Origin of the sequence: Kitasatospora sp. NPDC091276 (genome assembly GCF_040684355.1) — a bacterium.
In the GTDB taxonomy this organism is placed as follows: domain Bacteria; phylum Actinomycetota; class Actinomycetes; order Streptomycetales; family Streptomycetaceae; genus Kitasatospora.
Genome location: NZ_JBFBFU010000016.1, coordinates 114,536 through 196,705, shown reverse-complemented (window position 1 = coordinate 196,705; position 82,170 = coordinate 114,536). Strand labels below are relative to the sequence as shown.

The following is an 82,170-nucleotide window of genomic DNA, read 5'->3' as shown; positions in this document are numbered from 1 at the left end:
GGCCCCCCCCCACCTCCCCTCCCCACCACCGCACCGCCCCACCCCACCGACGGCCGGTGCCCCGGGGGCACCGGCCTTCACGGCGAGGCGGACCAGCCAGGTCCAGCGAAGTCAGGCGGCGATCCCGGCGTCCTCCACCGACGCCCCGGCCACCGGCTCCCCCGCCGCCGTCCCGGCCTTCCGGTCGCGCATCACCAGCGTGGCCACGACCGCCGCCGCCAGCACCCCGATCGCGCTGATCGTGAAGGTCGTCGACATCGCCGAGGTGAAGGCCTCCCGGACGGTCCGGACGAGCCCGGCGTCCCCGTTGGCCAGCGCCAGTGCCCCGCCGACGGAGTGCTTCGCCTCCTCCGGCATCCCGGCGGGCATCTCGGCGGCGAAGCCGCTCGACAGCAGCGAGCCCAGGATCGCGATGCCGAGCGCGGTGCCGGCCTGCTGGATGGTGTCGTTCAGCGCCGAGCCGACGCCCGCCTGCTCCGGCGGGATGGTGCCCATCAGCGCGCCCACCGCCGCCGGCATCGCCAGGCCCGCGCCGAGGCCGAGCAGCCCGAGGGCGACCGCCGGGACGGTGAAGCCGGTGCCGGCGGTGACGGTGGTCAGCAGGGCGAAGGAGCCGGCCATGACGAGCATCCCGGTGAGGATGAGCAGGCGGTTGCCGATCGCGGCGGCGAACTTGGCGCCGACCCCGTTGCCGACCAGGGCGGCGATGGCCAGCGGAACGAACGCGAGGCCCGCCTTGACCGGCGAGTAGCCGAGCACGAACTGCAGGTACTGGGTGAGCACGAGCAGCAGGCCGCCGTTGCCGATCTGCACCAGGGTCAGCGACAGCGAGCCCCCGCTGAAGTTGCGGTGCTTGAAGAGCGCCAGCGGGACCATGGGCGCGGAGGTGACGTTCTCCCACACCACGAACCCGCCGAGCGCGAGCACCGCGACGGCCAGGGTGACCAGGGACTGGCCGCCGAAGGCGCCGTGCTGCGGGATCTCGATGATCCACCAGACCAGGGCGGTCATGCCGGCCGCGGACAGCACCGCGCCGAGCGGGTCGGGCTTCTGCCACGGCCCCTTGGACTCCGGCATCAGCAGCAGGCCCGCCAGGATCGCCAGGGCGACGACCGGAACGTTGATGAAGAAGATCGAGTGCCAGGAGAAGTGGTCGATCAGCACGCCGCCGAGGACCGGGCTGCCGACCAGCCCCAGCATCGCCACCGAGCTCCAGGCGGCCATCGCCTTGTTGCGCTCGTCCTCGTCGAAGACGGTGATGAGGATCGACAGCGTCGAGGGCATGATCAGCGATCCGCCGACGCCCATGGCGACCCGTGCCGCGATCACCTCGCCGGGGTTGGTGCAGAAGGTGGCCGCGAGGGAGGCCGCCCCGAAGAGCAGCAGTCCGATGATCATGATCTTCCGGCGGCCGAAGCGGTCCCCGAGGCTGCCGGCGGTGAGCAGCAGCCCGGCGAAGACCAGGACATAGGAGTCGAGGATCCACTGGGTGTCCTGGGCGCTGGCGTCGAGGTCCGCCGTCATCGAGGGCACGGCGACCGTGAGCGCCATGCTGTCGACCACCAGGACGAGCGAGCTCAGGCACAGCACGATCAGGATCCACCAGCGGTGCGGGTTGCGGCCCTCGGTCGCGTTGAGCTCTGCCATCAGCCACCCCTCCATTCTGCGCACACCGTTCCCGCGGTGCGCACGACGCTCCTTCGTTGCGCACACTGTACGCATGGCGGAACGGTGTGCGCAACACCCGACTCCTGTACGCTCAATGCGAACGGTGTACGCAGCGAAGCAGGAGCAGAGGGAAGGGGAGCCGCCATGGCCGCCGAAACGAACCCGATCCCGTCCGTGTGGGCCCGTCGGCAGCGCGAGCCCGACCAGCCCGCACTCAGCCGGGCCGCGATCGTCCGCGAGGCGATCACCATGCTGGACGCCGAGGGCATCGAGGCCCTGAGCATGCGCAAGCTGGCCACCCGGCTGAACGCGGGCGCCACCTCCCTGTACCGGCACGTGGCGACCAAGGACGAGCTGATGGAGCTCGCGGTGGACGAGGTCTTCGGCGAGATCACCCTCCCGCCCGCCGACAGCCCCGACTGGCGCGCCGCTGCCACCGAGGCCGCCGGCGCCTTCCGGGCGACGGCCCTGCGCCACCCCTGGCTGTCGTCCGTCCTCGGCCAGGCCGGCCTCGCCTACCTCGGCCCCAACCTGATGTCCTACGGCGAGCGGCTGACCGCCTTCTTCACCTCGGCCGGCTTCCCCGAGCCGGTCCGGGCGATCGACACGGTCATCTCCTACGTCGTCGGCATGAGCACCACGGAGGCGGCCTGGCTCACCACCGTCGCCCGGGCCGGCGAGAGTGAAGCCGCGTTCATCGCCCGGCTGATGCCCGCCGCCCGGGAGGCCACCGCGGGCTTCGCCCACCTCACCGACGCCTACTCGACCGTCTCCGCGGACCCGGACCCGGCCGCCACGCGCGACGCCAAGTTCGCCTACGGCCTCGACGTGGTCCTGGACGGCCTGGCCCTCCGCCTGCCCCGCTGACCCTCCGGTCGGACGACCCCCGGCCACTCCACTCAGCGCGCAACCGCCGTCCGCCCACCACACCGGACCGACCGGACCAAGCCGTCCAACTCCCCCGCAAAGGGACAGCGGTCGCGTCCCACGTGCGGGCGCCCCTTCCCCGCCTGGCGAAATACCGGCGGTCGCGAGGTGGGGAGCGGGCACAATGGCCTAGTGATGGTGGGCCGTCCGGTGTCGGGGGGCCAGGGAATGGAGGCCCGGGTGAGCGATCTTCCGCGCAAGGCAGTGACCCGCACGGCACGGCTCGCCGCCCTGCCTCTGGGGATAGCCGGACGCGCCACGCTCGGTCTGGGCAAGCGCATCGGCGGCCGCTCCGCCGAGGTGGTGACGGCCGAGCTCCAGCAGGCCACCGCCGACCAGCTGTTCAAGGTCCTGGGTGAACTCAAGGGCGGAGCCATGAAGTTCGGGCAGGTGCTGTCCGTCTTCGAGGCCGCGCTGCCCGAGGAGGTCGCCGGGCCGTACCGGGCCGCGCTCACCAAGCTGCAGGACGCCGCTCCCCCGATGCCCGCCGCCAAGGTGCACACCGCGCTCGCCCAGCGGCTCGGGGACGGCTGGCGCGAGCTGTTCCGGGAGTTCGACGACCGGCCGGCCGCGGCCGCCTCGATCGGGCAGGTGCACCGGGCCGTCTGGCACGACGGGCGCCGGGTCGCGGTCAAGGTGCAGTACCCGGGCGCGGGTGACGCGCTGCTCGCCGACCTGACGCAACTGAGCCGGGTGGCCTGGCTGTTGGGCCCGCTGATCCCGGGGCTGGACATCAAGCCGCTGATCGCCGAGCTGCGTGAACGGGTGTCGGAGGAGCTGGACTACGAGCTGGAGGCGCAGGCCCAGCGCCGGCACGCCGAGGAGTTCGCCGGCGACCCGGACATCGTGGTGCCCGGCGTGGTGGCGCAGGCCGACCAGGTGCTCGTCACCGAGTGGATGGACGGCACCCCGCTGGCCGAGGTGATCACGGACGGCACCCAGGAGGAGCGCGACCGTGCCGGGCAGTTGCTGGCCCGGTTCCTGTTCGCGGGACCGTCCCGGACCGGCCTGCTGCACGCGGACCCGCACCCGGGCAACTTCCGGCTGCTGAAAGACGACGGCCCGGCGTCGGGCTGGCGGCTGGGGGTGCTGGACTTCGGAACGGTGGACCGGCTGCCGGGCGGGCTGCCCGCGCCGATCGGGGCGTCGCTGCGGATGGCCCTGGACGGCGACGCGGCGGGCGTGCTGAAGATGCTGCGCGAGGAGGGCTTCGTCAAGCCCTCGATCGAGCTGGACCCGGACGCGGTGCTGGACTACCTGCGGCCGATCATCGAGCCGGCCGCCGTGGACAGCTTCCACTTCACCCGGGCCTGGATGCGCGCGCAGGCGGCCCGGATCGCCGATCCGCGCTCGCCCGCCTACAACCTGGGCAAGCAGCTGAACCTGCCGCCCGCGTACCTGCTGATCCACCGGGTGACGCTGAGCACCATCGGGGTGCTCTGCCAGCTGGGCGCCCAGGCGCCGTTCCGGGCGGAGATGCTGGCGTGGCTGCCCCAGTTCGCCGGTCGGGAGCCGGCGAAGCCGGCCAACCCAGCGGGGACGGCGAAGCCCGCCGGTCGCAAGCCGGCAGGCGGCGAGCCCGCCAGCCGCACCCGCAAGAGCTGACCGGAACGCCGCCCCCGACGACCGCAGGCCGCTCCCCGTGACGGGGGGCGGCCTGCGGCACGACGGGGGTGGAACGCGGGGAGGCCCCGCACGCGACGACAGCCGCGACTACATCAGGGCGACGGCGATCGCCTTGCGGGCCCGCAGCGAGGCGCGCTCGGCCCGCTGCTTGAGCCGGCGGGCCCGGGCGACCCGGGTGACGAGGCGTTGGTGCTCGGCCTCGTGCAGGCGCTCTTGCATATGGGCCCGGGCCAGGGATTCGTGGAGGAGTTGCATTTCGAGGGTCCTGTTCTGGATCTGAAGTTCGGTGGTCTGCTCAGCGCGGACGGTCGGATCGATGGCGGCGGCGGTCATGTGGTGGTCCTGCTCGTGGTGCGTGCTCGGGAAGGGGGCTGGCCGGGATGCGTCGGCCTTGGCGGCGGCGATCCGGACGGAACGGCGGAGGGAGCTGTCCAGCAGGGGCTGCTCTCCCCGGCGGACGGCCCTGGCGCCGTGGGCGGGGTTCACGCCATGACCTCGGTCTTGCGCGGACGGCCACGCGGCCGCTTGCGGGCCACGACGACGCCCTGGACGAAGAGCTCGCCACCCCAGACGCCCCACGGCTCGCGCCGCTCCAGCGCACCGGTCAGACAGGCGTCCTTGACCGGGCAGGTGCCGCAGAGGGACTTCGCGTACTCGACGTCGGCGGGCGTCTCGGCGAAGAAGACCTCGGGGTCGAAGGCGCGGCAGGGGATGGGGAGCCCGAGCGCCTCGGCCTGCTCGATGGAGCTGATCTGCATGGAAGGAACCTCCGGGGGGTCGGCCTGGTCGGCCTTGGTGATCTGGCTTGTCGGCGGTACGGACGGGATGGGCGGCGTGATGACCGTGGACACTGTGGCGTCTTCCTCGTCTTCTCAGTGGTTCCGGCCCAGATGGCTGGTGGGTCTGGGCCGGAGGCCCCGGGGGGCCTGGGTGGTCTTGCGTACCGGACAAAACAGAAGGGCCGCGGATCCCGGTGTGACGGGTTCCGCGGCCCTGGAGGTGCCGACCTGAGGCTTACTCAGGTTCGTTCTCTCCAGGGTTCAGGCCCGCGGAAGGCCCGCATCCGGATGGCCGTGGCGCCCGCAAAGGCGGCCATGGCCTGGTTAATCTGCTGCTCGTTCTGCTTCTGGGTGCTTCCGGCACCGATGACCTGCGCATAGTCGCCATGCATGGCGGCTGCTACGACTGCCTTCGGTGCCTGGGTCGGTCGCTCATCACGCAGGGAGCGCGACGTGCCGAACGACGCCCAGTCGCCGGACAGACCGGCCTCGACGGAGGTGCCTTCGACGTTCCTGCCGCCCGCGGCGCAGACATCAGTGTGTCCAAGGCCACTGACAGCGGGGACGACGGAGACACCGGTGGTGTCGAGACCCAGACCGGTTCCACCGAGCTCGGCGAGCGCCCGCAGACGGGCGGCACGCAGGGAGGCAGCAACAACGGTCTGGCCAGTCATTTTGGTGATCATGATGTTTCCCACTGTCATCGCCTCCTCTCGGCGTCTCGCGGAGCCAGGTCGCCCCGGTTCCGAATGTTCGGATGTCTGTCTCGGTGAAGCTGTTGGGTGCAGGGGATTCGGCACAGGTGTCACCCCGTGCGATCTCGTCCCCTTGACCGCTCCGGCAGGCTATTGCGCTCCCGGTATGCCGCGCAAACTATTTTTCACGGCGGGTTCGGATGTCCCCCGAGCGGCCCCCGGGAGACTCCCCTGGACCGCGCCCGGACCGGCTCACGCCGGATCGACCGGCTCGCCGTCCTCGACGCCGTCCGGATCCTCCTCGGGCTCCTCCCCCGCACACAACGAGAGCACGGCCGCCCCGTACTTGTCCAGCTTCATCGCGCCGACCCCGGAGATCACGGCCAGCTCCTGGCGGCCGGCCGGCACGTCCTCGGCGATGGCCATCAGCGTGGCGTCGGTGAACACCACGTAGGCCGGCGCCCCCTGCTTCTTGGCCTGGCGGGCCCGCCACTCGCGCAGCCGCTCGTACAGCGCCTCGTCCATAGTGGACGGGCAGCTCTCGCAGCGGCGCAGCTTGCGCTCGACCGCCTCGGTGAGCACCTTCTCGCAGACCCGGCACTTGACCGGGCCGCGGACCCGCCGTCCGGCGGAGCGCTCGCCGGGCTCCACGCCCCCGCGCCCGCCCCGCCCGCCGGTGCGTGCGCCGGGGGCGCTGGAACCGGGGCGCAGCCCGTCCAGGAAGCGGCTGGGCTTGCGGCTGGCCCGGCCGCCCGGGGAGCGGCTGAGCGCCCAGGAGAGGGAGAGGTGCTTGCGGGCACGGGTGACGCCGACGTAGAGGAGTCGGCGCTCCTCCTCGATCTGCTCGTCGGTCTTGGCGTAGATGATCGGCAGGGTGCCCTCGGTGAGGCCGACGAGGAAGACGGCGTCCCATTCGAGGCCCTTGGCGGCGTGCAACGAGGCGAGGGTGACGCCTTCGACGGCGGGGGCGTGCTGGGCGGCGGCGCGGGCGTCGAGTTCGGCGACGTAGGCGGCGAGGTCGGCGCTGTGGCCGGCGGCGGTGCGGGTCCGCTCGAACTCCTCGGCGAGCCGGACGAGGGCGGCGAGGGACTCCCAGCGGTCGCGCACGGCGCCGGAGCCGGCGGGCGGTTCGGCGGTGAAGCCGCGGGCGGCGAGGACGGCGCGGACCTGGCCGGCGAGGTCGGGGGCGTCGGCGGTGAGCGGGTCGGCGCCGGCCCGGGCGGCGCCGCGCAGCAGGACGCCGGCGTCGCGGACCTCGGGGCGTTCGAAGAACCGCTCGGCGCCCTTGAGCTGGTAGGGGACGCCGAGGTCGGCGAGGGCCTGCTCGTAGACCTCGGACTGGCCGTTGGTGCGGAACAGGACGGCGACCTCGCTGGCGCGCACGCCGGTGGCGAGCAGGTCCTTGATCCGGCGGGCGGTGGTCTCGGCCTCGGTGGGTTCGTCCTCGTACTCGGTGTAGACGGGTTCGGGGCCGGCCTCGCGCTGGGAGACGAGTTCGAGGCGGTGGCGGGCGGCCTCGCCGCGGGCCTGGCTGAGCAGTCCGTTGGCGAGGTGGACCACCTGCGGGGTGGAGCGGTAGTCGCGGACCAGCTTGACGACCGTGGCCTCGGGGTGGCGGGTGCGGAAGTTGAGCAGGTAGTCGGGGGTGGCGCCGGTGAAGGAGTAGATGGTCTGGCTGGCGTCGCCGACGACGCAGAGGCTGGCCCCGCCGCCGGGGCCGGTCCACTGGTCGAGCAGCCGCTGCTGGAGCGGGGAGACGTCCTGGTACTCGTCGACGGTGAAGTGCCGGTACTGGGAGCGGACCTGGTCCGCGATGTCGGGGCGGTCCTCCAGGATGGCGGCGGTGAGCAGCAGGACGTCCTCGAAGTCGATGACGCCGCGGCGGCTCTTGGTCTCCTCGTAGACGCGGTAGACCTGGGCGGTCTCGGCCGGGTCGCGGGGGGCGTCGCGGCCGGACTTCTGGACGGCGGCGGGGTAGTCGTCGGGGCCGAGCTGGGTGACCTTGGCCCACTCGATCTCGGCGGTGAGGTCGCGCAGTTCGGTGCGCTGGACGCGCAGGCCGCAGCGGCCGGCGGATTCGGCGACGAGCTGGACCTTGCGTTCGAGCAGTTGGGGCACGGGGCCGCCGACGGCGCGCGGCCAGAAGTACTGGAGCTGGCGCAGGGCGGCGGCGTGGAAGGTGCGGGCCTGGACGCCGTCGGCGCCGAGCTGGCGCAGCCGGCCGCGCATCTCGCCGGCGGCGCGGGCGGTGAAGGTGACGGCGAGGACCTGCTGGGGCTGGTACACGCCGCTGCGCACGCCGTAGGCGATCCGGTGGGTGATGGCGCGGGTCTTGCCGGTGCCGGCGCCGGCGAGGACGCAGACGGGCCCGTGCAGGGCGGTGGCGACGGCGCGCTGTTCGGGGTCGAGCCCGGCGAGCACGGCGTCGGGGCCCGTGGCGGCGGTGGGGTCGGCCCAGAGGGAGCCGTGGGGGCCGTCGGACGGGCTGCCGCTCAAGAGGTCTTCCTGCATGCTTTCCATCCTCTCAGCCCGCTGGGACAACGGGGGCGGGGTTGTCCACAGGCCCGGTGTGATCGCAGGATGATCGCTGCGCACCGGGGCGCGCGGGGCCGTTCGGGCGCCGTCGTGGTGCGACGGAGCGTGGCCGTGCGGAATGACCGTCGCGCGGTGGGCGTTCCTGCCCTGAGACCGTACGCCCTCTTCCTGAAGGAGCCTCCTCGATGTCCGGCAGCGTGACGATGTACAGCACGACCTGGTGCGGGTACTGCAACCGACTCAAGAGCCAGCTGGACCGGGAGGGGATCGGCTACACGGAGGTCAACATCGAGGAGGACCCGGCGTCGGCGTCGTTCGTCGAGTCGGTCAACGGCGGCAACCAGACCGTGCCGACGGTGCTGGTGACGCCGAACGCCGGCGGCGAGCGGGTCGTGATGACCAACCCGAGCCTGCTCCAGGTGAAGAAGGCCCTCGGAGTCTGAGTGGCCTGAGTGGCCTGCATGACCCGAACGGCCTGAGCGGTCCGCACGGTCCGAACGGCCCGAGCGGCCCGCATGGTCCGAGCTGCCCGAGCGGGCTTGAACGGCCCGGCCGGGCCGGGCCGGCCCGGGGTCCGGGCCGGCGCGCGTCACTGCGCGTCGGCCCTGGCGGGGTCGACGGGTGCGGCGGGCGCGGGCAGGGTGGCACGCGCGCCGAGGTCGCCGATGCCGTAGACGAGCCGGCTGCGGTCGGCCGAGTAGCGGGTCTCGATGACCCGGACGGGCCCGCGCCGGTCGTAGGTGACGCGGGTCTGGACCATCAGCGGCACGCCGGGGCCGCCCTGGAACCACTGGGCCTCCTCGGGGCCGGGCATCCGGGCGACCAGGTGGTCGACGGCGCCGATCTCGGTGCGGCCGAGTTCGTCGAGGACGGCCTCGTCGCCGCCCTCGACCGGGTCGGGTTCCATCAGCGGGGTGCCGGCGGCGAGTCCGGCCCGGTAGTGGCTCTCCTCGATGGAGTACGGCTCGCGGTCGAGCAGGCGCAGTTGGCGGCGGACCACGATGGCCTCGCCGGGGCGCAGTCCGAGCCGTTCGGCAATGTCGACCCGGGCCCGGACGATCATCATCTCGAAGTCGGTGGTGAGTTCGCGCCCGGCCTCGGCGGCCTCGCCGAGGTAGACGGCGGAGGGCACGGCCAGGCAGTCCCGGGGGGCGGGGGCCAGGGTGGGGCCGTAGGCGCGGTGGTCCAGGACGGGGTGTTCCCGCAGGTAGGTGCCCTTGCCCTGGAGGCGGACCAGGCGGCCTTCGTTGACCAGGACGTCGACGGCGAGCCGGACGGTGTTGCGGGCGACTCCGTACTGGCGTTCCAGTTCGCTCTCGACCGGGAGTGCGGCGTCGGCGGTGAACTCGCCCTCGGCGATCCGGCGGCGCAGGTCGGCGGCGAGACGCTGGTATTTGGGGGATTGGGCGGTGCCCCGGGGGATTGTCACCCGAGTGAATGTAGCGAGCGCGATGGCGGGGTTTCAGCCGTTTCCGGCAATGTCGTCCGCGCGGGTTGACGACGGCTTCGGGACGGCGGGCGGCGGTAGCAGAACTGGCCCGTCCGGCCACGAACATCAGGTCGTGGCGGATTCGGAAAGGAAGGGAAAAGAAAAACGGGGGCGCACGGGATAACCCGCACGCCCCCCATTCGTCGGGGATTACCAGCGCGCCGCCGACGGCAGCGGTCCGCCGTACCAGAGCTCGACCAGGTGGCGCGCGATCGAGATCCCGGAGGGCGGCAGGATCTCCCCCGCCTCCATCCCGGCCCGCAGTTCCTCGCGGGAGAACCAGCGCGCCTCGGCCAGTTCCTCGCCGTCCACGGTGATCGCCGTGCCGCCCGGCAGCGCCCGGCCCGTGAAGCCGAGCATCAGGCTCGACGGGAAGGGCCAGGGCTGGCTGGCGACGTAGCGCACCTCGCCGACCCGCACGCCGGCCTCCTCGTGCACCTCGCGCACCACCGCCTGCTCGATCGACTCCCCCGGCTCGACGAAGCCGGCCAGGGTGGACCAGCGGCCCTCCGGCCACAGCGCCTGGCGGCCGAGCAGGCAGCGGTCCTGCTCGTCGGTGATCACCATGATCACCGCCGGGTCGGTGCGCGGGTAGTGCTCGGCCGCGCAGGAGGTGCAGCGCCGCACGTGCCCGGCGCCGGCCTTCTCGGTCGGGTGCCCGCAGCGCGAGCAGAAGCTGTGCAGCCGGTGCCAGTGCTCCAGCGCCACGGCGTGCACCAGCAGTCCGGCGTCCCGGTCCGACAGCAGCGCGCCGACCTCGCGCAGCCCGGCCGGGCGGGCGTCGCCGTCCAGCCGCCCGGGCAGGCTCTCACCGGCCAGCGCGAAGTACGAGACGCCGTCCTCGTCGGTGCCGAGGAAGTACCGGTCCCCGGTCTGCGGCGCCTCGAAGGAGGGCATCAGCACGAGTTCGGTGCCCTGCGCGGTGTCGACGACGAACGCCTCTCCGCCGGCGATCGGCAGCACCCGGGTGGCCGGGTGGCTCCAGGCGGCGGCCAGCCAGGGCTCGTCGAGCCGGTGCTCGGCCGCCCGGTCCACCCCGGCCCGGGCCAGTGCCAGGTTCAGTGGGCGTTCGGTCTCAGGCACGGTGCTCACTTCGTTCCATCCCCACGTGATGAATCATCCGGATGAGTGATCTGACTGCCATGGTGTGCCCGCGCGGGGTCACGCGCCGGGCCGGAAGTTCTCGGCCAGGTCCCCCCACAGGTACGCGGCCGTCTCCACGCCCTTGGCCAGCAGGTCCAGTTCGACCTTCTCGTTGACCGAGTGCCAGCCGTCCGAGGGCACCGAGATGCCGAGGAACAGCACCGGCGCGCCGAGCACGTCCTGGAGGTCTGCGGCCGGGCCGGAGCCGCCCTCGCGGGTGAAGAGGATCTTCTGCCCGAAGGCCCGGCCCATGGCGCGGACGGTGGACTGCAGCGCCGGGTGGTCCAGCGGGGTCAGGCAGGGCCGGGTCGCGCCCGGGAAGGTCAGCTCGTGGCGGACGCCCTCGGGCACCCGCGCGGCCACCCACTCCCGGACGGCCTCGCGCACCTTCTCCACCTCCTGCCCGGCGACCAGCCGGAAGGACAGCTTGAGGTGCGCCGAGGACGGCACGATGGTCTTGCCGCCGGGGCCGGTGTAGCCGCCCCAGAGGCCGTTGACCTCGGCGGTCGGGCGGGCCCAGACCCGCTCCAGGGTGGAGTAGCCGGCCTCGCCCCGGGTTCCGTACGACTTGGCGACCCTGAGCCACTGCGCCTCGTCGAAGGGCAGTTCGGCGAACAGCTCGCGCTCGCGGTCGGTCAGCTCGATCACGCCGTCGTAGAAGCCCGGGATGTCCACCCGGCGGTCGGCGTCGTGCAGGCCGGCCGCCAGCTCGGCGGCGACCTGCGCCGGGTTGGGGACGGCGCCGCCGAAGGAGCCGGAGTGGATGTCGGTGTCCGGGCCGTACAGGTCGATCTGGGCGTCGGCCAGGCCCCGCATGCCGGTGCAGACGGTCGGCGTGGTCTCGGACCACATGCCGGTGTCCGAGATGACCACCACGTCGGCGGCCAGCCGCCCGGCCTCGCGCCGGACCAGGTCGGCGAAGTGCGGCGAGCCGGACTCCTCCTCGCCCTCGATCAGCAGCTTGAGGTTGACGGCCGGCGCGGTGCGGCCGGTCGCGGCCAGGTGGGCGCGCACGCCCAGGGTGTGGAAGAACACCTGGCCCTTGTCGTCGGCCGCGCCGCGGGCGAACAGCCGTCCGCCGACCACGGTCGGGGTGAACGGCTCCGTGTCCCAGCCGTCCTCCTTGGCGGCGGGCTGCACGTCGTGGTGCCCGTAGACCAGGACGGTCGGCGCGGACGAGTCCCCGGAGGGCCACTCGGCGAACACCGCCGGCAGGCCGTCGGTCTCCCACACCTCGGCCACCGGGAAGCCGGTGTCGCGCAGCTTGGCGGCCAGCCACTCGGCGGAGCGCCGCACGTCGCCGGCGCGGGCCGGGTCGGCGGAGACCGAGGGAATGGCCAGCCACTCGGAGAGGTCGGCGAGGAAGCCGGCCTGGTGCTGGTCGATGAAGGAGCGGACGACGCTGTCCGGAGTTCTCGTCATACGGACGACTTTAGTTCGCCCGTGCGGGTGCCCGCCCCGGCCGTCCGGCTGCCGGGCGCCGTCGGGGCTGTAACCTCCGTCACCCCCGCCCGCGCCCCCGGAGTGGAGGGGGCGCGGACGGGGGTGACGGGAGGGTGCGCGAACCTCAGCCGGAGCGGCGCAGCAGGGAGATCCGCGAGCGGGTGAGCAGCGCGGCCAGGCCCGCCGCGAGCACCGGCAGCGCCACCACGGTGACCGCGATGGTGAGCCACGGGAGGACCACGACCGAGTTGTTGGCGATCGTCTCGGCGCTCATCCCGGGGACGGAGGTCGCCGCGCCCTGGACCTTGCGCAGGGCCACCGCCGGCACGATCCCGCAGACGGTGCCGAGGAGGGTGCCCATGGCGGCGATCACCCCGCACTGGAAGCCGGAGAGCGTGCGCCGGATCCGGGGCTCGGCGCCGACCGCCGCGAGGGTGGTCAGGTCGCGCTGGGAGTCGGCGGCGGCGAGTCCGGTGGCGATGCCGGCCGCACCGAGGGCGACGATGCCGGCGAAGATCGACAGGCCGAGGCCGATCAGGTCGGACCTGGACTGGTAGCCGCGCTCGATCACGAGGACGCCCTGGTCGGTGAGCTTGGCCAGCGCCCCGTTGGCCTTCTGCTGGGCGCCGTCGGAGGGTGAGCTGTCGGGCAGCCAGACCGAGCCGGCCGGGGAGGTGGTGAGGCCGAGCCGGGTGGCGGTGTCGGGGCTGATCACGGCCTGGCCGCTGGCCGGCACCACCGCGGACGCGAGGACGGCGTCGACGGAGATCTCGGTGTGGCCGCGCTTCCGGGGGGACGGCCCGTCGGTCTCCTCCATCGGGTCGTTCAGCCCGATCGCGACCTTGCCGTCCTTGAGGTACTTCGCGTCGAAGACCACGGCCTTGCCGGCGGCGAGGGCCTGCCCGGCGGCCGGGTCGGTGACGCCGTAGAGGTTGTGCAGCAGGGTGGCGTCGCCCGCGGAGAGGTTGCTGAAGTGGTTGCCGCGGTGGCCGATGCCCTGGCAGCGCGGGTCGGTGCCGAGGATGCGTTCCGTCTCGTCGGTGCTGCGCTCGGTGTCGTCGAGGGCGGGGCAGCGCAGTTCCTCGGGCAGTTCGACCTGGATGTAGCCGCAGCCGCTGCCGCCGTCGGCGCAGTCGCCCTTGTAGTTGACGCGCTGGATGTCGGCGCGCGATCCGAGGGCGGGGATGTTGCGTTCCACCGCGTCGCGCATCTGCGGCAGCAGCTTGCCCTCGGCGGCGGGCAGCCATCCGCTGCCGAGCATGACGGCGCCGGAGGGGGCGGCGGCGGTGTACTCGCGGCGGTTCCCCTCGTCGTAGCTGGCGAGGTAGACGCTGACCGCGACGGTGCCGGCGACGGCGGCCATCACGGCGGCGACGGCGGGCGCGGTGCGGCCGCGGTGGCGCACCGAGTCGCGCAGGGCGAGCCGGGGGCCGAGCGAGAGCCAGCGGCCGAGCCGGCCGAACAGGCCGACCAGGTAGGGCGTCAGGGCGACCATGCCGAGTTCGGCCACGGCCGAGCCGCCGAGGACGGACAGGCTGCGGTTGGCGAAGCCGCTGGTGGCGCCGAGCAGGGCGAGCGCGGAGCCGCCGCCGAGCATCAGCAGGCCGAGCAGGGCGAGCTTGCGGCTCGGGGGCTTGAGCGAGTCGCGGCCGGTGAGCGCGGCGACGACGTCCTGGCGGGAGGCCTGGACGGCGGGCACGACGGCGGCGAGCAGGCCGGTGACCAGGCCGACCAGGAGCACGCCGAGCAGGTCGAGCGGCTGGAGGTTGAAGTGGCCGAAGCGCTGGCCGGCGTACTCCTCGGCCCGGGTGCGCAGCAGGGCGACCAGGCCGATGCCGAGTCCGAGGCCGACGACGGCGCCGGTGATGCCGAGGACGATGCCGCCGCCGAGGACGACGGCGCGGATGTTGGCGCGCTCACCGCCGCCGGCGGCGAGCAGTCCGAGCTGCCGCCGGGAGCGCCTGGCCCCGACGGCGAAGGCGGGGCCCGCGAGGAGGACGATCTCCAGCAGGGCCATGCCGACGACGGTGGCGAGGATGACGACGGAGGTGCGGTCGAGGTACCCGGGGGTGGGGCCGCCGTGCTTGTCGGCCTCGACGTAGTAGGGGACGTCGGCGCGGGCCGGCGGGTCGAGCAGGACGGCGCGGGAGGCGAGGGTGAAGCCGTAGCCGCCCAGTTCGGTGACCTTGGGCCAGTCCAGGGTGCCGGCGGGGAGCTTGACGAGCCAGCGGGTGGGCGCGTCGGTGCCGGCGTTGCGGCTGCGGTCGGCGCCGGGGAGCTTGGCGAGCTTGCTGATCAGGGTGCCGGGCCGGGCGATGATCTCGGTGGCCGTCAGTTCACCGGGGTACTCGACGACGCCGGTGATGGTGAAGGGGGTGTCCTCCAGGCCGCGGACGGCGGTCTGGTCGCCGATCTTGAGGCCGGAGCGGGTGAGGAAGTCCCGGGTGACGGCGGCTTCGCCGTCGGTGGCGGGGGCGCGGCCCTTGACCAGGTTGACCCGGCCCTTCCAGACCGGGTCGGTGAGGTCCAGCTCGGTGGTCCGGGTGCTGAGCAGGCCCTGGGAGCTGCCGGCGGCGGTGTAGGGGCCCTGCCGCTCGGGCACGAGGACGGTGCCGGGCGGGAGCAGCTGCTTCGCCAGTTCGACGGGTTCGGTGTCGAGGCTGCGCTGCTGGGCGGGGGTGTACTGGGGGGCGGCGCCGTTCTTCGCCTCGTCCTTGGCGCTCCTGGTGGACATTCCCTTGTCGGGGTCGGGCGCCTGGAGGACGATGGCGCCGCGTTCGAGCATCTGCAGTTCGCCGTCGGCCTGGCCCATGACGCGCAGGACGTGTTCGGCGGGTTCGAGGTCGGCGCTGCGGAAGACCACGTCGGCGCCGGTGACGCCGAGGACGGGCAGTGCGACCATGGCGACCACCAGGGCGCTGCGGCCCTTGGCGCGCAGGGCGTCGCGGCGGGCGATGCGCAGGGCGACCCGCCAGGCGCTGAGCTTCACTCGTCCACCTTCATGCTGTTGGTGGCGGCGCTGACGAGCAGGCTGGCGGCGTCCTGGCTGACGCTCTCGTCGACCATGCGGCCGTCGCGCAGGAAGACCACGCGGTCGGCCCAGGCGGCGTGCCGGGCCTCGTGGGTGACCATCATGGCGGCGGCGCCGGCGTCGCAGCGGGCGCGCAGGACGGCGAGGACGGCCTCGCCGGTGGTGGAGTCGAGGGCGCCGGTGGGCTCGTCGGCGAGGACGAGGCGGCGGTCGCCGATGAGGGCGCGGGCGATGGCGACGCGCTGCTGCTGGCCGCCGGACATGTCGTCGGGGAAGCGGTCGGCGAGCTCGGGGATGCCGAGCTCCTCCAGGGCGGCGAGCGCCTCGCGGCGGGCGGCGCGGGCGGAGAGGCCGTCGAGCTCGCGCGGCAGCGAGATGTTCTCGCCGGCGGTGAGGGCGGGGATCAGGTTGTAGTCCTGGAAGACGTAGCCGATGGAGCGGCGGCGGACCTGGGCGAGCCGCTTGCGGGTGAGCCCGTCGAGGGCGACGCCCTCGACGAGGACCTGGCCGGTGGTCGGGGTGTCCAGTCCGCCGGCGAGGGTGAGGAGCGTCGACTTGCCGGAGCCGGACGGGCCCATGACGGCGACGAACTCGCCGGGGTGGACCTTGAGGTCGATGCCGCGCAGGGCTTGGACCTCCGCGGCGCCTTGGCCGTGGACTCGGGTGACGTTCTCCAGGTGCAGTACCGGCGTCTGCCGGGCCGGGTCGGTGTGGGACATGGTTCCCCCCTTGTGCTGGTGGTGGGCTCGGCGTCGGGTCCGGGCCGGTGGTTCGGGCGGGCCGTCGCGGTCAGGTGCGCGAGCGGCGGCCGTCGCGGGTTCGGGTGCGCGGGCGACGGCGGGCGGGGTCAGGTGCGCGAGCGGCGGCGGGCGGGCCGGGCGACCGTGGCGCCGCCGTCGCGGGCGGCTTCGGCGGCGCGGGCCTGTTCGGTCTCCGCGTGCTGGTGGAGCCGGGTCTCGCAGTGGTCGAGCCAGCGGATCTCGGCCTCGGTCTGGAAGATCAGCTGGTCGAGGACGAGCAGCCAGGCCAGGTCGTTGCTCGCGGAGGGCGCGATGCCGGGCCGTGACTCCCCCGCCAGCGCGCGGCCCTTGAGCCGGGTGTAGTCCTGGAGCGCCTTGATGCTGTGGCGGCGCTGGCCCTGGACGACGGCGGAGACGTCCACCCCGGGGACGGTGACGGCCATGGCGAGCTTGATGGCCAGTTCGTCGCGCGGGGGGTTGGTCCGGGGCACCGGGGTGTCGAACCAGGCCCGCAGCTCGGTGCGTCCCTCTTCGGTGACGGCGTAGAACTGGTGGCCCTCGTCGTCCTCTCCGGCGGGCTCGACCAGGCCGTCCCGCTCCAGTCGGGACAGCGTCGTGTAGACCTGCCCGACGTTGAGCGGCCAGGTGGCGCCGGTGCGCGCCTCGAACTCGGTGCGCAGTTGGTAGCCGTAGCGCGGGCCCTGGTCGAGCAGGGCGAGCAGGCCGTGTCGGATGGACATACTCAGTATGTATACCCGGTATGCCCCACAGGCTCAAGCCGCACCCCCTCCCCCGGCGAGCGGGTACCGTCGTGCGGTGTGAGCCAGTTGCGCATCGCCACCTTCAACCTGCTGCACGGTCAGCCGCTCGCCCCGGACGGCGCCCCGCGGCCCTACCCCGCCGACGCCGGCGGGCCGCTGGCGGAGGCGGTGGCCGCGCTGGACGCCGACGTACTGGCCCTCCAGGAGGTGGACCGCCACCAGTCCCGCTCCGGCGGCACCGACCAGGCCGCGGTGGCCGCCAAGGCCATGGGGGCCGCCGACTGGCGGTTCGCCGCCGCCCTGCACGGGCGCCCGGCGCCGGTCGCGGGCTGGGTGCCGGAGCCCTCCGTGCCCGGCGGCCTGCGGGTGTACGGGCCCGGCGACGTCGGCGACGGCGCCCCGCCCTCGTACGGCACCGCGCTGCTGACCCGGCTGCCGGTGCGGCACTGGCGGGCCCGCCGGTTCGCCCCGGCCCCGTTCGGACTGCCACTGCGGGTGGCCGGCCGGCGCGGGCTCACCCCGGTGCCGGACGAGCCGCGGGCGGCGCTGGCGGCCGTGCTGGAGGGCGACCGCGGCCCGTTCACCGTGGTGGCGGCGCACCTGTCCTTCGTCCCCGGGTGGAACATGGCGCAGCTGGCCGGCATCCGGCGGTGGATCGCGGACCTGCCGCAGCCGTACCTGGTGCTGGGCGACTTCAACCTGGTCGGCGCGGTGCCGCGCACCGTCCTCGGCGGGGCGACCGCGCTGGAGCGCACCGCGCCCCGGGCGCGGGTCCGGGAGCTGCGGGCGGCCCGGCGGGCCCGGCCGGCCCTGGCCGAGCCGCGCCGGCGCCGGGTGCGCGAGCCCCGCCCCCGCCTGCAGGGCTGGTACGACCTGGCCCGTACCCCGACGTACCCCTCGCACCGCCCGGCGGTGCAGTTCGACCATGTGCTGGCGGTCGGCGTGCCGCGCGCCGCGGTCGGCCCGGCGGCGGCTCCGCGCGCGGCGGTGTCGGACCACCGGCCGCTGCTGGTGGAGGTCTCGCTCTAGTACGGGCCCAGCACGGGACTAGTGCCGGGTCAGGACGCCGTGCTGGTGCGGTAGTTGGGTGCCGGCGGCGGGGGCCGGCGCGTACTGGAGGAGCAGCATGGCCGCGTCGTCGCCGAGTTGGCGGCCGACGTGGCGCACGACGTCCTCGTGCAGGCGCTGCAGGACGTCCGCCGGGCGGCCGTCGGCGCAGCGCGGGAGGCGCTCGGCGAGCGGGTAGAAGGCGCCGGAGCGGTCGCGGGCCTCGATCACCCCGTCGGTGAACAGCAGGACCCGGTCGCCGGGCCGCAGTGCCACCCGGTGCACCGGCGGCCGGACGTCGGCCGGGTCGAGGACGCCCAGCGGCGGGACGGTCTCGGCGAGTTCGAGCGGCCGGACATCCCCGCCGCGCAGCAGCAGCGGCGAGGGGTGGCCGCAGTTGACCAGTTCCGCGGTGCCGTCCGCCCCGACGCCGATCAGCACCAGGGTGACGAACTCCTCCTCCACGCCCGGGTGGTCGTTCTCGTGCAGGGCCCGGTCGAGGCTGACGGCCAGCCAGCCGGCGACCCGGTCCAGTGCGGGCTCCTGGTGTGCGGCCTCGCGGAAGGCGCCGAGGACGGCGGCGGCGGTCTCGACCGCGCCGAGGCCCTTGCCGCGGACGTCGCCGACCACGGCCCGCACCCCGTGCCGGGTGTTGACCACCTCGTACAGGTCGCCGCCGATCCTGGCGTGCGCGGCGGCGGCCTCGTAGTGGACGGCCGCCTGGACGGTGCCGACCCGCTCGGGGACGGGCCGCAGCAGCACCCGGCGGGCGATCGAGGCGACGAGCTGGGCGTCGGCCAGCGCCCGCTCCTGGCGCAGCCGCAGGGTGGCGCTGACCCAGCCGATCAGCGCGACCAGCAGGATCGCGAAGACGCTGGCGGCGTGCACGGACTGGTCGAGCGCGTCGCTGCGGAAGGCCATCAGGAAGGCCACCGCCTCGGTGAAGAGGCCGATGGCGAGCGGGTACCAGGTTCGGTGGCTGACCACGGCGGCCAGCGCGGGGACGGCGGTGAGGGCCGGTTCGACCGTCACCTCGGTGTTGCTGACGAAGTCGAGGGCGACGATCAGCGCCATGCCGATGAAGGGCAGCGCGAGCGCCGTCCTCGGCCAGGTGCCGGTCGTGCCCGGAGCGGGTCCCGGGGTCGGCCCGGTGAACCGCTCTCTGATCCATCCGGTCGCGCTCAACGTCGGTTACTCCAGCAGAAGACGCCGATGCCCTGGGGCACCTGCGGTGATGACTGAGGGTTAGGGAATGCGGGCCTCGCTGGCGGCCGGAGCACGGGGGTTGACCGGTTACCGACCCCACAATAGGCACGAAACGTGCATGACGCACAGGTTTCGGGCGCTGCCGTGATGACTTGAATGCTCTGCGTGACTCATTCTTCACTGTTCCCGATCAGGAGCCGTTCCAACTCTTTTCGGTCGGGAAGTCCTGCCGGACGGACGATCCGCCCGCTGCGGACGTACAGGAAGGAAGCCGTGACCTGCTCCGGCGGAACGCCCGCCTGCTCGGCCCAGGCGATCCGGTAGACCGCGAGCTGCAACGGGTCGGCAGTCTCCTCGCGGTGGGTCTTCCAGTCCACCACTTCGTAGCGTGACGCGCCACCGGTTACTGACGTCACGTCACCGTCCCGGTAGACCGCGTCGATCCGGCCGCGCACCACCCGCCCCCCGAGCACCAGCTGGAACGGCGCCTCCACCCGGTGCGGCCGGCGCTGGGCGTACGGGGTGCGCAGGAACGCCTCCTTGAGCCGCTCCAGGTCCTGCTCGTCCTCGATGCCGTCGTCGTCCGCGCCGGGCAGCGCGCCCGGCTCGATCAGCAGCAGCGGTTCGATCCGGGACTGCACCCAGGCGTGGAAGCGGGTGCCCCGCCGGGCGGCCGGCTGCGGCGGGCGCGGCATCGGCCTGGCCAGGTCGCGCGCGAAGCCGTCCGGGTCGGCGGCCAGGCGCAGCAGTTGGGTGGCGGACAGCGCGGCGGGCAGCGGCACGTCGCGGGCGGTGCGCCGGGAGCGCTCCAACTCGCCCAGCAGCGCGGTGAGGTCGCGGTCCCAGGAGGCCGCCTGGCGCTGGTCCTCGGCGGCCATCGGCTCGGGCTCGGGGGCGGGCGCGCCGGCCAGCCGGGCGTGCACCACCTCGGCGACCCGGCGGCGGGCCAGCTGGGCGGCCGGGTCCAGCGGCAGCGGCCAGGGGTGCTCGACGGGGGCGGCCAGCGCCGGGTTCTCGGCGCCCTTCTCCGGCTGCTCGGCCCAGTGCTCGACCTCCCCGGCGCCGGGCCGCTCGCAGTGCTCGCGCAGCTGCTCCAGGAAGGCGGACGGGCCGCGGACGGTCTTCTGGCTGGGCCCCCACCAGTGCCCGGAGGCCAGCAGCAGCGTGCGCGGGCGGGTGAACGCGACGTAGCCCAGGCGCAGTTCCTCGGTGCCGGAGTGCTCGGCCAGCTGCCGTTTGAACGCGGTCATGGCCTTGCCGTCCCACCCGCCGCGCACGTCGGGCAGGGTGTCCGCGTCGCCGCGCAGGGCGTGCGGGAGCACCCGCTTGCTGCTGGTCCAGCGCTCGCGCGAGGTGGTGGACGGGAACGAGCCCTTGACCAGACCGGGGACGGCGACGACGTCCCACTCCAGGCCCTTGGACTTGTGTGCGGTGAGCACCTTCACGGTGTCCTCGCCGCCGGGCAGGCTGCTGTCCAGGCCGCGCTCGTACTCCTGGGCGGCACGCAGGAAACCGAGGAAGGCGGCCAGGCCGGGGTCGCCGTCGAGGTCGGCGAAGGAGGCGGCGACGTCCAGGAAGGCGTGCAGGGTCTCGCGCCGCCGGGCGGCCAGCGCCTGCGGGGAGGCGGCGAGTTCGACCTCCAGGCCGGTGACGGCCAGCACCCGGTGCAGCACGTCCATCAGCGGGTCGGCGAGCGAGCGGCGCAGGTCGCGCAGCTCCTGGCCGAGGCGGGCCAGGCGGACCCTGGCCTCGGCGGAGAAGGGCAGTTCGTCGGGCTGCTCCGCGTCGAGGAAGGTCTCCACCGCGTCGGCGAGCGAGACCACCTCGGTGGGGTCGGCCTCGGCGACGGCCGCCGTCAGCGCCTCCACGCCCTCGGGCCGGTCGGTGCGCACCAGGTCGGCGGCCCGGCGACCGAGCAGGGCGAGGTCGCGCGGGCCGATCCGCCAACGCGGGCCGATCAGCAGGCGCACCAGCGCGGCGTTGGCGGTCGGGTCCTGGAGCACCTCGCAGACCGCCACCAGGTCGGCCACCTCGGGCAGTTGCAGCAGCCCGCCCAGGCCCACCACCTCGACCGGCACCTCGCGGGCGACCAGGGCCGCGTGGATGTCCGGGAAGGCCGCGCCGCCGCGGCACAGCACGGCGATCCGGCCGGGCGCGGTGCCGGTGCGCACCAGGTGGGCGATCGAGTCGGCGAGCCAGTCGACCTCCTCGGCGTGGGTGGGCAGCAGCGCCGCCCGCGCGTAGCCGTCCTGCTCGGCGCCGGGGGCCGGGCGCAGCGCCTCGACGCCCTCGTGCATGGCCCGCAGCGGCGCGGCGAGTTCGTTGGCGAAGGCGAGCAGCCGCCCGCCGCTGCGGCGGTTCTCGCTGAGCGCGTAGCGGGCGGCGGGGCGGCCGTCGGCCTTCGGGAAGTGCCGGGGGAACTCGTCGAGGTTGGCGACGGAGGCACCGCGCCAGCCGTAGATCGCCTGGCAGGGGTCGCCGACGGCGGTGACGGGGTGGCCGCTGACGGGGTGGCCGCCGCCCGGTCCCCCCGGGCCGGCGCCGAACAGGCCGGCCAGCATCAGCCGCTGGGCGACCGAGGTGTCCTGGTACTCGTCGAGCAGCACGACCCGGAACTGGCCGCGGAGCAGCGCGCCGACCTCGGGCCGCTGCTGGGCGAGCCGGGCGGCGGCGGCTATCTGGTCGCCGAAGTCCATCAGCCCGGCGGCGTGCTTGCGGCGCCGGTAGTCCTCGACCAGGCGCAGCAGCTCCAGCCGGGCCCGGGCGGTGGCGGGGACGGCCCGCAGGTCGTCGTTGGTGAGCTTGGCGGTGGCGAGGGTGTCCAGCAGGTCCTCGTCGTGGGCGCGCAGGGTGTCCGGCTCGACCAGGTGCTCGGCGAGTTCGCCGTCCAGGGCGATCAGGTCGGCGACCAGGTTGGCGAAGGTGCCGGTGAGCGCGGGGAACGGGCCGCGGGCGGTGCGCAGCACCTTGGCGGCGAGCTGGAAGCGGGTGGCGTCGGCGAGCAGCCGCACGTCGGGTTCGATGCCGATCCGCAGGCCGTGCTCCTTGAGCAGCCGGCCGGCGAAGGCGTGGTAGGTGGAGATCTCCGGTTCGCCGAGCGGCTCCGCGCCGTCCTCCCCGGTGACACCGGCCCGCAGCAGGGCGGTGCGCACGCGTTCGGCGAGTTCGCCGGCGGCCTTGTTGGTGAAGGTGAGGCCGAGCACCTCCTCGGGCCGGACGGCGCCGGAGCCGACCAGCCAGACCACCCGGGCGGCCATCACCGTGGTCTTGCCGGAGCCCGCGCCGGCCACGATCACGGCCGGTTCCAGGGGGGCGCCGATGGCCGCCATCTGCTCCCGGTTGAACGGGATGCCCAGCAGCTCCTTGAGCTGGTCGGGATGGCTGAGCACGGCGGTCACCCCGCAACGTTAACCGGAGCGGCGGACAACCTTCACTCGACGAGTTGCGCCCCGTCCCGCTGGGCGGAGCAGCTGCGGCGGAAGGTGCAGCGGTCGCAGCCGCCGCCGGTCTGCGGGACGAAGCGCTCGGCGAGGACCCGGCCGGCCGCGTCGGCGAGCAGGTTCTCGATCCACGGCTCGCCCTCCGGCGGGTCCTGCCGCTGCACCTTGGGGGCGTCCTGGGCGGCCTTGCCGGCGGGCTCGCGCAGGTGGACGAGTTCGGCGCCGCCGGTGGCCGGGGGGCGGTCGGCGAAGCCGGGCAGCTCGTTGAGGGCCCCTGCGCGGACGGCGAGCTGGTAGACGGCGAGCTGCTTGTGCTCGGGCAGCGACCTGTCGGTGGGGATCTGCTTGCCGGTCTTGAAGTCGACGACGTAGGCGCGCCCGGCCGCGTCCTTCTCGACCCGGTCCATCGAGCCGCGGATGCGCACCGAGACGCCGCCGGCGTCGAGGGTGACGTCGAAGCCGTGCTCGGTGGCGACGAGGTCGCGGCCGCGTTCCAGCACGTGCCAGTTGAGGAAGCGCTCCAGGGCGGCGCGGGCCTGGGTCTTCTCCTGCTGGGACTTCCAGGGCGCGTCGAAGGCCAGCGCGTCCCAGACGGTGTCCAGGCGTTCCATCAGGACGGCGAGGTCGGCGGGGGTGCGCCCGGAGCCGACCTCGTCGGCGAGCGCGTGCACGACGTTGCCGAAGCCCTGGGCGGCGGAGCCGGCTGCGCGGGCCTTGACCTCCTTGTCCAGGAACCACTGCAGCGAGCAGTTCTCCAGTTGCTCCAGGCCGCTGCCGGACAGCCGCACCGGCAGGTCGGCGCTGCGCAGCGGGTCGGGGGCGGCGGTGGCGTCGGCCAGGCCCCACCAGCGGTCGGGGCGGGCGGCGGGCACCAGTGGCAGGCCCTCGTCGTCGGTGGCGGCGGCGAGCAGGGCGAGCCGTTCGGCGGCGGCCCGGCGCAGTTCGGGCGAGCGGGCCGGGTCGACGGTGACGGCCCGCAGTTCGGCGACCAGTGCGGCGACGGACAGCGGGCGGCGCGGACGGTGGGTGACGTCCTCGACGACGACCGGCGGGGTGCGGCGCACGACCCTTCCGGTGCGCGGGTCGACGTCCTCGCGGTAGAGCTCGCGCAGGAAGCGGGAGGGCTCGTCGCCGTCGTCGGCGGGGGCCTTGACGGCGGTGACGATCAGCCGCTCCCGGGCGCGGGTCGCGGCGACGTAGAAGAGCCGGCGCTCCTCGCCGAGCAGGGCGCCCGGGGAGAGCGGTTCGGCGAGGCCGTCGCGGCCGATCCGGTCGGCCTCCAGCAGGGAGCCGCGGCGGCGCAGGTCGGGCCAGAGGCCGTCCTGGACGCCGGCGACGACGACCAGTCGCCACTCCAGGCCCTTGGAGCGGTGGGCGGTCATCAGCCGGACGGCCTCGGGGCGCACGGCCCGGACGGTGAGGGTGTCGGCGGCGATGTCCTGGGCGTCGAGCTCGGCGAGCAGGTCGAGGGCGCCGCGGTGGCCGGTGACCTGTTCCTCGGCGCGGGCGGCGGTCTCGAACAGGGCGCACAGCGCGTCGAGGTCGCGGTCGGCGTTGCGGCCGGCGGCGCCGCCGCGCAGGGCGGCCCGTTCCAGGCGCTCGCGCCAGCGGCGGCTGCCGTCCCACAGCTCCCAGAGCGCCTCCTCGGCGGTGCAGCCGCCGGCGAGGCGTTCGCGGACCTTGCGCAGCAGGGTGCCGAGGTCGCGGGCCCGGCGGGCGTGGGCGGGGTCGAGGGCGATCAGCCGCTCGGGTTCGGCGAGGGCCTCGCGCAGCAGGTCGCCGGCCGGGCGCGGGGCGGCCGGGTCCCCGTCGGCGCGCAGGGCGGCGCGTTCCTCCTCGCGCAGGGCGCGGCCGAGGCGGCGCAGGTCGGAGCCGTCGAGGCCGCCGAGCGGGCCGGTGAGCAGGGCGTGGGCCAGGTCGGTGGTGAGCGGGTCGGGTGTGTCGGGGTCGCCGTGCCGGTCGCGGGCGGCCTGCTCGGCGCAGACCCGCAGGGCGAGCAGCAGGTGGGCGACGGCCGGCTCCTCGCGCAGCGGCAGGTCGTCGCCGTCGATCTCCAGCGGGACGCCGGCCGCGCTGAGCGCCCGCCGTACGCCGGGGATGGAGCGGGCTCCGGCCCGGACCAGGACGGCCATCTCGCCCCAGGGCACGCCGTCCTCCAGGTGGGCGCGGCGCAGCAGGTCGGCGATCGAGTCGAGTTCGGCGCCGGGGGTGGGGTAGGTGTAGACCTCGGCCCGGCCGCCCTCGCGGGAGGGCAGCAGCGCGCGGTGCTGGGCGAGCTTGTCGGCGGGCAGCCGGCCCATCGGCATCCGCCGGGCGAGCTCCCGGGAGGCGGCGAGCAGGACGGCGCCGGAGCGGCGGGAGACGCGCAGCACCTTGACGTCGGCGGGTTCGCCGTCGGCCCGGCGGAAGGTCTGCGGGAAGTCGAGGATGCCGTTGATGTCGGCGCCGCGGAAGGCGTAGATCGACTGGTCGGGGTCGCCGACCGCGACGAGTTCGCGACCGCCGCCGGCCAGCTGGCGCAGCAGCCGGACCTGGGAGGGGTCGGTGTCCTGGTACTCGTCGACGAACACCACCTCGTAGCGCCGCCGCAGTTGCTCGGCGACCTCGGGGCGTTCGGCGAGCAGGACGGCCCGGTGGACGAGTTCGGCGTAGTCGAGGACGCCGCGCAGGTCGAGCACGTCGAGGTAGTCGGCGAGGAAGTGCGCGGCTGCGGCCCAGTCGGGGCGCTGGACGCCCTGGGCGAAGCGTTCCAGTTCGGCTTCGCCGAGGCCCAGCTCGCGGCTGCGGGCGAGGACGGCACGGACCTCGTCGGCGAAGCCGCGGGTGGTCAGGCAGGCCCGCAGGTCGAGCGGCCAGTGGATCCGGGAGCTGCCGAGTTTCGCGTCCTCGGCCCCGCCGGCCAGCAGTTCGCGGACCATGACGTCCTGCTCGGGGCCGGAGAGCAGCCGCAGCGGTTCGGCGTAGTCCTGCGGGTCCTGGTGGGCGCGCAGCAGGGCGTAGCTGAAGGAGTGGAAGGTGGTGGCCTGGGGGGCTGCCGAGGAGGAGCCGAGCCGGGCGGACATCCGGTCGCGCAGTTCCGTCGCGGCCTTGCGGCTGAAGGTGAGGACGAGGATGCGCTCGGGGTCGGTACCGTCCTCGATCCGCCGGGCGACGGCCTCGACCAGGGTGGTGGTCTTGCCCGTCCCGGGGCCGGCGAGCACCAGCAGCGGCCCGCCGCCGTGCTCGACCACGGCGCGCTGGTACTCGTCCAGCACGGGTGGGGCGGGCTGGACGAGCGGGCTGCGCACGAGCCGGTACGGGGAACTCACGGAGGCGGATCCTGGGGTTGTGCTGGAGGCGTGGTCGGGCGGGCCCGCCGGGGCCCGCCCGTATCGAGCCTACGATCCTGCCCCGTCATTCCCGTCGGCGCGGCGGTTTCGCGGCATCCCCGGTCCGCGGCATCCCCGGTCCGCGGCGGCCTCGTCGCGCGTTCCGCGGCAACCTCACTCCGCGGCGCCCGGCTCCCGCCCGTCCCAGCGGGCCCGGCGCAGGTCGACCCGGGGCGGGTCGGCGAGTTCGCGCAGCGGGGTGCCTTCCTCGCCGTAGTGGGCGAGGGCGCGGTGCTCGTGCCCGGGCAGGAAGCGGCCGTCGGCGCGGATGACCCGCCACCAGGGGACCGAGCCGCCGTACAGGGCCATCACCCGGCCGACCTGCCGGGGGCCGCCCTGGCCGAGGTACTCGGCGACGTCCCCGTAGGTCATCACCCTGCCGGGTGGAATCCGCTCGGTCAGGTCGAGCACCAGTTCGGCGAAGGGCGGCAGGGTGTCCGGGAGGCCGTCGTCTGTTACGTCCGTCACCTGCGGCATTCTTCCTCACGGGGGCGCACCCGCGGCCCCGTACGAACGATCCGCCGCGCCCGATCCGGCCCCTGTCCAGCACGGGGCGCCGAGGCATGCCACCATCTTCGGGGCGGTGAGTGGTGATACGAGGACAAGACCAGATGACCGGGACGGCTGACGTGGGTGTGGACGAGGACTCCGACGAGTCCGCCGCCGCCGTGCCCTCGGCTCCCGGTGGTGGGCCCGCGACCGGGCCGACGCCGGAAGTCTCCCTGATCAAGGACCTGACGATCAAGACCCCCGCGCCCGCCGAGGCCTCCGAAGAACCCGCCGAATCCGCCGAACCCGCCGAACCCGCCGAGGCCCCCGGGGAACCGGCCGTCCCCGGACCGGCGGCTGCCGAACCGCCGGCCCGGCGCCCGCTGCCCGACTACCACGACCCGCTGGACGGCACCCCGCACCTGGACGTCGACGAGCCCCTGCTCGCCGCCCGGGCGCACCGCCCGTCCGACCTGATCCGCTTCCTGGCCGGCGTCTTCGGCATAGTCGCCGTCTTCGTGCTGGCGGGCATCGCCACCTCGACCACCACCGGCATCGAACAGGACATCGCCACCAACGCGCCGCACTTCTCCGCGGTGCTCTCCACGATCACCGGCCTGCTCTCCAGCGTCGCGGTGCTCGCCGTGCCGCTGGCCTTCGCGGTCGAGCGGCTGATCAAACGCGACGGCCTGCGGGTCGCCGACGGCGTGCTCGCCTCGGTGCTCGCCTACGGCGTCTCGCTGGGCATCGACTGGTGGGTGGCCGAAGGCGCCTCCGACCACATCCGGGACGCGCTGACCAGGCTGCCGATGGACAGCAACGGCACCCTCACCGACCCGGTGCACGGCTACCTCGCCCCGGTGATCGCCTACATGACCGCGGTCGGCATGTCGAGCCGCCCCCGGTGGCGGGTCGCCCTGTGGGTGGTGGTGGTCTTCAGCGGGATCACCGAACTGCTCGGCGGCTACACCACCCCGCTGTCGCTGCTGCTCACCGTCCTGATCGGCTGGTCCGTCGCGTACGGCACGCTGTACGCGATCGGCTCCCCGAACATCCGGCCCACCGGCCAGCACCTGATGATCGGCCTGCGCAAGGTCGGCTTCACCCCGGAGAGCGCCCACCGCGCCCCGGACGCGCCCGGCGGCACCCGCCGCTACTACGTCGCCCAGCAGAGCGGCCCGCCGCTGGACGTCCACATCATCGACCGCGAGCAGCAGGCCTCCGGCTTCTTCTACCGGGCCTGGCGGCGGCTGCGGCTGCGCTCGGTGGCGGTGCGCCGCAGCCCGCAGTCGCTGCGCCAGGCGCTGGAGCAGGAGGCCCTGATCGCCTACGCGGCGGCCGCGTCGGGCGCCCGCGCGCCGCAGCTGGTCGCCACCTCCGAGCTGGGTCCGGACGCCGCGATCCTGGTCTACGGCAAGGTCGAGGGCCGCATCCTGGACGAGCTCTCCGACGAGGAGGTCACCGACCAGGTGATGGCCTCGCTCTGGGAGTCGGTGGCGGCCCTGCACGAGCGCCGGATCGCCCACCGCCGGCTGACCGGCGAGTCGCTGCTGGTGGTGGACGAGAAGACGGCCTGCCTGGTCAACCTCTCCGGCGGCGACATCGCCGCCACCGACCTGACGCTGCGCATCGACGTCGCCCAGCTGGTCACCACCTTCGCGCTGCGGATCGGCCCGGAGCGGGCCGTCGCCACCGCCAACGCGGTGCTCGGCGCCGACCGGGTCGCCCAGGCGCTGCCGCTGCTCCAGCCGGTCGGGATGAGCCGCTCCACCAGGGTCGACCTCGCGCGGCTCACCAAGGAGCGCAAGACCGTCGCCCGGGCCAGGGCGCTGGAGCAGGTCGCGGCTGGCGAGCGCACCCAGCAGCAGGCCGAGGAGGACATCGCGGTGGCCGGCGAGGACCTGCTGAGCCGCATCCGCGGCCAGATCCTCCAGATCGCCCCCGAGGCGCCGATGGAGCCGGCCAAGCTGGAGCGGCTGAAGCCGAAGAGCCTGATCATGGTGATCGCGCTCACCTTCGCCGCCTACCTGGCGCTGACCACCATCAAGCCGGCCCAGCTCAAGCTCTCCCAGATGGACTGGGTCTGGGCGGCGGCGGCCCTGCTGGCGGCCGCGTTCAGCTACGTCGCCGCCGCGATGAGCCTGACCGGATTCGTCCCGGAGAAGCTGCCGTTCCGGCGCACCGTCGCGGCCCAGCTGGCCGGCTCCTTCGTCAAGCTGGTCGCGCCCGCCGCGATCGGCGGCATCGCGCTCAACACCCGCTACCTGCAGAAGGCCGGGATCCGCTCCGGCCAGGCGGTGGCCTCGGTCGGCGCCTCCCAGCTGGCCGGCCTGGCCGGGCACCTGCTGCTGCTGTTCAGCTTCGGCCTGATCACCGGCAGCCAGACCAACGGCGACCTGTCCGCCTCCCGCGCGGTGATCATCGGCGTGCTGACCGCCGCCGTGCTCGCCCTCGTGGTGGCGGCGGTCGCGCCGCTGCGCCGGTTCGTGCTGGGCCGGCTGCGTTCGCTGTTCTTCGGCGTGGTGCCGCGGATGCTCGACCTGATGCAGACGCCCAGCAAGCTGGTCACCGGCTTCGGCGGCATCCTGCTGCTGACCCTGTCCTTCACCGCCTGCCTGGACGCCTCGGTTCAGGCCTTCGGCGGCGACGTCAGCTTCTCGGCGGTCGCGGTGGTCTTCCTGACCGCCAACGCGGCCGGCTCGGCGATCCCCACCCCGGGCGGCATCGGCCCGGTCGAGGTCGCCCTGATCGGCGCCCTGACGGTCGCGGACGTGTCGCCGGCGGTCGCCACCCCGGCGGTCTTCCTCTACCGGGCGCTCACCTTCTGGCTGCCGGTGCTGCCGGGCTGGATCTCCTACAACGTGCTGCAGCGCCGCGGCGCGCTCTGACGTCCACCGGATACGCGGAAGGGCCCGCCGAGGCGGGCCCTTCCGGTGCGTTCCGGCGTTCTAGTAGACCGGCTTGTGCGGCTCGATCTGGTTGACCCAGCCGAGCACGCCGCCGCCCAGGTGGACGGCGTTGGCGAAGCCGGCCGCCTTGACCACGGCCAGCACCTCGGCCGAGCGCACGCCCGACTTGCAGTGCAGCACGATCTTGCGGTCCTGCGGCAGCTTCTCCAGGGCGTCGCCCATGAGGAACTCGTTCTTCGGGATCAGCACCGCGCCGGGGATGTTGACGATCTCGTACTCGCCGGGCTCGCGGACGTCGATCAGGAAGATGTCCTCCTTGTCGTCCTGCCACTGCTTGAGCTGCGCCGAGGTGACGGTCGAGCCGGCGGCGGCGGCCTGCGCCTCCTCCGACACGACGCCGCAGAAGGCCTCGTAGTCGATCAGCTCGGTGACCGTCGGGTGCTCGGAGCAGACGGCGCAGTCCGGGTCCTTGCGGACCTTCACCTGGCGGTAGTTCATCTCCAGGGCGTCGTAGATCATCAGCCGGCCGACCAGCGGGTCACCCACGCCGGCCAGCAGCTTGATCGCCTCGGTGACCTGGATCGAGCCGATGGACGCGCACAGCACGCCCAGCACGCCGCCCTCGGCGCAGGAGGGGACCATGCCCGCCGGCGGGGCCTCCGGGTAGAGGCAGCGGTAGCAGGGGCCGTGCTCGGCCCAGAACACGCTGGCCTGGCCGTCGAAGCGGTAGATCGAGCCCCACACGTACGGCTTGCCGAGCAGCACCGCGGCGTCGTTCACCAGGTAGCGGGTGGCGAAGTTGTCGGTGCCGTCCACGATCAGGTCGTAGCCGGAGAAGATCTCCATGACGTTGGAGTTGTCGAGGCGCTCCTCGTGGAGGATCACGTCGACGTAGGGGTTGATCTCCTTGACCGAGTCCCGCGCCGACTCCGCCTTGGAGCGGCCCACGTCCGACTGGCCGTGGATGATCTGGCGCTGCAGGTTCGACTCGTCGACCACGTCGAACTCGACGATGCCCAGCGTGCCGACACCGGCCGCGGCCAGGTACATCAGCGCGGGCGAGCCCAGGCCGCCGGCGCCGACGCACAGCACCTTGGCGTTCTTCAGCCGCTTCTGCCCGGCCATGCCCACGTCGGGGATGATCAGGTGGCGGGAGTACCTGCGGACCTCGTCAACGGTGAGCTCGTCGGCCGGCTCGACCAGGGGTGGCAACGACACGGGGACTCCGATGGGTGTCTGGTTCAGGTGGCCTGGGCCAGCCTCATGGTGGTTGCTGCGCCGCCACGCGGGTGGCTCCTAGGCCAACAGTGTCACGCCCCTCCGGTATTCCGAGACAGCTCGTCCGATGGGCGAGACGGCCGGCGTCGGATCGTGGGACCGCCCGCCGGAGCCCGGAAAAGCGCCCCGGGCCTGTGCCGACGGGCCCGGGGCGCTCCCGGTGGCCGCTCAGACCCGGCAGGCCGTCTCCAGCCAGACGTCCCCGAGCGACTCCTCCAGCGGCACCTGTGTCCGCCAGCCGAGACGGTCCCGGGCGGTGCGCACGTCCGCCTGCCGCCACGGCACCGGCTCCCCCGCCGCGACCCGGCCCTCCGGCCGGTGGCCCTCCACCCGGTGGCCCGGCAGGTGGTGGCCCGGCAGGTGGTCGCCGACCGGGCCGCCGGCCTGCGCGGGCAGCAGGACCTGGCGGTTCTCCTCGACGATCGCCCCCTCGAAGCCGGACGCCCGGACCAGCAGCTGGGCCGCGTCCCGGGCCCGGACGGCGTGCCCGCTGCCGATGTTGACCACCCCGGTGGCGGCCGACACCGCCGCCGCCTGAATCGCCCGCGCGACGTCCCGCACGTCCACGAAATCCCGGTATCCGGACAGGTCCGGCATCCGCACCTGGGTTTCGTCCCGCTCCAGGGCCCGCCGCAGCCCCTCCGCGAGCCGCCCGAACAGCGAGGCGGTCGGCGCCCCCGGGCCCACCACGTCGAACACCCGCAGCACCGCAGCGTCCAGGCCCGACGCCAGCACCAGCTCCGTCCCGGCCAGCTTGGACACCCCGTACGGGCCGACCGGCCGCGGCTCGGCCTGCTCCGACACCGGCACCCCGCCCGGCACCGGGCCGTACTCGGCGGCCGAGCCGACGTGCACCAGCCGGGCCGGCTCCCGGCTGCGCCGGATCGCCTCGCAGACGGTGGCGACGGCCAGCGTGTTCGACCGGATCAGGGTGCGCGAGCTGCCGTAGGTGGCGCCCGCGCAGTTGATCACCACCTGCGGCACGACCGCGTCCAGGAACCGGGCCAGCGCGCCCGGGCTTCCGGTGGTCAGGTCGAAGCGGATGTCGGCCGAGTCGCGCCGGCCGAGCACCGTCACCTGCAACTCCTGGTCCATGAGCAGACGATCGGTGACCCGGCGGCCGATGAAACCGTCGGCGCCCAGCAGCAGCACCCTCATCGGGGGCGTCCTTCCACGAAGCGAGGTCGGGGACGACCTGGCGGACTGAAAATCAAGAGCGGACTGAGTGAGAGCAGAGAGAAGGGGGCGGCGCCCGGGGCCGCACCGGCGGGCGGGGCTCAGCGGTGCGAACCGGCCCGGCCGAGCACGGCCCAGGCGTACGCCAGCAGCACCGCGGCGACCGCGCCGCCGCCGAGCACCCCGGCCGTCGGCCCGGAACGGCCCAGGGCGAGCAGCCCGAGCGCCACGGCGGGCCCGGCCAGCGCACCCGCCGCGGCGGCCGCCGTCCGGCCGCAGCGGGCCAGCAGCGCGGGCAGCACCAGCAGCAGGCCCAGCACGCCCTGCGCCGCCCACTGCGCGGCGCCGGCCCGTTCGGCCGCCAGGTGCAGCAGGCCCCCGCCGTGGCCCGGCCCGGGGCGCGGCGCGAGGACGGTCAGCACCGCCAGCGCGGCGAAGGTCAGCACCGCGAGCACCGCCAGGTGCAGGGCGACCGCCACCGGGAGCACCGGCCGCATCCGGGACCGGAACTCGGCCAGCGTGGCCGCCGCGCCGAGATGGCCGCGGCCGACCTGCCGGTACCAGCGGGCCGCCCGCTCGGCCGACCCGGCCGACACCGCCCCGGCCAGCACCAGCGCGGCGGTCAGCCGCCGGTCCCCGTCCGCCGCGGCCAGCGGGAGCAGCAGCAGCGCGGCCAGGCCCAGCCCGTGCCCCAGCGCCGCCGGGCTCCACCGGGAGCCGGCCCGCCGCGGCGCCCGCGCCGGGCCCAGCCCGTCCACCGCGCCGCAGGGGCGGGTGTCCGGCGGGCCGGGCTCGGCGGCGGGGTCCGCGGCCAAGGCGGGCACCAGCACCAGCGGGACGGCGGCCGGCAGCAGCACCGGCCAGCGGGCGCCGAGCGCGACCACGGCCGCGCAGGGCAGCGCGGCCAGCGCGGCGGCGGTCAGCGTCGCTCGGGTGGCGGCGGCGCACTCCCGGCCGCGCGGCGGCTCCGGCACGGGTGGGCGGCGGGGCACCCGCGCGTACAGCTCCTCGGCGAGCGAGAACAGGTCGGCGTGCCGGCAGCGCGCGGCGGCCTGCGGGCCGAGCCCGGCCTCCTCCAGTCCGGCGGCGATCTCCAGCGGGTCGACGGCTCGCTCGCACAGCGCCCGGTGCTCGGCCATCACCTCGCGCACCGGGTCCCCCACCGGGCTCCCGGGGCCGCCCGGCGCCGCGCCGCCCGCCATCAGACGGCCTCCGCGAGGGCGCCGGGGCGCTCTTGCGCGCCGGCGTCGCCGCCCCCGTCCTCCGACCGCTCGGACCCGGCCGGCCCGGCACTGTGGCGGCCGCCGGGGCCGTCCCCCGCGTCCGGGGCACCCTGGCCGCCCGGGCCGTCCGGCGCGCGGCGGCCGTCGGCGAGCCAGTACTCGGCGGGCCGGGCGAACGGTCGCGGTGGCTCCCCGGCCGCGCCGCCGGCCCCGCCGCCGGGGAAGGCCGGGTACTGCGAGACCAGCTCCAGGTAGATCTCCCGGAAGGCGCCGATCACCGGCTCCACGGCGAAGCGTTCCTGCGCCCGCAGCCGCCCGGCCAGCCCGAGCCGGGCGCGCCGCTCCTCGTCGCGCAGCAGCGCCAGGCAGGCGCCGGCCAGCGCGCGCGGGTCCCGGGCGGGCACCAGCAGCCCGGTCGGCCCGACCACCTCGCGAGCCACCCCGACGTCGGTGGACACCACGGCCCGGCCACTGAGCATCGCGTCCGCGAGCAGCCGGGGGCTGCGCTGGGACAGCGCGGAGAACACGGCCAGCGTGCCGCCCTCCCAGACCTCCGCGAGCGAGCCGGGCCGCCCGGCGAAGTCCACCGCCGCGGCCAGTCCGAGCCGCTCGGCGAGCGCCGCGCAGTGCGCCCGGTAGCCGGGCGCGGCCTCCTCGCCGTGGATCACCAGCCGGGCCCTCGGCAGGTCGGCGCGCACCCGCGCGAAGGCGTGCAGCATCAGCTCGGTGTCCCGCCCCGGCTCCAGCGCGCCCGCCCACACCAGGGTCGGCACGGCGGGCTCGGGCCCGGCCGCCGGGCGGACCACCGCGGGCGTCCCCTCGTACACCACCCGGGTGCGCGCCGGGTCGGCCCCGCAGCGGCGCTGCCACTGCTGGTCGTGGGCGCTGCCGGGGGTCAGGACGGCCGCCTGCCGGTAGGTCTCCTCGGTGAGCGCCCGGAAGTACGCCAGCAGCAGCGCCCGGACCGGCCACCGGTACGGCGCCTCGCGGTGGCCGAGGTACTGCTCGCGCAGGTGCAGGCCGTGCTCGGTGACCACGAACGGCACCCCGTGCAGGTACCGGGCGACCAGCGCGGGCAGCGCCGCGGGGCCGCCGCCGACCACGTGGCAAAGGTCGGCGCCGCCGAGGCCGTCGGGCCCGGTGCCGTACCAGGGCGCGGACAGCGGCCGCAGGCACTGCTCCAGCAGGTCCGCCGCGACCAGCACGTCGCGGACCAGCGGCTGCCCGGCCGAGGTCTCCGCGCCCGGCAGCCGCCAGACCCGCTCCAGGGTGCGCCGGGCGTGCGCGGAGGCGAGGAAGGCGGGCAGCGTGCCGTCCTCCCGGGCGAGGACGGCCAGCCGGTACAGCCCGGCTCCGAAGCCGGCCCGCTCCCCCGGCAGCACCAGGGCTCTGACCAGGTCCTCGTACGCCCGGGCGTACTGGCGTCCGCGCAGCGTGCCGGGCACCCGGCCGCCCGGCCGTCGCCCCCACAGCGCCAGCTCGCGGGCCCCGCGCCAGGCGGGCGACAGCCGCTCGGCGGTGCCCTGGCCGCCCTGGCCGGTCAGCAGGTACAGCCCGAACTCGTGCTCCGGCAGGCCCGCGGCCAGCCGGTCGCACCAGCCTCCGGCGCCGCGCCGGGAATGTGGGCCGGCACCCTCGGTGAGCAGGGCGATGCGCACGGGAGACCTCCAGGGCAGAGCGGATCACGGGCGGGCGGATCACGGGCGGGCGGATCGACGGATGGCTTGAGCGGCTTGAGTGGCCACCGGGGCGGCCCCGCACGGCGGCGGGGACGGTCCGGGGGCGAGGAGTCCGGTCGGTCGGGTACGACACCGCGACGCTCCCCCGGGGCGGGGCACCACCGAGCGGTGGTGCGGCCGTCCGGCCCGACGGTCCGGCCGCGCCCCTCCCGCGATCCGTTCCCCCGGGCGCACGCCCGTTCCGGCGGGTCGGGCCCGACCCGCCGGGCCCCCTGGGTGCGGCCGCCCTCCGGATTTCCCCGGCGTCCGCGGCCTCCCCCACACCTGTTCGGTCCGACAGCAGAAAGGTAGGACCGGGCCCGGGCAATCCATCGGTCACATGCCTGGTTGCCACCTGAACGAGTGAACGGGCGTGACCTCGCCCCGAACCGGGCCGTTACCGGGCGGTGCCGGCGGCCGGGCGCCGGTCGCCGGCCTCCCCCCTCATGGCGGACGATGGGAGTGGCCTTGTTCGCCGCCGCGAGGGGCCCCGGGTCCACGATGCCGGCCCGCGCTCCGCGCTCGGTGACGCCGCCGGTGCGGTGCGTCACGAGGTTCGGATTCCGACGGCCCGGACGGCCGTTCCGGCCCCTGTCACACCCCTGCCGACGCCGAGGTCAGCGCCGTATTGTGGGCTCCTGACAAGGAGGCCGAGGTCCTTTTCTCACTCCCGCCGAACGCGGAAGCGGTTACCGAAAAGTAGAATCGGCCCTCTTGCCAGCCCCGAACAACCGAAGTGAGGAGCGCCGTGACGGCCATCCAGGAGGCGCAGGAGCGCCCGCGCGGTGCCCGCCTGCCGCGAAGCGCCCGCCGTGAACAACTGCTCGGTGCCGCCCAGGAGGTGTTCGTCGCGCAGGGTTACCACGCGGCCGCCATGGACGACATCGCCGACCGCGCCGGGGTCAGCAAGCCGGTGCTGTACCAGCACTTCCCCGGGAAGCTGGAGCTGTACCTGGCGCTGCTGGACAAGCACTGCGACGCCCTGGTCGAGTCGACCCGCGACGCACTGTCGACGACCACCGACAACAAGCTCCGGGTGGCCGCGACGATGGAGGCGTACTTCAACTACGTCTCCAGCGAGTCCGGCGCGTTCCGCCTGGTCTTCGAGTCGGACCTGACCAACGAGCCGGCCGTGCGCGAGCGGGTCGAGCGGGCCTCCGAGGCGAGCGCGACGCTGGTCAGCAAGGTGATCCAGGAGGACACCGACCTGCCCGAGGCGGAGTCCAAGCTGCTCGCCGCCGGGGTCTGCGGCCTGGCCCAGATCACCGCCCGGTACTGGCTGTCGCAGGGCCTGGACATCCCGCGCGACGAGGCGGCGCGACTGGTCGCCAGCCTGGCCTGGCGCGGGCTGAAGGGCTTCCCGATGCACCCCACCTCGGAGGGCGGAGAGGCCCTCTAGCAGGGGTGATCCACCGACCTTCGCCGCCGCGGTGATCCCGTGCTCTATGGTGAAGCCGTACGGCGCGGTCGTCGCGAACGCTTGTCCCAGGCGGTCGGGGTGTCCGCGCGTGGAGGCTGCAACCCCGGAGGGACGGAAGCCGTGGAGGTCAAGATCGGCGTGCAGAACACGCCGCGCGAGATCGTGATCGAGAGCACGCAGAGTGCCGATGAGATCCAGAGCGCGATCGCCAAGGCGCTGGAGGGTTCGGAGAAGCTCTTCGCGCTGACCGACGAGCACGGCCGCCGCGTCATCGTCCCGGCTGAGCGCCTGGCGTACGTGGAGATCGGCGAGCAGGCCGCCCGCAAGGTCGGCTTCGGCACCGCCTGAGGCGTCGTCCGAGCTGCTCACCCGGTGCCCCGCTCCCCCAGGGAGCGGGGCACCGTTGCGTGTACGGCCGGGTCGGCCGGGGTACGGCGACAGTGCGGCCGTCGGCGCCGCGCGCCCGTCCCCGGGAGGCAGTTTTGCTGGTCGAGTCGATCGCCTTCGCCCTCGTCGGCCTGGCCGCGGGCCTGGCCGCACTGCTGGCGCGGCCCGCGTACTTCCGGGCGGCCCGCACCCTGACCCTGGGCACCGCCCTGGCGGCGGCGCTACTCGGCGGGACGGTGGCGCACTTCTGCCTGGACGGGCGCTACCCGGCGGCGTCGATCGCGGCAGCGGCGCTGGCCTCGGCGGTGCTGACCACGACGCTGGCCCGGCCGGACCTCGCCGCCGGGCGGGCCCCGGCGCACCGGCACCACCCGCACCGGGCCGGTGTCCACCGCACCCGGCGCCACCGGCCGGCCTGACGCCCGGGCCGGACGCCCGGGCCGGGCAGGCCCTAGCTGGCCAGGCCCAGGGCGGCCATCCGCCGGGTGTGCGCCTCGGTGATCCGGTTGAACATCTTGCCGACCTCGACCAGGTCGAAGCCCTGCACCTGGACGCCGCCGACCAGCAGGTTGGACAGCGCGTCCCGCTCGGCGACCACCCGCTGGGCCTGGCTGAGCGCCTCGCCCATCAGCCGCCGGCCCCACAGCGCGAGCCGGCCGCCGGAGCGCGGGTCGGCCTCGATGGCCTGGCGCACCTTGTCCACCGCGAACTGGGCGTGCCCGGTGTCGGACATGACGCCGAGCACCAGGTCGCGGGTGTCGTCGTCGAGCCGGACGGCGACCTCGCGGTAGAAGTCGGTCGCGATGGCGTCGCCGACGTAGGCCTTGACCAGGCCCTCCAGCCAGTCCGAGGGCGCGGTCATCCGGTGGAACAGCTCCAGCGGCTCGACGAACGGGCGCATCGCCTCCTGCGGGTCGGCGCCGATCTCGGCGAGCCGGTCGTGCAGGCGCTGGTAGTGCTGGAACTCGGCGGAGGCCATCCGGGCCAGGGCCGCCTTGTCGGCGAGGTCCGGCGCCAGCTTGGCGTCCTCGGCGAGCCGCTCGAAGGCGCTCAGCTCGCCGTAGGCGAGTGCGCCGAGCAGGTCCAGCACCGCCGCCCGGTAGCCGGGGTCGGCCGAGCACGCGGCCCAGTCCCCGATCGAGCCGGCTGCGGCGTCCTGCGTCTCACCATGGGTCTCCATGACCCGCCACCTTAGTCCCGCCGGCCCGGGGGACCCACCCTGGCCGGCCGTCGGCCGGTCGCCCGGGTGACCGGCCGGAACACCCCTTCCGGCCCGGGTCGGGAGGGGCAATGTCAGACGCGTCACGTGTTCGAGTCGTCGCCTGACTGTATGGTGGTACGGAGCCCCGTCGTGTTCGCACGGTGTCACCGCCGTCTCGGTGTCCCGCGCAAGCCCGCTCCGAAGCGGCACCGTCCATCCGGACGTGTCCGCACCGGAGCCACGGGTACTCACGTACGCGGATGCCCGGTCGGAGAGCCGATCGGCTCCGACCATGGCTTGGACTTCAAGCCTTGGCACCGCATCAGTGGCCGAGCGAGGGCCGCCGAGACCGCGCCCCCTGGCGAAGGTCCCGCGCAGGTCCCTCATGGGAATCCTCCCCGACGCCGCCGGCGACGCGCCCCGCACAGGGCAGCGCGCACCGGCCGGCCGCAGGGACCGGCGCGGTTGTGCGTCCGCTCAGCTGCATCAGGGCCGCCAGGCCCGTACGCAGCCGTGCGGCTGCCCGCCCGCCGCTCGCTCTCGGCCCCTTTCACACGGAAGAGGCAGCACCCTGTCCACCACCGCTGAACCCATCAAGACGACGTTCCGGGATCTGGGAATCCTCCCGGAGACCGCCGAGGCGCTCGAGTCCGTCGGCATCGTCCACCCCTTCCCCATCCAGGAGATGACCCTCCCGGTCGCGCTGACCGGCCACGACGTCATCGGCCAGGCCAAGACCGGCACCGGCAAGACCCTCGGCTTCGGCCTCCCGCTGATCGAGCGGTGCGTCGTGCGCGCCGACGTGGACGCCGGCCGGGCGACCGAGGAGCAGCTCTCCGACGGCCCGCAGGCGCTCATCGTCGTCCCGACGCGTGAGCTCTGCACCCAGGTCACCAACGACCTGCAGACCGCCGGCAAGGTCCGCGACGTGCGCGTCCTGGCCGTCTACGGCGGCCGCGCGTACGAGCCGCAGGTCGAGGCGCTCGCCAAGGGCGTCGACATCGTGGTCGGCACCCCGGGCCGCCTGCTGGACCTGGCCGGGCAGAAGAAGCTGAACCTGTCCAAGGTCCGCTCGCTGGTCCTGGACGAGGCCGACGAGATGCTCGACCTCGGCTTCCTGCCGGACGTCGAGAAGATCATCACCATGCTGCCGGCCAAGCGGCAGACCCTGCTGTTCTCGGCCACCATGCCGGGTCAGGTCATCAGCCTCGCCCGCCGGTACATGAGCCAGCCCACCCACATCCGGGCCGCCGCCCCGGACGACACCGGCACCACCGTCGCCAACATCGAGCAGCACATCTTCCGCGCGCACTCGCTGGACAAGGTCGAGCTCGTCTCGCGCATCCTCCAGGCCGACGGCCGCGGGCTGGCGATGATCTTCTGCCGCACCAAGCGCACCGCCGCCGACGTCGCCGACCAGCTGACCCAGCGCGGCTTCGCGGCCGGCGCCGTCCACGGCGACCTCGGCCAGGGCGCCCGCGAGCAGGCGCTGCGCGCGTTCCGCAACGGCAAGGTCGACGTGCTGGTCTGCACCGACGTCGCCGCCCGCGGCATCGACGTCGAGGGCGTCACGCACGTGGTCAACTACCAGTGCCCCGAGGACGAGAAGACCTACCTGCACCGGATCGGCCGCACCGGCCGGGCCGGCGCCTCGGGCACCGCCGTCACCCTGGTCGACTGGGACGACATCCCGCGCTGGCAGCTGATCAACAAGGCGCTGGAGCTGACCTTCAACGACCCGGAGGAGACCTACTCCACCTCGCCGCACCTGTACGAGCTGCTGAAGATCGCGCCGGGCACCAAGGGTGTGCTGCCGCGTTCGGAGCGGACCCGGGCCGGGCTCGGCGCGGAGGAGGTCGAGGACCTCGGCGAGACCGGCGGGCGCGGTGCGCGCACCGCCCGGGCCAAGGGCCCGCGCAGCGGCTCCGGCCGCACCGGCGCCCCCGAGGCCGCCGTGGCGACCGAGGAGAAGCCGCGCCGCACCCGTGAGCGCCGCCGCACCCGGGGCGGCTCCGCGGTCGCCGAGGGCGAGGCCGGGACCGTCGTCGAGGCCCCCGCGGCCCCGGCCGTCGAGGGCACCGAGGGCGAGGCGGCCCCGCGCCGCCGTCGCCGCCGTTCGCGCGGCGCCGCCGCCGGCGAGGCCGCCGTGGTGGCCGAGGCCGTCGCGGTGACCGAGGCGGCCGTGGCGGCTCCGGTCGCCGAGGCTCCGGCCGCGGTGGCCGTCGTGGCCGCCGCCGAGGCCGTCGTCGAGGCCGCCGTCGCGGAGAAGCCGGCCGCCCGCACCCGGACGCGCGCCGCCCGCAAGCCGAAGGCGGAGGCCGTCGAGGCCCCGGCCGAGGCTCCGGCCGCCGAAGCCGCCGAAGCCGTCGAGGCCGCCGTCGCGAAGAAGCCGGCCACCCGGACGCGCACCCGCAAGCCGAAGGCGGAGGCCGTCGAGGCCGTCGCCGAGGCCCCGGCCGTCGAGGCCGCCGTCGCGGAGAAGCCCGCCACCCGGACGCGCACCCGCAAGCCCAAGGCCGAGGCCGCGACCGCCCCGGCGGCTCCGGAGGCTGCGGCCGCCGACGCCGCGACCGAGGTCCCGGCCCCGCGCAAGCGCACCCGGGCCCGCAAGGCCGCCGCCGCGCCGGAGGCCACCCCGGAGAGCTGACGCACCCCGTCCCGGAGGGGGCGGGCCGGGCCCCTCGCGGTCCGGCCCGCCCCCTCCGGCGTTCCGGCGTTCCAGCACAGGCTGGATAGGGTCGGGGTCACCGGCCAGTCGCCCGCAGGAGAGCAGCCCATGAGCACGCCGCCGTTCCTCACCCTTCCCCGCTGTGCCCGCGCGCTGCGGCTGTCGACCAGCCGCGGCGGGTTCGCCGCGCTGCGGGCCGAGCCGGACGGGCCGGTGCGCGGCTCGGCGCTGCTGGTGCCGGGCTTCACCGGCAGCAAGGAGGACTTCATCGCCCTGCTGGAGCCGCTGGCGGCGGCCGGCTACCGGGTGACCGCCGTCGACCAGCGCGGCCAGTTCGAGACCGGCGGCCCGGACGACCCGGCCGCGTACGCCGTCGAGGCGCTGGGCGCGGACGTCCGGGCGCTCACCGAGGCCGTGGCCGCCGACGACGGCCCGCCGCACCTGCTGGGGCACTCCTTCGGCGGCCAGGTGGTCCGGGAGGCAGTGCTGGCCGCGGCCGCGGACGGCCCGTCGCCGTGGCGCTCGCTGACCCTGATGTCCACCGGCCCGGGCGCGATCGACCCGGCCGAGGCGGCCCGTACCCAGCTGCTGCTGGACGTGCTGCCGGTCATGAGCCTGGAGGAGATCTGGCAGGTCATGCGGCAGATGGAGGAGGGCAGCGGGGACCAGAAGCAGCGCCCGGAGCCGGCCGTCGCGGAGTTCCTGCACCGCCGCTGGCTGGCCAACGTACCGCTGTCGCTGAGCGTCACCGGTGGCCATCTGGTCGCCGCGCCGGACCGGGTGGCGGAGCTGGCCGCCGCCACCGCCGACCTGCCGGTGCTGGTGCTGTCCGGGGTGCGGGACTACGCCTGGCCGGTGCCGGAGCAGACCGGGATGGCGGAGCGCCTGGGGGCCCGCCGGGTGGTCGTCGAGGACGCCGGCCACTCCCCCAACGCCGAACGCCCGGCCGCCACGGCCGAGGCGCTGGCCGCGTTCTGGGCCTGAGCCGCACCGGTCCCGGAGAGTGGTCTGAACCACTTCTCGAAGTTCGACCGTCCTCAACACAGGACAAAAGTCGTTAGTTACGGTAATCTTTGATTCTGTCCGGGAATCATCGCCGGCCTCCGCGTCGGCGCGAATCAGCCGAAACCTGGACTTCACGGTCGGGCAACGGCCCGGAAGCACCACCACGTCACCGTGGTTCACGAGGCACCAGCCGCACCAGGCAAGCAGGGGGAGCCCTTGCCGCAGCAGACCGCCGCACGTACGAACCGAACGATCCGGCCGCACCGCCGGACCCGCAGGACCCCGAAAGGGCTGGTACCCACTCAGCCGCAATCGCCCCGACCGACGGGGCAAGAAGAGGAGACGCCCATGACGAAGACCATGCGCTTCGAGATCGTCCGACTGGACGACGCCAACGGCTCCGCCGCCGACCGCCTGATAGCCGACGCCGAGACCGTCCGCGAGTTCGTCCAGGCCGCCGCCCGCACCGGTGAGCGCCTGCTCATCCGCCCGTGCCCGACCGTCTGACCACGCGCGGCGCCTCCGACCGGGAGCCCTCACCCGCCGCCGACGAGCCGGGAGCGTCCGATCCGGACGTTCCGATACCCGACTGACGCCCTGTCACCGCGATCGCCGATGACAGGGCGTCAGTGCGTCCGGGCCCTGGGCCCGTAGACGTTTGCCGCCGCCCGCCACGGGACATCCCCCAACGGGAACCGCCCGTGCCGCGCCGCCCCACCCGCGCCGAACGGGCCCCGCCACCGACAGGTGCCGCCGAGCCCTCCGTACGGGTGATCGTCCTTGACGCGGCGGTCCGGAGGGAGGAGCGTTGTCGCCTATGAGGGGCGAGCCAAGCTGCCCGAGGTGCGCCGGTCGGGTCCGCGCCCCCGGTCTGTTCTCAGACACCTGGCAGTGCGACCGGCACGGAGCCGTGCACCCGATGCAGCCCGTGCTGCCACCGAGCGTCGAAGCCCTGGGCGTCGCCGTCGCCCGCTCGCAGGTCCCCGTCTGGCTGCCCTGGCCGCTCCCGGTCGGCTGGCTCTACACCGGCATCGCCCACGTCGGCGACGACGTCTCCGGCGCCCGGGCCACCGCCGTCGCCTGCTCCGGACCGGCCCCGCTCGGCGGCTTCGGCGAGCTGGTGCTCGTCGCCGAGGAGCTGGGGGTCGGCCTCGGCGCCCGCTACGCCGGGATGCCCGGGCCCGACCCGGGCGACTCCGTCGGCCTCTACAAGCCCGCCGACGCCAAACTGCTGGCCGCCGGGCGGCCCACCCCGATGTTCCACGTCCCGGACGCCCCGGTCGACCGCGCGGTGTTCGTCGGCGAGGCCCGCGGCCTCTGGCTCTGGGCCGTCGCCTGGCCCGAGCAGTCCGCCCTGGTGATGTACGACGAACTCGTCCTCACCGACCTGCGCGAGGCCGGCGCCGAACTGGACCTGCTCCCCTGCGGGGCCCTCTCCCCCCGCCTGCTGGGATAGGTCCTGTCCGGCCGGGGCCCGGCGCCCTGTCCTATCCTGGGCGGCACCCCGAGCCCTCAGGAGTCCGCCCCGTGCGCATCGACCTGCACGCCCACAGCAACGCCTCCGACGGTACCGACAGCCCGACCGAGCTGGTCGCGGCGGCCGTGGCCGCGGGCCTCGACGTCGTGGCGCTCACCGACCACGACACCGTCGCGGGCCACGCCGAGGCCGCCGAGGCGGTGCGCGCGCTGCCGGACGGCAGCCGGCTGACCGTCGTCCCGGGCGCCGAGCTGTCCTGCGTGGTGGGCGGCGTCAGCATGCACCTGCTGGCGTACCTGTTCGACCCGGACGAGCCGGAGTTCGCGCGCGAGCGGGAGCTGGTGCGCACCGACCGGTTCCGGCGCGGGCGGGCGATCGTCGAGCGCTGCCGCGAACTCGGCGCGGACATCAGCTGGGAGCAGGTGCAGCGGATCGCCGGGACCGGCTCGGTCGGTCGCCCGCACATCGCCAGCGCGCTGGTCGAGGCGGGCGTCGTGGCCACCGTGTCGGACGCCTTCACCGCCGAGTGGCTGGCCAACGGCGCCCGGGCGGACGTCCGCAAGCACGAGACCGACCCGATCGAGGCGGTCCGGCTGGTCCGGGCGGCCGGCGGGGTGCCGGTGTTCGCCCACCCCGGCGCGGTCAAGCGCGGGCGGACCGTCCCGGACCAGGTGATCGCCGACCTCGCGGCGGCCGGGCTGGCGGCGCTGGAGGTCGACCACACCGACCACGACGAGGAGACCAGGGTGCGGCTGCGCGGCCTGGCCGACGAGCTGGGACTGCTGGTCACCGGCTCCAGCGACTACCACGGCAGCCGCAAGACCGTCCGGCTCGGCGAGCACACCACCGATCCCGCGGTGTACGAGGCGCTGCTGGCGCAGGCCACCGGCGCGAAGCCGATCGGCGGCTGAGGGCCGCGCGCCGGAGTGCGGGGGCGCGGTAGGAGCGCGCGGCCAGGACGGGAGACCCGTGACCTGAGCCCCGGTCAGTCCAGCCGGACGCCGCGGCGGTCCGGGTCGCGCAGGTCGGCGCCCTGCTCCAGCCAGCGCTCCTGGAGCGCGGCCGCGCCGTGCACCCGCTTCCAGCCGGCCTCGTTGGGCGTCATCGGCAGCAGCGGCAGGAAACGGACCGGGTCGGCCGGCTCGTCCAGCTCCAGGTCCGGCACCAGGCCGCCCGGCTCGGCGGCCAGCACCGAGGTGAACGGCGCGCCGTCCCACAGCGGGGCGCCGAGGTCCAGCGAGCCGCCGGGGGCCACCACCAGTCCCTCGACCTGCGGGGTCGCGGCCAGGGTGGCCAGGCTGCGCAGCACGCTGTCGCGCCCGCCGCGGACGGTCAGCACCAGTTCGGCGCGCGGGCCGCGCAGTTGGTCGGCCACCGGTGCGGTCGGGTCGGCCATCGGCGCGGCGGACATGCCGAGCGTCGCGTACCGGACCAGGCCGTCGGCGTCCGGGCCGAAGCGCAGCACCTCGATCCGGTCGGTGCCGAGGAAGGTGACCGCGGCGCGGCCGCTCGGCTCGCCGAAGGTGGTGATCAGCCGGGCCTCGACGGCGGCCAGCACCGCCTCCCGGGAGAGCGCCGGGGAGCTGCCGCCGTGGGGTTCGCCGAAGAGCGGGAAGTCGTGCGCCATGCCGGTGAGCGTAACCCCCGGGGGCGGGCCGGCCGTGTGCGGGCGGCCCGGGCAAAGCCTCGGGAAAGCCCGGGGCGCCGATGGTCGGTCAGATGTTAGGGTGAGCGACTGGCCACCGGGAATCCTCAGGTTCCCGGGGCGGCGGCACGAAGGAGGTGGTTGCGGTGGATACCGGCCGACCATGCAGTACCGGCAGCTCTACCCGGCCCCGACTTCCCCGTACCCCTCGCCACGCAGGCTGAACCGGCTGATCCAGCCGAGGTAGCCCGGGCAGGCCGGACGCGGACGAACCGGCCGGGAGAGCACCCTCACCCCCCTTCACCGGTGTTCTTCGCCGTCGCACCACGGCCGCCCGCTCCTCTCCCGCCTTCCGACGGGGGGACCCCGACGCCGCTGTGCGGCGGCTCCTGTTCCAGGGAGCCTGCCATGTCGATGATCAACAGCCTGCGCGCCGCCGTCCGCACCAACCGCCGCCGTTCCGCGGCCGGCGCGTACGACGCCGTCCCGGCGGGCGCCGGCTCGGCGGTCGTCGACTGCGCGGTGTACCAGCACGGCAAGCGCCACGGCGAGACCTGCAGCCCCCGCGAGGCCGCCCGCCGGATCAAGGCCGCGCACCAACTCCCGGACGGGGACGGCTCGTTCAGCTGGATCGGGCTGCACGAACCGACCGAGGCCGAGTTCGAGGGCATCGCCCAGCGCTTCGGCCTGCACCCGCTCGCGGTCGAGGACGCGGTGCACGCGCACCAGCGGCCCAAGGTCGAGCGCTACGACGACGTGCTGTTCGCCGTCTTCAAGACCATCCGCTACGTCGAGCACGACCAGCTCACCCCGACCAGCGAGGTGGTGGAGACCGGCGAGTTGATGGTCTTCGCCGGGCGGGACTTCGTGATCACCGTCCGGCACGGCGGCCACGGCTCGCTGCAGGAGCTGCGGCACCGGCTGGAGGCCGACGCGGACGAGTCCGGGCTGCTCGCCAAGGGCCCGTCCGCGGTGCTGCACGCGATCGCCGACCACGTCGTGGACAACTACCTGCTGGTCTCCGAGCGGCTGCAGAACGACGTGGACGAGATCGAGTACGGCGTCTTCTCGGCCAAGGGCGGGCGCAGCGCCGACGTCGGCCGGGTGTACCAACTCAAGCGCGAGGTACTGGAGTTCAAGCGAGCCGTGGTGCCGCTGCTGCGCCCGATGCAGCAGCTGTCCGAGCCGCTGCAGCGCCTCGTCGACCCGGACATCCAGAAGTACTTCCGGGACGTCGCCGACCACCTGGCCCGGGTCACCGAGCAGGTGCACGGCTTCGACGAACTGCTGAACTCGCTGCTCCAGGCCAATCTGGCGCAGGTCTCGGTGGCGCAGAACGAGGACATGCGCAAGATCACCGCCTGGGCGGCGATCTTCGCCGTGCCCACCATGATCACCGGCGTGTACGGCATGAACTTCGAGTACATGCCCGAGCTGCACCACAAGTACGGCTATCCGATGGTGCTCACCGCCATCATCCTGATCTGCGTCGGGATGTACCGGGGCTTCCGCCGCAACGGCTGGCTGTAGCCGCCCGCGGCGCCCGCCGGCCGCTACCGCCGGCCGCCACGGGCGACCAGGACCAGGCCCACCAGGATCAGCACCACCGCCGGATACGCCGCCACCGGGGGCCACTGGCCGAGCCAGAGGGCGGCGATCAGGGCCGCGCCCGGGGTCTCCAGCAGGATCGCCGTGGAGGTGATCGACGGGCCGAGGGTGCGCACCACGCGGTTGCTCAGCGAGTGGCCGAGCAGCTGGGCGGCGACCATCAGCAGCACGATCTGCCACCACACCCCGGCCGGCCAGCCGGCCAGCGGCGTCCCGGCGACCAGGCAGATCGCCAGCAGGCCCGCCGCCGTGGTGGCGTAGCAGACCAGCGTGTACGCGGTGGTGCTGACGGTCTTGCGGACCTCCGCGCCCAGCAGCACGTACCCGGCGGCGGCCAGGCCCGCGCCGAGGGCGAGCGCGTCGCCGAGCAGCGCGCGCGGGGAGAGCGAGAGGTCGACGCCGGTCAGCACCAGCACGCCGGCGAAGGCCACGCCCGTGCCGAGCCAGACCATCCGGGGGGCGCGGACGCCGAGCAGGCGCATCAGCAGGATGGTCCACAGCGGGGTGGTGGTGACCAGGGCGGTCGCCGAGGCCACCGAGGTCATCCGCAGGCTGGGCATCCAGAGCGCGAAGTGCACGGCGAGCAGTGCGCCCGCCGCGATCGCGAGCAGCAGCGCCCGCCGGCCGATCCCGCGCAGTTCGGCGCGGTGGCGCAGCAGCGCGTACGGGCCGAGGACGCCGACCGACATGACGTTGCGCCAGAACGCGATCGCCAGCGCGGGCGCGGCGGTGGCGCTGATCAGCGGGCCGGACAGCGAGATGCCGGCGATGGAGACGGCGAGCAGCAGCAGGTCGGCGGTGGGGAGCGGGTGTGCCGGCTCGGTGGCGGTGGCGGTGGCGGCTGGTGCGGGGGCGGTCGCGGGCCGGGCGGCGGGCACGGCGCTCCTCTGCTGGTCACGTGGGCTGGGGCGAGGCGGGGACCGGGCTGAACCGGGCCGGGGCCGGGCGCTCCTACGGTAAGGCCCGTGGCGATCCGATGGAACTGTCGCCCGACGGCTGAGACAACTCGTGGACGGCGGAGGTCGTACGCTGGGCGCCATGGACCGTACGCCCGCCGCCGCGACCGCCGACGACTTCCTCGACCAGGCCCTGCTGGAGGAGGCCGCGAAGAAGTCCGGCCTCCTCTGGGTCCGCGCCGACGGCCAGGAGCAGGCCCGCCCGCTCTGGCACGCCTGGCACGACGGCGCCGTGGTGGTGGTCGGCGAGGGCGGCGAGCAGCCGCTGCACGGCCTGACCGCCGGATCCGGCGCGGTGGTGACCGTCCGCAGCAAGGACAAGGGCGGCCGGCTGACCGGCTGGAGCGCCCGGGTCTCGGAGCTGGCCCCCGGCGGCGAGGCCTGGCTGGGCGCCGTCGAGGAGCTCAAGGGCAAGCGGCTGAACGCGCCCGACACCGACACCATCACCGACCGCTGGGCCCGCGAGTGCCGGGTGCTGCGCCTGGAGCCCGCCGGTGCGCTGACCGAGCGTCCGGGCGCGATGCCGGACGTCTCGCACGCTACCCGGCCGATGCCCACCGCGGCCACCACCCGCCGCCCCGTCCCGGCCGGCCTGCCCAAACTGCTGTTCAAGCGCCGCTAAAGATTCACGCCCGGGACTCCTCGGCTGTGTACCGTGCCTCGTCGGGCCGGGCTCGCGACACGCGGGTAGCCTTGCCCGCAGGTGCGCCCCGGCGTACCCGGCACGGCATCGAACGAGTCGAGGGAGTTCATGGCAGGGCCAGGCACCCGGGTCTTCATCTCCCACCTCTCCGCCCTCGCCGTCTTCGACCCGAACGGCGACCAGGTCGGCCGGGTCCGTGACGTCGTCGTCTCGCTGCGGCTGAGCGGCCGCCCGCCGCGGGTCCTGGGCCTGGTGGTCGAGGTGGTCGGCCGGCGCCGGATCTTCCTGCCGATGACCCGGGTGACCAGCCTGGAGTCCGGCCAGGTGCTCGCCACCGGCGTGATCAACCTGCGGCGCTTCGAGCAGCGCCCGTCCGAGACCCTGGTGCTCGCCGAACTGCTGGACCGCACCGTCACCTGGTCCAAGACCGGTGAGAACGTCACCGTGCTGGACGTCGGGATGGTGCAGACCCGGATGCGCGAGTGGGAGATCAGCAAGGTCTTCGTCCAGATCGGCCGGGCCGGCCGGCTGCGCAAGGGCAAGGGCGAGCGGCTCACCCTGGACTGGCAGGACGTCACCGGCTTCACGCTGCCCGAGCAGGACCAGGGCGCCGCCAACCTGCTCGCCACCTTCGACCAGCTGCGCGCCGCCGACCTCGCCAGCGTCATGCACCACCTGTCCGCCAAGCGCCGCGCCGAGGTGGCCGCCGCGCTCGACGACGAGCGGCTCGCCGACGTCCTGGAGGAGCTGCCCGAGGACGACCAGGTCGAGATCATCGGCAAGCTCAAGGACGAACGCGCCGCCGACATCCTGGAGGCGATGGACCCGGACGACGCCGCCGACCTGCTCTCCGAACTGCCCGCCGACGAGGCCGAGCGGCTGCTCCAGCTGATGGAGCCGGACGAGGCCGAGCCCGTCCGCCGCCTGCTGTCGTACGAGGAGAACACCGCCGGCGGTCTGATGACCACCGAGCCGGTCGTGCTGGAGCCGGACGCGACCGTGGCCGAGGCGCTCGCCCGCATCCGGGTCTCCGACCACAAGCCCGCGCTCGCCGCGCAGGTGTACGTCTGCCGGCCGCCGAACGAGACCCCGACCGGCAAGTACCTGGGCACCGTGCACTTCCAGCGGCTGCTGCGCGAGCCGCCGTACGTGCTGGTCGGCTCGCTGGTCGACGACGACCTGGACCCGCTGCCGCCGGACACCCCGCTGTCGCTGATCACCAGCTACCTGGCGACCTACAACCTGGTGTCCGCGCCGGTCGTCGACGAGGCCGACCACCTGCTCGGCGCGGTGACCGTCGACGACGTGCTCGACCACCTGCTGCCGGAGGACTGGCGCGAGTCCGTCCTGCACGGCCACGACGACACGGACGGCACGAGGGAAGAGGTGCACGGTGGACGCTGACCGCAAGGGGCGGCGGGACGAGTCCCCCCGCCAACGCCTCCAGAGCGAACTGCGGGAACTGCGCCAGCTGCGCGAGCTGCGCGGCCGGGAGGGCGGCCGGGAGCGGCGCGCCGAGATCTCCGTGGCCGGCCCGGCCCGCACCCGGCTCGACCAGCCCCGCACCGCCCGGCCCGGGCTGATCTCACTGCCCGCCTACGACCCGGAGGCGTTCGGCAAGCTCTCCGAACGGATCGCGCGCTTCCTGGGCACCGGCCGCTTCATCGTCTGGATGACGGTGGTGATCATCATCTGGGTGGCCTGGAACACCCTGCTGCCGGAGAACGTGCGCTTCGACAGCTACCCCTTCATCTTCCTCACCCTGGTGCTGTCGCTCCAGGCCTCCTACGCGGCCCCGCTGATCCTGCTCGCGCAGAACCGCCAGGACAACCGGGACCGGGTCAACATGGAGCAGGACCGGGCCCGCAGCGACCGCAACATCGCGGACACCGAGTACCTGACCCGCGAGGTCGCGGCACTGCGGCACGGGCTCGGCGAGGTCGCCACCCGGGACTTCATCCGCTCCGAACTCCAGTCCCTGCTCAAGGAGATCGAGGAGCGCCGGGAGCCCTCCGAGACGCTGTGACCGGCGGCACGCCACCGTCGGGTTGGGGGATCCCCCGAGCGCCGTACCATCAAGGCATGGCCAACGAGACAGAGGTCGCGGCCGGCGTCACGGAGGAGTCCGTACGCCAGGCGCTGGCGACCGTCAACGACCCGGAGATCAACCGCCCGATCACCGAGATCGGCATGGTGAAATCGGTCGAGATCGCCGAGGGCGGCGTGGTGCGCGTCGCGGTCTACCTGACCGTCTCCGGCTGCCCGATGCGCGACACCATCGTCACCCGGGTCCGCGAAGCGGTCGGCCGCGTGCCCGGTGTGACCGGCGTCGAGGTCGAGCTCGACGTGATGAGCGACGAGCAGCGCAAGGAGCTCTCCCAGCTGCTGCGCGGCGGCGCCCCCGAGCGGGAGATCCCGTTCGCCAAGCCGGGCACGCTGACCCGGGTCTACGCCGTCGCCTCCGGCAAGGGCGGGGTCGGCAAGTCCTCGGTCACGGTCAACCTGGCCGCCGCGATGGCCGCCGACGGCCTGAAGGTCGCCGTCGTGGACGCCGACATCTACGGCCACAGCGTGCCCCGCATGCTCGGCGTCGAGGGCCGGCCCACCCAGGTCCAGGACATGATCATGCCGCCGCAGTCGCACGGCGTGAAGGTCATCTCGATCGGCATGTTCACCCCGGGCAACGCCCCGGTGGTCTGGCGCGGCCCGATGCTGCACCGCGCGCTCCAGCAGTTCCTCGCCGACGTCTACTGGGGCGACCTGGACGTCCTGCTGCTGGACCTGCCGCCCGGCACCGGTGACATCGCGATCTCGGTGGCCCAGCTGGTCCCCAACGCGGAGATCCTGATCGTCACCACCCCGCAGATGGCCGCCGCCGAGGTGGCCGAGCGGGCCGGCACCATCGCGGTGCAGACCCACCAGAAGATCGTCGGCGTGATCGAGAACATGTCCGGCATGCCGTGCCCGCACTGCGACGAGATGATCGACGTCTTCGGCACCGGCGGCGGCCAGACCGTCGCGGACGCGCTCACCCGCACCGTCGGCGCGACCGTCCCGGTGCTCGGCTCGATCCCGATCGACGTGCGCCTGCGCGAGGGCGGCGACGACGGCCGCCCGGTCGTGCTCGCCGCCCCCGACTCCCCGGCCGGCGCCGCCCTGCGCGCCGTCGCCGGCAAGCTCGGCGGCCGCCAGCGCGGCCTCTCCGGGCTCTCCCTCGGGCTGACCCCGAAGAACAAGTTCTGACGACGCGTCGCCGAAGGGGCCGGGTGGTTCGACCACCCGGCCCCTTCGGCGTACTCGGCGTCGCCGCGCCCTCGCGCCCTACGGGCGGGTGTAGGCGGTCAGGTCGGGGGCGGTGGCGAAGCCGGCTCCGTAGGCGCTGACGCCGCGGCCGTAGGCGCCGAGCAGGACGCCCGGGGCCTCGCCGGCGAGCACCCAGCCGTACTCGGACTCGCGGTAGCGGAAGGGCTGCGGCAGGCCGTTCACCGGGAGGCTGAGGGTGGACCAACCGGGGCCGGCCAGGTCGTCGGCGAGGTCCCACGCGAGGGTGCTCTGCTGGTCCAGCCAGTCCTGGCGCAGCGCGCGGTCGAGCTGGCCGGGCCAGGTCGAGGCGAGCAGGCCCGAGCCGGCCAGCCAGGCGGCGGAGGAGGCGGAGGTCGCCTCCAGGGTGCCGGTGTTGTCGGCGCTGCGGCGGCTGTCCCGGCGGGCCACCGTGACCACGACCGCGAACCTGCGCATGTCGCGCGGCTCGTACTGCCTGGCCGGCTCCTCGCCGTGGCCGAGGCTGCCGTAGTCGACGCTGCCGGGCGCCCCGGCCCGGGGGCCTCCGGCGCCGGCCTGCATCAGGTAGCGGCGGCCGGTCCAGCCGTCGTCCAGGCCGTACCAGGGGAAGTCGGCGGACAGGTAGGGCACCAGCGGGTCCGCCGGGCCGGCCTGCCCGCCGACCACCGGGCCGCCGGCCGTGGCCGTCGTCCCCACCGCCTGACTCGTCGCGTCCATCCCCGGGCCTCCTCAAACACACGTTTGCCTGCCGTGGCGCGCTCCCATCGTGGCGTACCGCGGCGTTCCCGGGAGCCGTTCCTGGTCCGCGACAGCGCGGAATGTGACGGACGGCTCAGCGGGAACAATCAGCACAATAGCGGCGCACACGCCGCCGCCCCGCTCAGCGGGGCGGCCGGGCGGGGCGGTGGCGTGGTCGTACGGGGTGTGACCGGGGGCCGGTCAGGTCGCGTCGGGGTCGAACGGGGGCCGCTCGCCGGGCTGCAACGGCGCCCCGGTGGAGGCCGCCACCGGGGCGGCGGCCTTCTCGAAGCTGACGCTGCCGCTGCGGCCGTTCACCGGCGCCGCCGGCTTGTCGTCCAGGACCGAGCGGATGTCGAGCGAGTCCTTCATCTCCTTGAGGCCCAGCGGGTCCTCTTCGCCGCCCATGAGCTGCTTGCGGACGAAGGTCTTGGGGTTCAGGTCCTCGAACTCGAAGTCCTTGAACTCGGGGCCCAGCTCGCTGCGGATGTCCTCCTTCGCGTTGTCGGCGAAGGAACGGACCTTCCGGATGAAGCCCATGGTGTCCTGGATCAGCTTCGGCAGCTTGTCGGGGCCGAAGATGATGATCGCCATCACGGCCAGGGTCAGGATCTCCAGCCCGCCTACATCGCTGAACACCTAAGCTCCCTAGCTCGTCGGACGACGGTCCCTACAGGGTAATGGCCATCGGCGGGTCCATGGTCCACGCTGCGATGAAGCCGTGGTAAAGACCTGCCGATGGCCGAGATCGTCGCGACCGGGGCGCGAGCGGCGCTCTAGGTACGGACAGGGCCTAGCGGGTCTGCTGGCGCAGTGCGGGCAGGCCGCCCGAGTTGCGCTCCGAGGCCGGCGGCGGCGTCGCGTCGCGGGTCGCGGCGACGGGGTGGGCCGGGAAGTCCACCGGGATCTGCGCGGTCATCGGGACCAGGCCCCCGCTACGGCCCGTGCCGCCGCTGTTGCCGACCGTGCTGACCGGGTTGCCGTGCTGGTCCTCGCTCTGCGCGCTGAGGCCGCCGACCCCGCCGAGCGTGACCGCGGCGACCGAGAAGGCGCCCGCGGCGGCGAAGACGAAGCGGCGCCCGCGCGGCGCGGCGGAGCGTACGGCGGCGGCCGGGCGGGGCCGGACGGTGCTCTCGGGGCGGGCCGCGGCCTCGGGGCGGCCGTTGCGCCGGCCCATCAGGGGCCGCAGCACCGCGCCGCCGCGCCCGAACGCCCGCGGGTCGACCCCGGGCACCGGGGTGTCGGCGCCGAGCGCGCCCGCGCCGAAGGAGGCGCCTGCGCCGCGGCCGAAGGAGCCGCCGGTGAGCCGGCTGCCGCCGAGCGTGCCGCCGGCCGCGACCCCGCCGCCGGGCAGGTCGTCGTCGTCACCGCGGCTGCCGCGGCGGACGGGCCAGTCGGCGTCCGCCGGATCGTCCTCGGGCAGGCCGCCGACGGCCATCAGCCGGGCCATCAGGCCGGAGGACGGGCCGGGGGTGCCGGTGCGGGTCAGCAGGTGCTTGACGGCCCGGCCCGCGTCGACCTCGGCGAGGCACTGCGGGCAGGTCGCCAGGTGGGCCTGGACGCGATCGCGCGAGTCGTGGCCGAGTTCGCCGTCCAGGAACGCGGAGAGGCGCTCACCGAGGTGGTGCTCCTCGGCGGCCGGCTCGGCGGGGCGCACCGGCACCGCGCGCAGCGCCGTCTCGCCCGGCAGCGGCAGCGCGGGCAGGACGGGCTCGCCCGGTTCGTCGCCGCCGCGGCGGCCGGGCAGGGCCCAGCCCCGCCTGGCCGCGGACCGGCCGGACGGATCCGGCTGGCCCGGCCCGGACCGGCCGGTTCCGCTCACGATCGCCTCCGTCCGCGCGCACCCGGCGCGAGCGCGCCCTCGACGGCGGCGCCGACCGGCACCGGCTCCTCCGAGCCGCCGCGGCGCTCGCGCCCGGGGGCCGAGCCGGGGGCACGGTGCTTGAGCGCGGCGCGCAGGTGCGAGCGGCCGCGGTGGATGCGGCTGCGGACGGTGCCGAGCTTGACGCCCAGCGTGGCGGCGATCTCCTCGTAGGACAGTCCCTCGATGTCGCAGAGCACCACGGCGGCGCGGAACTCCGGGGCGAGGGTGTCCAGGGCGTGCTGCACGTCGGCGTCGAAGTGGGTGTCGCTGAAGTGCTGGGCCGGGCTGGGCTCGCGGGAGGCGAGCCGCTCGGCCGCGTCCTCGCCGAGCGCGTCGAAGCGGATGCGCTGGCGGCGGCGGACCATGTCCAGGAACAGGTTGGTGGTGATCCGGTGCAGCCAGCCCTCGAACGTGCCGGGGGTGTAGGTGGACAGCGAACGGAACACCCGGACGAAGACCTCCTGGGTGAGGTCCTCGGCGTCGTGCTGGTTGCCCGTCAGGCGGTACGCGAGGCGGTAGACCCGGGCGCTGTGCGCCTCGACGATCTCCTCCCAGGAGGGCGGAGTCCAGGTCTGCGCGTCGGGGCCCTCGGTGAAGGTCGCGAGGGCGGGGGCCTCGGTGGTACCGGCGGCCGGCGTCGCGGCGGCGGGCTGGTCCAGGTCGGAGTGCGCAGGCTGGTTCATCACGGGCTTCGGCGTACGGGCCGACGCGGTGCCGCGGGAGTGCCGCCGCACGGGGACGTCGCCCTCGGCCACACCTCCTCGGTCGGCTCTTCTGCCCAGCAGGGCCACCACCATATCCACCTCACCCGTCAAGCCCGGATAAAAGTGCCCGGGAGGTCTCCCGTACCCGGTCCTTCGTGACAACGGCCCGCCGCCGTACGCGGTTCCCGGTCGGCCAGTAATCTGTGCCAGGAAATATCGACTTCCCTCGGCACCGGGCCGTAACCCGGGGCTCCGAAAGAGGCAGCCATCAGCGAGTTCGGGCCCGCGCGTGTGGCCCTCGCCGACACCTACGTCGGCGAGGACGCGGTGCTGACCTACGCCCGGGCGCAGTCCGCGCGCACCGGGATACGGGCGATCGGGCCCAGCGGCGGGGCGTGCCTGCGGCTGCTGGCCGCGGCACTGGACGCCAAGGCGGTGGCCGAGATCGGCACCGGGACGGGCGTCTCCGGGGTCTACCTGCTGCGCGGCATGCGGCCGGACGGCGTGCTCACCACGGTGGACTCCGAGCCGGTGCGCCAGCAACTGGCCCGCGAGGCGTACCACGCGGCCGGATTCGCGGCCAACCGCTCGCGGTTCATACCGGGCCGGGCGCTGGAGGTGCTGCCCCGGCTCGCCGACGGCCAGTACGACCTGGTGTTCTGCGACGGCGACCCGGCCGAGTCCAGGGAGTACCTGCTGGAGGCGATGCGGCTGCTGCGGCCGGGCGGGATGGTCTGCTTCGAGGGGGTGTTCCAGGAGGGCCGGCTGGCCGAGCCGGAGCTGCAGGACCCCCAGACGGGCGCGGTGCGCGACCTGGTCCGGGACGTCCGGGAGAGCGAGGCGCTGCTGCCGGCGCTGCTGCCGGTCTCGGACGGGCTGCTCTGCGCCATCAAGCGGTAGGACCGTCGAGCGGCAGGGCCGTCAGGCAGCCGGACCGTCAGGCGGCGGCCCCGCCGCCCCGGACGGCGGCCACCGGGCGGCCGAGCAGGGCCCCAAACGCCGCGGGGCCCGGGCCGACATGACGTCGTACCCGGGCCCGGCAGCACATCTCCAGGAGATGACGAGCACCCGCTGCGGTCAGCCGCAGGCCTTCTTCAGGGCCTCGCCGAGGGCGTCGGCCTCGTCAGGTGTGAGCTCCACCACAAGGCGTCCGCCGCCTTCGAGCGGAACGCGCATGATGATGCCCCGTCCCTCTTTGGTGACTTCGAGCGGGCCGTCACCCGTCCGCGGCTTCATGGCCGCCATGCTCGTTCCCCTTCCTGCAACCGCTCAGCTACGCACCGGCAGTCCGTCCACCGCCGGTATCGAACGCATTGATCGGAAGCCATTATCCCGCATGCCACGGGCTGATGACCAACATCACTCTCGGTGCAACATCGGCCGGACCGCCCCCAAGCGCCGCAATTGCCGTCATAAGCCCCGGCGTGGCGGCGGCGCGCGGGCCGTCGAAAGGTGCGATACCTCACACTCCCCACCCGGCCGTCCGCTCCGGCATCCTGGCACACGACCGACACCGAGCCGACCACAGGGAGCCCTCGCCCATGTCCGATTCCGTGCTGTACGAGCTGGACGGCGGCCTGGCCGTCATCACCATCAACCGCCCGGAGGCGATGAACGCCCTGGACGTCGCGACCAAGGTCGCGCTGCGGGACGCCGTGGCCGCCGCGGCCGCGGACCCGGCGGTGCGGGCGGTGCTGCTGACCGGGGCCGGCGAGCGCGCGTTCTGCGTCGGGCAGGACCTGAACGAGCACCTGACGGCGCTGAAGCGGGCCGAGGAGACCGGCCAGAGCCCGCTGGGCACCGTCGCCGAGCACTACAACCCGCTGGTGCGGGCGCTGGCCGGGATGCGCAAGCCGACCGTCGCCGCGGTCGGCGGGGTGGCGGCCGGCGCGGGCGCCTCGCTGGCCTTCGCCTGCGACTTCCGGGTCCTCTCCGACCGGGCCGGCTTCAACACCGCCTTCGCCGGGATCGGCCTGACCGCCGACTCGGGCGCCTCCTGGACGCTGCCCCGGCTGGTCGGGCACGCCAGGGCCACCGAGCTGCTGATGCTGCCCCGGACGGTCAAGGCCGCCGAGGCGCTGGAGCTGGGCCTGGCCACCAGGGTGGTGCCGGCCGGGGAGCTCGCCACCACCGCGCGGGCCTTCGCCCGGGAGCTGGCCGCGGGCCCCACGGTGGCCTACGGCGCCATCAAGGAGTCGCTGGCGTACGGCGCCTCGCACTCGCTGGACGAACTGCTCGACAAGGAGGACGAGCTGCAGACCCTGGCCGGCGAGAGCGAGGACCACCGGATCGCGGTCCGCGCCTTCATCGCCAAGGAGAAGCCGACCTACCTGGGCCGCTAGGGCGCGCCCAGCGGCCCTCTTCGGATCACACCGGGCGCGCGGTGCGGACGTGGCAGTCCGCCAGGTGGTCGTCGACCAGGCCGCAGGCCTGCATCAGGGCGTAGGCGGTGGTCGGGCCGACGAAGCGGAAGCCCTCCTTCTTCAGGGCCTTCGCGAGCGCGGTCGACTCGGGCGTGACGGCCGGCACCTCCCCCATCGTGCGGGGGGCCGGCCGGTCCGGGGCTCCGGCGAACCGCCAGATCAGCGCGTCCAGCCCGCCGTCCAGGTCGCGGGCGACCCGGGCGTTGGCGATGGCGGCCTCGATCTTGGCCCGGTTGCGGATGATGCCGGTGTCGGCGAGCAGCCGCTCCACGTCCGCCTCGCCGAACTCGGCGACCGCGGCGATCCCGAAGCCGGCGAACGCGGACCGGAAGCCCTCCCGGCGGCGCAGGATGGTCAGCCAGGACAGCCCGGACTGGAACGCCTCCAGGCAGACCCGCTCGAACAGGGCGTCGTCGCCGTGCACCGGACGGCCCCACTCGGTGTCGTGGTAGGCGCGGTAGTCGTCGGTCGACTCGCCCCAGGCGCAGCGGCGCAGGCCGTCCGCGCCGAGCACCGCGCCCTCGGCGGGAGCGGTCACCGGTCGTTCACCGGCTTCGCGTCCTCGGGCCGCTCCTGCTCGGGCCGCTCCTTGGTGAGCGCGACGGCCGGTTCGACCACCTTCGCGAACTCCTCCAGGCCGGGCAGCGGTTCGGCGCCGGCGTCCGGGCCGTCGGTCGCCTCGACCGCGCCGCGCAGGTGCCCGGCGGCCTCCAGTTCGGCGATCCGCGAGTCGCGGTAGGCGAGTTCGGCGCCGAGGCGGTCCAGGACGTCGTCGACCTCGTCCATCCGGTAGCCGCGGACGGCCATCGGCAGCCGCAGGTCGTCCACGTCCGCCTTGCTCAGCGGACGGTCCTGCGGCAGCCGGGCGGCGATGCGGTCCTGCACCGCCTCCGGCATCGAGCCGCCCCCGCCGAGCGCCACCAGCGCGGCGCCGCCGACCACCACGGCCATGGCGACCACGATCACCCAGAACACGAGCTGTCCTCCCGAACTCCCGGCCGGCCTGCTGCGAAGTGCCCCCGACCAAACTGATCATGACAGCATGGTCCCTGTGAGGCCGGGGGCCATCATCGCACCCGCAGCAGCTGTGGAGGAGACATCGGTGGCACTGCGCCTGGGACCGCGGGAATTCGGTGACGACGAGCTGGTGATCATGGCGATCGTCAACCGGACGCCGGACTCGTTCTTCGACAGGGGGGCGACCTTCGCGGACGAGGCCGCGTTCGCCGCCGCCGACCGCGCGATGGCCGAGGGAGCGGCGATCCTGGACATCGGCGGGGTGAAGGCCGGGCCCGGTGACGAGGTCACGGTGGAGGAGGAGCTGCGGCGCACCGTGCCCTTCGTGGCCGAGCTGCGCAAGCGCCACCCGGAGGCCGTGATCAGCGTCGACACCTGGCGGCACGAGGTCGGCGAGGCGGTCTGCGAGGTGGGCGCCGACCTGCTGAACGACGCCTGGGGCGGGGTGGACCCGAAGCTCGCCGAGGTGGCCGCGCGCCACGACGTCGGGCTGGTCTGCACGCACGCGGGCGGCGCCGAGCCGCGCACCCGGCCGCACCGGATCGGCTACCAGGACGTGATGGCGGACATCCTGCGGGTGACCGTCGGGCTGGCCGAGCGGGCGGTGGGGCTGGGTGTGCGGCGGGACGCGGTGATCATCGACCCGGGGCACGACTTCGGCAAGAACACCCGGCACTCGCTGGAGGCCACCCGGCGGCTGCCGGAGATGACCGCGACCGGCTTCCCGGTGCTGGTCTCGCTGTCCAACAAGGACTTCGTCGGCGAGACGCTGGACCGGCCGGTGAACGAGCGGCTGCTCGGCACCCTGGCCACCACCGCGGTCTCGGCCTGGCTGGGCGCGCAGGTCTACCGGGTCCACCAGGTCGCGGAGACCCGCCAGGTGCTGGACATGGTCGCCTCGATCCGGGGCACCCGCCCCCCGGCGGTCGCCCGCCGGGGGCTGGCGTAGGCGGCCCGGAGGGCCGGGGGCCCAGGCCTGTCCGGCCTAGATCTGGTTGGTCGGCCGGCGGGTGTCGGCGAGGATCTTCATGACCTCGTCGATCTCGTCGGTGATGTGGAACAGCTCCAGGTCGTGCGGGGCCGCCTTGCCCTGCGCGACCAGGGTGTTCTTCAGCCACTCGTAGAGGCCGCCCCAGTACGCGCTGCCGAAGAGGATCACCGGGAAGCGGGTGACCTTCTTCGTCTGCACCAGGGTGAGCGCCTCGAACAGCTCGTCCAGCGTGCCGAGCCCGCCGGGCAGGACCACGAAGCCCTGGGAGTACTTCACGAACATCGTCTTGCGGACGAAGAAGTAACGGAAGTTCAGCCCGAGGTCGACGAACTCGTTGAGGCCCTGCTCGAAGGGCAGCTCGATGCCGAGGCCGACGCTGAGGCCGCCGGCCTCGGAGGCGCCGCGGTTGGCGGCCTCCATGGCACCCGGACCGCCTCCGGTGATCACCGCGTAGCCGGCCTCGGCGAGGGCCCGGCCGATGGCCACGCCGGCCTCGTACTCGGGCGAGTCGGCCGGGGTCCGGGCGGAGCCGAAGACGCTGATCGCCGGCGGGAGTTCGGCGAGGGCGCCGAAGCCCTCGACGAACTCGGAGGTGATCCGCAGCACCCGCCACGGATCGGTGTGCAGCCAGTCGGTCGGGCCGGTGGTGTCCAGCAGCCGCTGGTCCGTGGTGCTCGTGCCGACCTGGTCCCGGCGCACCAGCACCGGGCCCTTCTGCTTCTCGGGCCAGGCCTTCTTCTTCCGCGGCGCGCCGACCTGCTCGGGGCCGTGTCCGTAGTGCTTCTCGTCTCCTGTGCCTGTCATGACGAAACCCTACGTCCGGTGATCCCGGTTTTCAGGCAACAGGGGAAGGTCGGTTGGGCGACCGGAAGATGGCGCTCAGCCGATGATCGGCCGGTCGGACCGGCCGATCATCGGAACGGCACCTCAGCTGGTCAGCCAGGCCCGCAGCCGCTCCTCGGTCTCCGCGATGGCGCTCAGCGAGCAGTGCTCCTCCCGCTTGTGCGCGAGGTTCGGGTCACCGGGGCCGTAGTTGACCGCCGGGACGCCCAGCGCGCTGAACCGGGCGACGTCGGTCCAGCCGAACTTGGCCCGGGCCTGGCCTCCGGTGGCCTCCAGGAAGGCCTGGGCGGCCGGCTGGGCGAGCCCGGGCAGCGCGCCCGGGGCGAAGTCGGTGACGGTCAGCTCGAAGCCGTCGAAGACCTCGCGCACGTGCTTCTCCGCCTCCGCCTCGCTGCGGTCCGGCGCGTAGCGGAAGTTGACCGTCACGACGCACTCGTCCGGGATGACGTTGCCGGCCACGCCGCCGTCGATCCGGACGGCGTTCAGGCCCTCCCGGTACTCCAGGCCGTCGATCTCCACCCGGCGCGGCCGGTAGTCCGCGAGCCGGGTGAGCACCTCGGCGGCGTGGTGGATGGCGTTGTCGCCGAGCCAGCTGCGGGCCGAGTGCGCGCGCACGCCGGTGAGCCGGATCTGCGCCCGCAGGGTGCCCTGGCAGCCTCCCTCGACGACCGCGCCGCTCGGCTCCATCAGCACCGCGAAGTCGGCGGCCAGCCAGTCCGGGCGCTCCCTGGCGAGGTGGCCGAGGCCGTTGCGGTGGGCCTCCACCTCCTCGCAGTCGTAGAACACGAAGGTGAGGTCGCGGTTGGGCTCGGGCAGGGTGGCGGCGAGCCGCAGCTGGACGGCGACGCCGGACTTCATGTCCGAGGTGCCGCAGCCGTAGAGCAGGTCCCCCTCGACGTGGGAGGGCACGTTGTCGGCGATCGGCACGGTGTCCAGGTGGCCGGCGAGCAGGACGCGCTCGGGGCGGCCGAGGGTGGTGCGGGCGACCACGTTGTTGCCGTACCGGTCCACGGTCAGGTGCGGGTAGCCGCGCAGCGCGGTCTCCACGGCGTCGGCGAGCGCCTGCTCGTCGCCGCTCACCGACGGGAAGTCGACGAGCCGGGCGGTCAGCGCGCCGCCGTCGAGGGTGAGGTCCAGGGGCGTCGGGTTCGGGCTGCTCATGGCGCCAGCCTAGTCCGCGTGGCGTGCACCCCGTGTGGCGCTTCCGTGACGCGGCGCGCGCGGGCCCGCCCCGGAGCGAGCGGACCGGCAACCGCAACCGGGTGGCGCCGCACACCCGTCCGAGTGGGTACGGTGTCGGATCAAGAAGCAAGGCGCGAGAGGGGCGACGGTGGCCAGGAGAAAGAGCGGCGAGGAGCTGGGCGAGGAGTTGGCGCCCCCCCGCCGCGGTCCACTGCGCGCGCTGTTGCTCGTGATCGTCGGCCTGCTCGGCCTCGCGCTGGTCGCGGGACTGGCCGTGGTCGGCATCTGGTGGTTCGGCTTCAAACAGGGCGAGCCCGAGGGCTGCTCGGTGAAGACCGCGGCCGGCAGCGGCACGCTGGAGCTCCCGCAGGCGGCCAACGCCGCGACGATCGCCGCGGTGGCGCGCTCGCGCGGACTGCCGGACCGGGCGACGACGATCTCGCTGGCCACCGCGATGCAGGAGTCCAAGCTGCGCAACCTCGCGGGCGGCGACCGGGACTCGATCGGCCTGTTCCAGCAGCGGCCCTCGATGGGCTGGGGCACGGCGCAGCAGATCGGGGACCCGGTCTACGCGACCAACAAGTTCCTGGACGGCCTGGTCAAGGTGCCCGGCTACACCCGGCTGCCGCTGACCGACGCGGCCCAGGCCGTGCAGAAGAGCGGCTACCCGCAGGCGTACGCCAAGCACGAGACCAAGGCGACGCTGCTCACCTCGGCGCTGGCCGGCCGGGAGCCCGGTTCGTTCTCCTGCGTGGTGCACGACTACGCCAAGCCGGATCCGGCCGACTCGCCCTCCCCCGCGGCGGGCTCCACCGTCTCCCCGGCCGCCGTCCAGCCCACCGCCGCGGACCGGGCCCAGGTGCTGTCCGACCGGGTGCGCCGCGAGTTCGGCCGCACCGTGACCCCGGCCACCGGGTACGCCTCGACCATCAAGGGCGCCGAGAACGCGGTCTCGCTCACCCCGGACCCGTCCGCCGCCGCGCTGACCTCCTCGACCGACGGAACCGACGGCGGGATCACCGCCGAGCGGGCGAGCGGCTGGGAGGTCGCCCACTGGGCGGTCGCCCAGGCCCAGCAGCTGGGCATAGCGACGGTCGCCTACGACGGGAAGATCTGGCGCAAGACCAAGTCGGAGGACGGCTGGCAGCCGCAGACCTCCGGGACGTCGACCAAGCTCGTTCAGGTCACCCTCGCCACGTCCGACAAGGGCTGACGCACTGACGTTCGGGTGGCCGCCGGACGGGTGAATCCGGTCAACCCCGGTGGACCGGGAGCCCGCCGTGGCGGCCCCGCCGGAGAACCGTCACTCCCCTTGCCCGGGGCCGGGTCCACGGGGCCGTACGGACCCCTCCAGACGCCGTCACGCCGGTCCTACGATCCGATGGTCGGTCAGACACTTTCCTGGTCCAGGCCGAAACCATCTGGCTTCTCAAGCGGTAACACCGTCAGTCCGCCCGGCGGACGTGACGGACCCAGACCCTCCGAGGAGCCCCATGTCTCACCCCCTCACGCGACGGATCGCCAGCGCCGCGCTGCTCGTGGCGGCCGGCGCGACCCCGCTGGTCGCGGCCGGCTCCGCGTCCGCCCTGGGCGGCGACGCCCTGCTGCCCAAGAGCGACCTGGCCGCGCCGCTGGGCCAGCTGACCAACACCGACACCGGTTCCACCCTCCAGCACACCACCCACCAGCTGGGCCAGGCCGCCGGCAGCACCGGCGCCGCCACCGTCGCCGCGGGCGTACCGGCCTCCGCCGACGCCGCCGGCAACATCGTCGCCCACCAGCTCCCCGAGGCGAACGAGAAGGCCAGCTCGCTGACCGCCCCGGTCGACCAGACCGCCGCCACCACCGGCCAGCTCTCCGCCGTCACCCCGAAGGTCGCCTCCGCACTGGCCGGCAAGCTCGGCGAGGCCGTCACCGGCAAGGGCGTCGGCACCCGCAGCGCCGCGGCCAGCCCGGTCGGCGGGCTCGCCCAGACCGGCGCCATCGCCAAGGGCCTGCCCGGCGCCGACAAGCTCGCCGGCGCCGTCCCCGGCACCAACGCCGTCACCGACGCGCTGCCGCTCGGCTCCGTCGCGCGCGCGCTGCCCGCCCTGCCCGGCACCGACGTCCTGGGCCTGGCCGAGCACGGCTCGGCCAACCGCCTCGGCGGCGCCGACCTCGGCCCGAACAACCCGCTGTCCGGCCTCACCGGCGCGCTCGGCCCGATCGGCGGCCTGCTGGGCGGCGTGAACGGCGGCAGCATCAGCGGCCTGCCGCTGTAACCCGCCCGGGGTACGGCGAAGGGGCCGGTGTTCCGCTCTCGGAACACCGGCCCCTTCGGCGTCGGTCAGCGGGCCGCGTTCAGCCGCTCCACGGCCGCGGCCACCCGCTCGTCGGTCGCGGTGAACGCGACCCGGACGAAACGCTCGCCGGCCGGCCCGTAGAAGTCGCCGGGCGCCACCAGGATGCCCAGTGCGGCCAGTTCGGCCACGGTCTCCCAGCACGGGCGGTCCTGCGTCACCCACAGGTAGAGGCTCGCCTCCGAGTGCTCGACCCGGAAGCCGTACGCCTCCAGCGCCGCCCGCAGCGCCGAGCGCCGGGCCGCGTACCGCTCCCGCTGCTCCGCCACGTGCGCGTCGTCCGACAGCGCCGCGATCGTCGCCGCCTGGACCGGCGCCGGCACGATCATGCCGCCGTGCTTGCGCACCTCCAGCAGCTCCCTGACCACCACCGGGTCGCCCGCCACGAAGGAGGCGCGGTAGCCGGCCAGGTTGGAGCGCTTGGAGAGCGAGTGGACGGCCAGCAGGCCCTCGTGGCCCGCGCCGCAGACGTCCGGGTGCAGGACCGAGACCGGCTCGGCGGACCAGCCCAGCTCCAGGTAGCACTCGTCGCTGACCAGTAGCGCCCCGTGCTCCCGGGCCCAGGCGACCGCCCGGCGCAGCTCGTCCGCGCCGAGCACCCGGCCGGTCGGGTTGGACGGCGAGTTCACCCAGAGCAGGCGGACCCGCGAACCGTCCAGCTCGTCCACCGAGTCGTACTCGACCGGCTCCGCGCCGCACAGCCGCGCGCCCACCTCGTACGTCGGGTAGGCCAGCCGCGGGTAGGCGACCTGGTCGCCCGGGCCGAGGCCGAGCTGGGTCGGCAGCCAGGCCACCAGCTCCTTGGAGCCGACGGTCGGCAGCACGGCCTGCGGGCCGATCTCGGCGCCGCAGCGGCGGTGCAGCCAGCCGGCGATCGCCTCGCGCAGCTCCACCGGGCCCCACACCGTCGGGTAGCCCGGCGTGTCGGTGGCGGCGGCCAGCGCCTTCTGGATCACCTCGGGGACCGGGTCCACCGGGGTGCCCACCGAGAAGTCGCAGAGACCGCCCGGGTGGGCCAGCGCGGTCGCCTTGTACGGCTCCAGCTTGTCCCAGGGGAAGACCGGCAGGAGGTCGGACAGCCTTCCTCGGCCAGATGGGCGGCGCGCCGCCCCCGGGTGACCCGGGAACGGCGCGCGCGTGCTGTTGGTGTTCACAGCTCAGATGCCACCGATCGTCAGTGGTCGGCGTTCTGCGGCGGCAGAGCGGCGATGAAGGGGTGGTCGCGCTCGATCAGGCCCAGCTTCGAGGCGCCACCGGGCGAACCCAGATCGTCGAAGAACTCGACGTTCGCCTTGTAGTAGTCCTTCCACTCCTCCGGGGTGTCGTCCTCGTAGAAGATCGCCTCGACCGGGCAGACCGGCTCGCAAGCGCCACAGTCGACACACTCATCCGGGTGGATGTAGAGCGATCGCTCGCCCTCGTAGATGCAGTCAACCGGGCACTCTTCGATGCACGCCTTGTCCTTCACGTCGACACAAGGCTGCGCGATGACGTAGGTCACGCTGTCGTTCCTCCTCGGAAGGGCCGTGGCGGCCCGTTCTGTTCTGCTCGCGTGCGCGGTGAGCGCGGCGTCGTCGATGCCCGCCCCTAGTATCGCGGGTCGGAGACCGCAAATGCACAGGAGGTGCCCAGATGACGGCAGGCGGCCCGGCCCAGGACCGTCCGGAGGTCCGGATAGATCGCTCTGACGTGGGACGACGCGTGTCCGTCCGGCGCCTCTCGGGGTTCGTGGACGACCGGCCGGTGTTCCGGGATTCGATCGGCGTGCTCACATCGTGGGACGATCATGGACTGACGGTCGCTCCGCGGACCGGCGACCCCGTCTCCTTCCCCGAGAAGCTGCTGGTCGCGGGCAAGGTCGTGCCGCTCTTCCCGGCCCGGCGCGCACCGCTGCCCGCCGCCACGCCCGTCGAACTCCAACGGATCGCGGCCCGCGGCTGGCCGGCCGTCGAACAGGAGCCGCTCGGCGCGTGGACGCTGCGCGCCTCGGCCGGGTTCACCCGGCGCGCCAACTCCGTCCAGGCGCTCGGCGACCCCGGACTGCCGCTGCCCGACGCGCTCACCGCCGTCCGCCGCTGGTACGCGGCGCGCGGCCTTCCCGCGTACGTCGAGGTGATCACCCCGGGCTCGCCGGACGAGCTGCGGGCCGAGCTCGACCGGCTGGGAGCCCGTTACGCGCCCACCCTGGTGCGCACCGCCCCGTTGGCCGGACTCGCCCGGGCCGGCTCCGGGCCCGAGCGGGTCCGGCTCGCCCGGACCGCCGACCCGGCCTGGCTCTCGCTCTACCGCCGGGTCGGCGAGGACGAGGCGCTGGAGCAGGCCGCCCGGCAGGTGCTGCACGGCGGGCCGTCGGTCTGGTTCGCCACCGTGCCGGGCGCCCCCGGACAGCCGCCGCTGGCGATCGGACGCTGCGTCGTCGACGGGCCCTGGGCCTGCTTCGGCGCGATCGAGGTCGCGCCGTACGCCCGGCGGGCCGGGCTGGCCACGACCGTCATGGCGGTGCTCGCCGCCCGGGCCGCCGAGGAGGGGGCGACCGGTGGATACCTCCAGGTCGAGGCGGACAACACCGGGGCGATCGCGCTCTATGACGGACTCGGCTTCACGACCAGTCACACTTACCACTACGCCCTTCTCCCCCAGGGGTAGCACCGCCCGCCCGCACCGCCGCGCCCCGCCCGCCGCTCCTCGCCCGCCTTTTGCCCGCCCGTCGTACGAAAGCCGTCGCCGTCACCGTGACCGAGCAGAGCAGAGACCGCTTCCGGACCGCCGCCCGCGCCGAGCATCCCGACCCGGTGCTGCTCTGCCTGCTCGCCGCCGCCGAACACGGCCCGGTCCTCGACCCGGACGACCCCGGGGAACCGCCCAGCGTGGACGCCCTGCTCGCCGCCTGCGAGGCCGCCCTCGACCGGCACGCGAGCGCCGTCCGGCTCGCCGTCGCCGAACGCGCCCCCGCCGGCCCGGAGGAGACCGCCGCCCTGCTCGCCGCCGTCCTCGGCGGGCGGGAACGCTTTCACGGGCGGCAGTCCGACTACCGGCGGCTCGAATCCTCGCTGCTGCCCGACGTGCTGCGGCGGCGGCGCGGACTGCCGATCATGCTGTCCCTGGTGTGGATGGCGGTCGGGCGGCGGGCCGGGCTCGCCGTCCACGGCATCGCGCTGCCCGGCCACGTCATCGTCGCCGTCGGCGGGCCGGGCGGCGGCGACGAGTACGTGCTCGCCGACCCCTTCCACGGCGGGCGGCTGCTCGACCCGGACGACGCCGAACGCCTGGTCCGCGGCGCCGGGCAGGAGTTCAGCCCCGACCTGCTCACCCCCGCCCAGCCGCTCGACCTCGTGCTGCGCGTGCTCGGCAACATCCGCGCCTGGGCCGCCGACCGCCCCGAACACGCCCGCACCCAGCTCTGGGCCACCGAACTCGCCCTCCTGCTGCCCCGCCACCCCGCCCAGCTCCGCCTCGAACGCGCCGAACTCCTCGTCCGCACCGGCGACTTCCTCGGCGGCTCGGCCGAGATGGACGCCTTCGCGCAGATCCTCGACACCTTCGACCCCGACACCGCCGCCAAGGTCCGCCAGGAGGCCCGGGCCGCCCGGCACCGGCTCAACTGACGACCGTGCGGGAACGCGATCGGAGCCAGCCGGGGGCGCGCCCAGAACCAGCCGGGGGCGCGCTCGGAGCCAGCCGGGGCGCGCTCAGAGCCAGCCCTTCTCCCGGGCGATCCGCACCGCCTCGGTGCGGTTGCGGGCCTCGGTCTTCTGGATCGCCATCGACAGGTAGTTGCGGACCGTCCCCTCCGACAGGTGCAGCCGCCGCGCGATGTCCGCGTTCACCGCCCCGTCCGCCGCCGCGCCCAGCACGTCCCGCTCGCGCGCCGTCAACGGGTTCGCCCCCTCCGCCAGCGCGGCCGCCGCCAGCACCGGATCGATCACCCGCTCCCCGCGCAGCACCCGCCGGATCGCCTCCGCCAGCTCCGAGGCCGGCGCGTCCTTCACCAGGAACGCGTCCGCCCCCGACTCCATCGCCCGCCGCAGGTACCCCGGCCGGCCGAAGGTCGTCGCGATCACCACCCTCGTCCCCGGCGCGTTCCGGCGCAGTTCGGCGGCCGCCTCGATGCCCGTCATCCCCGGCATCTCGATGTCCAGCACGGCCACCTGCACCTCGTGCGCCAGCACCGCCGCCACCACCTCGTCCCCGCGCCCCACCTGCGCGACGACGTCGATGTCCCCCTCCAGCCCGAGCAGCGCCGCCAGCGCCTCCCGGACCATCCCCTGGTCCTCGGCGAGGAGGACGCGGATCAGGGCCCCGTTCTGAATGTCACTCATGGCCACGACCTTAGAGGGGTGCCGGAGAGGCCGCGGACGGTATTCGCCTGGCTCGCCGAAGGCCTGCGGGCCAGACTGGCGGCATGCTGAACCTGGAACGCCTCCGCCCGGACCACGCCGACGCCCTGCTGGCCTTCGAGCTCGCCAACCGCGCCTGGTTCGCGCGGACCGTTCCGGACCGCGGCGACGCCTACTTCGCCGAGTTCCCGGCCCGCCACGCCGCCCTGCTCGCCGAACAGGACGCCGGCGTCTGCCGGTTCCACGTCGTCCTCGACGCGGCCGGTGCCGTCCTCGGCCGCGTCAACCTCGTCGACATCGCCGACGGCACCGCCGAACTCGGCTACCGCGTCGGCGAACACGCGACCGGCCGGGGCGTCGCCACCACCGCCGTCGCCCACCTCTGCCGGCTGTCCGCCGCGGACTACGCCCTCACGTCGCTGACCGCCGTCACCACCCTCGACAACCTCGCCTCGCAGACCGTCCTCACCCGCAACGGCTTCGCGGTCGTCGCCGAACTCACCCTCGACGACCGCCCCGCGCTCCGGTTCGGCCGAGCCCTCGCCGACGGCCGGCCGTCGGCGTAGGAATCCGGCGTGGGTCAGAGCCAGCGCTGCGCGGCCTCGACACTGTCGGAGCCACTGGTGTTGAAGGCGATGGCGGCCTGCGGGGCGTGGCGGCGGACGAGGTTGACGACGAGCTCGAAGAAGGGCAGGGCGGGTTCGGGCTTGCGGATGCCGCCGCCGATGACGACGACGTCCCAGTCCCGGCCGGCGAGGGCGGCGGTGATCGCGGGCCCGGCCGTCTCGTCGGGCGCGACCAGGACCATCTCCGCGTCGATGCCGTGGTCGGCGAAGCGGGCGAGTTCGGCGTCGAGGACGGCCCGCAGGCCGTCGCCGTCCATGCCGGGGACGGTGTGCGGGTCGAAACCGAGGATGAGTGCGGTAGCCATGCCGGGGAGGACGGTCAACCCGACCGGCCGGGTTCCGTGCCGGCCGGCTCGGTGACCGTCCGCAGCGGGACGAAGGCCCGGAGCCGGAAGCCCCGGCCCCGCTCGCCCGGCCCGGCCTCCAGCCGGCCGCCGACCAGGGCCAGTCGCTCCTCCAGGCCCGAAAGCCCGTTGCCCGGCTGGGACTTGCCCGGTCCGCGCCCGTCGTCGGCGATCTCCAGGACGGCGTAGCGCTCGCCGCCGCCCTCCCAGCTCTCGTCGGCCGTGACGGTGCAGACGGTGGCGCCCTCGCCGTGCCGGACGATGTTGGTGACGGCCTCGCGCAGTGCCCAGGCCAGCGCGCCCGCCTCCTCGTCGGCGAGCCCCGGCCAGGTGTCGGCCAGTTCCGGCGCGGCCTCCAGCCTGACCTGTGCGGCGGCCAGCGCGGTGCGGGCGGCGGCGAGTTCGACCGGCAGGGTGGGGCGGCGGAAGCCGGTCACCGCCTCCCGGACGTCGATCAGCGACTGCCGGGCGACCTGCTCGATGTCGGCGACCTGCGCCCGCGCCGCCTCGTCCTTGCCGGCGTCCATGAACCGCCCGGCCAGTTCGCTCTTCAGCGTGATCAGCGACAGCGAGTGCCCGAGCAGGTCGTGCAGGTCGCGGGAGAGGCGCAGCCGTTCCTCGGAGGCGGCCAGGTGGGCGACGGCGGCGCGGGCCTCGCGCAGTTCCTTCATGGTGGCGACCAGCCGCTGCATGCCGGTCATCGCGGCGCCGGCGAGGAAGGAGGTGAGGGCCAGGGTGGGGATGGTGTCGCCGCCGGCGTGGCTCAGCACGCCGACGGTGGCGGTGAGCGCGGCCATGGCGGCGACACCGGGCAGCGCGTAGCGCACCGGCAGGATCACGGCGACGCACACCGAGGCGTAGGTGAAGAGGGTCAGGAAGGCCTCACCGAGGACGAAGGCCGAGACGCTCGCGAGCACGACCATCATCGCGACGATCAGCCGACAGGCCCGGGGCCGCATCCCGACCATCGAGCGGAAGATCACCAGCAGGACGTAGCTGCCGACGAAGACCGCCAGGCAGAGCCAGCCGAACACCCGGGCGGCCGTCCCGTGCCCGCCGTGCAGCAGGTTGCCCACCGGGTAGGCCAGGTAGATCGTCCACAGCAGCATCCAGCTGACCTTGACCAGCAGCTGCCGCCTGGTCTCGATCGGCGAGCCCGGGACGGTCATGAACGACGTGCGCGCCGGACCCGCCTCCGGCTGCTCGTCGGATCGGCGGGTCTGGCGCGGCTCGGTCATGCCGGTCATCATGCCTGGCGGGTGTCGCGGCGGTACAGCGCCGCCGCGGCGACGACGAACACCGCGAGGAAGGCAGCCAGCCCGGCGATCGCGCCGGTGTCCAGGGAGTGCCCGGGCTGGGTGAACGCGGCCAGCTGGTTGTACAGGTACACCGGGTTGAACCGGGCGAACTTCTCCAGCGAGCCGCTCACCGGGAACCACGTCCCGCCGAACAGCGCCATCACCATGTACGTGATCATCACGATGGTCTGCACCGAGTCCGGCGCCGCCGCGTACCCGAGCGCGACCCCGAGCGCCGCGAACACGAAGCTGCCCAGCCACAGCGCCGCCGCCAGACCGGCCCACTGCGCCGCACCGAGCGACACGCCCTGGACCGCGCCGAGCGCGAAGACCACCAGGATCGCCGGCAGCGTGGTCACCGAGCTCGCCGCGATCTTGCCGAGGGTGTACGCCCGGCCGGGCAGCGCGGTGAGCCGCAGCTGGCGCACCCAGCCGCTCTTGCGCTCCAGCGAGATCCGCTGCGCGCTGCCGGTGAGCACCGCGCCGACCGCGCCGAAGGTGGCCATCGAGACCATGAAGTAGGTCTTCGCCGACAGGCCGCCGGCCAGTGGGGAGGAGCCGTAGGCGTGGGTGAAGAAGAAGTACATCAGCGCCGGGAAGGCGATGGTGAAGACCAGGTAGCGCCGGTTGCGGAAGGTCCGCAGGATCTCCAGCCGGATCAGGGTGGTCATCGCACGGTCTCCTTCGCGTCCTCGTGCTGGTCCTGCGCGCCGGTGATGGTCAGGAAGGCCTGTTCCAGGCCGAGGCCGGTGACTTCCAGCCCGCGCGGGTACAGGCCCGCCCGGTAGAGCCCGGCGACGCTGGCGTCGGCGTCCACGGTGCGGATCCGGACGGTCCGCACGCCCGGCACCCGGGCGGTGACGTCCAGGGACTGCACGCCCGGCAGCAGGCGCAGCACGCCTTCGTCGAACTCCCCGTCCACGTCGTGGAGTTCGAAGGCGACCCGACGGGCTCCGGCGCGCGCCTTGATCTCGGCGGCGCTGCCGTCGGCGATCAGCCGGCCCCGGTGCAGGACGAGGACGCGGTCGGCGATCGAGTCCGCCTCCTCCAGGTAGTGGGTGGCGAACAGCACCGTGCGCCCGGCGTCGGCCTGCGCCCGCATGCTCGCCCAGAACGCCTGCCGGACGGTGACGTCCATGCCGGTGGTGGGCTCGTCCAGCACGATCAGGTCGCTGTCTCCCGCGATCGCGAGCGCGAAGCGGACCCGCTGTTCCTGGCCTCCGGACAGCTTGTCGGCCCGGCGCTCGGCCAGTTCGGTGATCCCGGCGTCGGCCAGCACCTCCTCGACCGACCGGCCGCGCGGGTGCACGTCGCGGGCGAGCTCGACCAGTTCGCGGACCTTGACGTCGGCCATCAGCCCGCCGCTCTGCAGCATCGCGCCGACCCGGCCGGCCGCGATCGCCTCCCTCGGGGTGCCGCCGAACAGCGTGACGCTGCCCTGGTCGGGCTGGCGCAGGCCGAGCAGCAGGTCAAGGCTGCTGGACTTGCCGGCGCCGTTCGGGCCGAGCAGGGCGACGGTCTCGCCCGGGCGCAGCACGAGGTTGAGGTCGTCCACGGCGCGCACCCGCCCGTAGCTCTTGCCGACGCCGCGGAAGGCGGCCACTTCGGTGCTCATCGTCCCGCTCTTCTCCCCTGGTGGTGTCGCGCCCGTGGTCGCGATCGGTGTCGCGATCGGTGTCGTTCGCACCACCTCAGAGTCCCGTGCGGGCGGGGTGCGGCGGCAGTGTCCGCCGTCGTGCCTTCGGTATGACGGATGTCATGGCTGCGGCCGGTACCCGGGTCAGGGGTACCGGCCGCACGACCGCAGGTCAGGCTGGGTGTCAGAGGCCCAGCGCGCGCTTCACGAAGTCGACCTGGAGCAGCAGCAGGTTCTCCGCGACCTCCTCCTGCGGCGTCATGTGCGTGACACCGGACAGCGGCAGCACGGTGTGCGGGCGGCCGGCCGCGAGCAGCGCGGAGGACAGCCGCAGGGTGTGCGCGGCGACCACGTTGTCGTCCGCCAGGCCGTGGATGATCATCAGCGGCCGCTCCAGCCCGGCGGCGTAGCCGGTCAGCGAGTTGGCCGCGTACACCTCGGGCCGCTCGGCCGGGTGGCCGAGGTAGCGCTCGGTGTAGTGGGTGTCGTACAGCTCCCAGTCGGTCACCGGCGCGCCGGCGACGGCCGCGTGGAAGACGTCGGGGCGGCGCAGCACGGCGAGCGCGGAGAGGTAGCCGCCGTACGACCAGCCGCGGATGGCGACCCGGCCGAGGTCCAGCGGGAACTCCTCGGCGAGCGCCTGCAACGCGTCGGCCTGGTCGTCGAGGGTGGCCCCGGCGAAGTCGAAGGCGATGGACTTCTCCCAGGCCGGGCTGCGGCCGGGGGTGCCGCGCCCGTCGGCGACGACCACGGCGAAGCCCTGGTCGGCGAACCACTGCGAGTTGAGGTGCGGGTTGTGCGCCTGGACGACGCGCTGGCCGTGCGGGCCGCCGTACGGGTCCATCAGGACGGGCAGCAGGCCGTCCCGCTCGCGGTCGTAGCCGGTGGGCAGGAAGACGGCGGCCGGGATGCGGCGCTCGCCGGCGAAGCGGAACACCGGGCGGGCGGTGATGACCGGGGTCTCGGCGTAGGAGGCGATGGTGGCGACGTCGTCGACGACCACGCCTTCGGGCAGGTCGCGGGCGACCTGGACGAGGGTGCCGGGCAGGTCGGGCTCGGCGGTGGCGCGCACGGTGATCCCGCCCGCGTGCACGGCGCTGGTGACGGAGGTGAACGGACGGCCGTTGGCGGACTCCCAGCCGAGCCGCTTGCCGTCGTGGCTGATCCGGCCGACGGCGATCCAGCCGGGCTCGGGGTCGGTCTCCGCGGCGCCGCCGGAGGCGGTGAACAGCACCTCGGCGTCGGTGACGGCGACCACCGAGCGCAGGTGCAGGTCGGCCCCGGTGACGGCCTGGTCGCCGATCACCAGCGCCCGCACGCCGCCCTCGTCGGAGATCCGGACCAGCTTGCCGTCCGGGGTCCAGGCCGGGACGCCCTGGAACAGCTCCAGCCAGGCGTCGTCGCGCTCCTCGAACAGCACCTCGGTGGCGCCGGTGGCCACGTCGAGGCCGAGGACCAGCTGGCTGCGCTGGTCGCGGGACTGGACGAGCAGCAGCGGCACGCCGCCCGCGGACCAGTGCACCCGGGCGAGGTACGGGAAGGCCGTGCGGTCCCAGACCACCTCGGTGCGGCCGCCGTCCAGGTCGAGCACCCAGAGGCCGACCTCGGCGTCGGCGGTGCCGGCGGCCGGGTAGGCGACCTCGGCGGGCTCGCGCTGCGGGTTGGCCGGGTCGGCGATCCACCAGCGGCGCACCGGGGTGTCGTCGGCGCGCTCGACCAGCAGCCGGTCGCCGTCGGGGGACCACCAGAAGCCCCGGTCGCGGCTCATCTCCTCCTGGGCGATGAACTCGGCCTGCCCCCAGGTGACGTTCGGGCCGTCGGGCTCGGCGAGCACCCGGTCGGCGGTGCCGTCGGCGCGGGTGAGGCGCAGTTCGCCGGCGGTGTTGGCGTAGGCGACGTGGCTGCCGTCCGGGGAGACCCGCGGGTCCAGCAGCGGGCCCTGGGCGGGCAGTTCGGCGGTGGCGCCGGTGGCCAGGTCGGCGGTGAACAGCCGGCCGGAGAGGGCGAAGGCGGCCAGCCGGCCGGCCGCGTCCAGGGCGTAGCCGACGATGCCGGCCGAGCCTTCGCGGCTGCGCTCGCGGCGGGCCTTCTCGGCGGGCGAGAGGTCCTCCTCGCCGCCGCCGAGCAGCACGGCCGGGTCGGCGGCGATCCGCTCCTCGCCGGTGGCGGTGTCGAGGGTCCAGAGCAGGTTGGCCCGGTCGCCGCCCGATCGGGAGCGCAGGAAGACGACCCGCGAGCCGTCCGGTGCGACGGAGAAGGAGCGGGGCGCGCCGACGGTGTAGCGCAGGGTCCGCGCGTACTGCCGGGGGAAGGTGTCCGCAGGGGTGTGGGAGGTCATGGCACCAGACCCTACGACGCCGTACTCCCGCTGCCGGGCGCCTGGTGATCACTCGTTCGGAGCATCGTTCCCGAGTACGCCCCAAAGGCGCCCATACCCCCTCCGACCGGCCCATGCGCCCTACGAGTGCCTCCGTACCCCGGCGCGTGGAGACTCACCGAATGTAATGCTCCCCTTACTCATCGGGTATGACTGGTCGGGCGAGTGATCGTCGGGCCCGTCCCGGCCACGGTCGCCCGACCGCAAGTCCCGTACGGTCCCACCGTCACCCTCCCCAGGGGGTGGCGCACCCGAGAAGGGGTGTGAGCCGACATGGCTTTGTCCGTCTCCGCAGCCATGCTGATGCTGGTCATCGTGGTGGTGCTGATCCGCCGCTCCGGGCTGAAGCTCGCGCACGCGATCATCTGCGCGCTGCTCGGCTTCTACCTGGCGTCCAGCTCGATCGCGCCGTCGATCAGCCAGGTCACCAGCAACCTCGCCGGGATGATCAACGGCCTGAAGCTCTGACCCCGCCACGGCGGTCGTTAGGCTTCCTCCCATGACCGCGACTACCGGCCGCCGCCTGCTCCTGGTGCACGCCCACCCCGACGACGAGTCGATCGGCAACGGCGCCACCATGGCCCGGTACGCCGCCGAGGGCGCCCAGGTCACCCTGGTGACCTGCACCCTCGGCGAGGGCGGCGAGGTGATCCCGCCCGGGCTGGCCCATCTGACGGCCGATCGGGACGGCACCCTCGGCGCGTACCGGATCGGCGAGCTGACCGCGGCGATGCGCGCGCTCGGCGTCACCGACCTCCGCTTCCTCGGCGGCCCTGGCCGCTACCGCGACTCCGGGATGATGGGCCTGCCCGACAACGACGTGCCCGGCTGCTTCTGGCGGGCCGACCTCGACGAGGCGGCCGGCCACCTGGTCGCGGTGGTCCGCGAGGTCCGGCCGCAGGTGCTGGTCACCTACGACGAGAACGGCGGCTACGGGCACCCGGACCACATCCAGGCGCACCGGGTCGCGATGCGCGCGTACGAGCTGGCGGCCGATCCGGCGCACCGCCCGGAGCTGGGCCCGGCCTGGCGGATCGCCAAGGTGTACTGGAACCGGATGCCCCGCTCGGTGATCGAGGCCGGGCTCGCCGAGACCGCCGCCCGGGCGCCCTTCCCCGGGACGGCCCGGCCCGCCGACGTTCCCGGGGTGGTGGCCGACGAGGTGGTCACCACCGTGCTGGACGGCTCCGCGTACGCCGGGCGCAAGGCCGCCGCGATGGCCGCGCACGCCACTCAGATCACCGTGGACGGCGCCTTCTTCGCGCTCTCCAACGACCTCGGCCAGCCGCTGGTCGCCACCGAGTACTACCAGCTGGTACGCGGCCAGGCCGGGCCGGAGCGGCCCGAGGACGACCTGTTCGCGGGGCTGTCGCCCGCCGCCGACCCGCTGCCCACCGCCACCGCCACCGCCACCGCCACCGCCGAGGAGAGCGTCCGATGACCGAGCCCGCCGCCGCCCGGCCGCCGCGCCGCTCGTTCCCGGCGGCCGTCCTCGGCACCCGCGAGGAGCGGCTGGCCGAGCCTCAGCCCCCGCGCGCCGCCCGGATCGCGGCCTACGTCCTGTTCTTCCTGCTGGGTGTCGCGGTGTCGGTCTGCGGATCCTTCGTGCAGGCCTTGTGGCCGCCCGTGGGGGTCCTGCTGGCGCTCGCCGCGACCGGCGCCGCCTTCTACGGCGGCCTGCGGGTCACCGGCACCCGGCTGGGCGCGGCACTGCCCGCGGCCGGCTGGTTCATGGCGATGCTGCTGGTGATCGTGCCCCGGCCGGAGGGCGACAACGTGCTGTGGTCCAACGCCACCTCGCTCGGCTGGCTGTTCGGCGGCTCGGTCCTGGGCGTGATCTGCGCCACCCTGCCGACCCGCGGCAGCTGGTTCCCGGGCGTGCCCGGTCCGCCGCGCTGAACCCGCCCGCGGGGCACGTACGGCACCGCGCACGACGCGCAGTCAGGAGCGCGCGGCCGTACTCTCATACCGGAGGAACCGGACGTATCAGGATCTGTCCGAAGCCGTTCGCCGCTCTGTTCTTCCCAGTATGGTGGTCCCGCAGAACGCCGTACCCGACCGCCGCCCGCCCAGGCCCGGCGACCACGAACCGCGGTCGCGCCGCACGGCCCGCCCGCGAACCCGGAGCAGAGCAGCATTGAGCAGCCGCGAATCTGACAACGCCCACCCGACGCCCCGGCGTACGGGTCCGGACGCCTACCCGTCGGGCACCCCGCCCTACGGCACACCGGGGCTCCCGGGCGGCGACCGGGCCGGTGCCGCCCAGGGCGCCGCGTCGGGCGGCGAGGACGACGGCCCGAAGACCGAGACCACCCTGACGACCCGGGTCCGGATCAACATCCCCGGGTCGCGCCCGATCCCGCCGGTCGTGGTCCGCAGCACCGTCAAGAACGAGGACGGCCCGGGCGAGGAGGCCCCGGCGGCCGCCCCCGAGCCGGGCGGCCCGCGGCACCGGTCCGCGCCCTCCTCCCCCGTCCTCGGGGTGATGGAGGGCGGCGCCCGCACGGCCACCCCGCCGGAACTGCCGCCGGAGTGGCAGGTCCCGCCGATCCCGCCGGCGACGTCCGAGGCCGAGTCCACCGGCGCCTGGTTCCGGCCCCGGCAGAAGAAGGCCGAGCCGGCGCCGACCGCCGTACCGGCCGGTGCCCCGAACACCCCGGGCGCGCCGGAGGCCCCGGCCGCGCCCGCCGCCGCCGAGCCCCGGCCGACGGCCGCCCCGGCCCCCGGCGCCCATCCGAACGGTGCCCGCCCCGCCCAGGGCGCGGCCCGTCCGAACGGCCGACCGGTGCCCGCCCAGGCCCAGGCCCCGAACCCGGCCCCGAACCCGAACGGTGCGCCGTTCCCCGCCGGCCCCGGTGCGCAGGCCCCGGCGGAGGAGCCCGGCGTGTACGAGGCCGCCTCCCCCTTCGCCCCGCCCACCGCCGACCCGTTCGCCCCGATGGCGCCCACGGCCGGAGCCCGCGGCCGGCGCGACGACCGCCCGCAGCAGGACGCCCAGCAGAACGGCGGCCAGCAGAGCGGCGGCCGGCGCAACGGCCGGCAGTCCGACGGCCGGCCGCAGCAGGGCCCGCGCCCGGGCGCCCGCCCGCAGGGCCCGGCGTCCGGCGCGACGGACCCGGAGGACACCTCGGTCGACGGCTTCGAGCCGATCCGCGAGGGCACCCCGCCGCCCGCCGCCATACCGGGCCTGCCGCAGAACGGCGCCGCGCACGGCGGCGAAGCCCGCCCGCAGCCCGGCCTGTTCGCCTCGGCCCCGGCCGGTGCCGACCCGTTCGCCGCCCAGCGCCCCGCCGCGCCGGGCCAGGACGCCTTCGCCCACCCGGCCCCCGGCGGGCTCTTCCCCGGCGCCCCCGGTACCGCCCCCGGGCACCCGCAGCAGCCCGGACCGGACCCGGAGGCCACCGAGTTCACCCCGCTGCCGACCCCCGCCCCGGGCCCCCGGCCCGCACCGCAGCCGGCCAGGACCGAGTCCGCGCCCGCGCCCGCGCCCGCCAAGACCAAGGGCAAGGCCAAGCCGAAGGCCAGCGCCGGCAAGAAGCTGGTCAAGCTGGGCGTGTACGGCGTCGGCTTCGTGCTGTTCCTCGGCGCCGCCGCGTACGGCACCGGCCTGATGCTCAACCAGTCCGACATCCCCAAGGGCACCGTGGTGCTCGGCACCGACATCGGTGGCAACAGCCGCGACCAGGCGATCCACCAGCTCGACGAGACCGTCGGCAAGACCGGCCAGCAGCCGCTCAAGCTGAAGGTCGGCGACCAGGCGCTGAACCTCGACCCGACCGTCGCCGGGCTGAGCTTCGACACCACGGGCACCGTGGACGGCCTCGCCCAGCACAGCTACAGCCCGGTCGACGTCATCAAGTCGCTGAAGGGCGGCACCAAGGCGGTCGCACCGGACGTCAAGGTGGACCGGGCCAAGCTCAAGGCCGCCCTGGACACCCTGGCCTCCGGCTCGGGCCAGGGCCTTCAGGAGGGCTACGTCAAGTTCGCCGACAACGGCGACCCGGTCGTGGTGCCCGGCCGGGCCGGCCAGGCCGTCGACTCGGCGAGCGCCCTCGACGTGGTCGAGCAGGCCTACCGCGACCGCGCCGCCGGCAAGCCCGAGCAGCCGATCGCGCTCGCCGTGACGGCCGCCCAGCCCAAGGTCTCCCCGCAGGCCCTGCAAGCCGCCGCGGACAGCCTCGGCAAGTCCGCGCTCAACGGCAACGTATACGTCCTGGCCGGCGCCAAGAAGTGGATCTTCGGCAAGCAGGTCGCCGCCAAGACGCTCACGCTCGTCCCGGACGCCTCCGGCAAGATCGTGCCCAAGTGGGACCTCGACGCGCTGAACGGCCAGCTGGGCAGCGTGTTCGACAAGGTGAAGGTCAAGAAGAACGGCCAGAACGCCGCGATCACCCCGCAGGACGTCGCGGACGCCGTCACCTCGCTGCTCGACAAGACCGGCGAGAAGGACCGCACCTTCAAGTTCACCGTCGCCTGAGCAGCGACCGCACCGACCGGGGGGCGGGCCGGCATCCGGCCCGCCCCTCGACAACTCCCCCTCCCGGTCAGCAAGATGTGACGCCACACCTTCCGCCACAGCCACCTCGGGGAGCACGCCGATGAGCCGCCGCCTCCAGCACCGGACGGCTCTGCTCGCCGGTCTCACCGCCCTGTCGCTCTCACTGACGCTCTGTTCGTGCGCCTCCGGCCAGGGCGGCGCCGCCGCCGACGGGCCGTCCGCCACCGGGGCCCCCAAGCTCACCTCGATCGACGTCAACCCGCGCGAGCGCTCCCAGCTGCGCCAGGGCGGCACCCTGCACCTGGCGATCGCCCAGTTCTCCCGCCAGTGGTCGCCGATCCAGACCGACGGCAGCGAGTCCTCGACGATCAGCGTCAGCAAGCCGCTGCTGCCGACCTTCTTCCGCTCCGACGCGGCCGGCACCCAGACCGCCAACCCGGCCTACCTGCAAGACGCCCACGCGGAGCTGCGGGACGGCCGGCAGGTCGTCGTCTGGACGCTCAACCCGAAGGCCCACTGGTCCGACGGCACCCCGATCACCTGGCGCGACCTCGAAGCCAACTGGCGGGCGCTGAACGGGAAGGACCCGGCCTACCGGCCCGCCAGCAACACCGGCTTCGAACAGGTCTCCTCGGTCGAGCGGGGCAAGGACGACTTCCAGGCGGTGATGACCTTCGACCGGCCGTTCTCCGAGTGGCAGTCGATGTTCAACGGCGCCGCCAACGCCCCGCTGCTGCCCGCGAGCCGGCTCGCCACCCCGGAGCTGTTCAACTCCGCCTACCTGGACGCGATCCCGGTCACCGCCGGCCCGTTCAAGGTCGAACGGATGGACCGCGCCGCCCAGACCATCACGCTGGTCGCCGACCCCGCCTGGTGGGGCGACAAGCCGCTGCTGGACCGGATCGTCTTCCACGCCATGCTGCCCAACGCCATGGCCCCCGCCTTTGCCAGGGGCGAGATCGACCTCTTCAACAACGGCCCGGACGTCGCCGGCTACCAGATCATCAAGAGCACCAAGGGCGCCGCCGTCCGCCGGGCCGGCGGGCCCGACTTCCGCCAGCTCACCCTCAACGCCCGCACCCCGGCGCTCAGCGACGCGACCGTCCGCCAGGCCGTCTTCCAGGCCATCAACCGGGACGCCGTCATCCGCTCCGACCTGAACGGCCTGGACTGGCCCGCCGCCCCGCTCAACAACCACCTGCTGGTCGCCAACCAGAACGCCTACCGGGACAACTCCCTCGGCCTCAGCCGCTACGACCCCGCCGAGGCCGCCCGCAAGCTGGACGCGGCCGGCTGGCGGCTCGACGGCGACGTCCGCAAGCGCAACGGCCGCGAGCTGAACCTGCGGATGGTCATCCCGGCCGGCGTCACCCAGGCGCAGAGCGAGGCCGACAGCGCCACCAGGACGCTCAAGGACGTCGGCGTCAAGGTCACCACGGTCACCTCCGCCGCCAACGAGTTCTTCGACAAGTACGTCAACCGCGGCGACTTCGACATCACCGCCTACTCGCTGCTCGGCACGCCCTTCCCGGCCAGCGGCAACCGCGCCGACTTCGTCCAGAACGGCGGCACCAACCACGTCGGCGCGGGCAGCCCGGCCGTGGACGCCGCCCTCGACCGGGCCGCCGCCGCACCCGACGCGGCCACCGCCTCCGAGGCGATCAACCAGGCCGACGGCGAGCTGTGGAAGGTGGCCGGCGTGCTGCCGCTCTACCAGCGCCCGCAGCTGTACGGCGCCCGCGCCAACCTCGCCAACATCGGCGCCCAGGGGCTGTCCGACATCGTCTGGGAGAACGTCGGCTTCGAGCGGTAGACGGCGGCGCCCCGGCGTCCTCAGCCGTGCAGGGTCTCCCGCCAGAAGTGGCAGGCACTGCGACGGCCGGGCAGCTCGGCGCCCTCGGCGTCCACCATCGGCACCAGCGGCGGGAGTTCGCTCAGGCAGCGGTCCTGCACCCGGTCGCAGCGCGGGTTGAACGCGCAGCCCTGCGGGATCTTCAGGAGGCTGGGCGGCAGGCCCTTGATGGCGTGGAGGTTCTGCCCCTTCTGGTCCAGCCGCGGGATCGAGTCGAGCAGTCCCCGGGTGTACGGGTGGGCGGGGCGCGCGTACAGGTCGCGCACCGGGGCCGTCTCGACGATCCGGCCCGCGTACATCACCGCGATCGTGTCCGCGACGTCGGCGACCACGCCGAGGTCGTGGGTGATCAGGATCAGCCCCATGTGGAACTCGTGCTGCAACTCGGCCAGCAGGTCCATCACCTGGGCCTGCACGGTGACGTCCAGCGCGGTGGTGGGCTCGTCCGCGATGATCAGGTCCGGCTCCATGGAGAGCGCCATGGCGATCATGATGCGCTGGCGCATGCCGCCGGAGAACTGGTGCGGGTAGTCACCGACGCGCTGCCTGGCCGCCGGGATCCGCACCCGGTCCATCAGCTCGATGGCCCTCTCCCTGGCCTCCTTGCGGCTGGCGCCGCGGTGCACCTGGAACATCTCGCCGAGCTGGTACCCCACGCTGAGCACCGGGTTGAGCGAGGACAGTGCGTCCTGGAAGATCATCGCGATCTTCTGGCCCCGGACGAACCGCCGGGCCCTGGAGCCCATGGTCAGCAGGTCCTCGCCGCGGTAGAGGATCCGCCCGCCGGTGATCCGCCCGGGCGGCGTGTCCAGGATGCCCATGATCGCCTGCGCGGTCACCGACTTGCCCGAACCGGACTCACCCAGCACCGCCAGCGTCTCCCCGGCCGACACCGAGTAGCTCACCCCGTTGACGGCCCTGGCCACGCCGTCCCGGGTACGGAACTCGACGTGCAGGTCGTCGACCTCCAGCAGCGGGGTCCCGGGCACCAGGTTCTCCCGACCGCCGCCGATCACCTCCACCATGTCCATCCGAGCAGCCCTCCCCCAGCGCAGCGGCGAGCACCTGTACGCGCAGAGCAACTATCAACGACCCGACCCCACTTGCGGAATCGCGCGGCACGTCTCTTTTCCATCACAAGAAAGGGCGCACCCCCGGTGCGGGGGCGCGCCCTGGGTCTCGCGAGCCGCTAACCGGGCTCGGTACCGCCCTGCCCGACCTCGCGCTCCGCCGCGCTCTGCCCGATCTCGCGCTCCGCCGCACTCTGCCCGACCTCGCGCTCCGCCGCGCTCTGCCCCATCTCGCGCTCCGCCGCGCCCTGCCCGATCTCGCGCTCCGCCGCGAAGTGACACGCCGAGTCGTGCCGGGCCGCCCCGCCCAGCCAGGACGGCGAGGCGAGCAGCGGGATCTCGGCCGCGCAGCGGTCCTGCGCCTTCCAGCAGCGGGTGCGGAAGCGGCAGCCGGACGGCGGGTTGGCCGGCGAGGGCACGTCCCCGGTGAGCACGATCCGGTCCCGCGACTCCCTGGCCGTCGGGTCCGGCACGGGGACGGCGGAGAGCAGCGCCTGGGTGTACGGGTGGGTGGCGTGGTCGTAGATCTCGGCATCGCTGCCGATCTCGACCATCTTGCCGAGGTACATCACGCCGACCCGGTCCGAGATGTGCCGGACGATGGAGAGGTCGTGCGCGATGAACATGTACGAGAGGTTGAACTCCCCCTGCAGCTTGTCCAGCAGGTTGATCACCTGCGCCTGCACCGACACGTCCAGCGCGGAGACCGGCTCGTCACAGATGATGATCTCCGGCCTGAGCGCCAACCCCCTTGCGATGCCGATGCGCTGGCGCTGCCCGCCGGAGAACTGGTGCGGATAGCGGTTGATGTACTCGGGGTTGAGCCCGACCACGTCCAGCAGGTCCTGGACGGCCTTGCGGCGGTCCCCCTTCGGCGCCACCTCGGGGTGGATCTCGAAGGGCTCCCCGATGATGTCGCCGACCGTCATGCGCGGGTTCAGCGAGGTGTACGGGTCCTGGAACACCATCTGGATGTTGCGGCGGACGGCCTTCAGCGCCGACCCGGACAGCCGGGAGATCTCCTCGCCCTTGTAGCGGACCGATCCCC

The 82,170-nt window shown here is 74.3% G+C and carries 72 protein-coding genes (1 of these 72 running past the window's edge); 31 read left to right on the top strand and 41 right to left on the bottom strand.

Annotated features, from left to right (window positions below; translation table 11 throughout):
• Window positions 1-111: 111 nt before the first annotated feature.
• The gene (locus AB0O19_RS21705) at window positions 112-1,647 is read right to left on the bottom strand and encodes an MFS transporter (RefSeq protein ID WP_363621497.1); all 1,536 of its coding nucleotides are present in this window, start codon (window positions 1,645-1,647) and stop codon (window positions 112-114) included.
• A gap of 165 nt (window positions 1,648-1,812) precedes the next feature.
• On the opposite strand from AB0O19_RS21705, the gene AB0O19_RS21700 reads away from it, so the two are divergent.
• Window positions 1,813-2,535, top strand: coding sequence for a TetR/AcrR family transcriptional regulator (locus AB0O19_RS21700; protein ID WP_363621495.1), 723 nt, complete (start codon window positions 1,813-1,815; stop codon window positions 2,533-2,535).
• 240 nt (window positions 2,536-2,775) lie between these two features.
• Window positions 2,776-4,200, top strand: a complete 1,425-nt coding sequence (locus AB0O19_RS21695; RefSeq protein ID WP_363621493.1) for an AarF/ABC1/UbiB kinase family protein — start codon at window positions 2,776-2,778, stop codon at window positions 4,198-4,200.
• Between the two features lie 108 nt (window positions 4,201-4,308).
• Here the strand turns inward: AB0O19_RS21695 and AB0O19_RS21690 are convergent, their stop codons facing one another.
• The 4 genes from AB0O19_RS21690 to AB0O19_RS21675 all read right to left on the bottom strand — a co-directional run bounded on the left by AB0O19_RS21690 (window position 4,309) and on the right by AB0O19_RS21675 (window position 8,116).
• Window positions 4,309-4,707: a hypothetical protein gene (locus tag AB0O19_RS21690; RefSeq protein ID WP_350879868.1), complete on the bottom strand. Its 399-nt coding sequence runs from the start codon at window positions 4,705-4,707 to the stop codon at window positions 4,309-4,311.
• Entirely contained in the window at window positions 4,704-5,021 is a 318-nt protein-coding gene (locus tag AB0O19_RS21685) for a WhiB family transcriptional regulator (protein ID WP_280676621.1), read from the bottom strand. The genes AB0O19_RS21690 and AB0O19_RS21685 overlap by 4 nt, the downstream gene beginning before the upstream one ends.
• Window positions 5,022-5,239: 218 nt before the next feature.
• On the bottom strand, window positions 5,240-5,698 hold the full coding sequence (locus AB0O19_RS21680) for a hypothetical protein (protein WP_363621491.1): 459 nt from the start codon (window positions 5,696-5,698) through the stop codon (window positions 5,240-5,242).
• A gap of 249 nt (window positions 5,699-5,947) precedes the next feature.
• Window positions 5,948-8,116 (bottom strand): UvrD-helicase domain-containing protein, encoded by a 2,169-nt coding sequence (locus AB0O19_RS21675; protein ID WP_363621508.1) that lies wholly within the window; start codon window positions 8,114-8,116, stop codon window positions 5,948-5,950.
• Between the two features lie 299 nt (window positions 8,117-8,415).
• Here AB0O19_RS21675 and AB0O19_RS21670 point away from each other — a divergent pair, with 299 nt between their 5' ends.
• Window positions 8,416-8,673 carry a mycoredoxin gene (locus AB0O19_RS21670; RefSeq protein ID WP_363586726.1) on the top strand — a complete coding sequence of 86 codons (258 nt, stop codon included), beginning with the start codon at window positions 8,416-8,418 and terminating at the stop codon, window positions 8,671-8,673.
• A 146-nt stretch (window positions 8,674-8,819) separates the two neighbouring features.
• Here AB0O19_RS21670 and AB0O19_RS21665 read toward each other — a convergent pair whose 3' ends face one another.
• The 6 genes from AB0O19_RS21665 to AB0O19_RS21640 form a co-directional block, all read right to left on the bottom strand.
• The gene (locus AB0O19_RS21665) at window positions 8,820-9,659 is read right to left on the bottom strand and encodes a GntR family transcriptional regulator (protein WP_363586727.1); all 840 of its coding nucleotides are present in this window, start codon (window positions 9,657-9,659) and stop codon (window positions 8,820-8,822) included.
• A gap of 210 nt (window positions 9,660-9,869) precedes the next feature.
• Complete coding sequence (gene nudC / locus AB0O19_RS21660) at window positions 9,870-10,811, bottom strand: NAD(+) diphosphatase (RefSeq protein WP_350879872.1); 942 nt, start codon at window positions 10,809-10,811, stop codon at window positions 9,870-9,872.
• 69 nt (window positions 10,812-10,880) lie between these two features.
• Window positions 10,881-12,284 carry a dipeptidase gene (locus AB0O19_RS21655; protein ID WP_350879873.1) on the bottom strand — a complete coding sequence of 468 codons (1,404 nt, stop codon included), beginning with the start codon at window positions 12,282-12,284 and terminating at the stop codon, window positions 10,881-10,883.
• A gap of 145 nt (window positions 12,285-12,429) precedes the next feature.
• Entirely contained in the window at window positions 12,430-15,294 is a 2,865-nt protein-coding gene (locus AB0O19_RS21650; RefSeq protein WP_363621489.1) for an ABC transporter permease, read from the bottom strand.
• Window positions 15,291-16,055, bottom strand: coding sequence for an ABC transporter ATP-binding protein (locus tag AB0O19_RS21645; RefSeq protein ID WP_363621487.1), 765 nt, complete (start codon window positions 16,053-16,055; stop codon window positions 15,291-15,293). The genes AB0O19_RS21650 and AB0O19_RS21645 overlap by 4 nt, the downstream gene beginning before the upstream one ends.
• Before the next feature lie 128 nt (window positions 16,056-16,183).
• Entirely contained in the window at window positions 16,184-16,816 is a 633-nt protein-coding gene (locus tag AB0O19_RS21640; protein WP_363621485.1) for a PadR family transcriptional regulator, read from the bottom strand.
• Between the two features lie 78 nt (window positions 16,817-16,894).
• Between AB0O19_RS21640 and AB0O19_RS21635 the strand changes: the two genes are divergently transcribed.
• The gene (locus AB0O19_RS21635) at window positions 16,895-17,866 is read left to right on the top strand and encodes an endonuclease/exonuclease/phosphatase family protein (protein ID WP_363621483.1); all 972 of its coding nucleotides are present in this window, start codon (window positions 16,895-16,897) and stop codon (window positions 17,864-17,866) included.
• Between the two features lie 18 nt (window positions 17,867-17,884).
• Here the strand turns inward: AB0O19_RS21635 and AB0O19_RS21630 are convergent, their stop codons facing one another.
• The 4 genes from AB0O19_RS21630 to AB0O19_RS21615 all read right to left on the bottom strand — a co-directional run bounded on the left by AB0O19_RS21630 (window position 17,885) and on the right by AB0O19_RS21615 (window position 26,366).
• A complete protein-coding gene (locus AB0O19_RS21630) occupies window positions 17,885-19,069 on the bottom strand; it encodes a PP2C family protein-serine/threonine phosphatase (protein WP_363586732.1) in 1,185 nt (394 codons plus the stop codon).
• Between the two features lie 191 nt (window positions 19,070-19,260).
• Window positions 19,261-22,488 carry an ATP-dependent DNA helicase gene (locus AB0O19_RS21625; protein ID WP_363621481.1) on the bottom strand — a complete coding sequence of 1,076 codons (3,228 nt, stop codon included), beginning with the start codon at window positions 22,486-22,488 and terminating at the stop codon, window positions 19,261-19,263.
• Window positions 22,489-22,520: 32 nt separating this feature from the next.
• On the bottom strand, window positions 22,521-25,838 hold the full coding sequence (locus AB0O19_RS21620; protein ID WP_363621479.1) for an ATP-dependent DNA helicase: 3,318 nt from the start codon (window positions 25,836-25,838) through the stop codon (window positions 22,521-22,523).
• Window positions 25,839-26,012: 174 nt separating this feature from the next.
• A complete protein-coding gene (locus tag AB0O19_RS21615) occupies window positions 26,013-26,366 on the bottom strand; it encodes an MGMT family protein (RefSeq protein ID WP_363621477.1) in 354 nt (117 codons plus the stop codon).
• A 143-nt stretch (window positions 26,367-26,509) separates the two neighbouring features.
• On the opposite strand from AB0O19_RS21615, the gene AB0O19_RS21610 reads away from it, so the two are divergent.
• The gene (locus tag AB0O19_RS21610) at window positions 26,510-29,275 is read left to right on the top strand and encodes a lysylphosphatidylglycerol synthase transmembrane domain-containing protein (RefSeq protein WP_363621475.1); all 2,766 of its coding nucleotides are present in this window, start codon (window positions 26,510-26,512) and stop codon (window positions 29,273-29,275) included.
• Between the two features lie 60 nt (window positions 29,276-29,335).
• On the opposite strand, the gene moeZ is transcribed toward AB0O19_RS21610, so the two are convergent.
• The 4 genes from moeZ to AB0O19_RS21590 all read right to left on the bottom strand — a co-directional run bounded on the left by moeZ (window position 29,336) and on the right by AB0O19_RS21590 (window position 34,631).
• Window positions 29,336-30,514 carry an adenylyltransferase/sulfurtransferase MoeZ gene (moeZ, locus tag AB0O19_RS21605; protein ID WP_363372596.1) on the bottom strand — a complete coding sequence of 393 codons (1,179 nt, stop codon included), beginning with the start codon at window positions 30,512-30,514 and terminating at the stop codon, window positions 29,336-29,338.
• Between the two features lie 228 nt (window positions 30,515-30,742).
• On the bottom strand, window positions 30,743-31,732 hold the full coding sequence (locus AB0O19_RS21600; RefSeq protein ID WP_363621473.1) for an NAD-dependent epimerase/dehydratase family protein: 990 nt from the start codon (window positions 31,730-31,732) through the stop codon (window positions 30,743-30,745).
• Between the two features lie 119 nt (window positions 31,733-31,851).
• A complete protein-coding gene (locus AB0O19_RS21595) occupies window positions 31,852-32,952 on the bottom strand; it encodes a hypothetical protein (RefSeq protein ID WP_363621471.1) in 1,101 nt (366 codons plus the stop codon).
• Entirely contained in the window at window positions 32,952-34,631 is a 1,680-nt protein-coding gene (locus AB0O19_RS21590) for a DUF3492 domain-containing protein (protein ID WP_363621469.1), read from the bottom strand. Before AB0O19_RS21590 ends, AB0O19_RS21595 begins: the two co-directional genes overlap by 1 nt.
• Before the next feature lie 808 nt (window positions 34,632-35,439).
• Here AB0O19_RS21590 and AB0O19_RS21585 point away from each other — a divergent pair.
• The 3 genes from AB0O19_RS21585 to AB0O19_RS21575 all read left to right on the top strand — a co-directional run bounded on the left by AB0O19_RS21585 (window position 35,440) and on the right by AB0O19_RS21575 (window position 36,917).
• Entirely contained in the window at window positions 35,440-36,090 is a 651-nt protein-coding gene (locus AB0O19_RS21585; RefSeq protein ID WP_363586740.1) for a TetR/AcrR family transcriptional regulator, read from the top strand.
• Window positions 36,091-36,231: 141 nt separating this feature from the next.
• Window positions 36,232-36,459 (top strand): DUF3107 domain-containing protein, encoded by a 228-nt coding sequence (locus AB0O19_RS21580; protein WP_063347919.1) that lies wholly within the window; start codon window positions 36,232-36,234, stop codon window positions 36,457-36,459.
• A 134-nt stretch (window positions 36,460-36,593) separates the two neighbouring features.
• Complete coding sequence (locus tag AB0O19_RS21575) at window positions 36,594-36,917, top strand: hypothetical protein (protein WP_363586741.1); 324 nt, start codon at window positions 36,594-36,596, stop codon at window positions 36,915-36,917.
• Window positions 36,918-36,949: 32 nt separating this feature from the next.
• Here the strand turns inward: AB0O19_RS21575 and AB0O19_RS21570 are convergent, their stop codons facing one another.
• Window positions 36,950-37,678 (bottom strand): ferritin-like fold-containing protein, encoded by a 729-nt coding sequence (locus tag AB0O19_RS21570; RefSeq protein WP_063347921.1) that lies wholly within the window; start codon window positions 37,676-37,678, stop codon window positions 36,950-36,952.
• 706 nt (window positions 37,679-38,384) lie between these two features.
• Here AB0O19_RS21570 and AB0O19_RS21565 point away from each other — a divergent pair.
• From AB0O19_RS21565 to AB0O19_RS21545, 5 genes are all read left to right on the top strand, one after another.
• Window positions 38,385-40,346 carry a DEAD/DEAH box helicase gene (locus AB0O19_RS21565; protein ID WP_363621468.1) on the top strand — a complete coding sequence of 654 codons (1,962 nt, stop codon included), beginning with the start codon at window positions 38,385-38,387 and terminating at the stop codon, window positions 40,344-40,346.
• Between the two features lie 129 nt (window positions 40,347-40,475).
• A complete protein-coding gene (locus tag AB0O19_RS21560; protein ID WP_363621466.1) occupies window positions 40,476-41,351 on the top strand; it encodes an alpha/beta fold hydrolase in 876 nt (291 codons plus the stop codon).
• Between the two features lie 369 nt (window positions 41,352-41,720).
• Window positions 41,721-41,879, top strand: a complete 159-nt coding sequence (locus tag AB0O19_RS21555) for a hypothetical protein (RefSeq protein WP_159398440.1) — start codon at window positions 41,721-41,723, stop codon at window positions 41,877-41,879.
• 310 nt (window positions 41,880-42,189) lie between these two features.
• Window positions 42,190-42,828, top strand: coding sequence for a DUF6758 family protein (locus AB0O19_RS21550; RefSeq protein ID WP_363586743.1), 639 nt, complete (start codon window positions 42,190-42,192; stop codon window positions 42,826-42,828).
• A 71-nt stretch (window positions 42,829-42,899) separates the two neighbouring features.
• A complete protein-coding gene (locus tag AB0O19_RS21545; RefSeq protein ID WP_363586744.1) occupies window positions 42,900-43,760 on the top strand; it encodes a PHP domain-containing protein in 861 nt (286 codons plus the stop codon).
• A gap of 74 nt (window positions 43,761-43,834) precedes the next feature.
• On the opposite strand, the gene AB0O19_RS21540 is transcribed toward AB0O19_RS21545, so the two are convergent.
• The gene (locus tag AB0O19_RS21540) at window positions 43,835-44,476 is read right to left on the bottom strand and encodes a suppressor of fused domain protein (RefSeq protein WP_363586745.1); all 642 of its coding nucleotides are present in this window, start codon (window positions 44,474-44,476) and stop codon (window positions 43,835-43,837) included.
• Between the two features lie 426 nt (window positions 44,477-44,902).
• Between AB0O19_RS21540 and corA the strand changes: the two genes are divergently transcribed.
• Window positions 44,903-46,024 carry a magnesium/cobalt transporter CorA gene (gene corA / locus AB0O19_RS21535; protein WP_363586746.1) on the top strand — a complete coding sequence of 374 codons (1,122 nt, stop codon included), beginning with the start codon at window positions 44,903-44,905 and terminating at the stop codon, window positions 46,022-46,024.
• Window positions 46,025-46,047: 23 nt separating this feature from the next.
• On the opposite strand, the gene AB0O19_RS21530 is transcribed toward corA, so the two are convergent.
• Window positions 46,048-46,893, bottom strand: a complete 846-nt coding sequence (locus tag AB0O19_RS21530; protein ID WP_363621506.1) for a DMT family transporter — start codon at window positions 46,891-46,893, stop codon at window positions 46,048-46,050.
• Between the two features lie 247 nt (window positions 46,894-47,140).
• Between AB0O19_RS21530 and AB0O19_RS21525 the strand changes: the two genes are divergently transcribed.
• The 4 genes from AB0O19_RS21525 (at window position 47,141) to AB0O19_RS21510 (ending at window position 50,944) form a co-directional block, all read left to right on the top strand.
• Window positions 47,141-47,680, top strand: a complete 540-nt coding sequence (locus AB0O19_RS21525; RefSeq protein ID WP_363621464.1) for a hypothetical protein — start codon at window positions 47,141-47,143, stop codon at window positions 47,678-47,680.
• Between the two features lie 129 nt (window positions 47,681-47,809).
• On the top strand, window positions 47,810-49,105 hold the full coding sequence (locus AB0O19_RS21520) for a CBS domain-containing protein (RefSeq protein ID WP_363621462.1): 1,296 nt from the start codon (window positions 47,810-47,812) through the stop codon (window positions 49,103-49,105).
• A 76-nt stretch (window positions 49,106-49,181) separates the two neighbouring features.
• The gene (locus AB0O19_RS21515; RefSeq protein ID WP_363586765.1) at window positions 49,182-49,727 is read left to right on the top strand and encodes a DUF1003 domain-containing protein; all 546 of its coding nucleotides are present in this window, start codon (window positions 49,182-49,184) and stop codon (window positions 49,725-49,727) included.
• A gap of 56 nt (window positions 49,728-49,783) precedes the next feature.
• The gene (locus AB0O19_RS21510; protein ID WP_363621460.1) at window positions 49,784-50,944 is read left to right on the top strand and encodes an Mrp/NBP35 family ATP-binding protein; all 1,161 of its coding nucleotides are present in this window, start codon (window positions 49,784-49,786) and stop codon (window positions 50,942-50,944) included.
• A 78-nt stretch (window positions 50,945-51,022) separates the two neighbouring features.
• Here AB0O19_RS21510 and AB0O19_RS21505 read toward each other — a convergent pair whose 3' ends face one another.
• The 4 genes from AB0O19_RS21505 to sigE all read right to left on the bottom strand — a co-directional run bounded on the left by AB0O19_RS21505 (window position 51,023) and on the right by sigE (window position 54,382).
• Window positions 51,023-51,700: a hypothetical protein gene (locus AB0O19_RS21505; RefSeq protein ID WP_063347930.1), complete on the bottom strand. Its 678-nt coding sequence runs from the start codon at window positions 51,698-51,700 to the stop codon at window positions 51,023-51,025.
• A gap of 222 nt (window positions 51,701-51,922) precedes the next feature.
• Window positions 51,923-52,360, bottom strand: a complete 438-nt coding sequence (locus AB0O19_RS21500; RefSeq protein ID WP_363621459.1) for a sec-independent translocase — start codon at window positions 52,358-52,360, stop codon at window positions 51,923-51,925.
• 154 nt (window positions 52,361-52,514) lie between these two features.
• Window positions 52,515-53,543, bottom strand: a complete 1,029-nt coding sequence (locus tag AB0O19_RS21495; protein ID WP_363586752.1) for a zf-HC2 domain-containing protein — start codon at window positions 53,541-53,543, stop codon at window positions 52,515-52,517.
• Complete coding sequence (gene sigE / locus AB0O19_RS21490; protein ID WP_350879899.1) at window positions 53,540-54,382, bottom strand: RNA polymerase sigma factor SigE; 843 nt, start codon at window positions 54,380-54,382, stop codon at window positions 53,540-53,542. Before sigE ends, AB0O19_RS21495 begins: the two co-directional genes overlap by 4 nt.
• A 198-nt stretch (window positions 54,383-54,580) precedes the next feature.
• Between sigE and AB0O19_RS21485 the strand changes: the two genes are divergently transcribed.
• A complete protein-coding gene (locus AB0O19_RS21485; protein WP_350879900.1) occupies window positions 54,581-55,189 on the top strand; it encodes a class I SAM-dependent methyltransferase in 609 nt (202 codons plus the stop codon).
• Between the two features lie 177 nt (window positions 55,190-55,366).
• On the opposite strand, the gene AB0O19_RS21480 is transcribed toward AB0O19_RS21485, so the two are convergent.
• Window positions 55,367-55,534: a DUF3117 domain-containing protein gene (locus AB0O19_RS21480; RefSeq protein ID WP_014137929.1), complete on the bottom strand. Its 168-nt coding sequence runs from the start codon at window positions 55,532-55,534 to the stop codon at window positions 55,367-55,369.
• 296 nt (window positions 55,535-55,830) lie between these two features.
• Here AB0O19_RS21480 and AB0O19_RS21475 point away from each other — a divergent pair, with 296 nt between their 5' ends.
• Window positions 55,831-56,631, top strand: coding sequence for an enoyl-CoA hydratase-related protein (locus AB0O19_RS21475; protein ID WP_363621457.1), 801 nt, complete (start codon window positions 55,831-55,833; stop codon window positions 56,629-56,631).
• A gap of 25 nt (window positions 56,632-56,656) precedes the next feature.
• Here the strand turns inward: AB0O19_RS21475 and AB0O19_RS21470 are convergent, their stop codons facing one another.
• Together AB0O19_RS21470 and AB0O19_RS21465 are read right to left on the bottom strand one after the other, a co-directional pair.
• On the bottom strand, window positions 56,657-57,250 hold the full coding sequence (locus AB0O19_RS21470) for a DNA-3-methyladenine glycosylase I (protein ID WP_363621455.1): 594 nt from the start codon (window positions 57,248-57,250) through the stop codon (window positions 56,657-56,659).
• A complete protein-coding gene (locus AB0O19_RS21465; protein ID WP_363586755.1) occupies window positions 57,247-57,687 on the bottom strand; it encodes a DivIVA domain-containing protein in 441 nt (146 codons plus the stop codon). The genes AB0O19_RS21470 and AB0O19_RS21465 overlap by 4 nt, the downstream gene beginning before the upstream one ends.
• Before the next feature lie 178 nt (window positions 57,688-57,865).
• On the opposite strand from AB0O19_RS21465, the gene folP reads away from it, so the two are divergent.
• Window positions 57,866-58,678, top strand: coding sequence for a dihydropteroate synthase (gene folP, locus AB0O19_RS21460; RefSeq protein ID WP_363586766.1), 813 nt, complete (start codon window positions 57,866-57,868; stop codon window positions 58,676-58,678).
• Between the two features lie 36 nt (window positions 58,679-58,714).
• Here folP and AB0O19_RS21455 read toward each other — a convergent pair whose 3' ends face one another.
• Window positions 58,715-59,524: a TIGR00730 family Rossman fold protein gene (locus AB0O19_RS21455; protein ID WP_350879904.1), complete on the bottom strand. Its 810-nt coding sequence runs from the start codon at window positions 59,522-59,524 to the stop codon at window positions 58,715-58,717.
• A gap of 123 nt (window positions 59,525-59,647) precedes the next feature.
• The gene (dapE, locus tag AB0O19_RS21450) at window positions 59,648-60,724 is read right to left on the bottom strand and encodes a succinyl-diaminopimelate desuccinylase (RefSeq protein ID WP_363586757.1); all 1,077 of its coding nucleotides are present in this window, start codon (window positions 60,722-60,724) and stop codon (window positions 59,648-59,650) included.
• Window positions 60,725-60,893: 169 nt separating this feature from the next.
• Here dapE and AB0O19_RS21445 point away from each other — a divergent pair, with 169 nt between their 5' ends.
• The gene (locus AB0O19_RS21445) at window positions 60,894-61,958 is read left to right on the top strand and encodes a hypothetical protein (RefSeq protein WP_363621453.1); all 1,065 of its coding nucleotides are present in this window, start codon (window positions 60,894-60,896) and stop codon (window positions 61,956-61,958) included.
• 280 nt (window positions 61,959-62,238) lie between these two features.
• Window positions 62,239-63,006 carry a hypothetical protein gene (locus AB0O19_RS21440; RefSeq protein WP_363586759.1) on the top strand — a complete coding sequence of 256 codons (768 nt, stop codon included), beginning with the start codon at window positions 62,239-62,241 and terminating at the stop codon, window positions 63,004-63,006.
• A gap of 65 nt (window positions 63,007-63,071) precedes the next feature.
• On the opposite strand, the gene dapC is transcribed toward AB0O19_RS21440, so the two are convergent.
• Window positions 63,072-64,163, bottom strand: a complete 1,092-nt coding sequence (gene dapC / locus AB0O19_RS21435; RefSeq protein ID WP_363621504.1) for a succinyldiaminopimelate transaminase — start codon at window positions 64,161-64,163, stop codon at window positions 63,072-63,074.
• Window positions 64,164-64,258: 95 nt separating this feature from the next.
• Complete coding sequence (gene fdxA, locus AB0O19_RS21430) at window positions 64,259-64,585, bottom strand: ferredoxin (RefSeq protein ID WP_030061559.1); 327 nt, start codon at window positions 64,583-64,585, stop codon at window positions 64,259-64,261.
• A gap of 131 nt (window positions 64,586-64,716) precedes the next feature.
• Between fdxA and AB0O19_RS21425 the strand changes: the two genes are divergently transcribed.
• A complete protein-coding gene (locus AB0O19_RS21425) occupies window positions 64,717-65,730 on the top strand; it encodes a GNAT family N-acetyltransferase (protein ID WP_363621450.1) in 1,014 nt (337 codons plus the stop codon).
• Between the two features lie 86 nt (window positions 65,731-65,816).
• A complete protein-coding gene (locus AB0O19_RS21420; protein WP_350879909.1) occupies window positions 65,817-66,689 on the top strand; it encodes a transglutaminase-like domain-containing protein in 873 nt (290 codons plus the stop codon).
• 84 nt (window positions 66,690-66,773) lie between these two features.
• Here AB0O19_RS21420 and AB0O19_RS21415 read toward each other — a convergent pair whose 3' ends face one another.
• Window positions 66,774-67,403 carry a response regulator transcription factor gene (locus AB0O19_RS21415; protein WP_063347943.1) on the bottom strand — a complete coding sequence of 210 codons (630 nt, stop codon included), beginning with the start codon at window positions 67,401-67,403 and terminating at the stop codon, window positions 66,774-66,776.
• Window positions 67,404-67,486: 83 nt separating this feature from the next.
• On the opposite strand from AB0O19_RS21415, the gene AB0O19_RS21410 reads away from it, so the two are divergent.
• Window positions 67,487-67,987 (top strand): GNAT family N-acetyltransferase, encoded by a 501-nt coding sequence (locus AB0O19_RS21410; protein ID WP_363621448.1) that lies wholly within the window; start codon window positions 67,487-67,489, stop codon window positions 67,985-67,987.
• 14 nt (window positions 67,988-68,001) lie between these two features.
• Here AB0O19_RS21410 and AB0O19_RS21405 read toward each other — a convergent pair whose 3' ends face one another.
• The 5 genes from AB0O19_RS21405 to AB0O19_RS21385 all read right to left on the bottom strand — a co-directional run bounded on the left by AB0O19_RS21405 (window position 68,002) and on the right by AB0O19_RS21385 (window position 73,663).
• Window positions 68,002-68,352 carry a hypothetical protein gene (locus tag AB0O19_RS21405; RefSeq protein WP_363621447.1) on the bottom strand — a complete coding sequence of 117 codons (351 nt, stop codon included), beginning with the start codon at window positions 68,350-68,352 and terminating at the stop codon, window positions 68,002-68,004.
• 14 nt (window positions 68,353-68,366) lie between these two features.
• Window positions 68,367-69,629 carry a histidine kinase gene (locus AB0O19_RS21400; protein WP_363621445.1) on the bottom strand — a complete coding sequence of 421 codons (1,263 nt, stop codon included), beginning with the start codon at window positions 69,627-69,629 and terminating at the stop codon, window positions 68,367-68,369.
• An 8-nt stretch (window positions 69,630-69,637) separates the two neighbouring features.
• Window positions 69,638-70,360 (bottom strand): ABC transporter permease, encoded by a 723-nt coding sequence (locus AB0O19_RS21395; RefSeq protein WP_363621443.1) that lies wholly within the window; start codon window positions 70,358-70,360, stop codon window positions 69,638-69,640.
• The gene (locus AB0O19_RS21390) at window positions 70,357-71,304 is read right to left on the bottom strand and encodes an ABC transporter ATP-binding protein (protein WP_363621441.1); all 948 of its coding nucleotides are present in this window, start codon (window positions 71,302-71,304) and stop codon (window positions 70,357-70,359) included. The genes AB0O19_RS21395 and AB0O19_RS21390 overlap by 4 nt, the downstream gene beginning before the upstream one ends.
• A 205-nt stretch (window positions 71,305-71,509) precedes the next feature.
• Window positions 71,510-73,663 carry a prolyl oligopeptidase family serine peptidase gene (locus tag AB0O19_RS21385; RefSeq protein WP_363621438.1) on the bottom strand — a complete coding sequence of 718 codons (2,154 nt, stop codon included), beginning with the start codon at window positions 73,661-73,663 and terminating at the stop codon, window positions 71,510-71,512.
• A gap of 312 nt (window positions 73,664-73,975) precedes the next feature.
• On the opposite strand from AB0O19_RS21385, the gene AB0O19_RS21380 reads away from it, so the two are divergent.
• The 5 genes from AB0O19_RS21380 to AB0O19_RS21360 all read left to right on the top strand — a co-directional run bounded on the left by AB0O19_RS21380 (window position 73,976) and on the right by AB0O19_RS21360 (window position 80,013).
• Entirely contained in the window at window positions 73,976-74,170 is a 195-nt protein-coding gene (locus AB0O19_RS21380; RefSeq protein WP_063347949.1) for a DUF2304 family protein, read from the top strand.
• Window positions 74,171-74,201: 31 nt separating this feature from the next.
• Window positions 74,202-75,143, top strand: a complete 942-nt coding sequence (gene mshB, locus AB0O19_RS21375; protein ID WP_363621437.1) for an N-acetyl-1-D-myo-inositol-2-amino-2-deoxy-alpha-D-glucopyranoside deacetylase — start codon at window positions 74,202-74,204, stop codon at window positions 75,141-75,143.
• Entirely contained in the window at window positions 75,140-75,601 is a 462-nt protein-coding gene (locus AB0O19_RS21370) for a DUF6113 family protein (protein ID WP_363621435.1), read from the top strand. The genes mshB and AB0O19_RS21370 overlap by 4 nt, the downstream gene beginning before the upstream one ends.
• Window positions 75,602-75,839: 238 nt before the next feature.
• Window positions 75,840-78,179: a peptidoglycan binding domain-containing protein gene (locus tag AB0O19_RS21365; protein WP_363621433.1), complete on the top strand. Its 2,340-nt coding sequence runs from the start codon at window positions 75,840-75,842 to the stop codon at window positions 78,177-78,179.
• Window positions 78,180-78,300: 121 nt separating this feature from the next.
• Window positions 78,301-80,013 carry an ABC transporter family substrate-binding protein gene (locus AB0O19_RS21360; protein ID WP_363621431.1) on the top strand — a complete coding sequence of 571 codons (1,713 nt, stop codon included), beginning with the start codon at window positions 78,301-78,303 and terminating at the stop codon, window positions 80,011-80,013.
• A gap of 20 nt (window positions 80,014-80,033) precedes the next feature.
• Here AB0O19_RS21360 and AB0O19_RS21355 read toward each other — a convergent pair whose 3' ends face one another.
• Window positions 80,034-81,083 (bottom strand): ABC transporter ATP-binding protein, encoded by a 1,050-nt coding sequence (locus tag AB0O19_RS21355; protein WP_363621429.1) that lies wholly within the window; start codon window positions 81,081-81,083, stop codon window positions 80,034-80,036.
• Between the two features lie 158 nt (window positions 81,084-81,241).
• A protein-coding gene (locus AB0O19_RS21350) for a dipeptide ABC transporter ATP-binding protein (protein WP_363621427.1) crosses the window boundary here: on the bottom strand, window positions 81,242-82,170 show its 3' portion. 283 nt of this gene lie beyond the right edge of the window; 929 of the gene's 1,212 nt are visible here — the last part of the coding sequence; its start codon lies off the right edge, out of view; it ends in the stop codon at window positions 81,242-81,244.

What these genes read in the sequence shown, in the direction of transcription:
- AB0O19_RS21360 (WP_363621431.1), top strand. Translation starts at nt 78,301, where the DNA reads ATGAGCCGCCGCCTCCAGCACCGGACGGCTCTGCTCGCCGGTCTCACC.
- folP (WP_363586766.1), top strand. Translation starts at nt 57,866, where the DNA reads ATGGCGATCGTCAACCGGACGCCGGACTCGTTCTTCGACAGGGGGGCG.
- AB0O19_RS21570 (WP_063347921.1), bottom strand. Translation starts at nt 37,678, where the DNA reads ATGGAGACCCATGGTGAGACGCAGGACGCCGCAGCCGGCTCGATCGGG.
- AB0O19_RS21595 (WP_363621471.1), bottom strand. Translation starts at nt 32,952, where the DNA reads ATGGCGGGCGGCGCGGCGCCGGGCGGCCCCGGGAGCCCGGTGGGGGAC.
- AB0O19_RS21400 (WP_363621445.1), bottom strand. Translation starts at nt 69,629, where the DNA reads ATGACCGAGCCGCGCCAGACCCGCCGATCCGACGAGCAGCCGGAGGCG.
- AB0O19_RS21555 (WP_159398440.1), top strand. Translation starts at nt 41,721, where the DNA reads ATGACGAAGACCATGCGCTTCGAGATCGTCCGACTGGACGACGCCAAC.
- sigE (WP_350879899.1), bottom strand. Translation starts at nt 54,382, where the DNA reads ATGGTGGTGGCCCTGCTGGGCAGAAGAGCCGACCGAGGAGGTGTGGCC.
- AB0O19_RS21640 (WP_363621485.1), bottom strand. Translation starts at nt 16,816, where the DNA reads ATGTCCATCCGACACGGCCTGCTCGCCCTGCTCGACCAGGGCCCGCGC.
- AB0O19_RS21395 (WP_363621443.1), bottom strand. Translation starts at nt 70,360, where the DNA reads ATGACCACCCTGATCCGGCTGGAGATCCTGCGGACCTTCCGCAACCGG.
- corA (WP_363586746.1), top strand. Translation starts at nt 44,903, where the DNA reads ATGTCGATGATCAACAGCCTGCGCGCCGCCGTCCGCACCAACCGCCGC.
- AB0O19_RS21705 (WP_363621497.1), bottom strand. Translation starts at nt 1,647, where the DNA reads ATGGCAGAGCTCAACGCGACCGAGGGCCGCAACCCGCACCGCTGGTGG.
- AB0O19_RS21600 (WP_363621473.1), bottom strand. Translation starts at nt 31,732, where the DNA reads ATGAGGGTGCTGCTGCTGGGCGCCGACGGTTTCATCGGCCGCCGGGTC.
- AB0O19_RS21655 (WP_350879873.1), bottom strand. Translation starts at nt 12,284, where the DNA reads ATGACGAGAACTCCGGACAGCGTCGTCCGCTCCTTCATCGACCAGCAC.
- AB0O19_RS21480 (WP_014137929.1), bottom strand. Translation starts at nt 55,534, where the DNA reads ATGGCGGCCATGAAGCCGCGGACGGGTGACGGCCCGCTCGAAGTCACC.
- AB0O19_RS21355 (WP_363621429.1), bottom strand. Translation starts at nt 81,083, where the DNA reads ATGGACATGGTGGAGGTGATCGGCGGCGGTCGGGAGAACCTGGTGCCC.
- AB0O19_RS21370 (WP_363621435.1), top strand. Translation starts at nt 75,140, where the DNA reads ATGACCGAGCCCGCCGCCGCCCGGCCGCCGCGCCGCTCGTTCCCGGCG.
- AB0O19_RS21425 (WP_363621450.1), top strand. Translation starts at nt 64,717, where the DNA reads ATGACGGCAGGCGGCCCGGCCCAGGACCGTCCGGAGGTCCGGATAGAT.
- AB0O19_RS21610 (WP_363621475.1), top strand. Translation starts at nt 26,510, where the DNA reads ATGACCGGGACGGCTGACGTGGGTGTGGACGAGGACTCCGACGAGTCC.
- AB0O19_RS21525 (WP_363621464.1), top strand. Translation starts at nt 47,141, where the DNA reads ATGGACCGTACGCCCGCCGCCGCGACCGCCGACGACTTCCTCGACCAG.
- AB0O19_RS21645 (WP_363621487.1), bottom strand. Translation starts at nt 16,055, where the DNA reads ATGTCCCACACCGACCCGGCCCGGCAGACGCCGGTACTGCACCTGGAG.
- AB0O19_RS21540 (WP_363586745.1), bottom strand. Translation starts at nt 44,476, where the DNA reads ATGGCGCACGACTTCCCGCTCTTCGGCGAACCCCACGGCGGCAGCTCC.
- AB0O19_RS21700 (WP_363621495.1), top strand. Translation starts at nt 1,813, where the DNA reads ATGGCCGCCGAAACGAACCCGATCCCGTCCGTGTGGGCCCGTCGGCAG.
- mshB (WP_363621437.1), top strand. Translation starts at nt 74,202, where the DNA reads ATGACCGCGACTACCGGCCGCCGCCTGCTCCTGGTGCACGCCCACCCC.
- AB0O19_RS21505 (WP_063347930.1), bottom strand. Translation starts at nt 51,700, where the DNA reads ATGGACGCGACGAGTCAGGCGGTGGGGACGACGGCCACGGCCGGCGGC.
- AB0O19_RS21415 (WP_063347943.1), bottom strand. Translation starts at nt 67,403, where the DNA reads ATGAGTGACATTCAGAACGGGGCCCTGATCCGCGTCCTCCTCGCCGAG.
- AB0O19_RS21565 (WP_363621468.1), top strand. Translation starts at nt 38,385, where the DNA reads ATGACCCTCCCGGTCGCGCTGACCGGCCACGACGTCATCGGCCAGGCC.
- AB0O19_RS21390 (WP_363621441.1), bottom strand. Translation starts at nt 71,304, where the DNA reads ATGAGCACCGAAGTGGCCGCCTTCCGCGGCGTCGGCAAGAGCTACGGG.
- AB0O19_RS21440 (WP_363586759.1), top strand. Translation starts at nt 62,239, where the DNA reads ATGTCTCACCCCCTCACGCGACGGATCGCCAGCGCCGCGCTGCTCGTG.
- AB0O19_RS21405 (WP_363621447.1), bottom strand. Translation starts at nt 68,352, where the DNA reads ATGGCTACCGCACTCATCCTCGGTTTCGACCCGCACACCGTCCCCGGC.
- AB0O19_RS21455 (WP_350879904.1), bottom strand. Translation starts at nt 59,524, where the DNA reads ATGACAGGCACAGGAGACGAGAAGCACTACGGACACGGCCCCGAGCAG.
- AB0O19_RS21385 (WP_363621438.1), bottom strand. Translation starts at nt 73,663, where the DNA reads ATGACCTCCCACACCCCTGCGGACACCTTCCCCCGGCAGTACGCGCGG.
- AB0O19_RS21475 (WP_363621457.1), top strand. Translation starts at nt 55,831, where the DNA reads ATGTCCGATTCCGTGCTGTACGAGCTGGACGGCGGCCTGGCCGTCATC.
- AB0O19_RS21550 (WP_363586743.1), top strand. Translation starts at nt 42,190, where the DNA reads ATGAGGGGCGAGCCAAGCTGCCCGAGGTGCGCCGGTCGGGTCCGCGCC.
- dapE (WP_363586757.1), bottom strand. Translation starts at nt 60,724, where the DNA reads ATGAGCAGCCCGAACCCGACGCCCCTGGACCTCACCCTCGACGGCGGC.
- AB0O19_RS21380 (WP_063347949.1), top strand. Translation starts at nt 73,976, where the DNA reads ATGGCTTTGTCCGTCTCCGCAGCCATGCTGATGCTGGTCATCGTGGTG.
- AB0O19_RS21560 (WP_363621466.1), top strand. Translation starts at nt 40,476, where the DNA reads ATGAGCACGCCGCCGTTCCTCACCCTTCCCCGCTGTGCCCGCGCGCTG.
- AB0O19_RS21670 (WP_363586726.1), top strand. Translation starts at nt 8,416, where the DNA reads ATGTCCGGCAGCGTGACGATGTACAGCACGACCTGGTGCGGGTACTGC.
- AB0O19_RS21520 (WP_363621462.1), top strand. Translation starts at nt 47,810, where the DNA reads ATGGCAGGGCCAGGCACCCGGGTCTTCATCTCCCACCTCTCCGCCCTC.
- AB0O19_RS21410 (WP_363621448.1), top strand. Translation starts at nt 67,487, where the DNA reads ATGCTGAACCTGGAACGCCTCCGCCCGGACCACGCCGACGCCCTGCTG.
- AB0O19_RS21510 (WP_363621460.1), top strand. Translation starts at nt 49,784, where the DNA reads ATGGCCAACGAGACAGAGGTCGCGGCCGGCGTCACGGAGGAGTCCGTA.